Source organism: Amycolatopsis sp. (genome assembly GCF_035546795.1).
GTDB lineage: Bacteria > Actinomycetota > Actinomycetes > Mycobacteriales > Pseudonocardiaceae > Amycolatopsis_E.
Genome location: NZ_DASZWC010000003.1, coordinates 225682 through 339606 on the forward strand (window position 1 = coordinate 225682; position 113925 = coordinate 339606).

Annotated in this window: 107 protein-coding genes, 1 tRNA gene and 2 pseudogenes (2 of these 110 cut by a window edge); 66 read left to right on the top strand and 44 right to left on the bottom strand. The window is 69.0% G+C overall.

Annotated features, from left to right (window positions below; genetic code table 11):
- The 3 genes from VHD82_RS04585 to VHD82_RS04595 all read left to right on the top strand — a co-directional run.
- Nucleotides 1–1262: the end of a DNA gyrase subunit A gene (locus tag VHD82_RS04585; protein WP_414637440.1), read on the top strand. It extends 2419 nt beyond the left edge of the window; 1262 of the gene's 3681 nt are visible here — the last part of the coding sequence; the start codon falls outside the window, past its left edge; the stop codon is at nt 1260–1262.
- A 209-nt stretch (nt 1263–1471) separates the two neighbouring features.
- On the top strand, nt 1472–3067 hold the full coding sequence (locus VHD82_RS04590) for an ATP-binding SpoIIE family protein phosphatase (protein ID WP_325697294.1): 1596 nt from the start codon (nt 1472–1474) through the stop codon (nt 3065–3067).
- Nucleotides 3064–3390, top strand: a complete 327-nt coding sequence (locus tag VHD82_RS04595; RefSeq protein WP_325697296.1) for an STAS domain-containing protein — start codon at nt 3064–3066, stop codon at nt 3388–3390. The genes VHD82_RS04590 and VHD82_RS04595 overlap by 4 nt, the downstream gene beginning before the upstream one ends.
- A 106-nt stretch (nt 3391–3496) precedes the next feature.
- On the opposite strand, the pseudogene VHD82_RS36735 reads toward VHD82_RS04595, so the two are convergent.
- Nucleotides 3497–3763 (bottom strand): annotated as a pseudogene (locus VHD82_RS36735) (helix-turn-helix domain-containing protein); the annotation flags it as partial.
- A 6-nt stretch (nt 3764–3769) separates the two neighbouring features.
- Here VHD82_RS36735 and VHD82_RS04605 point away from each other — a divergent pair.
- Together VHD82_RS04605 and VHD82_RS04610 are read left to right on the top strand one after the other, a co-directional pair.
- The gene (locus VHD82_RS04605) at nt 3770–4063 is read left to right on the top strand and encodes an FAD-dependent monooxygenase (protein WP_325697514.1); all 294 of its coding nucleotides are present in this window, start codon (nt 3770–3772) and stop codon (nt 4061–4063) included.
- Nucleotides 4060–4242 carry a hypothetical protein gene (locus VHD82_RS04610; RefSeq protein ID WP_325697298.1) on the top strand — a complete coding sequence of 61 codons (183 nt, stop codon included), beginning with the start codon at nt 4060–4062 and terminating at the stop codon, nt 4240–4242. Before VHD82_RS04605 ends, VHD82_RS04610 begins: the two co-directional genes overlap by 4 nt.
- Here VHD82_RS04610 and VHD82_RS04615 read toward each other — a convergent pair.
- Nucleotides 4236–5906 (bottom strand): IlvD/Edd family dehydratase, encoded by a 1671-nt coding sequence (locus VHD82_RS04615; protein ID WP_325697516.1) that lies wholly within the window; start codon nt 5904–5906, stop codon nt 4236–4238. The genes VHD82_RS04610 and VHD82_RS04615 overlap by 7 nt on opposite strands.
- Before the next feature lie 179 nt (nt 5907–6085).
- On the opposite strand from VHD82_RS04615, the gene VHD82_RS04620 reads away from it, so the two are divergent.
- The 3 genes from VHD82_RS04620 to VHD82_RS04630 are packed head-to-tail and all read left to right on the top strand — an operon-like array spanning nt 6086 to nt 8748.
- The gene (locus VHD82_RS04620; protein WP_325697300.1) at nt 6086–7516 is read left to right on the top strand and encodes an MFS transporter; all 1431 of its coding nucleotides are present in this window, start codon (nt 6086–6088) and stop codon (nt 7514–7516) included.
- Nucleotides 7513–7920 carry a MarR family winged helix-turn-helix transcriptional regulator gene (locus VHD82_RS04625; protein WP_325697302.1) on the top strand — a complete coding sequence of 136 codons (408 nt, stop codon included), beginning with the start codon at nt 7513–7515 and terminating at the stop codon, nt 7918–7920. The genes VHD82_RS04620 and VHD82_RS04625 overlap by 4 nt, the downstream gene beginning before the upstream one ends.
- A gap of 42 nt (nt 7921–7962) precedes the next feature.
- The gene (locus VHD82_RS04630; protein WP_325697304.1) at nt 7963–8748 is read left to right on the top strand and encodes a putative hydro-lyase; all 786 of its coding nucleotides are present in this window, start codon (nt 7963–7965) and stop codon (nt 8746–8748) included.
- Nucleotides 8749–9030: 282 nt separating this feature from the next.
- On the opposite strand, the gene VHD82_RS04635 is transcribed toward VHD82_RS04630, so the two are convergent.
- Entirely contained in the window at nt 9031–9984 is a 954-nt protein-coding gene (locus tag VHD82_RS04635) for a helix-turn-helix domain-containing protein (protein ID WP_325697306.1), read from the bottom strand.
- 71 nt (nt 9985–10055) lie between these two features.
- Between VHD82_RS04635 and VHD82_RS04640 the strand changes: the two genes are divergently transcribed.
- The gene (locus VHD82_RS04640; RefSeq protein WP_325697308.1) at nt 10056–10229 is read left to right on the top strand and encodes a hypothetical protein; all 174 of its coding nucleotides are present in this window, start codon (nt 10056–10058) and stop codon (nt 10227–10229) included.
- On the opposite strand, the gene VHD82_RS04645 is transcribed toward VHD82_RS04640, so the two are convergent.
- The 6 genes from VHD82_RS04645 to VHD82_RS04670 form a co-directional block, all read right to left on the bottom strand.
- Nucleotides 10226–10933 (bottom strand): hypothetical protein, encoded by a 708-nt coding sequence (locus tag VHD82_RS04645; protein WP_325697310.1) that lies wholly within the window; start codon nt 10931–10933, stop codon nt 10226–10228. The two genes, VHD82_RS04640 and VHD82_RS04645, sit on opposite strands and share 4 nt — an antisense overlap.
- An 84-nt stretch (nt 10934–11017) precedes the next feature.
- Entirely contained in the window at nt 11018–11800 is a 783-nt protein-coding gene (locus tag VHD82_RS04650) for an IclR family transcriptional regulator domain-containing protein (protein WP_325697312.1), read from the bottom strand.
- Nucleotides 11797–12930 carry a muconate cycloisomerase family protein gene (locus VHD82_RS04655; protein WP_325697314.1) on the bottom strand — a complete coding sequence of 378 codons (1134 nt, stop codon included), beginning with the start codon at nt 12928–12930 and terminating at the stop codon, nt 11797–11799. The genes VHD82_RS04650 and VHD82_RS04655 overlap by 4 nt, the downstream gene beginning before the upstream one ends.
- A 15-nt stretch (nt 12931–12945) precedes the next feature.
- Nucleotides 12946–13791, bottom strand: coding sequence for a catechol 1,2-dioxygenase (gene catA, locus VHD82_RS04660; RefSeq protein WP_325697316.1), 846 nt, complete (start codon nt 13789–13791; stop codon nt 12946–12948).
- Entirely contained in the window at nt 13788–15323 is a 1536-nt protein-coding gene (locus VHD82_RS04665) for a 4-hydroxyphenylacetate 3-hydroxylase family protein (protein ID WP_325697318.1), read from the bottom strand. The genes catA and VHD82_RS04665 overlap by 4 nt, the downstream gene beginning before the upstream one ends.
- Before the next feature lie 34 nt (nt 15324–15357).
- Nucleotides 15358–15930 (bottom strand): flavin reductase family protein, encoded by a 573-nt coding sequence (locus VHD82_RS04670; RefSeq protein WP_325697320.1) that lies wholly within the window; start codon nt 15928–15930, stop codon nt 15358–15360.
- A 239-nt stretch (nt 15931–16169) separates the two neighbouring features.
- Between VHD82_RS04670 and VHD82_RS04675 the strand changes: the two genes are divergently transcribed.
- The 8 genes from VHD82_RS04675 to VHD82_RS04710 are packed head-to-tail and all read left to right on the top strand — an operon-like array spanning nt 16170 to nt 24059.
- The gene (locus tag VHD82_RS04675) at nt 16170–17483 is read left to right on the top strand and encodes an MSMEG_0569 family flavin-dependent oxidoreductase (RefSeq protein WP_325697322.1); all 1314 of its coding nucleotides are present in this window, start codon (nt 16170–16172) and stop codon (nt 17481–17483) included.
- 18 nt (nt 17484–17501) lie between these two features.
- The gene (locus VHD82_RS04680; RefSeq protein ID WP_325697324.1) at nt 17502–18317 is read left to right on the top strand and encodes an amidohydrolase family protein; all 816 of its coding nucleotides are present in this window, start codon (nt 17502–17504) and stop codon (nt 18315–18317) included.
- Between the two features lie 19 nt (nt 18318–18336).
- Entirely contained in the window at nt 18337–18849 is a 513-nt protein-coding gene (locus tag VHD82_RS04685) for an MSMEG_0572/Sll0783 family nitrogen starvation response protein (RefSeq protein ID WP_325697326.1), read from the top strand.
- 9 nt (nt 18850–18858) lie between these two features.
- A complete protein-coding gene (locus VHD82_RS04690) occupies nt 18859–19929 on the top strand; it encodes an MSMEG_0568 family radical SAM protein (protein WP_325697328.1) in 1071 nt (356 codons plus the stop codon).
- A 1-nt stretch (nt 19930) separates the two neighbouring features.
- A complete protein-coding gene (locus VHD82_RS04695) occupies nt 19931–21295 on the top strand; it encodes an MSMEG_0567/sll0787 family protein (RefSeq protein ID WP_325697330.1) in 1365 nt (454 codons plus the stop codon).
- A complete protein-coding gene (locus tag VHD82_RS04700) occupies nt 21292–22152 on the top strand; it encodes a carbon-nitrogen hydrolase family protein (RefSeq protein WP_325697332.1) in 861 nt (286 codons plus the stop codon). Before VHD82_RS04695 ends, VHD82_RS04700 begins: the two co-directional genes overlap by 4 nt.
- Before the next feature lie 4 nt (nt 22153–22156).
- Nucleotides 22157–22987, top strand: a complete 831-nt coding sequence (locus VHD82_RS04705) for a carbon-nitrogen hydrolase family protein (protein ID WP_325697334.1) — start codon at nt 22157–22159, stop codon at nt 22985–22987.
- Nucleotides 22988–22991: 4 nt separating this feature from the next.
- A complete protein-coding gene (locus VHD82_RS04710) occupies nt 22992–24059 on the top strand; it encodes an MSMEG_0565 family glycosyltransferase (protein ID WP_325697336.1) in 1068 nt (355 codons plus the stop codon).
- 913 nt (nt 24060–24972) lie between these two features.
- Here VHD82_RS04710 and VHD82_RS04715 read toward each other — a convergent pair.
- Together VHD82_RS04715 and VHD82_RS04720 are read right to left on the bottom strand one after the other, a co-directional pair.
- Nucleotides 24973–26025, bottom strand: a complete 1053-nt coding sequence (locus VHD82_RS04715) for an ArnT family glycosyltransferase (protein WP_325697338.1) — start codon at nt 26023–26025, stop codon at nt 24973–24975.
- Nucleotides 26026–26088: 63 nt separating this feature from the next.
- Nucleotides 26089–27753: a DUF6461 domain-containing protein gene (locus VHD82_RS04720; protein WP_325697340.1), complete on the bottom strand. Its 1665-nt coding sequence runs from the start codon at nt 27751–27753 to the stop codon at nt 26089–26091.
- A 134-nt stretch (nt 27754–27887) separates the two neighbouring features.
- Between VHD82_RS04720 and VHD82_RS04725 the strand changes: the two genes are divergently transcribed.
- Complete coding sequence (locus tag VHD82_RS04725; protein WP_325697342.1) at nt 27888–29213, top strand: protein kinase domain-containing protein; 1326 nt, start codon at nt 27888–27890, stop codon at nt 29211–29213.
- Between the two features lie 6 nt (nt 29214–29219).
- Here VHD82_RS04725 and VHD82_RS04730 read toward each other — a convergent pair whose 3' ends face one another.
- The 11 genes from VHD82_RS04730 to malQ form a co-directional block, all read right to left on the bottom strand.
- Nucleotides 29220–29990 carry an SDR family oxidoreductase gene (locus VHD82_RS04730; protein ID WP_325697344.1) on the bottom strand — a complete coding sequence of 257 codons (771 nt, stop codon included), beginning with the start codon at nt 29988–29990 and terminating at the stop codon, nt 29220–29222.
- 73 nt (nt 29991–30063) lie between these two features.
- Complete coding sequence (gene glgB, locus VHD82_RS04735; RefSeq protein ID WP_325697346.1) at nt 30064–32241, bottom strand: 1,4-alpha-glucan branching protein GlgB; 2178 nt, start codon at nt 32239–32241, stop codon at nt 30064–30066.
- Nucleotides 32242–32244: 3 nt separating this feature from the next.
- Nucleotides 32245–33627 (bottom strand): maltokinase N-terminal cap-like domain-containing protein, encoded by a 1383-nt coding sequence (locus VHD82_RS04740; protein ID WP_325697348.1) that lies wholly within the window; start codon nt 33625–33627, stop codon nt 32245–32247.
- 3 nt (nt 33628–33630) lie between these two features.
- The gene (treS, locus tag VHD82_RS04745) at nt 33631–35442 is read right to left on the bottom strand and encodes a maltose alpha-D-glucosyltransferase (RefSeq protein ID WP_325697350.1); all 1812 of its coding nucleotides are present in this window, start codon (nt 35440–35442) and stop codon (nt 33631–33633) included.
- A gap of 83 nt (nt 35443–35525) precedes the next feature.
- Nucleotides 35526–37505, bottom strand: coding sequence for a maltotransferase domain-containing protein (locus VHD82_RS04750; RefSeq protein ID WP_325697352.1), 1980 nt, complete (start codon nt 37503–37505; stop codon nt 35526–35528).
- Nucleotides 37506–37671: 166 nt separating this feature from the next.
- Nucleotides 37672–39792 (bottom strand): glycogen debranching protein GlgX, encoded by a 2121-nt coding sequence (gene glgX / locus VHD82_RS04755; protein ID WP_325697354.1) that lies wholly within the window; start codon nt 39790–39792, stop codon nt 37672–37674.
- 84 nt (nt 39793–39876) lie between these two features.
- On the bottom strand, nt 39877–40935 hold the full coding sequence (locus VHD82_RS04760) for a Fic family protein (protein WP_325697356.1): 1059 nt from the start codon (nt 40933–40935) through the stop codon (nt 39877–39879).
- 187 nt (nt 40936–41122) lie between these two features.
- Complete coding sequence (gene treZ, locus VHD82_RS04765; RefSeq protein ID WP_325697358.1) at nt 41123–42853, bottom strand: malto-oligosyltrehalose trehalohydrolase; 1731 nt, start codon at nt 42851–42853, stop codon at nt 41123–41125.
- Nucleotides 42850–45051 carry a malto-oligosyltrehalose synthase gene (treY, locus tag VHD82_RS04770; RefSeq protein ID WP_325697360.1) on the bottom strand — a complete coding sequence of 734 codons (2202 nt, stop codon included), beginning with the start codon at nt 45049–45051 and terminating at the stop codon, nt 42850–42852. The genes treZ and treY overlap by 4 nt, the downstream gene beginning before the upstream one ends.
- Nucleotides 45048–47171, bottom strand: a complete 2124-nt coding sequence (glgX, locus tag VHD82_RS04775; protein ID WP_325697362.1) for a glycogen debranching protein GlgX — start codon at nt 47169–47171, stop codon at nt 45048–45050. Before glgX (VHD82_RS04775) ends, treY begins: the two co-directional genes overlap by 4 nt.
- A 10-nt stretch (nt 47172–47181) precedes the next feature.
- A complete protein-coding gene (malQ, locus tag VHD82_RS04780) occupies nt 47182–49140 on the bottom strand; it encodes a 4-alpha-glucanotransferase (protein ID WP_414637442.1) in 1959 nt (652 codons plus the stop codon).
- A 44-nt stretch (nt 49141–49184) separates the two neighbouring features.
- Here malQ and VHD82_RS04785 point away from each other — a divergent pair, with 44 nt between their 5' ends.
- The gene (locus tag VHD82_RS04785) at nt 49185–50450 is read left to right on the top strand and encodes an alpha-amylase family glycosyl hydrolase (protein WP_325697366.1); all 1266 of its coding nucleotides are present in this window, start codon (nt 49185–49187) and stop codon (nt 50448–50450) included.
- Here the strand turns inward: VHD82_RS04785 and VHD82_RS04790 are convergent.
- Both VHD82_RS04790 and VHD82_RS04795 read right to left on the bottom strand, forming a co-directional pair.
- Nucleotides 50437–51030, bottom strand: a complete 594-nt coding sequence (locus VHD82_RS04790; RefSeq protein ID WP_325697368.1) for an HdeD family acid-resistance protein — start codon at nt 51028–51030, stop codon at nt 50437–50439. The genes VHD82_RS04785 and VHD82_RS04790 overlap by 14 nt on opposite strands.
- Nucleotides 51031–51089: 59 nt before the next feature.
- Nucleotides 51090–51995, bottom strand: coding sequence for an NAD(+)/NADH kinase (locus tag VHD82_RS04795; RefSeq protein WP_325697370.1), 906 nt, complete (start codon nt 51993–51995; stop codon nt 51090–51092).
- Nucleotides 51996–52049: 54 nt separating this feature from the next.
- On the opposite strand from VHD82_RS04795, the gene VHD82_RS04800 reads away from it, so the two are divergent.
- Nucleotides 52050–52637, top strand: coding sequence for a cysteine hydrolase (locus tag VHD82_RS04800; RefSeq protein WP_325697372.1), 588 nt, complete (start codon nt 52050–52052; stop codon nt 52635–52637).
- A gap of 13 nt (nt 52638–52650) precedes the next feature.
- On the opposite strand, the gene VHD82_RS04805 is transcribed toward VHD82_RS04800, so the two are convergent.
- From VHD82_RS04805 to VHD82_RS04835, 7 genes are all read right to left on the bottom strand, one after another.
- Nucleotides 52651–53790: a dihydrolipoamide acetyltransferase family protein gene (locus VHD82_RS04805; RefSeq protein WP_325697374.1), complete on the bottom strand. Its 1140-nt coding sequence runs from the start codon at nt 53788–53790 to the stop codon at nt 52651–52653.
- Nucleotides 53791–53806: 16 nt separating this feature from the next.
- Nucleotides 53807–54796, bottom strand: coding sequence for an alpha-ketoacid dehydrogenase subunit beta (locus tag VHD82_RS04810; RefSeq protein WP_325697376.1), 990 nt, complete (start codon nt 54794–54796; stop codon nt 53807–53809).
- 15 nt (nt 54797–54811) lie between these two features.
- Nucleotides 54812–55849, bottom strand: coding sequence for a pyruvate dehydrogenase (acetyl-transferring) E1 component subunit alpha (gene pdhA / locus VHD82_RS04815; protein ID WP_325697378.1), 1038 nt, complete (start codon nt 55847–55849; stop codon nt 54812–54814).
- Nucleotides 55846–57285, bottom strand: a complete 1440-nt coding sequence (gene lpdA / locus VHD82_RS04820) for a dihydrolipoyl dehydrogenase (protein WP_325697380.1) — start codon at nt 57283–57285, stop codon at nt 55846–55848. The genes pdhA and lpdA overlap by 4 nt, the downstream gene beginning before the upstream one ends.
- Before the next feature lie 145 nt (nt 57286–57430).
- The gene (locus VHD82_RS04825; RefSeq protein ID WP_325697382.1) at nt 57431–58621 is read right to left on the bottom strand and encodes a helix-turn-helix domain-containing protein; all 1191 of its coding nucleotides are present in this window, start codon (nt 58619–58621) and stop codon (nt 57431–57433) included.
- 6 nt (nt 58622–58627) lie between these two features.
- Nucleotides 58628–59047, bottom strand: a complete 420-nt coding sequence (locus VHD82_RS04830) for a hypothetical protein (protein WP_325697383.1) — start codon at nt 59045–59047, stop codon at nt 58628–58630.
- A gap of 4 nt (nt 59048–59051) precedes the next feature.
- A complete protein-coding gene (locus tag VHD82_RS04835; RefSeq protein ID WP_325697384.1) occupies nt 59052–59528 on the bottom strand; it encodes a MarR family winged helix-turn-helix transcriptional regulator in 477 nt (158 codons plus the stop codon).
- Nucleotides 59529–59577: 49 nt separating this feature from the next.
- Here VHD82_RS04835 and VHD82_RS04840 point away from each other — a divergent pair, with 49 nt between their 5' ends.
- Nucleotides 59578–60570 (top strand): 4,5-dihydroxyphthalate decarboxylase, encoded by a 993-nt coding sequence (locus VHD82_RS04840; protein WP_325697385.1) that lies wholly within the window; start codon nt 59578–59580, stop codon nt 60568–60570.
- A 56-nt stretch (nt 60571–60626) separates the two neighbouring features.
- Here VHD82_RS04840 and VHD82_RS04845 read toward each other — a convergent pair whose 3' ends face one another.
- On the bottom strand, nt 60627–61019 hold the full coding sequence (locus VHD82_RS04845) for a hypothetical protein (protein ID WP_325697386.1): 393 nt from the start codon (nt 61017–61019) through the stop codon (nt 60627–60629).
- Between the two features lie 148 nt (nt 61020–61167).
- On the opposite strand from VHD82_RS04845, the pseudogene VHD82_RS36740 reads away from it, so the two are divergent.
- Nucleotides 61168–61650: pseudogene (locus VHD82_RS36740) on the top strand (class I SAM-dependent methyltransferase); the annotation flags it as partial.
- Nucleotides 61651–61740: 90 nt separating this feature from the next.
- Here the strand turns inward: VHD82_RS36740 and VHD82_RS04850 are convergent.
- Genes VHD82_RS04850 through VHD82_RS04860 form a run of 3 tightly spaced genes read right to left on the bottom strand, consistent with a single transcriptional unit; the run spans nt 61741 to nt 63048 of the window.
- A complete protein-coding gene (locus VHD82_RS04850) occupies nt 61741–62571 on the bottom strand; it encodes a class I SAM-dependent methyltransferase (protein ID WP_325697387.1) in 831 nt (276 codons plus the stop codon).
- On the bottom strand, nt 62564–62893 hold the full coding sequence (locus tag VHD82_RS04855; protein WP_325697388.1) for a VOC family protein: 330 nt from the start codon (nt 62891–62893) through the stop codon (nt 62564–62566). The genes VHD82_RS04850 and VHD82_RS04855 overlap by 8 nt, the downstream gene beginning before the upstream one ends.
- Nucleotides 62890–63048, bottom strand: a complete 159-nt coding sequence (locus VHD82_RS04860; protein WP_325697390.1) for a CopG family transcriptional regulator — start codon at nt 63046–63048, stop codon at nt 62890–62892. The genes VHD82_RS04855 and VHD82_RS04860 overlap by 4 nt, the downstream gene beginning before the upstream one ends.
- A 577-nt stretch (nt 63049–63625) precedes the next feature.
- Here VHD82_RS04860 and VHD82_RS04865 point away from each other — a divergent pair.
- From VHD82_RS04865 to VHD82_RS04875, 3 genes are all read left to right on the top strand, one after another.
- Nucleotides 63626–64051 carry a hypothetical protein gene (locus VHD82_RS04865; protein WP_325697392.1) on the top strand — a complete coding sequence of 142 codons (426 nt, stop codon included), beginning with the start codon at nt 63626–63628 and terminating at the stop codon, nt 64049–64051.
- A gap of 138 nt (nt 64052–64189) precedes the next feature.
- Entirely contained in the window at nt 64190–64927 is a 738-nt protein-coding gene (locus tag VHD82_RS04870; RefSeq protein ID WP_325697394.1) for a GAF and ANTAR domain-containing protein, read from the top strand.
- Nucleotides 64924–65679, top strand: coding sequence for a GAF and ANTAR domain-containing protein (locus VHD82_RS04875; protein WP_325697396.1), 756 nt, complete (start codon nt 64924–64926; stop codon nt 65677–65679). Before VHD82_RS04870 ends, VHD82_RS04875 begins: the two co-directional genes overlap by 4 nt.
- 30 nt (nt 65680–65709) lie before the next feature.
- Here VHD82_RS04875 and VHD82_RS04880 read toward each other — a convergent pair whose 3' ends face one another.
- Nucleotides 65710–66498 carry an oxidoreductase gene (locus VHD82_RS04880; protein WP_325697398.1) on the bottom strand — a complete coding sequence of 263 codons (789 nt, stop codon included), beginning with the start codon at nt 66496–66498 and terminating at the stop codon, nt 65710–65712.
- Nucleotides 66499–66576: 78 nt separating this feature from the next.
- The gene (locus tag VHD82_RS04885) at nt 66577–67458 is read right to left on the bottom strand and encodes an alpha/beta hydrolase (RefSeq protein ID WP_325697401.1); all 882 of its coding nucleotides are present in this window, start codon (nt 67456–67458) and stop codon (nt 66577–66579) included.
- Between the two features lie 340 nt (nt 67459–67798).
- Here VHD82_RS04885 and VHD82_RS04890 point away from each other — a divergent pair, with 340 nt between their 5' ends.
- The 3 genes from VHD82_RS04890 to VHD82_RS04900 all read left to right on the top strand — a co-directional run bounded on the left by VHD82_RS04890 (nt 67799) and on the right by VHD82_RS04900 (nt 70328).
- Nucleotides 67799–68827, top strand: coding sequence for an acyl-CoA desaturase (locus tag VHD82_RS04890; protein WP_325697403.1), 1029 nt, complete (start codon nt 67799–67801; stop codon nt 68825–68827).
- A 409-nt stretch (nt 68828–69236) separates the two neighbouring features.
- Nucleotides 69237–69668: a DUF5994 family protein gene (locus VHD82_RS04895; RefSeq protein ID WP_325697405.1), complete on the top strand. Its 432-nt coding sequence runs from the start codon at nt 69237–69239 to the stop codon at nt 69666–69668.
- Between the two features lie 66 nt (nt 69669–69734).
- A complete protein-coding gene (locus tag VHD82_RS04900) occupies nt 69735–70328 on the top strand; it encodes a GNAT family N-acetyltransferase (RefSeq protein WP_325697407.1) in 594 nt (197 codons plus the stop codon).
- Between the two features lie 78 nt (nt 70329–70406).
- On the opposite strand, the gene VHD82_RS04905 is transcribed toward VHD82_RS04900, so the two are convergent.
- Nucleotides 70407–70479 (bottom strand) — tRNA-Arg (locus VHD82_RS04905).
- A gap of 188 nt (nt 70480–70667) precedes the next feature.
- Here VHD82_RS04905 and VHD82_RS04910 point away from each other — a divergent pair.
- Nucleotides 70668–71576 carry a cation diffusion facilitator family transporter gene (locus tag VHD82_RS04910; RefSeq protein ID WP_325697409.1) on the top strand — a complete coding sequence of 303 codons (909 nt, stop codon included), beginning with the start codon at nt 70668–70670 and terminating at the stop codon, nt 71574–71576.
- A gap of 1 nt (nt 71577) precedes the next feature.
- Here the strand turns inward: VHD82_RS04910 and VHD82_RS04915 are convergent, their stop codons facing one another.
- Nucleotides 71578–72273: a DUF305 domain-containing protein gene (locus VHD82_RS04915; protein ID WP_325697411.1), complete on the bottom strand. Its 696-nt coding sequence runs from the start codon at nt 72271–72273 to the stop codon at nt 71578–71580.
- A gap of 10 nt (nt 72274–72283) precedes the next feature.
- Nucleotides 72284–73108: a DUF3105 domain-containing protein gene (locus VHD82_RS04920; protein WP_325697412.1), complete on the bottom strand. Its 825-nt coding sequence runs from the start codon at nt 73106–73108 to the stop codon at nt 72284–72286.
- Nucleotides 73109–73211: 103 nt separating this feature from the next.
- Between VHD82_RS04920 and argS the strand changes: the two genes are divergently transcribed.
- From argS to VHD82_RS05025, 21 genes are all read left to right on the top strand, one after another.
- Nucleotides 73212–74867: an arginine--tRNA ligase gene (gene argS / locus VHD82_RS04925; protein ID WP_325697414.1), complete on the top strand. Its 1656-nt coding sequence runs from the start codon at nt 73212–73214 to the stop codon at nt 74865–74867.
- A gap of 6 nt (nt 74868–74873) precedes the next feature.
- The gene (gene lysA, locus VHD82_RS04930; protein WP_325697416.1) at nt 74874–76307 is read left to right on the top strand and encodes a diaminopimelate decarboxylase; all 1434 of its coding nucleotides are present in this window, start codon (nt 74874–74876) and stop codon (nt 76305–76307) included.
- A gap of 5 nt (nt 76308–76312) precedes the next feature.
- Nucleotides 76313–77617 carry a homoserine dehydrogenase gene (locus VHD82_RS04935; RefSeq protein ID WP_325697518.1) on the top strand — a complete coding sequence of 435 codons (1305 nt, stop codon included), beginning with the start codon at nt 76313–76315 and terminating at the stop codon, nt 77615–77617.
- Between the two features lie 4 nt (nt 77618–77621).
- Nucleotides 77622–78683 (top strand): threonine synthase, encoded by a 1062-nt coding sequence (thrC, locus tag VHD82_RS04940; RefSeq protein ID WP_325697418.1) that lies wholly within the window; start codon nt 77622–77624, stop codon nt 78681–78683.
- The gene (gene thrB, locus VHD82_RS04945; protein WP_325697420.1) at nt 78680–79561 is read left to right on the top strand and encodes a homoserine kinase; all 882 of its coding nucleotides are present in this window, start codon (nt 78680–78682) and stop codon (nt 79559–79561) included. Before thrC ends, thrB begins: the two co-directional genes overlap by 4 nt.
- 391 nt (nt 79562–79952) lie before the next feature.
- Nucleotides 79953–81938, top strand: a complete 1986-nt coding sequence (rho, locus tag VHD82_RS04950; RefSeq protein ID WP_414637445.1) for a transcription termination factor Rho — start codon at nt 79953–79955, stop codon at nt 81936–81938.
- 145 nt (nt 81939–82083) lie between these two features.
- Nucleotides 82084–82314: a 50S ribosomal protein L31 gene (gene rpmE / locus VHD82_RS04955; protein WP_325697422.1), complete on the top strand. Its 231-nt coding sequence runs from the start codon at nt 82084–82086 to the stop codon at nt 82312–82314.
- An 84-nt stretch (nt 82315–82398) separates the two neighbouring features.
- On the top strand, nt 82399–83472 hold the full coding sequence (prfA, locus tag VHD82_RS04960; protein WP_325697424.1) for a peptide chain release factor 1: 1074 nt from the start codon (nt 82399–82401) through the stop codon (nt 83470–83472).
- 255 nt (nt 83473–83727) lie between these two features.
- Nucleotides 83728–84591 (top strand): peptide chain release factor N(5)-glutamine methyltransferase, encoded by an 864-nt coding sequence (gene prmC, locus VHD82_RS04965; protein WP_325697426.1) that lies wholly within the window; start codon nt 83728–83730, stop codon nt 84589–84591.
- Nucleotides 84592–84672: 81 nt separating this feature from the next.
- Nucleotides 84673–85320, top strand: a complete 648-nt coding sequence (locus tag VHD82_RS04970) for an L-threonylcarbamoyladenylate synthase (protein ID WP_325697428.1) — start codon at nt 84673–84675, stop codon at nt 85318–85320.
- Nucleotides 85320–86483 (top strand): MraY family glycosyltransferase, encoded by a 1164-nt coding sequence (locus VHD82_RS04975; protein WP_325697430.1) that lies wholly within the window; start codon nt 85320–85322, stop codon nt 86481–86483. The genes VHD82_RS04970 and VHD82_RS04975 overlap by 1 nt, the downstream gene beginning before the upstream one ends.
- A gap of 88 nt (nt 86484–86571) precedes the next feature.
- Entirely contained in the window at nt 86572–87018 is a 447-nt protein-coding gene (locus tag VHD82_RS04980; RefSeq protein ID WP_325697432.1) for a hypothetical protein, read from the top strand.
- A 327-nt stretch (nt 87019–87345) separates the two neighbouring features.
- Nucleotides 87346–88128 carry a F0F1 ATP synthase subunit A gene (gene atpB / locus VHD82_RS04985; protein ID WP_325697434.1) on the top strand — a complete coding sequence of 261 codons (783 nt, stop codon included), beginning with the start codon at nt 87346–87348 and terminating at the stop codon, nt 88126–88128.
- Between the two features lie 69 nt (nt 88129–88197).
- Nucleotides 88198–88455 carry an ATP F0F1 synthase subunit C gene (locus VHD82_RS04990; protein ID WP_144747278.1) on the top strand — a complete coding sequence of 86 codons (258 nt, stop codon included), beginning with the start codon at nt 88198–88200 and terminating at the stop codon, nt 88453–88455.
- Nucleotides 88456–88484: 29 nt separating this feature from the next.
- Nucleotides 88485–89030, top strand: a complete 546-nt coding sequence (locus tag VHD82_RS04995) for a F0F1 ATP synthase subunit B (RefSeq protein WP_325697438.1) — start codon at nt 88485–88487, stop codon at nt 89028–89030.
- Between the two features lie 8 nt (nt 89031–89038).
- Complete coding sequence (locus VHD82_RS05000; protein WP_325697440.1) at nt 89039–89869, top strand: F0F1 ATP synthase subunit delta; 831 nt, start codon at nt 89039–89041, stop codon at nt 89867–89869.
- A 49-nt stretch (nt 89870–89918) separates the two neighbouring features.
- A complete protein-coding gene (gene atpA, locus VHD82_RS05005) occupies nt 89919–91562 on the top strand; it encodes a F0F1 ATP synthase subunit alpha (RefSeq protein WP_325697442.1) in 1644 nt (547 codons plus the stop codon).
- Nucleotides 91563–91573: 11 nt separating this feature from the next.
- Complete coding sequence (locus VHD82_RS05010) at nt 91574–92521, top strand: F0F1 ATP synthase subunit gamma (protein WP_325697444.1); 948 nt, start codon at nt 91574–91576, stop codon at nt 92519–92521.
- The gene (gene atpD, locus VHD82_RS05015) at nt 92522–93946 is read left to right on the top strand and encodes a F0F1 ATP synthase subunit beta (protein WP_325697446.1); all 1425 of its coding nucleotides are present in this window, start codon (nt 92522–92524) and stop codon (nt 93944–93946) included.
- A 114-nt stretch (nt 93947–94060) separates the two neighbouring features.
- Nucleotides 94061–94426: a F0F1 ATP synthase subunit epsilon gene (locus VHD82_RS05020; protein ID WP_325697448.1), complete on the top strand. Its 366-nt coding sequence runs from the start codon at nt 94061–94063 to the stop codon at nt 94424–94426.
- A gap of 25 nt (nt 94427–94451) precedes the next feature.
- Nucleotides 94452–94886, top strand: a complete 435-nt coding sequence (locus VHD82_RS05025; protein ID WP_325697450.1) for a DUF2550 domain-containing protein — start codon at nt 94452–94454, stop codon at nt 94884–94886.
- 39 nt (nt 94887–94925) lie between these two features.
- Here the strand turns inward: VHD82_RS05025 and VHD82_RS05030 are convergent, their stop codons facing one another.
- Nucleotides 94926–95501 carry a cob(I)yrinic acid a,c-diamide adenosyltransferase gene (locus VHD82_RS05030; protein ID WP_325697452.1) on the bottom strand — a complete coding sequence of 192 codons (576 nt, stop codon included), beginning with the start codon at nt 95499–95501 and terminating at the stop codon, nt 94926–94928.
- 10 nt (nt 95502–95511) lie between these two features.
- Nucleotides 95512–97026 (bottom strand): insulinase family protein, encoded by a 1515-nt coding sequence (locus VHD82_RS05035; protein ID WP_325697454.1) that lies wholly within the window; start codon nt 97024–97026, stop codon nt 95512–95514.
- A 142-nt stretch (nt 97027–97168) separates the two neighbouring features.
- On the opposite strand from VHD82_RS05035, the gene murA reads away from it, so the two are divergent.
- Nucleotides 97169–98443: a UDP-N-acetylglucosamine 1-carboxyvinyltransferase gene (gene murA / locus VHD82_RS05040; protein ID WP_325697456.1), complete on the top strand. Its 1275-nt coding sequence runs from the start codon at nt 97169–97171 to the stop codon at nt 98441–98443.
- Between the two features lie 2 nt (nt 98444–98445).
- Entirely contained in the window at nt 98446–98988 is a 543-nt protein-coding gene (locus VHD82_RS05045; protein WP_325697458.1) for a Uma2 family endonuclease, read from the top strand.
- Between the two features lies 1 nt (nt 98989).
- Here VHD82_RS05045 and VHD82_RS05050 read toward each other — a convergent pair whose 3' ends face one another.
- Nucleotides 98990–99613, bottom strand: coding sequence for a LysE family translocator (locus VHD82_RS05050; RefSeq protein ID WP_325697460.1), 624 nt, complete (start codon nt 99611–99613; stop codon nt 98990–98992).
- Between the two features lie 113 nt (nt 99614–99726).
- On the opposite strand from VHD82_RS05050, the gene VHD82_RS05055 reads away from it, so the two are divergent.
- The 5 genes from VHD82_RS05055 (at nt 99727) to ehuA (ending at nt 104889) form a co-directional block, all read left to right on the top strand.
- Complete coding sequence (locus tag VHD82_RS05055; RefSeq protein WP_325697462.1) at nt 99727–101748, top strand: protein meaA; 2022 nt, start codon at nt 99727–99729, stop codon at nt 101746–101748.
- 119 nt (nt 101749–101867) lie between these two features.
- Nucleotides 101868–102761 carry an ectoine/hydroxyectoine ABC transporter substrate-binding protein EhuB gene (ehuB, locus tag VHD82_RS05060; RefSeq protein ID WP_325697464.1) on the top strand — a complete coding sequence of 298 codons (894 nt, stop codon included), beginning with the start codon at nt 101868–101870 and terminating at the stop codon, nt 102759–102761.
- Nucleotides 102762–102771: 10 nt separating this feature from the next.
- On the top strand, nt 102772–103479 hold the full coding sequence (gene ehuC / locus VHD82_RS05065; RefSeq protein ID WP_325697467.1) for an ectoine/hydroxyectoine ABC transporter permease subunit EhuC: 708 nt from the start codon (nt 102772–102774) through the stop codon (nt 103477–103479).
- Nucleotides 103479–104135, top strand: a complete 657-nt coding sequence (gene ehuD, locus VHD82_RS05070) for an ectoine/hydroxyectoine ABC transporter permease subunit EhuD (protein WP_325697469.1) — start codon at nt 103479–103481, stop codon at nt 104133–104135. Before ehuC ends, ehuD begins: the two co-directional genes overlap by 1 nt.
- 1 nt (nt 104136) lies before the next feature.
- Complete coding sequence (gene ehuA, locus VHD82_RS05075; RefSeq protein WP_325697522.1) at nt 104137–104889, top strand: ectoine/hydroxyectoine ABC transporter ATP-binding protein EhuA; 753 nt, start codon at nt 104137–104139, stop codon at nt 104887–104889.
- Here ehuA and VHD82_RS05080 read toward each other — a convergent pair.
- Nucleotides 104886–105689, bottom strand: a complete 804-nt coding sequence (locus tag VHD82_RS05080) for a pyridoxamine 5'-phosphate oxidase family protein (protein ID WP_325697471.1) — start codon at nt 105687–105689, stop codon at nt 104886–104888. The genes ehuA and VHD82_RS05080 overlap by 4 nt on opposite strands.
- 74 nt (nt 105690–105763) lie before the next feature.
- Between VHD82_RS05080 and VHD82_RS05085 the strand changes: the two genes are divergently transcribed.
- The 9 genes from VHD82_RS05085 to VHD82_RS05125 form a co-directional block, all read left to right on the top strand.
- Nucleotides 105764–106330 (top strand): CGNR zinc finger domain-containing protein, encoded by a 567-nt coding sequence (locus VHD82_RS05085; protein WP_325697473.1) that lies wholly within the window; start codon nt 105764–105766, stop codon nt 106328–106330.
- Nucleotides 106331–106426: 96 nt separating this feature from the next.
- Nucleotides 106427–106885, top strand: a complete 459-nt coding sequence (locus VHD82_RS05090; protein ID WP_325697475.1) for a hypothetical protein — start codon at nt 106427–106429, stop codon at nt 106883–106885.
- Entirely contained in the window at nt 106885–109068 is a 2184-nt protein-coding gene (locus VHD82_RS05095; RefSeq protein ID WP_325697477.1) for a bifunctional polysaccharide deacetylase/glycosyltransferase family 2 protein, read from the top strand. The genes VHD82_RS05090 and VHD82_RS05095 overlap by 1 nt, the downstream gene beginning before the upstream one ends.
- 105 nt (nt 109069–109173) lie before the next feature.
- Nucleotides 109174–110265, top strand: coding sequence for an LLM class flavin-dependent oxidoreductase (locus VHD82_RS05100; RefSeq protein ID WP_325697479.1), 1092 nt, complete (start codon nt 109174–109176; stop codon nt 110263–110265).
- Nucleotides 110262–110867, top strand: coding sequence for an FMN reductase (locus tag VHD82_RS05105; RefSeq protein ID WP_325697482.1), 606 nt, complete (start codon nt 110262–110264; stop codon nt 110865–110867). Before VHD82_RS05100 ends, VHD82_RS05105 begins: the two co-directional genes overlap by 4 nt.
- A gap of 106 nt (nt 110868–110973) precedes the next feature.
- Nucleotides 110974–112284 carry a C4-dicarboxylate transporter DctA gene (gene dctA / locus VHD82_RS05110; RefSeq protein WP_325697484.1) on the top strand — a complete coding sequence of 437 codons (1311 nt, stop codon included), beginning with the start codon at nt 110974–110976 and terminating at the stop codon, nt 112282–112284.
- A gap of 15 nt (nt 112285–112299) precedes the next feature.
- On the top strand, nt 112300–112806 hold the full coding sequence (locus VHD82_RS05115) for a carboxymuconolactone decarboxylase family protein (protein WP_325697486.1): 507 nt from the start codon (nt 112300–112302) through the stop codon (nt 112804–112806).
- The gene (locus tag VHD82_RS05120) at nt 112803–113597 is read left to right on the top strand and encodes an SDR family NAD(P)-dependent oxidoreductase (protein ID WP_325697488.1); all 795 of its coding nucleotides are present in this window, start codon (nt 112803–112805) and stop codon (nt 113595–113597) included. Before VHD82_RS05115 ends, VHD82_RS05120 begins: the two co-directional genes overlap by 4 nt.
- Nucleotides 113597–113925, top strand: the beginning of a protein-coding gene (locus tag VHD82_RS05125) for an amidohydrolase family protein (protein ID WP_325697490.1). It continues 541 nt past the right edge of the window; 329 of the gene's 870 nt are visible here — the first part of the coding sequence; the start codon lies at nt 113597–113599; the stop codon falls past the right edge of the window. The genes VHD82_RS05120 and VHD82_RS05125 overlap by 1 nt, the downstream gene beginning before the upstream one ends.

Below are 113925 nucleotides of genomic sequence, written 5' to 3' on the forward strand. Positions count from 1 at the left end.
TCCGGCTGATCCGCAACAGCGACAACGCCGCGGAGGCCAAGGACGGCCTGATGAAGCGGTTCAAGCTGTCGGAGACCCAGGCAGTGTACATTTTGGACACTCCGCTGCGCAGGCTGACCAAGTACGACAAGCTCGAACTGGAGCAGGAGCAGGAGCAGCTGCGCGCGGAGATCGCGGAGCTGACCAGGATCCTCGAGGACGACCGCGAGCTGAAGAAGGTCGTGTCCAACGAGCTGGCCAAGATCGCCAAGGACTTCCGCACCGAGCGGCGCACCTCGCTGATCGACGGTGACCTCAAGGAAGTGCTGGCCGCGTCGGTGCCTGCCGGGCCGCGCGAGGTCGCCGACGACCCCTGTCAGGTCATCCTGTCCGCCACCGGGCTGGTGGCGCGCACGGCGGCGGAGTCCGAGGAGACACAGGAAGGCCGACGGCGCAGCGGCCGCGTGAAACACGACGCGGTGGCGGCGGTGGTGCATTCCACCGCGCGTGGCCAGGTGCTGCTGGTGAGCAACCGCGGGCGCGCGTTCAAGACGGACGTGCTGCCGTTGCCGGTCTTGCCCGAGCAGTCCGGCACGGTGTCGCTGCGCGGCGGGATGGCGGCGAAAGAACTGGTACCGCTGGAAAAGGGCGAGCGGATCGTCGGCCTCGCCCCGCTCGGCGAACCGCCGGAGGACACCGAGCCACCGGGTATCGCGCTGGGCACCAAGCACGGCGTGGTGAAGGTGTGCGCGCCGGAATGGCCGGTGCGGGCGGACGAGTTCGAAGTGATCTCGCTGAAGGACGGCGACGAGGTGGTCGGCGCCACCTGGCTGACCGACGGCAGGGAAACGCTGGGATTCGTCGCATCCGACGCTTCGCTGCTGCGGATCTCGGTTTCGCTGGTGCGGCCGCAGGGGCTCAAGAGCGCGGGGATGGCGGGGATCAAACTCGCGCCGGGCACCGAGGTGATCTTCTTCGGCGCGGTGCGCACGGACGACCCGGAGCACGGCGAGCCGATGGTGGTGACCGCCACCGGGCAGTCGGTGAAGATGACGCCGTTCAAGGTGTATCCGGCGAAGGGCCGGGCGACCGGCGGCGTGCGGGCGCACCGGTTCCTCAAGGGTGAGGAAGCGCTGTCCGTGGCCTGGATCGGCCCGCGGCCGGCGGGTTCGGCCCGCAACGGCGACCCGGTGGAGCTGCCGGAGCCGACGGACCGCCGGGACGGTTCGGGAGCTTCGCACCCCGGGCCGGACGTGGTCGGGCACCTCATCGAACGCGGCTGACACATCGGAAACCCCGGAGGAAGAACGTAAGGTGTCCGCTCGCGCACAGGCTGTCATCACCTGGCGGGAGCGGGCGCGCCGGGCTACCTTGTCGGGGGTAAGTGATCGCCGAAGGGCGTCCCCCCGAGGCGGCCCGGCACCGTCCCGAACACCGGAAATGTTTGCCGACGCCGGGTTTCCGAATCCTCAAGGCTGGATAACCTCGGATTATGGCAATGACGGCGGGTGCTGAGGAAAAGCTGCGCCGGATCGGCTTCTTCACTGACAGCGCGCTCGCCGACTTCCACGGTGACGAACGGCTGACCGAACTGCTCGGCCGGGTCCGTCAGGTCATGCACGCCGACACCGCCGTCATCCTGCTGACCGAGCCCGGCGGCCGGGAGCTGTTCGCCGCGGCCGCGCTGGGCGTGGAGAACGAGGTCTTCCAGGGCGTACGCATCCCGTTCGGTGCCGGTTTCGCGGGCCGGATCGCGGTGGAGCGTGAGCCGGTGCTGTTGGAGCGCGTCGACGAGTCCACTGTGGTCAACCAGCTACTGTGGGAAAAGGGCCTGCAAACCCTGCTCGGTGTTCCGTTGCTGTCCGGCGGCGAGCTGCTGGGGGTGCTGCACGTCGGCACCATCGCGCATCACGGCTTCACGGCCGACGACGTCGAAGTGCTCCAGATGGCGGCCGAACGGGTCGCGGTGTCGGTACAGACGCAGCGTTCGCAAGCCTCCAGGGCGGCCGCGACGGAGTTGCAGCGCAGCCTGCTGCCTGCCGGCTTGCCCCGGATCCCCGCGCTGGACATGGCGGCCCGGTACGTGCCTGGTGGCCAGGCAGGGGTGGCGGGGGACTGGTACGACGTGTTCGTGCTGCCCTCGGGCTGGATCGGTGTCGTGATCGGCGATGTCGTCGGCCACGACCTGCCCGCCGCGGTGGTGATGGGGCGGTTGCGCAGCGCGCTTCGCGCGTACGCCCTCGAATCGGTCGACCCCGCGGATGTGCTGACGAGGCTCGACCGCAAGATCCAGCACTTCGAGCCGGGCATGATGGCCACTGTGCTCTACGCCACACTCGGCCCGTCTTTCGACCGGATGAACGTGTCCTCCGCCGGTCATCTGGCGCCGGTGGTGGCGCGGCCCGGTGCCGCCGCCGCTTTCGCCGAGCTGCCGATCGACCCGCCGATCGGGGTCGTGCGTGACGCCCGCCGGCAGAGCGCGGTCCTGGACCTGCCGCCCGGCGCGCTGGCGTGCTTCTACACCGACGGCCTGGTCGAGCGGCGCTACCGGCCGCTCGAGGTGGGCCTGAACCTGTTGCGGGACACGGTATCCCCGCGGCCGGCCGGCGCGGTGTGCGCGCAGGTGATGGCGCAGCTGGTCGGTGACGAAGAGCCCGAGGACGACGTGGCGGTCCTCGCCCTGCACCGGCAGGACCGGGGCGATCTGGCCCCACTGGAGCTGACGCTGCCCGCGATTCCGGAGTCCCTCAAAGAGATCCGGACGTCGATGCGCCGCTGGCTGTCGGTGACCGGCGCCGACGAAGAGGCGACCGACGACCTGCTGCTGGCGGTCGGTGAGGCCTGCACGAACTCGGTCGAGCACGCCTACGGGCCGGCGGGTGGAGTGGTCAGCCTGCGCCTGGAGTTGCGGGGCAGCGACGTGTTCGCCACAGTGCGGGATCAGGGGCGCTGGCGGGCACCGCGGGGAACCAACCGGGGGCGAGGGATCATGCTGATGCGCAAATGCTGCGACGAGGTCGAAGTCGAAGAAGGCTCCGGCGGTACGACGGTGACCATCCGCCACAGCGTCGGCGACGAGCGGGCATGACCGAGGCGAGGATCGAGTCCGGTCTGCACGGCGACGCGGTGCGGATAGCCGTGTCGGGGGAGATCGACCTGGCCAACGCCACCGAGGTGCAGGGCGAGATCAACGCCGCGATCGGCAACGAGGCGACCACCGTCATGCTGGATCTGTCCAAATTGGACTATCTGGACAGCGCAGGGTTACGGGTGGTGTTCACCCTCGCGTCGCGGCTGCGGGTGCTGCAGATGACCCTGGAGCTGTACGTGCCACCGGATGCGCGGGTGCGGCGGGTGGTCGAGCTGTCCGGTCTGGAGCCGGTCGTCCGGCTCCGTTCTTCCCTCGACTGACCTCAGCTCTGTCCGAATAGGACACCGAGGCCGTCCAGGATACGTTCGAGGCCCGCCGTGAACAGCTGCTCCGCCGGGCTTTCGGCGTGCGGGATCCGCGCCTCGGTCATGATCCTCGCCCGCACCGGGTACGTACCGCCGCTGATGATCGAATCGCCGTAGGAAGTCTATGCGGCCGGCCACCGGTCGCGGGTGCCCGCCGTTCGGCGAGTTCGGTTCGGGCCCAGTGAGGGCCGGGTGGCCGCTCACTCAGCATCGCGTCGGCCATCAGGTCGAGAAGTTCGTCCTTTTTGGATACATACCGGTACAGCGAGGTGGTGCCGGTGCCCAGTTCGGCGGCGATCCGCCGCATCGACAATGCGTCCAGCCCCTCGGCGTGATGCTCGCGGTGCCGGCCGCGGCCGGCCGGCCGGCGCTTTCCGCCGAGGGGCGCGCCGCGGTGTCGAGGCGACCGGTTCGCCGACGGGTGCTCAGCACGGGTTCGGGCGAGTTCCGGGCGGACTGGCTGGTCGGCTGCGACGGCGGGCGCAGCACAGTGCGGAAGTTCGCGGGCAGTACGGGAACTGTTTCGTCGGCGGCCGGCAAGAGGGTGGCTCGCCGCGGGCGCATACCGTCGAGTACGGCTCGGAAGAGCTGCAGGCCGGCCTGCGCCGGGTCAGTGGAACAGACGTGACCGTAACGAAAATCCACGTCGCCACGCGCTACACCGGCGCGGTCGGCGCGTGGGTGCAGCTGTGGAGTGACGCAGACCGCGCCCGGGCGCGGGCTTTGCGCTCGGTGGTGACGGACCTGGTCAACACCCGGCCCGGCGCCACCTATGTGCTCAAACGCATCAGCGGGCTGGGTCAGTGAGAGTCGCGCGGGACCGCGTGCCCTCGTGAGCCGCGCAGGAAGTCGAAGTCCGCGCCCTCGTCGGCCTGCAGCACGTGGTGGGTGTAGAGCCAGGTGTAACCACTGGTGTAAGGCGATTCCGATGGGGTCCACGCGGCGCGGCGGCGCTCCAGTTCGGCGTCGTCCACGTGCAGGGTCAGCGAACGGCCGGGCACGTCGAGGGTGATCTCGTCGCCGGTGTGCACCAGTGCGAGCGGGCCGCCGACCGCCGACTCCGGGGTGACGTGCAGCACCACCGTGCCGTACCCGGTGCCGCTCATCCGGCCGTCGCAGATACGCACCATGTCGGTGATCCCGGCCTTGAGCATTTTCGTCGGCAGCGGGACGTTCGACACCTCGGGCATTCCGGGGTAGCCCTTCGGCCCGGCGCCGCGGATCACCAGGATCGTCGACGCGTCCACTGGCAGCTCCGGGTCGTCGCACACCGCGTGGTAGTCCTCCGCCGAGTCGAAGACCAGCGCCTTTCCCTTGTGGGTCAACAGTTCCGGTGATGCCGCGGACTGTTTGAGCACCGCGCCGCCCGGGCAGAGATTGCCGCGCAGCACCGCCGTGCCGGTGCCCGCGGGCTGGAAGGGCTCGGCGGTCGGGGTGATCACTTCGGTGTTCCAGCATTCTGCGCCGGTGACGTTGTCGGCCACGTTCTTGCCGGTGACCGTGACCGGCTCGGGGTGCAGCAGCCCGGCCTCGACGAGCTGCCGCATCACCACCGGAAGCCCACCGGCGTAACAGAAATCCTCCATCAGGAAGCGTCCGCTGGGCATCAGGTCGAGCAGCGTCGGCACCTGGCGGGCGAGCGCGTCGAAGTCGTCCAGTTCCAGTTTGACGCCCACCCGGCCGGCGATCGCGAGCAGGTGGATGATCGCGTTGGTGGACCCGCCGATCGCGGCGTTGACCCGGATCGCGTTCTCGAATGCCTCCCGGGTGAGGATTTTCGACGGCCGCAGCGCTTCCTCGACCATCGTCACCACGCGTTGCCCGGCCGCCTGGGCGGTCTCGAACCGGCGCGCGTCCACCGCGGGCCAGGTCGCCGAGCCGGGCAGCTGCATGCCCAGCGCCTCGGCCATGCAGGCCATCGTGGAGGCGGTGCCCATCGTCATGCAGTGCCCGTTGGAGCGGGCCATGCACCCCTCGGCGAAGAAGCACTCCTCCTGGGTCATCCGGCCTGCCTTGAGTTCTTCCTCGAACTTCCAGACGTGCGTGCCGGAGCCGACGTCCGTGCCGCGGTACTTGCCGTTGAGCATCGGCCCGCCGGTGACCATCACGGCGGGCACGTCCACGCTCGCGGCGGCCATCAGCATCGCCGGGGTGGTCTTGTCGCAGCCGGAAAGCAGTACCACGCCGTCGAGCGGGTTGGCGCGGATGAGCTCCTCGACCTCCATCGCCATCAGGTTGCGGTAGAGCATCGCGGTGGGGCGCATGAGCGTTTCGCCTGTGGCCATCGTCGGGAACTCCAGCGGGAACCCGCCTGCCTGCCAGACGCCGCGCTTGACCGCCTCGGCCACGCGATGCAGGTGCGCGTTGCACGGGGCCAGCTCCGAAGCGCTGGTCGCGATGCCGATCACCGGCCTGCCGTCGAACACTTCGGCACCGAATCCCTGGTTGCGCATCCAGGAGCGGTAGATCATGCCCGCCCGCCCGGTCGCGGAGAACCATGCGGCGCTGCGCCTCTCGGTCGTCACGCCGCTTACATTAAATCATTGGATGAATGCAGTCCAGGAGTCGCGATGGGGCGGGCGCCTGACTCGGCGGGGAAAAAGTTGTACAGTGCTAACTGTTATAGAGTTACAACTATCTGGGAGCCTTCTTGGCGGAGCCGAACTACCGGCGCAGGATGCTGATCCTGGCGATCTGCTGTCTCAGCCTGTTCCTCGTCTCGATGGACAACACGATCGTCAACCTGGCGTTGCCCGCGCTCCAGCGCGACTTCAACACGCGGGTGTCCAGCCTGCAGTGGACCATCGACGCGTACTCCCTGGTGGTGGCCAGCCTGCTGATGCTGTCGGGTTCCACGGCGGACCGGGTCGGGCGGCGGCGCACGTTCCAGACCGGGCTGGCGGTCTTCACCCTCGGTTCCCTCTTGTGCAGCGTCGCCCCGAACGTCACGTTGCTCATCGTCTTCCGGATGGTGCAGGCGGTGGGCGGCAGCATGCTGAACCCCGTCGCCATGTCCATCGTCACCAACACCTTCACCGACGCGCGCGAACGTGCCCGCGCGATCGGGATCTGGGCCGGGGTGTTCGGCGTGAGCATGGCGCTCGGCCCGGTGGTCGGCGGGGCGCTGGTGGGCGCGGTCGGCTGGCGCTCGATCTTCTGGATCAACGTGCCGTTCGGCGTCGCCGCGCTCGTGCTTGCGGCGGTTTTCGTGCCCGAGTCGAAGGCCTCTCGGGCGCGCCGGGTGGATCCGGTCGGGCAGACGCTGATCTTCCTGATCCTCGGGGTGCTGACCTACGGGATCATCGAAGCGCCGCAGGCAGGCTGGCTGTCCGCGCAGACACTGGGCTGCTTCGCGTTCGCCGTCGTCGCCGTGGCAGTCCTTGTCCCGTATGAGAAACGCCGCGACGAGCCGCTCATCGATCCACGTTTCTTCAGCAGCGCGCCGTTTTCCGGGGCCACGCTGATCGCATTGTGCAGCTTCGCCTGTATGGGCGGTTTCCTGTTCCTGAACGCGATCTACCTGCAGAACGTACGCGGGCTCTCGCCGCTGCACGCGGGACTGCTGACGCTGCCGACGGCGGCGATGATCTTCGTGCTCTCGCCGCTGGCCGGCCGGATCGTCGCCCGCTGGGGTGCACGGTTGCCGCTGATGGCCGGCGGTGCCGGGATCCTCGCGTCCGGTCTGCTGCTGACGCGGATCGAAGCCGACTCGCCGCTGGCGTTGCTGATCGTCACGTACTTCGTGTTCGGCATCGGGTTCGGCATGGTCAACCCACCGATCACGAACACCGCCGTGTCCGGGATGCCGCGCGAACAGGCCGGGGTCGCGGCCGCGGTGGCCTCGACGAGCCGCATGGTCGGCGGGGCGCTGGGCGTCGCGGTGCTGGGCGCGGTGGTGACTTCGCGGGTGCACGGCTCGGTCGCGGCCGGGTTCGCTCAGGCGAGTCACGTCGCGTGGTGGATCATGGTCGGATGCGGCTGCGCGGTGGTGCTGCTCGGCTTCGCCACGACGGGTCCCTGGGCCCGGCGCACCGCGGCCCGGTTCGTCCAGGAGGAGCAGGTGGCGGTGAGTACGCGGTGACCGAGGCGGCGGAGCGTGTCTGGGAGCGGATGCGCGTGCTGGTGATGGAGAAGCACGACCGGCGCAAGGCCGTCGTCGATGCGCTCGGGATGAGCTTCGTGAAGACGAAAGTGTTGCGGCGCCTGGCAAAACGCCCGATGACGATGCGTGAGCTCGCCGACGAGCTGCTCACCGACCGGCCCTACGTCACGGTGTTGGTGGACGGTCTGGAGGAGCGCGGCCTCGTGCGCCGCACCGTGCATCCGGAGGACCGGCGGGCCCGGATCGTGCAGGTCACCGACGAGGGCCGGGCACACGCCGAGCGGGCCGCGAAGATCCTCGCCACGCCACCGGACACCCTGCTCGCCCTCCCGGCCGAGGACGTGGCGAAGCTCGACGAGATCCTGGCGCGCGTCGCCGACTGACGCCGCATGGAATCCGCCAGGCGGATCTGGTGAAGTGGGTTCATGACGACCGTAGACGAGCCGGCGGCCCTGTCCCCGGCACAGGCGCGGGCCCTCTTCCGCGACGGCACCGTCACTCCCACGTCGGGGTGGGCGAGCGGGTACACGCAGGCCAACCTCATCGCCGTGCCGCGAGACTGGGCGTACGACATTCTGCTGTTCTGCCAACGGAATCCGACCCCGTGCCCGGTGCTCGACGTGACCGATCCCGGCAGTACCGCCACCGTGCTCGCCCCGGGCGCGGACCTGAGCACCGACTTCCCGCGCTACCGGATTTGGCGCGAAGGTGAGCTGGCCGAGGAGCCCGACCGGGTCGAGTGGGGCGCGGACCTCGTCGGGTTCCTGATCGGCTGCAGTTTCACCTTCGAGACCGCCCTCGCCGAGGCCGGGATCCCGTTGCGGCACATCGAACAGGGCCGCAACGTCCCGATGTTCGTAACCGGCAGGCAGTGCCGCCCGGCCGGGCGGCTGCACGGTCCGATGGTGGTTTCGATGCGCCCGGTCCCTGCCGATCAGGTGGAGCGGGCGATCGAGATCAGCGGCCGGATGCCGGCGGTGCACGGTGCCCCTGTGCACGTCGGCGACCCGGCCGGCCTGGGCATCGAAGACCTGGCGCGGCCCGATTTCGGGGAAGCTGTCGAGTTCCGGCCCGGGGATGTGCCGGTTTTCTGGGGCTGTGGGGTGACTCCACAGGCCGCGCTGATGGCGTCCCGGCCGCCGTTCGCGATCACCCACGCGCCGGGGCACATGCTGGTGACCGATGTGCGGGATTCGGCGTACCGGGTCTAGGGGTGTTCGGGACGCCGTAGCTGAAGGTGTCACGATCCGGCCTTGCACTCAACCGACGCAACCACCTGGATGTGGTGACTGTGACTCTTTCCCTTGCGCCGTAACGGTTGCGCTGCGACAGCAACGGACGCGCGCGGAGCGCGCTATGGCACCCACCCCCGCCTCGGCCGCTGAGGATCGGTTCGGTGGCGGGGTGTGGGCGGGGTGAGGCTCGCTTCGCGTTGCCGGGCGGCGGTTAGTGGCGGGGTGGTAGTCGTGTCAGTTTCGTTGCCCGGGTGTGCCCTAGCTGGTTGCGAAGGTGCGGCGGTAGTCGTGTGGGGAGACGCCTACAACGCGGTTGAAGTGGTGACGTAACAGGGCCGCGCTGCCGAAGCCGCATTCCCGCGCGACCTCCTCGACGCCCAGCGACGTGTCCTCCAGCAGGGCCCGTGCGCGCAGAACCCGTTGCCCGGAAAGCCATTTGTGCGGAGTGGTCCCGGTTTCGGCGACGAAACGGCGGGCGAAGGTGCGTTCGGACATCTGGGCGCGTTTGGACAGTGCGGCCACGGTGTGTTCGACGGCGAGGTTGTCCAGCATCCACGTCAGGACCGGCTGCAGGCTATCCGCGGTGCACTCGGGAATGGGCTGGTCGACGAACTGCCGCTGCCCGCCGTCCCGTTGCGGCGGGACGACCATGCGGCGGGCGATGGCGGTGGCGACGGCGGAGCCCAGTTCCCGGCGTACCAGGTGCAGGCAGGCGTCGATCCCGGCGGCGGTGCCGGCGCTGGTGATCAGGTCGCCCTCGTCGACGAAGAGTACATCCGGATCGACCTTGGCCTCGGGGAAGCGGGCGGAGAACTCCTCGAAATGGTGCCAGTGCGTGGTGCAGTGCCGCCCATTCAGCAAGCCTGCCGCCGCCAGCACGAAAGCACCGCTGCACACCGACAACAGGGTGGCGCCTCGGGCGGACGCGGCTCGCAACGCCTCGAGTACGGCGGGCGGGTACTCGTCGCGGATGTCGACCGCGGGAACACAAACGAGGTCCGCGCGCTCCAGTGCGTCCAGCCCGTGCGCGGGGGTCATCAGCACGCCGGGGACGGTGGAACTGAGCGGTTCACCAGGTCGTTCGCCACAGACGAGGAACTCGAACGCGGGCACGCCGTCGTCGGTGCGGTCGATCCCGAACACCTCGCAGGTCACCCCGAACTCGAACGGGGCGAGCTTGTCGATCAGCAGAACGGCCACCGTCTTCAGCATGGCAGTATTTTAGCGTAGTTGGTCGGATCTGCCACTGGTGGCAGGAAGTTCCCGGGCAAACAATTAGTGCCATGATGAATCTGCTGATCCTGCTGGCCGTACTCGGACTCGTCGTCTACGGCCTGGAGCGCAACCACCGGCGTACCCGCCCGGGCCGCATCACGGGCAGTACGAACTTCGAAAACCGGGACGCCGCAAGGGCCGAAGCCGATCTCCAGGCGCACGGCATCGCCGGGCGGCGCTAACCGGTCCGGGCGGGTTTGGTGATGGTGACGGGCTTGCCGTAATCGGAGAAGGCCATGGTCACCGTCACCGGACCGCTCGCCATGACCACCCGCGCGTTGTAGGGCGCGGGCACCTTCGCCTGCAGGTACGTCGGCATGCCCTTGTCGTCGAGCCACAGGTCGAGGTCCATCTGGCTCGTGTCGGGGAAACTCACGCTCAGCGAGCCGAGGTCGCTGATCGAGCAGCCCTGGCCGGGCACCGAAAACATGCACGTCGTCTTGTAGTGCGTGCCAGGGTGACTGGGATCGTCCTGCTGCAGGGTGTTCCAGCCCTGGATCCCCAGTTTCAGGAACCGCATCGGATCGAGCAGGTCGAGGTTGCCCGCAGGCTGCCTCTGCGTCGGCGTCAGCGGACTGGCCGCGACCGAGGCGGCGGTCCAGGTGTCGGAACCGGACCGGCGCAGCCACGTGTTCTGGTCCACCACGATGGCGTCGTCGACCAGCACCGGCCGGGAGACGTCGAAATGCGCGGACAGGTCCGTGCCGCCGGCGTAGGTTTCCTGTGCCTGCCCGGCCAGCCGCAGCTCGCCGGATTCGAGGTTGAAGTCCACCTTCGCGCTACTGGCCGAGCCGAGCTCGTCCCGTGCCGTGCTGAACGCCTGGTCCGGCTTGATCTCCTTGGCGCCGCAGCCGGTGAGCACCAGCCCGCACAAGACGGCGCTCAAGACCGCGAATCCCCATCGGCGCACCGACGTCCTCCTTCGTTCGACGGACGCAGTGTGCCGGGGCGCGATTACCGCTCGCTTACCTCAAGACCGGTGGAAGCTCGCGCCGAGCCGCTTGCTGATCTCCTGCGCGTTGTCCCTGATCACCGGGAGCAGCCTGGCCTTGATGTCGTCGATCGAGTACTGCCGCGCGGGCACCGACATGGACAGGGTGGCGATCACGCGGCCACCGGCATCCCGCACCGGTGCGGAAAGCGAGCGCACACCCTCCTCGAACTCCTGGTCCACCAGCGCCCAGCCCTGCCGCCGCACCTCCGCGAGCCGCTCGCGCAGCGTCGCCAGGTCGGGGACGGTGTGCGCGGTCAGCGGGGAGACCGTGATCCCGGCGAGCACCTCGTCGAGCTGGTGGTCCGGCAGGCCCGCGAGCAGCACCCGGCCCATCGACGTGGCGAACGCGGGCAGCCGGGTGCCGGTGGTGAGCGTGACGCTCATGACCTGTTTCGCCGGGACCCTGGCCACGAACACCGCGTCATGACCGTCCAAAGCGGACAGTGAGCAGGTCTGCCCGGTGATCTTGGTGACCTCTTCCATGTACGGCTGGGCCACCTGGGTCAGGTTCAGCGACGACAGGTACGCGTACCCCAGCGCGAGCACGTGCGGGGTGAGCGAGAAATGCCGCCCCTCCGAGCGCACATAGCCGAGCTGCTCCAGGGTGAGCAGCAGGCGGCGCACGGTCGGGCGCGACAGCCCGGTCAGCTCCGCCACCTCGGTGAGCGTGAGCTGCGGGTGGTGGTCGGAAAACGCCAGGATCACCGACAGGCCCCGCTCCAGGGACTGCACGTAGTCCTTCTGGTCCTCCGTCTTCACCGCCGCGAACCTCCTCTGGCATATCTCCCGACCTGGTCGAGGTCGAGTTCGACGCCGAGCCCCGGACCGTCCGGGACCCGCAGCCCGCCGAGTCCGTAACGTACCGGTTCGGTCGCCAGGTCCTGCGCGAGCAGCATCGGACCGAACAGCTCGCAGCCGAACGTGACGTTCGAGATCGCGGCGTAGGCGTGCGCGGCGGCGGCCGTGCCGATGGAGCTTTCGATGCTCGATCCGCCGTGGCAGGGCAGCCCGGCCGCCTCGGCAACCGCGGCGGTCTTCTTCGTCGCGGCCAGGCCACCCAGCTTGTGGACCTTCAGCGAGAAGATGTCGGCCGCTTCGGTCCGGCACAAGGTCAACGCGTCCTGCACCGACAGCAGGCTCTCGTCGGCCATGATCGGGATGTCCAGCCGCGCGGCGAGCCTGCGCATGGCTTCGACGTTCCAGCCCGGCACCGGCTGTTCGATCAGGTCGACGCCCGCCTCCGCGAGCACCGGCAGCCAGCGCGTGGACGTGTGCTCATCCCAGGCCGCGTTGAGGTCCACCCGGACGCTGGCCCTGTCCCCGATGGCCTTCGCGACCGCGACGACTCGTTCGGCGTCCGCTCGCGGCTCGCTCGCGCCCATTTTCAGTTTGAAGCTCGTGTGCAACCCCGAAGCGAGCTTTTCCTCCGCCTCGGCGATCACGATGTCGGCGTCCTCGGCACCCAGCGCCCAGGTGACCGGGATGCGCTCCCGGTACAGGCCGCCGAGCAGCCGGTACACCGGCACGCCCAGCGCCCGTCCGCAGACGTCGTACAACGCGATCTCCATCGCCGCCTTGGCGAAGGAGTTGCCCGCCGCCACCCGGTCGAGCCGGTGCATCAACCGCTCGATCCGGGTGGCGTCCCCGCCGATCAGCTCGGCGCCGAAGTACTCGTCGATGACGGCGCGCATCGTCTCGACGCTTTCCCCGCCCCACCAAGGGCCGCCGGGCACCACGGACTCGCCGATGCCGGTGATGCCGTCCCCGGTGCGCACCCACACCAGCAGGTAGCTCTGGTGCGTCGCGGTCATCGACTTGAACCGGTGCGGTCGCCGCAACGGCAGGTCGACGATCGCGGTGTCGACGCCGGTGATGGTCAGGCCGGACATGAGGCAGGCTCCTTCTCAGGCGGGTTCGAGCACGAAGTCGTACCGGGCGCGCAACTTCCCGTCATCGCCCGGCCGCGGATCCAGTACCAGCTCGGGTTTCGTGGCCTGCGCGACGTCGTCGTCCACCCACCGCCCGCCTTGGAAGTACAGCTGCGTGGTGATGTTGCGGTGGCCGGGCGCGCGCACGATGAGGTGCAGATGCGCCGGCCGCCACGGGTGCCAGCCCGCGGCCTCGATGAGTCCGCCGGTGGGCCCGTCGGTCGGGATCCGGTATGGCGCCGGCTGGATCGTGGTGACCTCGAACCGGCCATGGCCGTCGCTGACCACGACGCCGCGCAGGTTGCCTTCGGGCAGGTGCGGGGCGAACCCGGAGTAGTAGCCCTCGTCGTCGGCCTGCCACAGGTCCAGCTCCGCGCCGGCGACCGGGTTGCCGTCGGTGTCGCGGACCTGGCCGGTGAACACCAGTGGCTTGCCCTTTTCGTCGCTGCGCATGGGAAGCGTGCTCACCGACGGCAGCTTCGGCTGGTCCGGCAGGTAGTACGGGCCGAGGATGCTGCCCTTGGTGCCGTGCTGGGTCTCGGCCGCGACCTCCTCCACCACGTGCTCGACGAACACATCGAGGAACAGCGGCCATTCGCCGCCTTCGCCCAGATCGATGAGCCACTGCTTGGCCGCCTGGAACTCCGGATACGTCACCTTCTTGGCGCGGATTGCCTCGTGCACACCGGAAAGCACGGCCTGCACCACGTCGCTGACGCGCTCGGGCGAGGTGACCTCGCCGCCGGAACTCTGCCGGGCGGCCCGGAACGCCTGGGTGGCGTTGGCGCCGGAGCCGGCGGCCGTGGGGGAGGTGGTGGTCATCGGGGGCTCCTGGGGTTGAACAGGTCCGGGACGGTCCAGCCGTCCAGGTCGTACTCGGCCATGCACTGCTCGGCGAAGCCCTTCATCTCCTCCGCCTGGCCGGACTGCTGCGCGGCGAACAGCAGTTCCGCGCGCACGCCCTCGTGGTTGCCCGAGTAGTTGCGTTCGTAGAGCTCGTGGCGGCCGCCGAACTCGCTGCCGACCGAGTCCCAGATCAGCTTCATCAGCTTGACCCGCTCGACGGCGTCCATCCCGTTGGAGCCGCGCACGTACTGGTCGAGGTACGGGCGGATCTCCGGGGACTTGAAGTCGTCCGCGTGCGAGGGCAGGTAGATGAGCCCGGAACCGAGGTCCTGCATGATGATCTCGCGCACCCGCGGGTAGCCGACGGTCATGAACCAGCGGTACGCCAGCCCGTAGTCCAGATGCGGCAGCACCGCGCCGTCGATCCAGTCGTCGGGCTTGGCGGCCATCGCGTCGGACAGCGCCCAGAACATGTTGCGCCAGCCGATCACCTCGCCGACCCGGGTCTGGATGCCGCGGAAGTCCTTGGTGCCGGTGGCTTCCACGCCCTTCATCAGCAGCCCGGCGATGAAGTCGAGCTTCACCGCGAGCCGGGTGACGCCGTGGAAGGTGAACCGGTGCAGGAAGCCGGAACCGGGGAAGAAGGTGCTCGCCTTTTCCGCGTCCCCGTAGATGAACACGTTCTCCCACGGGATCTTCACCTTGTCCAGGATGAAGATCGTGTCGTTCTCGTCGAAGCGGGACGAGAGCGGATAGTCGAACGGGCTGGACGCGTTCTGCGCGTAGGAGTGCCGGCAGATCAGCTTCATCCCGGGCGTGCCCATCGGCACCGTGCACACCAGCGCGAACTCACGTTTCTTGATCGGCAGGCCGTAGTGCGCGATGAAGTTGTAGTGCGTGATCGCCGAACCGGTGGCCACCACCTTGGCGCCGGACACGATCAGCCCGTCGTCGCGCTCCTCGTCGACGTGGATGAAGATGTCCTTCACCTCGTCGGGCGCGCGGTCGCGGTCCACCGGCGGGTTGATGATCGCGTGGTTCCAGTACAGCACCTTTTCCTGCGACTCGGTGTACCAGCGGCGCGCGTTTTCCGCGTACGGGCTGTAGAAGTCCGCGTTGGCGCCGAGCGTGCCGAGGAAGGCGGCCTTGTAGTCGGGGCTGCGGCCCATCCAGCCGTAGGTCATCTTCGCCCATTCGGAGATCGCGGCACGGTCGGCGAACAGGTCCGCGCTGCTGTGCGGGGTGCGGAAGAACGGGTGGGTGAACCCGTTGCTGCCGGTATCCGTCGGCGTGGTGAGCACGTCCCGTTTGTCGGGGTCGTGCAGCGCGTCGTAGAGGCGGGCGGTCATCCGCACCGAGTTGCGGAAGGCCGGGTGGGTGGTGACGTCGTCCACCTTGTCCCCGTAGATGAAGATCTCCCGGCCGTCCCGGATGCTTTCGATGTATTCGTCGCCGGTGAACGGCCGCGTCACCCGGGTGCTCGCGGTCTGTTCCTGCTGGATGGTCACGTCTGCTCCTCGTCGTTGAGTGCAAAGTCGATGCTTACGAAGCCGGCCGGAGCCAGCTGAAGTCCAAAGTGGATGGACAGTCGGCGGATTCCAGCCAGGGCACGCTCTCGAACGCCTGCCCGAGGTGGCGGAACTCGCCGAGGTAGAAGACCAGCGGGTCACCTCCGGTGAACTCGAACTCCTCGACCTTGCCGAGGAACAGCACGTGATCGCCGCCGTCGTAGCTGCGCCACGGGGTGCAGGCCACGTAGGCGAGTGAGCCGGGCAGCCGCGGGCCCAGTTCGCCGCGCTCCCATTCGATCGGCTCGGTGCGCGGTTTGCCCGCGAAATGCAGCGCGACGTCGTCCTGCGGTTCGCGCAGCAGGTTGACCGTGAACGGCCTGTCCTCGAGATACCCGCAGGTCTTGGTCCTGCGGTCCAGCGAGACCAGCACGAGCGCCGGGTCCAGCGACACCGCCGTGAAGCTGTTGACCGTGGCGCCGTGTGGGTGGCCGTCCACCTCGGTGGTGATGACGGTGACGCCGGTGGCGAAATGCCCGAGGCAGTTCCTGAGCTGGCGTGGATCGACCTTCATGATGTCCGTCCGCAATGCGTACAGTTTGTTCACTATCCGGCAATGGAATCACTGTGACCCCGGACACGGTGAACTGTCAAGAGGGGACTGCCCCGATCGAGGGCGACGCGGCGGCGCCAAGGACGCCTCTGTCCAAAAAGGACGATATCCGTGCGCCCCGGTTAACAAGGCGTGGTCCGCGTAACGCGTAGTTGTTCCGGATGAAACCGTCCGGAAATGGCCGCCGTCTGTACTTGTCCTCATCAGCGACGGTACTCGGGAGGAGGACTTTCGTGCCGGATTCACATCATTCCGTGGTGGTGATCGGCGCCGGTCAGGCCGGCCTGTCGATGAGCCACTGCCTCGGCGCACGCGGGATCGACCATGTGGTGCTGGAGCGGGACCGGATCGGACACGAATGGGCCGACCGGCGCTGGGACACCTTCTGCCTGGTCACCCCGAACTGGCAGTGCAGGCTGCCCGGCTTTCCTTACCGCGGACCGGATCCGGACGGGTTCATGGGCAAGGCGGACATCGTCGGGTATGTCCGCGACTATGCGAAGTCCTTCGACCTCCCGGTGCGGGAGGGAGTGGCTGTCACGCGGCTGCGGCTGAGCGCGGACGGGTTCGCGGTGCGGACCGGCGAGGGCGAGCTGACCGCGGACCAGGTCGTGGTGGCGACGGGGCCGTACCAGGTGCCGCTCATCCCGCGACTTGCCGAGAGACTCCCGGAATCCCTGGTACAACTGCATTCCTCGGACTACCGGAATCCTGGGCAGCTGCCGCCGGGCGAGGTGCTCGTGGTCGGCACCGGGCAGTCCGGCTGCCAGATCGCCGAGGATCTGCACCTGGCAGGCCGGAAGGTGCACCTGTCCGTCGGCAGCGCGCCCCGCGTCGCCCGGCGGTACCGCGGCCGCGACGTGGTCGGCTGGCTCGACGAAATGGGTTACTACCAAAGAGGAATCGACCAGTTCGCGGACGCCGACGCGGTCCGGTTCCGGGCGAACCACTACGTGACCGGCCGCGACGGCGGGCACGACATCGATCTGCGCGCTTTCGCCAGGGACGGAATGCGGCTCTACGGCAGGCTTTCCGGATTCGCCGGCGGTGTGCTGCGGTTCGCGCCCGACCTGCGCGCCAATCTCGATGCCGCCGACGGGGTTTCCGAGGGCATCAAGGATTCGATCGACTCCTACATCGAGGGCAACGGAATCGACGCGCCCGAAGAAGCGCGTTACGTTCCGGTGTGGGAGCCGCCAGGGGAACCGGAATCGGCCGAGCTGGGTGGTATCACGTCCGTCGTGTGGTGCACGGGTTTCGGCCGGGACCACCGCTGGATCGAGCTCCCGATCTTCGACGGCCGTGGCTACCCGACCCACCAACGCGGCGTGACCAGTTGCGAAGGTCTCTACTTCCTCGGCCTGCCCTGGCAGTACACCTGGGGTTCCGGCCGGTTCTGCGGGGTCGCGGCCGACGCGGAGTACCTCGCCGACCGGATCGACGTGCTGCATCGTGGCGGCAAGAGCCACGAAGTGCGCTGGCTGGCCGGCGCCCCGCGCGGCGGGTACGAAAGCGACGACTGGGTCGCCCCGCGCACTGTCGCCTGACACAAAGGAACTTCTGCCATGGTTTCCGATGCTCATCGGCATCTCGGCGTGCTGCCCGCGTATCCGTTCTACGGCGGCCCGCCGGTGCATCCCGACACCAGTGCCCGCGCCACCATCGCCGAGCTGATCGCCGACCTCGACGCCGAGGGCACCGAACGGGCACTGGTGATGCCCAACTACGGCGTGCCGGGCACCGATGTTTCCTTCTCCTTCAACGAACTCTGCGTCGAAGCGGCACAGGCCGACGACCGGATCCGCGCCGCGCTGTGGGTTTCGCCGCGAGCGGAGGACCGGGAACGCACCGAAGCCGCGCTCGCGCTCGCCGGGGAGGACGGGGTGAAGGCGCTGAAGATCAGCTTCCTGCTCGGCGGCCGCGCGACCGACCCCGCCTGCCGTCCGCAGCTGGACCGGATTTTCGCCGTGGCAAGGGAACACGACCTCGTGGTGCACGTGCACACCTCGCCAGGCGCGGCTTCGGACATCGACGAGGTCGGGAATCTCGTCGAGGACTACGGCGATCACGTCGCCGTGCACCTGGTCCATTTCGGTGGCGGCATGAGCGGCCACATCAAACTCGCCGGTTCCCGGTTCTTCGACTGGATCGAAGCGGGCAAGCGGGTCTACACCGACTTGTCGTGGGCCATCGGGTTCGCCCCCCGGTGGCTGGCCGAGGAGATCTCGCGGCGTGGCCTCGGCCACGACCGGGTGCTCTTCGCCAGCGACGAGCCCTGGGGCGACTGGGAAGGGGAGTATGCCCGGATGCGGGCGGCCACCGCCGGTGGCGAACTCTCCGGCCTGGTGTTCCGGGAGAACTTCGCGAAACTGTACGGCTGAAACAGGAAAAGGAGTCGGTATGCCCGAGTTGACCGAGCTGGAGCAGAAAAGCCTCGACGAGGTACCGCACCCGTCGCTGCCCGAAGGCTCCACTTTGTACGGTGGGACGAAGGTCTTCCCGGACTACAAGGCGGAAAACGGCGAAACGTACTTCACCCTCGTGCACGGTATCGCGCACGAGTCCTCGGTGAGTTTCGTCGCGATCCTGCAGGCCACCCGCGCGCTGCGCAAGGGTTTCGAGGCCGCGATCTACTTCTACGGCCCCGGTTCGCTCAACTGCCTTGCCACCCGCGGATTCCCGACGACCGGCAACGCGGCTTTCCCCGGTGAGCTGAACATCAACGACCAGCTGCGGACGTTCATCGCGGAGGGCGGCAAGGTGTTCTGCTGCCGGTTCGGGCTGTCCCTGCACGGTGCCCGCGAGGAGGACCTGATCGAGGGCGTCATCCCGACGCATCCCTTGGATGTGCAGGACGCGCTCATCCACTACGCGCGTAAGGGCGCGATCATCAACTCGACCTACATGTTCTAGGGGGCCACAGTGCGCGTTGGCATCGAAGAGAACCTCCAAGCCAGGGTCGACCTCGCCGTGCACGGTGTCCGGATGGACGCGCCGGTGCGGCGGCACAAGGGAGCCGGGCCGAGCGACGACGGGCATCTGGTCGTCGACGGTGCCAACGCGGCGCTGCCGCTCAACCCGGACAGCCCGTACACGGTGCGCGACGGCCGGGTGTACGAAGGCCGCATCGATCTCGGGCTGTCCGTGGAACCCGTTGCACGGCCCCGTTTCTATGACCTCGCGACGGCGGACGGGGTGCCGTACCGCAAGATCGCGCTACTGCACGGCCGGGACGTGCTGGCCACCACCGTCGTGCAGACCTGCATCCGTTACGTCGAGGACCAGCGTTGCCGGTTCTGCACCATCGAAGAATCCCTGCGTGCCGACGCCACCGTCGCGGCGAAAACCCCGGCACAGCTGGCCGAGGTCGCCGAAGCGGCGGTGCGCCTCGACGGGGTCCGGCAGATGGTGATGACCACCGGCACCACCGCCGGGCCCGATCGCGGCGCGCGCCATCTCGTGCGCTGTGTGCGGGCGGTCCTGGAAGCCGTGCCGGGCCTGCCGATCCAGGTGCAGATCGAGCCGCCGGGCGATCTGGCGGTGATCACCGAGCTTCGGGAAGCGGGCGCCACGTCCATCGGCATCCACGTCGAATCGCTGGACGACGAAGTGCGCAGGCGGTGGATGCCGGGGAAGTCGACGGTGCCGCTGCGCGAGTACGAGGCGGCGTGGGACGAGGCTGTCCGGGTGTTCGGGCGCAACCGCGTTTCCACCTACCTGCTCATCGGGCTGGGCGAGAACCCGGACGAACTCGTTGCGGGGGCGGGGAAACTGATCGAGCGCGGGGTGTATCCCTTCGTGGTGCCGATGCGCCCGATGCTCGGCACCCTCGCCCGTCGTGACGGTGCGAAAGCTCCTTCGACGGTGCTGGTCCGCGACGTCACCGAGCGTGTGGCGGCGCTGCTGCGGCAGGCGGAGATGAAGGGCGCGGACCAGGAAGCGGGCTGCGCCGCCTGTGGTGCGTGCGGCGCGCTCAGCGCGGCAGGTGCCTGACATGTACGACGTACTGGCGATCCTGGGCGACTCGGCGAGTGTCGAACGTCAGCCCGCCTTCCGGATAGAGCAGGCCGGCACCGCGGCGGTCAGCGCGTACCGGGCCTTGCGTACCAGGGTTTTCGTCGAGGAACAGGCGTTGTTCGAAGGTCACGACCTGGACGAGCACGACGACGATCCGCGCACGGTGGTGCTCGTGGCACGCGGCCGCGACGGTGCGGTGATCGGTGGGGTCCGGCTCGGCCCGGTGACGCCCGAGGACCTCGGCTGGTGGTACGGCGGGCGCCTCGTCGTCGCGCCGGAAAGCCGTGGCCGCGTCGGCCCGGCCCTGGTACGGGCGGCCTGCGCGTACGCCGAGAATGCCGGTGTCCTGCGCTTCGAAGCGACCGTGCAGGCGCGCAACGAAGCGATGTTCACCAGGCTCGGCTGGCAGTCCGTGCGTGAGGTGGCCGTCGCCGGAAGCGCGCACGTGCTGATGCGCTGGCCGATCGGCCGGATCAACGCTCTCGCACAGAGCACGAAGGGCGATCTCGGCGCACTGCTGACCGGGCTCACCGGCGTGCCCGGGTTCGTCGGCGACGACGGGGTTCCGGTGCCGGGCAGCGACCTGGTGGCGGCGTGCGACGCGATCGTGCCCTCGATGGTCGAGCGCGATCCGCGCTGGGCGGGCTGGTGCGCGGTGCTGGTCAACCTCAACGACCTGGCCGCCATGGGTGCCGAACCGGTGGGGCTGCTGGACGCGCTCGGCGCCCGTGACCGCTCGTTCGCGGCCAGGGTGCTCGCCGGCCTGCGGGAGGCGAGCCAGGCCTACGACGTGCCGGTGCTCGGCGGCCACACGCAGCTGGGAGTGCCCGCGGCGCTGTCGGTTACCGCGCTCGGGCGCACCGCTGCGCCGGTGCCCGGTGGCGGCGGTGCGCCGGGGCAGCGGGTATGGCTCACCGCCGATCTCGCGGGCCGCTGGCGGCCGGGTTATGCCGGGCGGCAATGGGATTCCACGACCTCCCGGCGCACCCCGGAACTGCGGCTCATGCTGGACGCCGTGCGGCGGGCGCGGCCCGCGGCCGCGAAGGACGTGTCGATGGCGGGTGTGGCGGGGACGCTCGGGATGCTCGCCGAAGCCAGTGGCTGCGGCGCCGAGCTGGATCTCGCCCGCGTGCCGAAGCCCGCAGCGGCGAGCATGGGGGACTGGCTGAGCTGTTTCCCCGGGTTCGCGATGCTCACGGCCGGGGAACCGCTGACCGCGGGCCCGGCGGTGTCCGTCGAATGTGGACGGTTGGTGCCCGGACGCGGTGTCGCGTTGTGCTGGCCCGACGGTGAGCGGACGGAAGTGCTCGCCGGGGGCGTGACCGGATTGGGAAGAGCATGAACGAGTTGCGGATGGCCGCGGTGGCGGCGCCGTTCGACCGGGATCTGGACGGCGATTTCGCCCGGATCGCGGCGATCGTCGAACGGGCGCGCGCGGCCGGGGTCGGGCTGCTGGCCCTGCCCGAAGCGTGCCTCGGCGGATACCTCGCCGACCTGCAGGGCGACGCGGAGGGCCCGCCCCCGCTCGCGCTGGACGGTCCCGAGATCCAGCGGCTGAGCGCGCTGGCCGGGGAGATGGTGGTGGTCGCGGGCTACTGCGAGGACGCGGGCGACCGGCTGTACAACAGCGCGGTCTGCGTGCACGGCGACGGTGTGCTGGGCAATCACCGGAAGGTGCACCAGCCGTTGTCGGAGGACGCGAGCTACGGCGCGGGCCAGTCGTTCGCGGCGTTCGACACGCCGGTCGGGCGGCTGGGCATGATGATCTGCTACGACAAGGCCTTCCCGGAGTCCGCGCGTTCGCTTGCCCTCGACGGGGCGGAGATCGGCGTGTGCGTGTCCGCCTGGCCGGGCAGCCGCACCAACCCGTCGGCGGATCTGGCGCAGGACCGGTGGAAACGCCGGTTCGACCTGTTCGACCGGGCGCGGGCGCTGGAGAACCAGATCGTCTGGCTGTCGGCGAACCAGTCCGGCACGTTCGGCGCGCTGCGGTTCGTGGCGAGCGCGAAGGTGGTCGACCCCGGGGGCGACGTGTTGTCCGACACCGGCGTCGGCGAGGGGATGGCGGTCGCGTCGCTCGACGTCCGGCAGGCGCTGGAGGCGGCACGCCGGTCGATGGGTCACCTGCGGGACCGGCGGCCGGAGGCGTATCCGGCGCTGGGTAGTGGCGAGGAGGAACTCGCGGTGACGAGATACTGAGCAGATGGCCCTCATCCGGATCGGCGCGGTGGCCGCGCATTTCGGCCGCGACCTGGACTTCGACCTGCAGCGGATCGCGACGTTGATCGAGCATGCGCGCACCTCCGGGGTCTCGCTGCTGGTCCTGCCGGACGCGGCACTGGGTGGCTACCTCGCCGACCTGCGTCACCCCGATCCCGAGGCATTGCCGCCCGCGCTGGACGTCGCGGGCCCGGAGATCGGCAAGGTCGCCGCGCTGGCCGCGGAAATGGTGGTGTGCCTGGGTTTCTGCGAGACCGACGGGGAGAACCGCTACAACACGGCGGTTTGTGTGAACGGGGACGGGGTGCTCGGCATGCACCGGAAGGTGCACCAGCCGGTGGGCGAACAGGCTGCGTACGCGCCGGGCGAGCGATTCGCGGCGTTCGACACGCCGGTCGGGCGGCTGGGCATGCTGATCGACTACGACAAGACGTTTCCCGAGTCGGCGCGCACCCTGGCCGTCGACGGGGCCGAGGTGCTCGCCTGCCTGTCCGCCTGGCCCACCAGCATCACCAACCGGGCGCCACGGATGGCGCAGGACAGGCAGTCGCGGCTGTTCGACCTGTACGACCAGGCACGGGCGGCGGAGAACCAGGTGGTGCTCGCGTCCTCGAACCAGACCGGCTCGATGGGCGGGATGCGGTTTCTCGGCCAGGCCAAGGTGGTCGGGCCCGGTGGCGACATCCTGGCCCGGACCTGGGCCAAGGCCGGGATAGCGGTGGCGGAGCTGGACGTGCACAGCGAAATCGCCACGGCCCGGCGGGTGCTCAAGCACCTGGACGAACGAAAACCGGCCGCCTACGCGGGGAACTGAGCCCATGAAGATCGCGCTGCTGAGCTACTCCACGAAACCGCGCGGTGGCGTGGTGCACACCCTGGCGCTGGCGGAGGCGCTCGCGGCCGAAGGGCACCACGTCGCGGTGTGGACGCTGGGACGCGGTGGCGACAGCGGGTTCTTCCGCGCCGTGGATCCGGCCGTGGAACAGCGGATCGTGCCGTTTCCCGACGTCGAGGGGGAAGGGGTGGGGCCGCGCATTCTGCGCTCGATCGCGGTGCTGGGCGAGGCATTCGAGCCCGGCGGCTACGACATCGTGCACGCGCAGGACTGCATCAGCGCCAACGCGGTGCCACGGTGCGTGCGCACGGTGCACCACATCGACCACTTCACCACGCCCGAGCTGGCGGCCTGTCACGAGCGGGCGATCGTGCGGCCCTACGCCCACATCTGCGTTTCCGCGGCCGTGGCCGGTGAACTCGGCGCGGGCTGGGGCATCCGGGCGAAGGTCATCCCGAACGGGGTGGACGCCGAGAGGTTCGCCGCGGCGGCCGGCCACGAACGCTGGCGGGCGCGGTTCGGCCGCTACGTGCTTTCCGTCGGCGGGATCGAACCGCGCAAGGGATCGCTGGAACTGCTGGAGGCGTACGCCCTGCTGCGGCGGTGGGAACCGGACGTCCGCCTGGTCATCGGCGGCGGCGAGACCTTGTTCGACTACCGCGACTACCGGGCGGCCTGGGAGCGGCGTGCCGTGGAGCTGGGGGTCGAGCCGGTCGTGCTCGGCCCGGTCGAGCACGACGAACTGCCCGCGCTGATGGCCGCCGCCTCGGTGTTCGCTTTTCCTTCCACCAAGGAGGGATTCGGCCTTGCGGCGATGGAGGCGGTGGCCGCCGGTGTGCCGCTGGTGGCCAGCGACCTGCCCGTGCTGCGTGAGGTTTTCGGCGGTGTGGCCGGGTTCGGTGCGGATCCGGCTGGGCTTGCGGCCGAACTGCGCCGCGCGTTGACCGAGCCCGACCCCGCGCGCCGCGCCGCCGGTCAGGAGCTGGCGGCGCGGTACACCTGGCGCGCCGCGGCCAGGGCGCACGTCGAGTTCTACGAAGGCCTGGTCTGAGCGTCAGCCACAGCGGTACAGGCTCTGGGTGCCGTCGCCCCCATACGCGGCGGGCGGCACGGGGCGGCAGTGCTGATCCACCCATGCAGCGCGTTGCTGTTCAACGGATCCTCGGCCACGGGAACTACCGGTGCCGAGGACGAACCGGAGTTGCCCGGCCGAAACCCACTGCTGTAGCTGGGAAGTCGTGGGCACGTCGTCGGTGCCGGAGAAGCCGCCCATCCCGATCACCACGTCGTCGGAGGCGAGGATGAACGACGAGGTCGCCATCGACCCGCCCTCGACCGCGAGCGTGATCGCCGCGCCACCGTCGTTGTGCTCGGCGTAGGTCAGGACGTTTCGCTGTGCGGCGGTGAGCTGCGCCGAACCGCGTCCGCCGACGAATTCCCGTTGCAGCCCAACGGGAAGCTGCCGGGCGCGGCCGCCGAACGCGGAGTTCGCGGGGCCCGCCGTCGGCATCGCACCGCCGCTCTCGCTCTGCGCGGCCGTGGCAACGGCCCAGACCGTGGGCGCCAGCAGCATCGAGACCAGGCCGAGCACCAGCGCCGGGCGGGCGAAGGCGCGGCGCTGCCCGGGCGCGAGCCGCCCGAAGACCAGCCCGGCGATCGCCACGACCGCGCATCCGGCGACGGCCACGCGCGTCCAGCCCTGCCACGCGGGGTCCCGGGAGACCAGCACGAACGCCCAGACGCCGGTGACGGCGATCGCGAGCGGGAGCAGCAGCCAGGACGAGCCGGTCGCCGTGCGGTAATGCCGCCACAGCGCGGCGATTCCCGCCGCGCAGATCGCCGCGATCGGCGGGGCGATCATGGTCGTGTAGTAGGGGTGCCAGATTCCCTGGGCGTAGCTGAACACGAGCACGGTCACGACCAGCCAGCCGCCCCAGAGCAGCCAGCTCGCGCGGCGCGCGGGATCAGCCGGCGCCGTTGTCCTCGGGCGGCAGGTTCCGGCGATCGCGACGAGTACCAGCACCAGCAGCGCCACCGGCAGCAGCCAGGAGATCTGGGTGCCCACCTGCTCGCCGAACATCCTGGTGAGGCCGGTGCCGCCGCCCATCAGCCCGCCCGCGCCGCGCCCGCCGCCGAGCCTGCCGCGGGACACATCGGGGAACCCGCCCCCCGCCGTGGCCCTCGCCGAAGACCCGGCCGAACCCGTTGTAGCCGAAGATCAGGTTCCACGCCGTGCCGTCGGTGCTCCCGCCCATGTACGGCTTCGCGCCCGGCCACCAGTCGTGCAGGGCCGTCCACCAGAACGACGAAACGAACAGCACCACGCCCGCGCCGAGCAGGTCGAGGATCCGCCGCCGCACCGGCCCCGCCGTGCCCGCCAGGTAGGCGAGCGCCACGCCGGGCACGACGATCCACGCCTGCATCATCTTCGTGACGAACCCGCAGCCGACGAAGAAAGCGCACCACAGCAACCATTTCGTCCGCCCGCGCGGGCTTTCGTGGCCGGCGGCGCGGGTGAACGCGTACGCGCCGAGCACCAGCCACAGCACCAGCAGGGTGTCCGGGTTGTTGTCCCGGTTGATGGCCACGGTGATCGGGGTGAGCGCGAGGAACAACGCGGCGAGCAGGGCCACGTGCTCGCCGGCCCACCGGCGGACCGTGCGGTGCAGCACGAACACGGCGGCGACGCCCTCCAGCACCTGCGGCAGCAGCAGGGACCAGCCGTGGAAACCGAACAGGCGGACCGAAAGCACCTGCGGCCACAACGCCATCGGCGGTTTGTCGACGGTCACCACGCCATAGGGATCGTAAGCGCCGAACAAAAAGTTCGTGAAGTCGTGCGACATCGATTTCACGGCGGCGGAATAGAAAGTGTTGCCGTAACTCCCGGAAGCGATATTCCAGACATAGAGCACCCCGGCCAGCACGCAGATCGCGGCCAACGCCACGGGCTGCCAGCGAATCGTGGTGCGGAATGGCTTTGCCGGCTGGAGATCATTCTGCGTCGAAGCGCTCACGAGCGACGATGGTAGCGCCTTCGCGGAACTCGCCCGGAGTGGTGTTCGTCCGAAGTGGACTATTCAGACGCCGGGGATTTCATAGGCCACATCGAACTCTTCGAGCTGCCTGAGGTCTTCCCGGGTGAACCCCCGCCCGGTGAACCGCTCGACGACGACCAGGCCCTTCGCGACCCGATCGTGGTAATCGGCCAGCTCCAGGTCGATCGCCAGCTCCCCGATATCCGGCGTTTCCTGCATTCCGGGCTCGAACGCCGCGACGATCTCGCCCTCTGCGGCCAGTGACAACCGGGTCAATGCGTTGACATTCCAGAACATGCTCGCGGCGCGGCCATTCTCGGACAATGCGCGCAGAACTCGCGCGTTGGCGCCCTGGAAACCGTTGAACTCCACGGCGATCACCGCGCTTTCCACGGGGAGCACCGCCACCCAGGCGACGCCTTCCGCCGCGAGATCGGTCGCCGGGACGGGCTCCGCCGGGTCGGCGCCGAAAGCGGTCACCACGTCGTCGGGCGTCGCACCGGTGACCACGGTGACGGTGCCGGCCTGGCCCAGTGAACTCGTGCGGACCCACCGGTGGTGCTGCCAGGGCTTCGGCACGGAGATCGGCGCGGGTTCGCCGCGCAATCGGTGCCCGAGCCGGTCGATGCGCTTGTGCACGATTTCCGGCGCCGCGGGCGCGCCCCACACGAGCAGTTCGTAGGACTCGTCGTCGGCTTCGTCGCGGCCCCTCGCGTGCACGCGCACGCGGTAATCGCCGGGCCAGGGCGGGGTCTGCTCGCGCAGCCCGTCCGGCGTGGGGCGAATCGGGCTGAGCACCGAGGCGAAGCCGGTCTTCGCCGTCCAGCTCACTTCGACGACCTCGTCCCAGTCGGCCAGGTCGACTTCGTCCGGCGCGGCGGCCAGGACATGCAACCGCACCGCGACCGTGCCCTCGTCGAGCCCGGTGCGGATCGCGACGCCGCCATCGACGACGTCGACCAGCCCGTTGGCCGAAAAGCCGGTGTGCGTGGGAAAACCGTGCTCTGTCAAGGCGATCCGGTGGTCGCCGGCCCATACCGAACCCGCGCTGCTGCGCGGCAGCAGGTACTTCGCGCGTCGGGCCTCGAACAGGGCTTCGGCGTAGCCGTCCGGCAGCGGTACCCGCGCCAGCACGTCCACCGCCGCCTCCACCGCCGCGCCGACGATCACCGGCGGCTTCGCACCCACGATCGGTGGGTCGAGTTCGCGCAGCACTGCAGTGGCGACGAGGGTGGTGACCGCCAGATATGCGGCGCCGTGCCTGGCCGCGAGACCTTCTTCGCCTTCCGCGTCCGCCCGCAGCAAGGGAGCGACCGACGGGTGCGCCGCAATTTCCTTGCTCAGCAAGGAAATCAGCTCCCTCGTGCCCGGCCACAGCTGCTTCAGCGTGTGCACCGCGCGCGAGGCTTCACCCTCGTGCGGGCCTACCGCGTAGGCGAATTTGCCGGAGCGGAGACCTTCCGGCAGTGTGCTGGTCAACCCCGGGGGAGCGGCCGGCTCCAGCCGGTCGACGCTGATTTCCAGCGCGCCCAGCAGCCGTTCGGACAAGAGCTGGTCCACGGCCGCGCGCCTGCCGAGCTCGGCGGCCGGGGCCGCCGGGATCAGGTCGATCACCGTGGGCAGCGCGTCAGCCACCACGGCGGCCAGTGGCTCGAGGACGCCGTCCGGCAGGGCGACCGCCGGCGGACGTCTGCGAGCACGGTTCACGATTACCTCGGGTGTTTGGACTGCTGGGCGCGGTAAGGCTAGTGGATCCGGTGGCCGGATGTGGCTGTTTCACCGGCCCGTGCACAACTCGAACCTAGAATGGTCGCCTCACTACCGGACCGGAGGAATTCGTCGTGACCGACGAGGTCGAACCGATCGCGGGGCGCTACCGGCTGGTGGCCCCGATCGGCCGTGGTTCGATGGGTGTGGTGTGGCAGGCCCACGACGAGCGGCTGGACCGGGTGGTGGCCGTCAAACAGCTGGTGCTTGCCGAGGGAATCGCGCCCGAAGTCGCCGAACAGGCCGTGCGGCGCGCGATCCGGGAGGGGAAGGTGGCCGCCCGGCTGCGGCATCCGCACGCCATCACGGTGCACGACGTCGTCGAGCACGACGGGAAACCTTGCCTGGTCATGGAATTCCTGCCGTCGCAAAGCCTGTCCGCGCTGATCGCCGAGCAGGGCACCCTCCAGCCCGAGTATGTGGCGGATGTGGGCGGCCAGGTCGCTTCGGCGCTGGCGGCCGCGCACGCCGAGGGCATCGTGCACCGCGATGTCACTCCGGGAAACGTGCTCATCGGTCAGGACGGCACGGTCAAGATCGCCGATTTCGGGATAGCGCGCGCGTTCGGTGATCCCACGGTCACCGACGGCGGCGTGATCGCGGGCACGCCTGCGTTTCTCGCGCCCGAAGTGGCCGGTGGCGAGGAGGCCAGCTTCGCGTCGGACGTGTTTTCCCTCGGCGCCACGTTGTACAACGCGCTGGAGGGTGCGCCACCGTACGGCACGTCAGAAAACCCTTACGCACTCCTGCACCGGGCCGCGCGCGGGGAGATCAACCCGTTCCGGCAACCGGGCCCGCTCGCCGCGGTGCTCGCCCGCATGTTGCGGCGCGGCCCCGTCGAACGGCCCACCATGGACGAGGCACAGGAGCTGCTTTCGGCGGTGGCAACGGGAAAACCGGTGCCACCGCCGCGAAACCCCACACTGCTACTGCCTGTCGCAGCGCGTCCTCGTCTCCCGCGGCGGGCTGTGGTTGCCGGGGCGGGCGCCGTCGCGCTGGTCGCTGCCGGGGTGTTGATCGGGAGTCTGCTCAACAACGGGCAGGACAGCGGGATGGCGGCGCCCGGCATGCCCTCGCCGACCACCACGACCACGGCGCGGCCGGCGTGCGAGGCGAGTTACGAGGTGACGAACTCGTGGCCGGGGGCCTATCAGGTGCAGGTGACCGTGCGCAGCGAGGACCGGCAGCTCACCGGGTGGACCGTCAGCTGGGAGGTGCCGGCCGGGCACACCGTGAACAACCTGTGGAACGGCACGCTCACCCAGCGCGGCACCGCCGTGACAGTGTCGAACGCGAGCTACAACGCGGTGCTTTCGGCCGGTTCGACCACCAGCTTCGGGCTGATCGCGGCCGGCCCCGACGGGCCGGTCCGCCCCGAGGTGACCTGCCAGAGCCCGTGAGCCGGTTCAGGCCGCGGAAATCCCGCCGTCCACGGTGAAGATCACGCCGGTGGTGTAGGCCGAGCGGTCCGAGGCGAGGAAGGCGATCAGGTCCGCGATCTCCCGCGTGGCCGCGGGCCTGCCGAGAGGGAACGACCCGAGGAGTTCCCGGTAGCGGTCCTCGTCCCCGAACCGGGCTTTGGCCTGGGACTTCATCAGCTGCACGATCCGGTCCGTCTCGACCGGGCCTGGATTGACGCCCACCACGCGAATGCCGTCACCCAGGCTGCGGCTGCCGAGTGCGCGGGTGAACGCCATCAGCGAAGCGTTGCCGCTGCTGCCCGCGATGTAGTTGAAGTCGAAGCGCTCGCCGGAGGCGCCGATGTTGTTGACGATCACGCCGTGGCCGCGCTCCTTCATGCGCGCGTACATCGCCCGCGTGAGGTTGATGTAGCCGAAGACCTTCAACTCCCAGGCGTGCCGCCACTTTTCTTCGTCGACCACATCGACGGAGCCGCCGGGGATGTCACCCGCGTTGTTGACCAGGATGTCCGCTTCGCCCGCCGCCTCGACCAGAGTCGCGATCGCGTCGGGTTCGCGGAGGTCGGCGGGGTGGATTTGGACGTCGACGCCGTGCTTTCGGTGCAAGCCCTGCGCGAGTTCGTCCAAAGTGGACTTGCTGCGGGCGGTCAGGTGCAGGTCGCAGCCTTCTTCGGCGAGGACTTCGGCGATGGCGGCGCCGATCCCGTAGGAGGCGCCGGTGACGAGGGCGCGACGGTTCTTCAGGTGGAGATCCATGGGGCCAATCTACTGCGGGGTGCTGGGCGCGTTGTGGCAGCAAAGGCCGGTGGGGGCATCGTCGCAGGGGGTGCTAGTCCGCCGGGGTCAGCCAGAGGACGCCGTTCGGCGGGAGTTGGAGCATCGCCGAGGCCGGCTGTCCGTGCCAGGGTTCGCGCACGGCCTCGACCGCACCGAAATTCCCGACCCCCGAACCGCCATAGGACGAGGCGTCGGTGTTCAGGACCTCGCGCCAGCGGCCGGGGCGGGGGAGCCCCACCCGGTAGTCGTGGTGTGGTGACCCGCTGAAGTTCGCGACACAGGCCAGTTTCGAACCGTCCTCGCCGTGACGGAGGAAGCTGATCACGTTGCCGTTCGCGTCGTTGGCGTCGATCCACTGGAAGCCCTCCGGCCGGGTGTCCGCACTGAACAACGCGGGCGCGGACCGGTAGACCCCGTTCAGATCCCGCACCAGCTTTCGCAAGCCATCGTGCAACGGCTGTTCGAGCAGGTGCCAGTCGAGCGAACGCTCCTCCGACCATTCCTGCTCCTGACCGAACTCCCCGCCCATGAACAGTAACTGCTTGCCGGGGTGCGCCCACATGAACGCGAGCAGCGAGCGCACCCCGGCGGCCTTGTTCCAGTCGTCTCCCGGCATCCGGCCCCAGAGGGAACCCTTGCCGTGCACCACTTCGTCGTGCGAGAGCGGCAGCACGAAGTTCTCGCTCCAGGCGTACACCAGCGAGAAGGTCAGCTCGTTGTGGTGGTACGAACGGTGCACCGGATCGTGCTGCAGATAGTGCAGCGTGTCGTGCATCCAGCCCATGTTCCATTTGAACCCGAACCCGAGCCCGCCGAGGTGCGTCGGCCGCGAGACTCCCGGCCAGGCGGTGGATTCCTCGGCGATCATCACGGCACCGGGGTGTCGCTTGTAGACGGTCGCGTTCAGCTCCTGCAGGAATCGGACGGCATCCAGGTTCTCCCGGCCGCCGTACTGGTTGGGCAGCCATTGCCCCTCGGGCCGCGAGTAGTCCAGGTAGAGCATCGAGGCGACGGCGTCCACCCGCAGCCCGTCGAGGTGGAATTCCTCCAGCCAGTACAAAGCGTTGGCCACCAGGAAGTTCCGCACCTCGTTGCGGCCGAAGTCGAACACGTACGTGCCCCAGTCCGGCTGCTCGCCGCGACGCGGGTCGGCGTGCTCGTACAGCGGTGTCCCGTCGAAGCGGGCCAGCGCCCAGGCGTCCTTCGGGAAGTGCGCGGGCACCCAGTCCACCAGCACGCCGATCCCGCGCTCGTGCAGGCGGTCCACGAAGTACCGGAAATCGTCCGGCGAACCGAACCTCGACGTGGGCGCGTAGTAGGACGTGACCTGATAGCCCCACGAACCGCCGAAGGGGTGCTCGGCGATCGGCAGCAGCTCGACGTGGGTGAAGCCGGTCTCCTCGACGTAGTCGGCCAGCTCGTCGGCCAGTTCGCGGTAGCCCAGCCCAGGTCGCCACGAGCCGAGGTGCACCTCGTACACACTCATCGGCGCGTTCGCCCAGTTCGTCGCTTCGCGCCGGGAAAGCCAGACGTCGTCGGCCCACTCGTATGTCGACTCGGCGACCACGGACGCGGTCTTCGGGGGCTTTTCGGTGGCGAACGCGAGCGGGTCGGCCTTCTCGCGCCACTTGCCGTCCGCGCCGAGAATCCGGAATTTGTAGCAGATTCCGGCCTCCAGGCCGGGGATGAACAGCTCCCACACCCCGGACGAACCGAGCGAGCGCATCGCGTGCCCGCGTCCGTCCCAGCCGTTGAAATCGCCGATCACGCGCACGCCCCGCGCGGTCGGCGCCCACACCGCGAACGAGACGCCGGTGACCTCACCATGCGCCGTCTCGTACCGGCGGACATGCGCGCCGAGTGCGTCCCACAGGCGTTCGTGCCTGCCTTCGCCGATCAGGTGCAGATCCAGCTCACCCACCGTGGGCAGCCAGCGGTACGGGTCGTCGATCTCGATCGCGCGGCCGTCGTAGTCCGCCGCGAGCCGGTAGTCGCCGGGGTTTTCCGGCAGCACCGCGGCGAACAGGCTGTCCGCCACGCGGTTCAGCTCGAACTTGTGGTCGGCGCCCAGCACGGTCACCGACCTCGCACCCGGCAGCAGCGCGCGGACCACCACCTGCCCGCCAGCCGTGTGCACGCCGAGCACCGAATGCGGATCGTGATGCGAGCCCGCCAGCAGGTGATCGATGTCCGCCGCCGGGGGCGCGCCTTCGGGCAGGGTGCGGTTCACGGGTTATTCGCCTCCTGAGCAGAGCCGGGCGATCGAAGCCAGCGGGATGCGCAGCCAATCGGGCCGGTTCGCGTGTTCGTAGGCGACCTCGTAGATCGCCTTGTCCAGTTCGAGCGCCCGCAACAACAGTGGATGTGAGCGCGGATCGCCGATCGACTCGGCGGCGGCCTGTGCGTACCCGTCGCAGAACGCGGACCTGTTGCGGCGCGCCCATTCCAGCGCCCGCTCGCTGGTCTTCTCCTCGTCCTGCTCGGCCACCAGCATCTGGTGCGCCGCGTAGTCGAAGGAACGCAGCATTCCCGCCACGTCCCGCAACGGCGAGCGCAGCGCGGCGCGTTCGGTCAGCGGTGCCGCCGGCTCGCCCTCGAAATCGATCAGCAGCCAGCCGCTCACCGTGCGCAGCACCTGCCCGAGGTGCAGATCGCCGTGGATGTACTGCAACGGCACCGGTTCGTCCACTTTGTACAGTCGATCGAACGCGGCACGCAGCGCCGGCGCGTGTTCGGCCAGCTCCGGCACCCGCTCCACCACGACGTCCAGGCGGGTCTGCATCGCCTTGACACTGCGGTCCAGCTCCTCGGCGTCAGCGAGCTGCTCGCCCAGCGCGCGCCGCAGGTCGTTGTGCACCGCGGCCACCGCGCTGCCGAGCCGCTGGGACTCGCCGGCGAAATCGCCGCCGACCTGGTCCGGCGGCTGGTCCGGCTCGGCCATCAGGTCACGCACGCTGGTGGTGGCCATCGCCCAGCCGTCCACCGCGTCGGGCACGAAGCGTTGCAGCATCCCGATCGTCACCGGCTCGCCGGCCAGCTCGCCGGTGATGCTGCCGAGCAGCGGCGCGATATGCTCGCTGCCCGCGTCCTGCAAAGCGCGGTGCAGCAGCAGATCCGGGTTCTCGCCCGGGGTGAGCTTGCGGAACAGCTTGAGGATGAACTGGCTGCCGTAGACCAGGGACGTGTTGCTCTGCTCGGTGCCGACCGGCCGGGCGCGCAGCCCACCGGTCACCTCGGCGCCCGGTTCGTGCCGGAACCGCAACGGGCCGGCGTCGGCGTCCTGCGCGATCTTGTCGAGCAGCACGCCGGTCACGTCCGCGTCACTGGTGGCCTCGTAGCAGGGCATCCCCTGCTCGGTGCCGAGCCAGCTCGACCCCAGGTACTCCGGCAGCTTTTCGCGGCTGGCGATCAGCAGCTGGTACGGCTCACGCCGGTCGCCCTGCACCACCTCGACGATCAGGTGCAGCAGGAGCGGGTCGCCCTCGGTCAGCACCGTGCTGCTCACCGGGCGGACCGCCGTGATCGGGCGGTCCTTCCCGGCGAACCAGCGTTGACCGGGCAGCCACCCTGGCAGCTCCGCCACCAGTGCGGTGACCAGGTCACGGGGATCGGTCAAGATCTACTCACCTCGCTTTGCCTTGGCCTCCGGGTCGAGGAGCTGGAACCAGTAGAACCCGTGGCCGGGCAGGGTCAGCAGATACGGCAGCTCCCCGATGTCGGGGAAGGTCACCCCGCCGGTCAGCTCCAGCGGCGTACTGCCGTGGTGCTCGGACAGGTCCAGCTCCACCGGCTGCGGGAAGCGGGACAGATTGTTCACGCACAGGACCACGTCCAACTGCCCGTCGGGCCGGATCCAGCGGCGTTTGTAGGCCAGCACGCTCGGGTTTGACCCGCCGAGCTCGATGAACTCGCCTTCGGCGAAGGCGTGGTGCTGCTTGCGCACCTCGATCATCCGCCGGGTCCAGTTGAGCAGTGAGGAGGCGCTGTCACGTTGTGCCTCCACGTTGATGGCCTGGAACCCGTAGATCGGATCCATGATGACGGGCAGGTAGATCCGGCCGGGATCACATGAGGAGAATCCCGCGTTGCGGTCCGGGGTCCACTGCATGGGCGTCCGCACCGCGTCACGGTCTCCCAGCCAGATGTTGTCGCCCATGCCGATCTCGTCACCGTAGTACAGAACGGGTGAACCGGGGAGGGACAACAGCATCGCGGTGAACAGCTCGAGCTGGTTGCGGTCGTTCTCCAGCAGCGGCGCGAGCCGTCGGCGGATGCCGATGTTGGCCTTCATCCGCGGATCCTTGGCGTACTCCGCGTACATGTAGTCGCGCTCTTCGTCGCTGACCATCTCGAGCGTCAGCTCGTCGTGGTTGCGCAGGAAGATGCCCCACTGCGCGTTGTCCGGGATCTTCGGCGTCTGCGCCAGTATCTCCGAGATCGGGAACCGCGACTCGCGCCGCACGGCCATGAAGATGCGCGGCATCAACGGAAAGTGGAACGCCATATGGCATTCGTCGCCGCCGGTGGCCGGGTCGCCGAAGTACTCGACCACGTCGGATGGCCACTGGTTCGCCTCGGCCAGCAGCACCCGGTCCGGGTATTCGTCGTCCACGACCTTGCGGCAGCGCTTGAGGAACTCGTGCGTGCGCGGCAGGTTCTCGCAGTTGGTGCCCTCCTGCTCGAACAGGTAGGGCACGGCGTCCAGACGGAACCCGTCGATGCCCAGATCCAGCCAGAACCGCAGGACGTCGAGCATCGCCTCCTGCACGTCCGGGTTCTCGTAGTTGAGGTCGGGCTGGTGGGTGAAGAAGCGGTGCCAGTAGAACTGCCCGCGCACCGGGTCGTAGGTCCAGTTCGACGTTTCGGTGTCGACGAAGATGATCCGCGCGTCCGCGTAGCGGGAGTCGTCGTCGCTCCACACGTAGTAGTCGCTGTAGGGACCGTCCGGGTCCGAGCGGGACTGCTGGAACCACGGGTGCAGATCGGAGGTGTGGTTGAGCACCAGGTCGGTGATCACCCGGATGCCCCGGCGATGCGCTTCGTCGAGCAGGTAGACGAAGTCGTCGACCGTACCGAATTCCGGTAGTACCGCCCGGAAGTCACTGATGTCGTAACCGCCGTCGCGCAACGGCGAGGCGTAGAAGGGCGGCAGCCAGAGGCAGTCGACGCCGAGCCATTCCAGGTAGTCGAGCCTGCTCGCGAGCCCTCGTAGATCCCCGGTGCCGTCTCCGTTGGAGTCGGTGAAGGCCCGCACGAGCACCTCGTAGAACACCGCGCCCTTGTACCACGTCGGGTCACTGGGCACTTCCTGCGCGTGCTGGAAGTCGCCGGCCTGCGGCTCGATGAGCATGCCGTCGGCGGTGAGTGCCTCACCGGTGTGGGGCACGTCGTCCAGCCCGAGTGCCGCGTCGGGCCGGGAATCTTGGTCCATATTTCCACCTTCGTCCGGGTGTGGAAGGTCGCCCCCGGCGCACCTTGCCGGCGCGGGGGTGGTCGGTGACGTCTCTACTTTCCTTAGCCTGCCAAGCGTCTTTGCAGGCTGACCACGTGCGCCACGGACCGCCACGGCTCGAGGCGTACGTAGTCGGCTTGTCCCCAGTCCCAGGTTTCGCCGGTGACCTCGTCGTGCGCGATCAGCCGGTCGCCCCAGTCGAAGCCGAGCGCGGGCAGGTCCAGCCAGAGCGTGCCCTCTTCGGCGCCGAACGGATTCAGCGACACCACCACGACCACGGTGTCACCGGTCGCCGGATCCTGCTTGGAATAGGCCAGCAGCGCGTTGTTGTCGATGTGGTGGAAATGCAGGGTGCGCATCTGCTGCAACGCCGGATGCGCGCGCCGCACGGCGTTGAGCTTCGTCAGCCACGGCTCCAGCGAACGGCCTTCGGCGCGCGCCGCGGCGAAATCGCGCGGGCGCAGTTCGTACTTCTCCGAGTGCAAATACTCCTCGCTGCCCTCGCGGACCGCTTCGTGCTCGTACAACTCGAAGCCGGAGTACACACCCCAGGTCGGCGACAGTGTGGCGGCCAGCGCGGCGCGCAGCGCGAACATGCCCGGCCCGCCGTGCTGCAGCGACGCGTGCAGGATGTCCGGGGTGTTGACGAACAGGTTCGGCCTGCCCTCGTCCCAGTGCGCCACGAGGTCGGTGCCGAACTCGATCAGCTCTTCTTTGCTCGTGCGCCAGGTGAAGTAGGTGTAGGACTGGGTGAACCCGAGCTTCGCCAGCCCCCACAGCCGGGCCGGCCGGGTGAACGCCTCGGACAGGAACAGCACGTCCGGATGCGAGTCCTTCACCGTGGCGATCAGCCAGGCCCAGAAGTCCGGCGGCTTGGTGTGCGGGTTGTCCACCCGGAAGATCCGCACCCCGTGCTCGACCCAGTGCAGGACGACGCGCAGCACCTCGTTGTAGATGCCCTGCGGGTCGTTGTCGAAGTTGAGCGGGTAGATGTCCTGGTACTTCTTCGGCGGGTTCTCCGCGTAGGCGATCGTGCCGTCGGGCCGCATGGTGAAGAACTCCGGGTACTTGATCACCCACGGGTGATCGGGCGCGACCTGCAGCGCGAGATCGAGGGCGACCTCCATGCCCAGCTCGTCCGCGCGCGCCACGAAGGCGTCGAAGTCCTCGATCGTGCCCAGCTCCGGATGCACCGCGTCGTGCCCGCCGTCGTCCGAGCCGATGGCCCACGGCGAACCGACGTCGTCCGGCTCCGCGACCACGGAGTTGTTGCGCCCCTTGCGGTTCACTCGCCCGATCGGGTGGATCGGCGGCAGGTAGACCACGTCGAAGCCCATCCGCGAGATCCGGTCCAGCTCACGGGTGGCGGTGGTGAACGTGCCGTGCACCGGCTTGCCCGCCTCGTCGAGGCCACCGGTGGAGCGCGGGAAGAACTCGTACCAGGAACCGTAGGCGGCGCGTTCGCGGTCCACCCACAGCTTCGCCGGCTTGCCCTTGGTGACCAGCTCACGCACCGGGTGCTCGTGCATGATGTGCTCGACGTCGGCCGAAAGCGCGGGCCCGATCCGCTCGGCGAGCATCCGTTCGTGATCGCGCAGCGCCGCCGAAGCGCTGGCCAGCAGGTGGCGTTCCCGGCGGCGGTCGGGCCGCCGGGAGACCCGGTCGAGCAGCTGCGCGCCGGCCTCGAGATCGTTGCCCAGCTCGGAAACCTCTTGTCCGGCGGCCACTTTCACCTTGATGTGGTGGCGCCAGGTGGCCCACGGGTCACTCCAGGCATCCACCCGGAAGGTCCACATGCCTTCGGAGTCCGGCACGATCACCGTGCCGAACCTGTCCAGCCCCGAGCCCTGTTCGCTCATCCGGGTGCGGCGGGCGACCCGGTCACCGGGCCCGCGCCAGGTGACGGTGGCGGCGATGGCGTCGTGCCCCTCGCGCCAGACCGTCGCGGAAACCGGAACATGTTCACCGACCACGGCCTTGGCCGGATAGCGGCCGCAGCTCACTACCGGGGTCACCTCGTCGATGCCGAGCCGGCCGGTCATCGGCAGCGCCCCTCTCCCTTGTACGTGTACGCGAAAGTCGCGGCGAATCGGCCCCTTGGTTCTGGTACCCGATCCGCGACGTGCGCAAACCTATCGGGTGTCACTTTGTGCTGCTGGACGAGGACTGTCCAGAGCCGGCGACCAGTGGTAACCCAGGTGTCACCAATCAGCGGGGTGCGCGCAACAGAAGCAGCGAACGGCCGGGCAGCGAGACCACTCCGCCGGCCTTCACCGGGCGGTGCTTTTCCGGGCTGCCGTCGGCGGAACCGGTGTCCAGCATGGGTTTGAACGTCTCGCCGTACTCCGGGCCCGGCATCGTGAACTCGACCGGCTCGGCGCCGGCGTGCAGGATCAGCAGCCACGAATGGTCCGGCAGAAGCTCACCGTCGCGGCTGCGGGACTGGCTGTTGGAACCGTCGACCCACATGCCGAGCGTGCGGCGATCGCCGTCGAACCAGTCCTTCTCCGTCATCTCCTCGGCGTCCGGGCGCAGCCAGACCAGGTCCGGTTTCCCGGTGGGCGTCTTGCGGCCGTCGAAGAAATGCGGCTGCCGCAGCGCCGGGCTGCCCGCCCTGAGCTGGATCAGCCGCCGCGCGAACGCCAGCATCGTCTCGGCCTCGTCGCCGCCGAACCAGTCCACCCACGAGATCTCGTTGTCCTGGCAGTAGGCGTTGTTGTTGCCGTGCTGGGTGCGCCACAGCTCGTCGCCGGCCACGAGCATCGGGGTGCCGGTGGACAACAGGAGAGTGGCCAGCAGGTTGCGAGCCTGCCGCGCGCGCAGCGCGATGATCTCCTGGTCACCGGTCGGGCCCTCCGCGCCGTGGTTCCACGAGCGGTTGTCGTTCGTGCCGTCGCGGTTGTCCTCGCCGTTGGCCTCGTTGTGCTTGTGGTCGTAGGAAACCAGGTCTCGCAGGGTGAAACCGTCGTGCGCGGTGACGAAGTTGACCGACTGCCACGGGCGGCGCAGATTGTGGTCGTAGAGGTCGGATGAGCCCGAAAGCCGGAAGGCCAGGTCGTCCACCGCGGTGGCGCCACGCCAGAAATCGCGGATCGTGTCGCGGTAGCGCCCGTTCCATTCCGCCCACTGCGCGCCGAAATCGCCGACGCGGTAGCCCTGCCCGGTCACGTCCCACGGCTCGGCGATCAGCTTGCAGCGCGAGAGCACCGGGTCCGTCGTGATCGCGGTGAGCATCGCCGAATCGCGGTCGAACGCGCCGCCGCCAGGGCGCCCGAGCGTGCTGGCCAGGTCGAAGCGGAAGCCGTCCACGCCCATCTCGGTCGCCCAGTAGCGCAGCGAATCGGTGACCAGGCGGATCACCGTGGGGGAGCCCGCTTCCAGCGTGTTGCCGCAGCCGGTGAGGTCGAGCCCGTTGCCGCGCGGGCCGTGCAGGTAGTACGCGGGGGCGTCGAGGCCGCGGAAGCTCAGCGTCGGCCCGTCGAAGCCGCCCTCGCAGGTGTGGTTGAAGACGACGTCGAGAATCACCTCGATGTTGGCCGCGTGCAGCGCGGCGACCATCGACCGGAACTCCTCCACCTCCCGGCCGGGCTCGCTCGCGTAGGCGGCGTGCGGGGCGAAGTAGCCCAAGGGGGAGTAGCCCCAGTAGTTGCGGCGGCGCTGGCGGACGAGGTGCGGTTCCTCGGTGAACCAGTGCACCGGCAACAGTTCGACGGCCGTGACGCCCAGGCGCACCAGATGCTCGATGACCACCGGGTGCGCGAGGCCGAGATACGTCCCGCGCAGGTGCTCCGGGAGGAAGGGATGCTGCTGGGTGAAGCCCTTCACATGCAGTTCGTAGATCACCGATTCCTCGAACGGCACATCCGGCTTGGCCCCGGTGTCCGGCCCGCCGTGCGAGCCGACGACGGAGAGCGGCACACTGCCGAGAGAGTCCACTTTGGAGCGTTGCCCGTGCATCGGGTCGCCCACATGGCCGAGCGCCGCGTCCAGGTCGGTGAGCGCTCCGGTGATCCGGGTCGCGTAGGGGTCGACGAGCAGCTTGGCCGGGTTGCAACGCTGCCCGCGCGAGGGCACGTACGGCCCGTGGACGCGGTAGCCGTAGCGCTGGCCGGACGTGACGCCGGTGACCAGGCCGTGCCAGACGCCGAAGGTGCGCTCGGTCAGTTCCACCCGCCGCTCGGAGCCGTCCTCGCCGATCAGGCAGACCTCGACGGCTTCGGCGATGGTCGACGACACCGCGAAGCGGACTCCGCCTCCTTCGGGATGCGCCCCGAGCGGGAACGGCCGGCCGGCGAGAACGGGCGTGTCGGCGACGGGTGGTAGAGCCATCGCTCGATCTTGTCAGGCCGGGCCGCCTGTGCCCACCTCCGTGCAGGATGGCGCAGGTCAGGGGGGTTTGACGGGATGGACTGCTCAGTGTTCGTCGAGAAGCACGTTGTAGATCTGCGGCGCATGGAACCTGCGTGCACTACTGCCGGGCTCGGTTGGCAGCGGGGCGATCACACCTAGCCCTACGAGTTGGCTCACGAGGGTATTGGCGCGGCCGTAGGATACTTTCAGCTCTTTCTCTACCGCTCGAACGGTAAACGAGGTGTTCGAGACAGCGAAGTCGACAAGGGCGTGAGCCGTGTCGGCTCTGAGGGCCGATTCCCGAACACGTTCTTTCATTTCGGCCTGTACTCCGACCAGAGTGATCATGCGATCGTGGGTCCGCCGCGCCGAAGCCTCCAGACCTCGCGCAAAGAACTGCACGTACGGATCCCAGGCCGCCGTCGTGCTGACCGCGAAGAGGTAGTCGTAATACTCGTCGCGCCGAGCCTCGAACCACGGTGAAACGGTGAGCGTCGGTTCGAGCAGTACGCCTCGCTCGAACAAATTGATGACGATAAGCATCCGGCCGATTCTGCCGTTGCCGTCATGAAACGGGTGCAGGGTCTCGAACTGGTAATGGGCAAGCGCGGCGGAGACGACCGGGTCGACCTCCCGGCCCACATCCTTGTTCGCCATCCAGTCGAGAAGATCGCGGAGGTTCGCTTGGAGGGCCAGGCCGGGCGGTGCCGGTACAAAGCGCGCCGCATGTACTGGCTGGTCGCCTGGTCGCGCACTTTTGCGCTTTCCGACAACAACCTGGTGGTCACGCACGTGGCCCGACGACGGGCCTTGCGCTCGTGTTCCGTGCACGAGGGTTCTTTGAAGTTCTTCGAGTACGTTCACGGTCAGCGGGTGGCCCATTTCGACCCAGTTGAACGCGCTTTCTGCCATTACGACATAATTGAGAACTTCCCGCAGGTCAGTGTTCTGCGGCCGCTCTTCGTCGGCCGTGAGGACCTCCGCCAGAGGCGCGTAGGTGCCCTCCAGTGCCGAAGTGCTTTGAGCTTCGGCACGGAGTGCCGGCCTCCGGAAGAGGCGAGGATTGGGCAATCGTCGTGCCGTGCTGTCGAGTGTGGCCAGGGCGGCACGCGCGTCCGCCACCGCACGGTAAGTCGCCCCGCTCAGTACAGGAGACTCGGTGGGCAACGGATCTGGCGCAAACGCCTGGTGGGACCACTCGCCTTGTTGTCTAGTTCGAGATGTCTGACATCGCACAGCTGTCAGTCAAAATAGCTTTGACTGACATGTGGTGCTGGGTGATGTCTGTTAACTGCAATGTCGGGGCTGGTCATGTCACACAACGGCCCGATCGCTGACATGCGCGGTGCTCGACCAGCGCGAACGACGCCGGCGGCAATGTCACCGCGTCGCCTGAAATCTCCGGAGAGCCCCAGCTCAGGACCTCCACCGCCTCACCCAGCGACACCGTCACCCGATCGGAGCCGAGGTTCACCGCCAACCGAAGCGGGCCCCGGTGCAGTACGAGCCAGGAGCCTTCGGCTTCGACGTGGAAGTGGTCGCGCACGGGGTCGGCCAGCGCGGGGTGCGTTCGGCGCAAGGCGATCAGCGAGCGGTACAGGCCCAGCATCTCCCGGTGCCCCGGCTGCTCCACCTCCGCCCAGTCCAGCCGCGAGCGTTCGACCGTCGCCGGGTCGATCGGGTCGGGCACGTCGGCCTCACCCCAACCGTGCCGGGCGAACTCGCGGCGGCGGCCGACGCGGACGGCGTCCGCCAGTTCGGGATCGGGGAAGGAGGCAAAGAACTGCCAGGGAGTGCTTGCCGCCCATTCCTCGCCCATGAAGATCATCGGCGTGTAGGGGGAGCAGAAGACGATCGCCGCCCCGCACGCCAGCAGCCCGGGGGAGACGCTCGCGGACAGCCTGTCGCCCGTCGCCCTGTTCCCGATCTGGTCGTGGTTCTGCAGGTACGCCAGAAAACGGTGCGCCGGAAGCTTCTCCGGCACCGGGCGCCCGTGCGCGCGGCCCCGGAAAGACGACCACGTCCCGGCGTGGAAGAACACGTCGCGCAGCGTCCGGGCGAGCGCGCCGGGAGCGGCGAAGTCGGCGTAGTAGCCGCTCGTTTCGCCGGTCAGGGCCACGTGCAACGCGTGGTGCAGGTCGTCGGACCACTGCGCGTCCAGTCCGTACCCGCCGGCCTCGCGTGCGGTGACCAGGCGGGGATCGTTCAAATCCGACTCGGCGATCAGCGTCAACGGCCGCCGCACCGCGGCCGACAGCGCCGACACCTCGACGGCCAGCTCCTCCAGCAGGTGGGTGGCCCGCCTGTCGACCAGTGCGTGCACGGCATCGAGGCGTAGCGCGTCGACGTGGAAGTCGCGCAGCCAGCTCAGCGCGTTGTCGATGACGTAACGGCGCACCTCGTCGGAGCCCTCGCCGTCCAGGTTCAGGCCCGGACCCCAGTCGTTGCTGCCCGCGAAGTACGGCCCGAAGCGGTCGAGGTACGCGCCGGACGGGCCGAGGTGGTTGTAGACGACGTCCAGCACCACGGCCAGCCCGCGCCGGTGGCACGCGTCGACAAAGCGCTTGAAGCCGTCCGGCCCGCCGTACGGTTCGTGCACGGCGCCCCACAGCACGCCGTCGTAGCCCCAGCCCGCGGTGCCGTCGAACGAGTTCACCGGCAGCACCTCGACGAACGTGACGCCGAGACCGGCCAGGTAGTCGAGCTTCCCGATCGCCGCGTCGAACGTGCCGCCCGCGGTGAACGTGCCGATGTGCAGCTCGTACAGCACGCCGCCGGGCAGCGGGCGCCCCCTCCACGCCTGGTCGGTCCACTCGAACGCGGAGTGGTCGTACACCCGCGAAGGCTCGTGCACCCCGTTCGGCTGCCATCGCGACCGCGGGTCCGGCAGGAGATCTTCCTTGTCTCCCACCAGGAAAGCGTAATCGGAGCCGGTGGCATCGGAGCGCCACCACTCACCGTCACGGGTCATCTCGTGGTCGGCGCCGTCGACCCGCACCCGGACGCGTTCGGCGTGCGGCGCCCATACCCGGAAGCTCATCGATCTCCTCGGACCAGCAACGCGACGGGGTAGCGACTGAGCATTGTGGACAGTGTGCCGTCGGTGCGGTCACCGGTGAGCACGTCGTTCCACTCGCCGGCCGGCAGTGGCAGCACTGTCTCGCGCCAGCCGCCCGCCGCCGCGAGACCGACCGGCAGCCGGGTGGCAACGGTGATCAAACCGTTGCGTGCGAAGGAAACCGCGTGCTCAGCCGCAGGGCCCTCAGCGTGCAGGGCACGGTAACCGCCGAACAGGTCCGGCCGCTCCCGGCGCAACGCCAGCGCCTTGTGCACGACGAGCAGCTTCGCCGCGCCACTGTCGTCGACGTCGGGCAGCTCGCCCTCGGCGATCCGGTCCAGGAGCGCACGCCGCACGCCGTAGTCCACCGGGCGCCGGTTGTCCGGGTCCACCAGGGACAGATCCCACAGCTCGGTGCCCTGATACACGTCCGGCACGCCGGGCGCGGTGAGCTGGATCAGCTTCTGCGACAACGAGTTCGACCAGCCCGGCCCCTTGACGCGCTCCACGAACGCGGCCACGTCGGGATCATCGACCACTTTGTCCGGCCAGGCGGCGACCTCGGCCTCGAACGCCTCGTCGTGGTCGGTCCAGGTGGTGTGGATCTTCGCTTCCTTGGCCGCCTTGTCCAGGTACTGGCGCAGCCGGTCCGCGCTGATCGGCCACGCGCCGACGAGGGTCTGCCACGCCAGCAGGTTCAGCGACGGCTCGCTGATCCCATTGCGGGCGCTCCAGCGCGACACGGCCTCGGCGAACTCGCCGGGCACCTCCGACAGCACAGCCATCCGCGCCCGCACATCCTCCGAGCGCTTCGTGTCGTGCGTGGTCAGCGTCGTCATCGCCGCCGGGTACCCGGCTTCGCGTTTCGCTGCCAGCTCGTGGAATTCCGCCACGCTGCTGCCGAAGCGCTGCGGGGAACCGCCGACCTCGTTCAACGCCGCGAAGCGGGTGTAGCGGTAGAAAGTGGTGTCCTCGGTGCCTTTCGCGACGACCATGCCCGAGGTCTGCTGGATCCGCGTGGCCAGTTCGCCGTGCGGATCCGCGCGCACCCGACGATCGAGCGCGTCCGCGCCGGAGCGGGCCACCGCCGTCGCCCAATGCGTCTCGCCCTCGGGCAGATACGAGCGGTAGACCGGAAAATCGATCATCAGCCCGGCGACTTCCGCTGGGTCGGAATCCTCGGCCAGCGCGGCGATCCGGTGCATCTCCGCGACCAGGATGCTGTCGGTGACCAGCCGTCGCGCCTCGCGCTCGACGGCGTGGTAGTCGGGATTTCCCGCCAGCTCGGTGAACACGGCCTCGGCGGCGGGATCGACGAAAATCCCGCTGATCTCGCGCAGCGCGTCGTACCCCGTGGTGCCGTCGACCGGCCAGCTCTGCGGCAGATCCTCACCCGGGTGCAGGATTTTCTCCACGACCAGCCACGCATCCGGCGCCGCGGCACGCAGCGCGCGCATGTAACCGCCGGGGTCGGCAAGCCCGTCGGGATGGTCCACGCGCAGCCCGGTGACGCTGCCTTCGGCCACCCAGCGCAGCACTTCTCCGTGTGTGGCCCGGAAAACCTCGGGCAGCTCCACCCGCACGGCGGCGAGCGTCGTGATGTCGAAGAACCGGCGGTAGTTCAGCTCGGCGTTGCCGCGCCGCCAATGCACCAGCTCGTAGTGCTGCCGCGCGTGCACCTCGTCGGGGCTGCCTTCGCCGGTGCCGGGGGCGATGGGGAAGCGGTGGTCGTAGTAGACGAGTTCGTCACCCTCGACCTTCAGCTCTCCGTCGTCGCCGAGCACCGGAACCAGGATCCGGCCGCGGCTCCAGTCGATGTCGAAGTACTTGGCGTACAAGGAGTCCTGGCCGAACCGCAGGACATCCCACCACCAGGGGTTCGCCTTCGGGATCTCCACCGACATGTGGTTCGGCACGATGTCCACCACGAAACCCAGCCCGGCATCGGCCAGCGCCGAGGCCAGCAGCCGCCGCGCGGGCTCGCCGCCGAGCTCCGGTCGCGCGATCGTCGGGTCCACCACGTCGTAGCCGTGCGTGGAGCCCGGCGTGGCGTCCAGCACCGGCGACGTGTAGAGCGCCCCGATACCCAGCCGCCGCAGGTAGTCCACCTGCTCCGCGGCGTCGTCGAAGGTGAACTCCGGGCGCAGCTGGACCCGGTACGTCGAGCCCGGCGGGGTCACTTCGGGTCCACCCGCTGCAACACCACCAGCGACCGCGCGGGCAGCGTGAACTTCCCGCCGGCGTCGATGGTCTCGTCGCCGGGCTCCTCGGAGATCTCCCCGGTGGCGGTGTCGATCATGATCGTCCACTTCGGACCGTAGTCCGGGCCGGGCAGGCTGGCCTCGATGTCCTCGTAGTGCGCGTTGAAGGCCATCAGGAACGAGTCGTCGACCACCCGCATCCCGCGCGGGTCCAGGTCCGGGATGCCTTCGCCGTTGAGGAACACCACGATCGACTTGCCGAACCCGTCGTCCCAGTTCTGCTCCTTCATCTCCTCGCCGGAGGGGGTGAACCAGGCGATGTCGCTGACCTCGTCGCTCTTGCGGATCGGCTTGCCCTGGAAGAACCGGCGCCGCCGGAACACCGGGTGCCTGCGGCGGAACTCGGCGAGCCTGCCGACGAAGTTCGCCAGCTCGGAGTTCTCGTCGGCCAGCGACCAGTCCACCCACGAGATCTCGTTGTCCTGGCAGTAGGCGTTGTTGTTGCCCTGCTGGGTGCGGCCCAGCTCGTCGCCGTGCAGCAGCATCGGCACGCCCTGGGACAACAGCATGGTGGCGAGCAGGTTCCGGCGCTGTCGCGCCCGCAACGCGAGCACCTCGGCGTCGTCGGTCGGGCCTTCGACGCCGCAGTTCCACGAGCGGTTGTCGTCCGCGCCGTCCCGGCCGTCCTCACCGTTGGCCTCGTTGTGCTTGTCGTTGTAGGACACCAGGTCGTTGAGGGTGAACCCGTCGTGCGCGGTGACGAAGTTGATCGACGCGAACGGGCGGCGGCCGTCGTCCTGGTAGAGGTCCGAAGAGCCGGTGATCCGTGAGGCGAACTCGCCGAGCGTGGCGGATTCACCGCGCCAGAAGTCGCGCACGGTGTCCCGGAACTTGCCGTTCCACTCCGTCCACAATGGAGGGAAGTTGCCCACCTGGTAACCGCCGGGCCCGACGTCCCACGGCTCGGCGATCAGCTTCACCTTGCTCACCGTCGGATCCTGCTGCACCAGGTCGAAGAACGTGGACAGCCTGTCCACGTCGTAGAACTCGCGGGCCAGCGTCGCGGCGAGATCGAAGCGGAACCCGTCGACGTGCATCTCGGTGACCCAGTACCGCAACGAGTCCATGATCAGCTGCAGGGTGTGCGGGTTGCGCACGTTGAGCGAGTTCCCGGTGCCTGTGTAGTCCATGTAGTACTGCGGTTTGTCCTCCACCAGCCGGTAGTAGGCCTGGTTGTCGATCCCGCGCATGGACAGCGTCGGGCCGAGGTGGTTGCCCTCGGCGGTGTGGTTGTACACCACGTCGAGGATCACCTCGATGTCCGCCTCGTGCAGGGCGCGGACCATGCCCTTGAACTCCTGCACCTGGCCGGCCTGCTCGGGCAGCGCGGCGTAACCCTCGTGCGGGGCGAAGAAACCGACGGTGTTGTAGCCCCAGTAGTTGCGCAGGCCCTTCTCGACGAGGCCGTGGTCGGTGATGAACTGGTGCACCGGCATCAGCTCGATCGCCGTCACGCCGAGCTGCTTGAGGTGCTCGACGACGGCGGGGTGCGCCAGCCCGGCGTAGGTGCCGCGCAGCCGCGGCGGCACCGCGGGATGGTTCATCGTGAGGCCGCGGACGTGCGCCTCGTAGATCACCGACTCGTTGTACGGGGTGCGGGGCGGCCGGTCGTCCGCCCAGTCGAAGAACGGGCTGACCACCAGGCCGTGCGGCACGTGCCCGGCGGAGTCGGCGTCGTTGCGCTCGTCCGGGGCGCCGAAAGGATAGCCGAACAGCGACTCGTCCCAGTCCACGTTCCCGGCGATCGCCTTGGCGTACGGGTCGATCAGCAGCTTGTTCGGATTGCAGCGCAGTCCTTTGCCCGGCTGGTACTCCCCGTGCACGCGGTAGCCATAGCGCTGGCCGGGGCCGACGCCGAGCAGGTAGCCGTGGTGCACGAAACCGTCGACCTCGGGCAGCCGGTAGCGCTCCTCCTTGCCTTCGCCGTCGATCAGGCACAGTTCGACGTACTCCGCGACCTCGGAGAAGAGCGCGAAATTGGTTCCGACGCCGTCATAGCTGGCCCCCAGCGGGTACGGGGTTCCGGGCCAGGTGGGCACGTGGGTCTCCTCAGCGGTTCAGCGGGCGAGCAGCCCGCAGGGTGGTGACCAGGCGGCGGACGCCAGGTTCGGCGAAGAACTCGTCCACGGTGACGGGCAAGGGTATCCGCCAGTTCGGATACTGCTCGACGGTGCCCGGCAGGTTCGGCTGCCGGCGCTGGCCGACGACGTCGGCGGGCGCGGTGAGCAGCAGCCGTGACGCGGCCGAGGCCAGCAGCGCGTGCAGCGCGGCCACCATGTCGTCGTGCGGAATTCCTTGCCGGGTGAGGAAATCGATCAATGCCTCCCGCTCCTGTGCTGCCGCTTCGTATTCCTGCTCCGCCGGGCCGGAGAGCAACCCCAGCTCGTCCCGGATCCGCACGTGCTCGTCGCTCAGCCAGCCCGCGACGGTGGGCAGATCGTGCGTGGTGATGCTGGCCATCGCCTCGGCGTCCCACTCCCGGGGTGGCACGAACGGGTGACCCGGAGTGTCGTAGTCGCGCTGGAACCAGAGCACGGCCGAGGACAGCACACCGCGTTCGTGCAGCGTTTTGGTCACTTCGGGCTCGACCGTGCCGAGATCCTCGCCGACCACGATCGCGCCTGCGCGATGCGCTTCGAGTGCGAGTACGCCCATCATCGCGTCGGCGTCGTAATGCACGTACGTGCCGCGCGAAGGCGGCTCACCCGGCGGAATCCACCACAGCCGCCACAGGCCCGCGACGTGGTCGATGCGGACGCCGTCGGCGAAGCGGAGTACGCCGCGAAGGACGTCCCGGAACGGCGCGTAACCGAGCTCGGCGAGCTTGTCCGGGCGCCAGGGCGGCAGGTTCCAGTCCTGACCCTGCTGGCTGAACGCGTCGGGCGGCGCGCCGACTGTGACACGCGAAGCGAAAGCGTCGCCCAGCGCCCACGTGTCGGCTCCGCCGGGATGCACCCCGACCGGAAGGTCGTGCACGATCCCGACCGACATGCCAGCGTCGCGCGCTTCGCGGCGGGCGTTGTCGAGCTGCTCGCGACAGAGTTGCTGCAGCCACGCGTGGAAGTCGATCCGGTCGGCGAGTTCTTCGCGCGCTTTCGCCACTGCGGGCCCTTGCGGATCGCGCAACTCCTCCGGCCACTCGCGCCAGTCCGGTCCGTGAATTTCCGTGAGCGCACAAAACGTGGCGAAATCGCGCAAATCCTTGTCCACCGGGGCGAGCTCGCGCGGCCACAGCAACTCCAGGGCCGCCAGTTTCGCCGACCACACCGCGTCGTAGTCGATCAGCTCCCTCTGCGAGTCGGGGCGCAGTGACAGAACCCGCTCGCGTGTCTCGGAATCCGCTTTGGCAAACGCTTTCGTGTCCGTGACACGCAGGTAGAGCGGGTTCGCGAACCGGCGGCTCGACGGCGAGTACGGCGACCGTTCCACCGGGATCGTCGGGCTGATCGCCTGCACCGGGTTCACCAGCAGCACACCCGCGCCGAGTTCTTCGGCCGAACGCCGCGCCACCGTCGCCAGGTCGCCGTAGTCCCCGGCACCCCACGAATCCGCGCCGCGCAGCGCGTAAAGCTGCAGCATCCAGCCCCACGCCGGTGGCACTTCGGGCAGCCTGTCCGGCACCACCGCCAGCACGACTTCCTGCCGCTCGGTGACGATCTTGTGCCAGCCCAGGGGCAGATCGCCGGGGACCGTGCGGGCGATCTCGCGTCGGGTGCCGTCTTCCAGGTGGACCACGGCGGGGCCACCCGCGTCGTGCTCGGTACCCTCGCGCAGCACTAGTGTCGGTGGCAGCCTGGTTCGCGCGCGGTTTTCGCGTATCGCGGCGAGTTCGCGGCGCACCGGCTCCGCGGCCGACGCGTCCACGCCGAACTGGGCGAGGATCGCGATCACGACATCGGTGTCGACGACGACTTCGCGCTGCTCGGCGTTTTCGTACCGGGTGGCGACACCGTAGGCGTCCGCGAGGGCACTGAGGTCCGGATCCACCCGTTCAGCATCGCCGCCCATGCCGGGCGGCGCTACCCAGGCCGATGAGATGAGGAGCACCCCCGATGACTCCGTGGGCCGAACACGCTATCTGGTGGCAGATCTACCCGCTCGGGTTCACCGGAGCGCCGGCCGCCGCGACGGGCGAGCCGCCCCGGCACCGCTTGCGGCAGCTGGAGAACTGGCTCGACTACGCCGTGGAACTCGGCTGTTCCGGGCTGCTGCTCGGGCCGGTGTTCGACTCGGAGACGCACGGATACGACACGATCGACCACTTCCGCGTCGACCCCAGGCTCGGCGACGACGCGGACTTCGACCGGCTGGTCGCTTCGGCGGGCGAGCGTGGCCTGCGGATCGTCCTGGACGGCGTGTTCAACCACGTGGGACGCGGGTTCAAACCGTTCGCCGAAGGCCGGAAGTGGTTCCGCCGCAAAGGCTCCGAGGTCGAGGTCTTCGAAGGGCACGCGCATCTGGTGAAGCTCGACCACGAGCTGCCCGAAGTAGCCGGCTACGTCACCGGAGTGCTCAACCACTGGCTCGACCGCGGCATCTCGGGCTGGCGGCTCGACGCGGCGTACGCGATCCCGCCGGAATTCTGGCGCCGCGTATTGCCGCCGGTAAGGGAAAAACACCCTGACGCGTGGTTTGTGGGCGAAGTGCTCCACGGCGACTACGTGGCGTACGTCGAGCGAAGCGGTTTGGACACCGTCACCCAGTACGAGCTGTGGAAAGCGGTGTGGAGTTCGCTCAACGACGCCAACTTCTTCGAACTTTCGTGGGCGCTGAAGCGGCACGACGCGATGCTGGAAACGTTTCCCCCGCAGACGTTCATCGGCAACCACGACGTCACGCGGCTGGCGTCCCAGCTCAACGACGAGCGGCACACCGGGCACGCGCTCGCGCTGCTGCTCACCGTCGGCGGCGTGCCGAGCATCTACTACGGCGACGAGCAGGCGTTCCGCGGCGTGAAGGAGGAGCGGGCGGGCGGGGACGACGCCATCCGGCCTGTCTTCCCCGCCACCCCGGCCGAGCTGGCGCCGTTCGGCTGGCCGATGTACCGGCTGCACCAGCGCCTGATCGGGATGCGGCGGCGGCACGCATGGCTGGTCCGCGCGCGCAGCGAGATCCTGCACCTGACGAACCGGGCGGTCGCGGTGCGTTCGCATTCGCCAGAGGGCGAGGTGCTGACCCTGCTCAACGTGGGCGACGAGCCGTACCGGTTCCCGATCGCCACCGGCGGGCTCACCGTGATCGGCTCCCCGGTGCCCGGCGACGGTGGCGATCCGGCGGTGGTGGCGGGGCACAGCTGGGCGGTGCTCAGCCGGGAGTGACGGTGCCGGCGGTGTGCGCCCGGCGCAGCATCAGGCCGAACCAGATCGTGCCGATTCCGCGGAACAGCAGCGTGACGCCGAGCCAGATGGCCAGCGTCAGGATCGTGAGCCCGGGCCACACCAGCGCCAGCACGCCGACGATCACGGTCAGGATGCCCACCGTCAGGTACAGCCCCCACATCGGCAGCCCACGGCGCCAGGTCACCGCGGCCGCGATCTGCATGAACCCGCCGACGATCAGGCCGATACCGACCAGCGTGGCCAGCGCGAGCAGGGTGATGCCCGGCCAGGCCAGCGCGATGATGCCGAAGACGATCCACACCGTGCCGATCACGTACGCGGCCCAGCGCGGGTTCTGGCGGTCCGCGGTCAGCAGTTCGTTGAACCCGTCTGCGAGCAGCGCGATCGCGACCAGCACCGCCAGCACCCCGGCCGCGGTGGCCAGGTCCACCAGCAGGAGCAGTCCGAGCACGGCCGTGACCACCCCGAGGATGGCGACGAGCCACCACCGTCCGGTCACCCGCCGGAGTTCCTCGGCGACCGGCATCGTGAACGCCGGGTAGGACTCGTTAGCAGTCATGACCTGCCCCTTTCCCTCGCGAGAAGGTTAGGAGCAGTGCGGGCAGCCCGCCATGCGGTTCACTCGCCTGGACCCCCGGCGATCCGGGGGCGGAGGTGGCCGGGGATGAGTTCGAGCAGCTGATCCGGGCGCACCGGCAGGTCGAGCAGGCTCAGTTTCACGCGGCTGCGGCTGGCGTGCTTGCCCGCCGACAGCCGCACCACCTTCGCGGCGTCCTGGCGCAGGCGGGCGGTCAACACGCCGTCGTGCGCCAATGTCTCCGACTCGACCCCGTCCACTTCCACGCCCACGGCCGCGCTGTCCCCGGCCACGTGCAGGCGCACCTCGTCATTCGGGCCGAAGACGACGGAGCGGCTCACCCCGGCCATCGGCGCCACGGGCGTCACCACCATCGCCGCCGCCGACGGCGAGACCACCGGCCCGCCCGCCGCGTAGTTGTAGGCGGTGGAGCCGGTCGGCGTCGCCACCACCAGCGCGTCGCATTTGTAGTAGCCGTACTGCAGGCCGTTGACGGTGAGGTCGACCGACACCGCGCCGCGGCCGAGACGGGTGAGCACGAGGTCGTTGAACCCGGCGACGCTTGGTGATCCGGTGACGAGGCAGCTGTGCGGCTCGATCGTGAAGTCGTTGTGCACCAGTGCTTCCAGCGCTTCCTCGAGCTGGGCGGGGAAGACTTCGACGAGGAAGCCGAGGTTGCCGTGGTTCACCCCGAGCACCGGCACCGGGCGTGCCATGACCAGCCGCAACGCGCCCAGCATGGTGCCGTCGCCGCCGAGGCTGATGATCCAGTCCACGGCGCCGGCGAACTCGGCGTCGGGCAGCGCGTCGAAGCCTGGCACCCGCGGCGCGTCGGCCGCCCGGACCACGATCCGGACGTCGTGCGCGCCCGCGTAGGCGGCGATCTTGCGGACTGAGGAGTCGACCGGTTTGGTCGGATGGACCACCAGCCCGAGGGTTTCGGTCACGATCACGAGCCTACGGTTGGCCGGAAGGATTCGCGTGACGGAAAGGCGGGGCGCATGTTCGCGGTGCTGGCGTTGCACTGGCAGGTCAACGTGATCAAGCCGGCGGGCTTCTTCGGCGGGATGCTCGCCGGGCCGGTGCGGGAAAGCGGCGTCGTCGCCCGCGCGGCGGCCTTCCACACGGACGCCGAGCGAGCCGGCGCGCCGGTGTTCTACACGCGGTTCACCGTCCCCGATGGCGAGGGGCAACTGGTCCGGAACACCGCGTTCATGACCGCCGTCGCGCAGGCGCAGGAGTCGTTCCGCCCGGACGCGCCCGGGGCACAGCTCATCGGCGAGATGCCCGGTGAGCGGGTGTTCGACAACCAGAAGCTCTCCGGCCTGGCCGGGAACGACCTGTTCGAGACCTTGACGAAGCACGGGGTCGACACCGTGTTCGTCACCGGCGTGGCCACGAACCTGACCGTCGAGCAGACCGCCCGGCACGGCACCGACCTCGGCCTGCGCGTGCACCCCGTGAGCGACTGCGTGACCGCCGCGACGCCCGAGATCCACCAGGCGTCACTGGCAAACCTCGAGCTGGCGACGGCCGGGTGCGTCACGGCGGAGGAGGCGCTGGCGTTGATCGGCGGACGGGAACGGTGACTGCGTCGAGCGTTCAGGCGACGATGCGCAGCGGGTTCTCCAGCAGCCCGGTCAGCTGCTGCAGGAAAACCGCCCCGGTGGCGCCGTCGATGGCGCGGTGGTCGGCCGACAGGGTGAGCCGGAGGATTTTGCGTTCGATCACCTCGCCGTCGATGAGCCGCAGCTCCGGTGTGGCCGCGCCGACGGCGAGGATCGCCGCCTCCGGCGGGTTGATCACGGCGGCGAACTGCTCGATCCCGAACATGCCGAGGTTCGACACGGTGAAGGTGCCGCCGGACATCTCGTCGGCGCGCAGCTTGCCGTCGCGGGCGCGTTCGGCCTTCTCCCGGGACTCCACGGCGATCTCCGACACGGCCTTGCGGTCGGTGTCGCGGATGACGGGGACGACCAGGCCGGCCGGCACCGCCACCGCGACACCGACGTGGACTCCGTTGTGCCGCAACAGTTTGTCCCCGGCGAAGGAGACGTTCACGGCCGGGTTGGCGCGCAGGGTGATCGCGACGGCCCGCAGCAGCAGGTCGTTCACGCTCACCTTCGCCCCACCCGCGGACTGCACGGCGTCGTTCACCGTGCCGCGGAACGCCAGCAGCTCGGTCACGTCCACGGCGGCCGTCAGGTAGAAGTGCGGCGCGTCCCGTTTGCTCTCGGTCAGCCGCTTCGCCGCCACGCGCTGGATGGACGTGAGCGGGACTTCCTCGTAGTCACCCGCGGCGACCTGGACGGGCGCGGGAGCGGGAGCCGATTCGACGTCGCGCCGGATGATCCGCCCGCCTGGACCGCTGCCGGTCACCTGGGCGAGATCCACGCCCTGCTCCCGCGCGATCTTGCGCGCCAGCGGCGAAGCCTTGGGCCGGTCCGGCGCGGCAGCGGGAGCAGCGGCCGCGATGGGAGCAGGAGTGGGTTCCGAAGCCTTGCCACTGCCGTCCCCCACGACGGCGATCGGCGTGCCGATGGCGACCTTCTCGCCCTCCTTCGCCAGGACGCGCTCCAGCACGCCCTCGTCGTAGGCCTCCAGTTCCATGATGGCCTTGTCGGTCTCGATTTCGGCGAGCACTTCGCCTGGGGAAACCTTGTCGCCGGCCTGTTTGCGCCAGGCGACGATGACGCCCTCCTCCATGGTGTCGGAGAGCCGGGGCATGGTGATCTCGGGCATTCGGTGTCCTGGGTTCTCAGCGCTTGCCGACGGCGGCCAGTGTTTCGGCCACCGCGGCGTGGAGCGAATCGGCGGAGGGGAGTGCTGCCTGTTCCAGCGGTTTGGCATACGGCAGCGGCACTTCGGCGGCGGCGACCCGGCGCACCGGCGCGTCGAGGTGGTCGAACGCACCGTCCGAAATGGACGCCGCGATCTCGGCGCCGATCCCGTAGGTGAGCCAGTCGTCCTCGGCGACCACTGCGCAGCCGGTCTTGCGCACGGACGTGATCAGCGTTTCCCGGTCCAGCGGCCGCAGGCTGCGCAAATCGATCACCTCGGCGGAGACGCCTTCGCCGGCCAGCCGCTCGGCGACCTGCGTGGCCACCGCCGCCATCCGGGAGTACCCGATGATCGTGATGTCGCTGCCCTCGCGGGTGACCGCGGCCTTGCCGATCTCGGCGGGCGCCAGGTCCTCGGGCACTTCGCCCTTGGTGTTGTAGAGCGCGAGGTTTTCCAGGAACAGCACGGGATCGTCGTCCCGGATCGCGGCCAGCAGCAGCGCCCGCGCATCGGCCGGCGTGCTCGGCGCGACCACCTTGAGCCCGGGCACGAACGCGTAGTACAGCTCGATGTTCTGCGAATGCGTGGCACCCAGCTGCTGCCCGCCGCCGCCCGGGGTCCGGATCACCATCGGCACGCTGGTCTGCCCGCCGAACATGCCGTAGATCTTCGCCGCGTGGTTGACGATCTGGTCCAGCGCCAGCAGTGAGAAGTTGATGGTCATGAGCTCCACGACCGGGCGCAGGCCGAGCATCGCCGCGCCGACCGCGGCGCCGACGAACCCCTCCTCGGCGATCGGGGTGTCGCGCACGCGCTTCTCCCCGAACTCGGCCAGCAGCCCCGCGGTGATCTTGTAAGACCCCTCGAAGACGCCGATTTCCTCCCCGATCAGGAAGATTTCGTCGTCCCGCTGCATTTCCTCGCGCAGGGTGCTGCGCAGTGCTTCGCGATAGGTGATGACGGGCACGATTGTCCTTTGTGGTCAGAACACCGGGTCGGCCGGCAGGCGGCGGGATTCGCCGGGGACCGGCGTGGCGTAGGTGTAGTCGAACAGGGTCGACGGGTCCGGATGCGGGCTGGCGTCGGCGAAGGCCACCGCGGCGTCGGCCTCTTCCTTCGCGGACCGTTCCAGCTCGGCCGCGCCGTCCTCGTCCAGCACCCCGCCTTCGAGCAGGGTGTTCTTGAAGCGCGCCAACGGATCCGCGGCCTGCGCGGCCGCCACCTCGTCGGCGGTGCGGTACTTCGCGGGGTCGACGACGGAATGCCCCTTGAGCCGGGGGCTCGTCGTCTCCAGCAGCGCGGGTTTGCCCTCCCGGCGGGCACCTTCGATGAGCCTCGACGCCACCTCGCGCACCGCGAGCACGTCTGTGCCGTCCACCCGTTCACCGACCATTCGGTAGGCCGACGCGCGTTTGTACAGCTCGGGTTCCGCCGAGGAGCGCTCGACCGTCGTGCCCATCCCGAGGTTGTTGTTGATCACCACGAACAGCACCGGCAACCGCCACAGCGCCGCGAGGTTGAGCGACTCGTGGAAGGCGCCGATGTTCGTGGTGCCGTCGCCCAGCTGGCAGACCACGACCTCGTCCCCGCCGCGGTAGTCGATGGCGAGCGCGGCGCCGACCGCCAGCGGCAGCTGCCCGCCGACGATCCCGTAGCCGCCGAGCAGCCGGGACTTCGTGTCGAACATGTGCATCGAACCGCCCCAGCCCTTGGAGGTGCCGGTGGTGCGGCCGTACAGCTCGGCCATCACACGGCCCGGCTCGATGCCCTTCGCGATCGCGTAACCGTGCTCGCGGTAGTTGGTGAACAGGTAGTCGGCCGGGCGCATCGCGGCGAGCAGACCGACGGCGGTGGCCTCCTCGCCGAGGTTCAGATGGCAGTAGCCGCCGATCTTCGCCTGGGTGTAGCCCTGTGCGGCACGCTCCTCGAACCGGCGGATCAGCACCATCTGGCGGTAGTAGCCGCGCAGGGTCTCGACATCTTCGACCGCCTTCGCAGTCCGTTCGGCTGTTGCGGTCACTTTGCGGATCCTTTCGGCGGGACGTGCACGGGCAGGCCCAGCGCGGTCAGCGCGGCCTCCATGCCGGACTCGCCCAGGGTCGGATGGGCGTGGATGGTGTCCGCCAGCTCGTCGAGCGTGGCCTCCAGCGTGATCGCCAGCGCGCCTTCGGTGATCAGGTCGCTGGCGGACGGGCCGAAGATGTGCACGCCCAGCACTTCGCCGTGGCGTTCACCCGCGACGATCTTCACGAAGCCTTCGGTGTCACCGAAAGTCCGCGCGCGGCCGAGTGCGGAAAAGGGGAACTTCGCCGTGACGACGTCGTGCCCGGCGGTGCGGGCCGCGGCTTCGGACAGCCCGACGCTCGCGATTTCGGGATGCGTGAACGTGGCCGCCGGAACCACCGTGTAGTCGATCCGCGCGTCGTGCCCGGCGATCACGTCGGCCGCGGTGATTCCCTGGTGTGAAGCGACATGCGCGAGCAGCGCCTTGCCGGTCACGTCGCCGATCGCGTGCACTCCTGCGACGTTGGTGCGCAGCCGGTCGTCCACGACGACGAAACCGCGCTCGTCGGTGGCCACGCCGGCGGCGTCAAGGCCGAGCGCTGCCGTGTTGGGCCTGCGGCCCACGCCGACCAGAACGACGTCGGCGTCCAGTTCGCGGCCGCCCACCTGCACGCGGAGGCCCTCGCTGATGCCGGTGACCGTGGCACCGGTGAGCACCGTGATCCCGCGCTGAGTGAAGGAACGGCCCAGTGCGGCGCCGATTTCGGCGTCCTCGGCGGGCACCAGCCGGTCCTGCATCTCGACGACGGTCACCTCGCTGCCGAAGGCGTTGAACAGGCTCGCCCATTCGGCGCCGACCGCACTGCCGCCGATGATCACGATCCGCCTCGGGACCTTCGTCAGCCCGAAGGCGCCGTCGGAGGTGAGCACGCCGGGAAGGTCACCGCCGGGGACCGGCAGCCGCGCCGGGGTGGATCCGGTGGCGATGACGAAACTCTTCGCTCTCGCCGAATCCACGCGTGCCGCGGGTTCCGCCGCATAGCGCGGGCCGTCCGGCGCGATGGGTGACGGCCCGGCCTCGTGAATGTCCACTGTGGCCGGTCCGGTGAACCTGGCGTGGCCCTCGATGACGGTCACGCCGTTGGCCTTGAGCAGTCCGGCGACCCCGTCGGTCAGCGTTTTGACGATGCCGTCCTTGCGCTGGCGGATCGCCGGGTAGTCGAAGCCGACGTTGTCGGCCAGCACCCCGTATTCGGCGGCCGCCCGGACGGTCTGGAACACCTCGGCCGAGCGCAGCATTGCCTTCGTGGGTATGCACCCCCAGTTCAGGCACACCCCGCCGGGGCGCTCCTTCTCCACCAGCCCCACGGAGAGCCCGCGTTGGGCAGCGCGGATGGCCGCCACATAGCCGCCGGGACCACCGCCGAGCACCAGAAGATCGAATTCGCGCACGACGCCGTGCTCCTCACCTCAGGAGAACCTGTTGGGCGCACAGGGTTTTCCCGCACACCGACAGCACGAGTCTGGTACCCGGCGCCGGTTCGGACCATGCTCGGCGGCCCAACGTTGAGCGGTCTCGATTGGGCGGAGCGCCCAATCAGGGCAGTTCGAGGGCCGCGAGGGAGAGGGAGAGCTCGACGTGGTCGCGATGCCCGTCGAGTGAGCGGCCGAGCAGCGAGGTGATGCGCTGCAACCGGTTCAGCACGGTGTTGCGGTGACAGTGCAGCCGGGCCGCGGCGTGTGCGGCCGAGCGGTTTTCGTCCAGCCACACGGCGAGCGTCTGCAGCAGCGTGTCCCGTTCGCGCTCGGGCAAGGCGAGGATGGCGCCGAGTGTCCGGTCGACGAGGCGGCGGGAGAGCTCGGGGGAGCGGGCGAGCAGCGCCTCGGGATAGCGCTCGTCCAGGGAGACCAGCTGTTTCGTGTCCTCGGGCACCGTCGCGAGCGCGATCAGCGCGAACGCGTGCCCCTTGCCGGCCTCGGCGAGCCCGGACATCGCGGGGGAGGCGGCGGCCGCGCCGCGCACCAACGTGCGCAGCCGGTCCAGTGCCTCGGCGGGTTCGCGGTGTTCCAGCGCGACGAGGCCCACGACGTTGTCGATCCGGGTGTGCCACAGCGAGCGGATGCCGAAGGCGTCGAGCGCCGTCTGCGGCCCGGCGAGCGCCGAAACCCCCTCGGCCGTCACCCGCGCGACGACCACCAGGTACGGCCCGGCCGCCGGCAGGTTCAGCTCACGTGCCGCCCGGTCGGCGAAGCGCACGTCGCCCGCCCGGCTGCCGAGCAGGTCCTCCACCAGCGCCAGCCGCCGTTGTTCGTCCCGGCGCACCCGCTCCAGCTCGCTGTTGCGGTAGGAGGTGGACAGCGCGGAGGACAGCCCGTCGATCACCGTCCAGGTGGCTGTGCCCGCATCGAGTACCGCGTCCGGCGGCACGCCTTTGCCGTGCGCCTGTTCGAGCAACGCCTCCCACACGATCCGGCCGCCGAGCCGGAACGTGCGCAGCATCACCTCCAGTGGCACCCCCTGCACCGCCCGGTGCCGCGCGATCGCCGCGACCACCTCGTCCTCGGGCTCCGGTCCGGCCACCTTGCCGGACAGCACCTCCAGCACGCGGGTCAGGTACGCGCGGCAGCCCTCGTGCAGATCGTCGCGCGGCACGCTCGCGTAGTCCGTCCACTCGGGATTGTCCGTGAAAATGGCCGCGAGCAGGCGTTCGGTCAGGATCTCGACATCGGTGAGCCAGGCCTGGGCGAGCCGCCGGGTGCCCGGCGAGGACGACGCGGGTACGTGCACAGCGATTCAGGCTACCTTCGCGAAATGCCTACTCGTGGTCGTAGTGGCAGACGGCCTCCAGCATGAAGCCGTGCGGGTCGAGGCAAGAACGGGCGAAGTACGGCGGCGGGTACTCGGGGAACTCCCGCGGCGGACGGACGATCGCCGACCGAGATCGCGTGCCCTGTCATGCACCGCGTGCACGGCCGACCGTGTGTTCACCATGAGCGCGAGGTGCTGCAGCCCGGGCTGGTGCCGAGAGTGCGCGGCGGCTTCCCGCGCCTGGTAGCAGAACAGGTAGGTGCCGGGCTTGCCGTCGGCGGGCCGATACGCGAACTGGTCCTCGGCGGCCAGGAACCGCTCGAAGCCGACCAGTGGCATCAGTTCGTCGTAGCACGCCTTGGCGGTCGTCAGGTCGGCCAAGCTGAGCCCCAGGTGACCGAGCATGCGCTTACCTCCAGGTTTCGGCCGACTCCTCGACGGCCAGCAGCCTCGTCAGCAGTTCGTCCCCGGTGCCGAACAGTCGCTGTTGGACCTCGATCGCCACCGGCAGCGCGTCGCGCAGCACGGCGACACCCGTCGCGGTCACGCGCACGTGCTTGGTCCGGACGTCGGTCGTGCTGCGCGGCCTCGTGACCATGCCCTTGCCTTCGAGCGCCTTGAGCATGTGCGAGACCTGCATGGGGTGGATGTCGCCGAAGCGCGCCAGCGCGGCCTGGGTCACCGGCTCCCCGGCCCGGCCCAGCCAGGCCGCCATCGTCAGGGTGGTGAACTGCAGGTGGGTGAGGTCGAGCGGGGCGAGCGCGTGGTCGATCTCACGCACGTACCGGTGGAGCACCCGCCACAGCACGAAACCGACGGCCTTCTCCGGCGCGCCCAGCGACGCGGTGGCGAACAGCCTGCTCAGCTCGCGGGCATCGGCATCCATGGAACCGGAGTCTAGCGAACAAACCATAAACGCGTTTACGATAGTCGGCATGAAACTGAAAATCGGTTGTCACCCCTACGACGTCGCGCGCCCGCTGTTCGACGGCACCGTCCGGATCGCGGGGGCGGACGCGGAGTTCTCCGGCGCCGCCCTGGTTTCGGACATCTTCGAGCAGATGATGCGAGCGCGGGCGTTCGACGTCGCCGAGCTGGGGATGTCTTTCTACCTGCGCACACTCGACCTCGACGACCCGCCGTTCATCGCCATTCCGGTGTTCCCCAACCGCCAGTTCCGGCACTCGTCGATCTTCGTCAACACCGGCAGCGGGATCACCGGACCCGCCGACCTCGCCGGCAAGGTGGTCGGCGAGTTCGCGATGTACGGGCACGACGCCGGTGTTGTCGCGAAAGGAATCCTGTCCGACGAATACGGTGTACGGCCCGAGGAGAGCAGCTGGGTCATCGGCGGATTCGACTGGCCGATGGCGCCATTCGAGTTCGTCCCGCAGATCCATCCCGACGGCGTCGCCGTCACGCGCGCGCCGGAAGGCAAGGCGCTCGGCCCGATGCTCGAAGCGGGCGAGATCGACGCGATGATCTCCGCCGACGTGCCGCGCTGCGTGCTGGACGGTTCGCCGCGGGTGGCGCGGCTGTTTCCGGACTATGGCCCGATCGAGCGCAAGCACTACCGCCGCACCGGCATCTTCCCGATGATGCACACCGTGGTGGTCCGCCGCGAACTCGCCGCGCGGGAGCCGGCGCTGGTCGAGGCGGTGTACCGGGCTTTCGGCGCGGCGCGCGATGCCGCGATGGACCAGTACCGGCAGCGGCGGGCCTTCAACCACATGGAGACGAACGTGCCGTGGTTCGGCGAACTGTTCGAGCGCGATCTCGAACTGTTCCCGGACGGCCTGTGGCCCTACGGGATCGCGGCCAACCGGCCGTCCATCGACGCCTTCCTGCGCTGGCATTTCGAGCAGGGCCTGTCGAAACGCCGGCTCGCCCCGGAGGACGTCTTCCTGCCGGAACTGCTGAACACCTGAGCGGGCACGCCGGAAAACGTTCTGGCAAGCCGGATCCGGACGTCGTCGGCACCAGGTCAGAACTCGTCGGCGTTCGCCAGTTCCCGTTCGAACGCGTCCGCCTTCGCGGCCACCGAAAGCATCGGGTGCTCGAACTCGGTCCGGATGTCCACCGACGTCAGCGGCACGGTGTGCTTGAGCAGCGCGACCCCCTCCACCACGGCCGCGCCCCCGACGCTGTCGGAACCGGCGAGGTCGAGCAGCCGCCGCAGGTCGATCTTGTCGGCCCAGCCGACCGGCGAGGAGATCTCCGCCCACTCCGCGCCGTCCCGCTCGGGCAGGTGGTGCACCGTGACCTGCTGGCTTCGCTCGCCCTCGGTGCCGAGCCGGAAGCGCACCCAGTGCTCGCGCTCCTCCAGCACCTCGTACCGCACGCGCACGTAGTTGATCACGTCGGACCAGATGGTCACGTCTGCCCTGCCTTCCGTCCAATGGGGCGCCCGGCCGCCAGCCTACTGTGCCGTTCGTGACCAATCGGGCATCCTGGTGGCGAGACGCGCGGGAGGAAACATACCCGGTACTTCGGCCAATCCACGGTTCGCCAGGGCGTATGTGCGGATGAGCGAGGTCGCCGACGAACGCGGCGTCGCCGAGCACCGTGACCGGTTGCTGCGCGGGCTCACCGGCCGCGTCCTGGAGGTGGGCGCCGGCAACGGGCGCAACTTCGCGTACTATCCGCCGGCGGTCGGGGAAGTGGTCGCCGTCGAGCCCGACGCGATCCTGCGCGAGCACGCCGAGCGCGCGGCCACCGCGGCCGTCCGGGTGGTGGACGGTGACGCCGGCCGGCTCCCGGGAGGGGCCGGTGAGTTCGACGCCGTCGTGTACTCGCTCGTGTTGTGCTCGGTGCCGGACGTGCCCGCGGCATTGGCGGAGGCGTGGCGGGTGCTGCGCCCTGGCGGGGAGGTGCGGTTCTACGAGCACGTGCGCTCGGCCTGCGTCGGCGGCTTGGTCCAAGACCTGATCACGCCGTTGTGGGCCCAGCTGGGCGGCGGCTGCCATCCCAACCGGGACACCGAGCGGGCCTTGCGCGAGGCCGGGTTCGACGTGCGCAGCGAGCGGTTCGTGTTCCGGCCGCAGCCGCTGATCCCGAAGACGGCGCACATCCTCGGCGTCGCGCGGAAACGGCCTGACTCAGGTGGTGGCGAGCAGGAAGTCCTCGCCGCTGGAGGGACGGAGCCCGTCGGCCCGGTCGCCGAAATACCGTTCGCCCAAGGCTGTTCCGGCTACGTGCCGGGCCTGGGCGAACCCGGCCTCGTCGGCCAGCGCCAGCATTTCCGCCGGCGGGTAGAAACTGACGAACGGCGTGCCGGACGCCCGCGCGCCGGTCTGGCTCGTCCGCAACCCTGGGCGGTCGGCGTGGTCGAGAAGTTCCGGCGGCAGCAGGAAAGTCATGGCGACGGTGGAGCCCGGGGCCAGGCCGGCGAGCTGCCTCAGCGTGGCGGCGGTGGTCTCCTTCGACAGATACATGCTGACCCCGGTGGACGCCACGAACGCGGGCCGGCCGGCGTCGAACCCGGCCGCGATCAGCCTTTCCCACCAGGACTCGCCGGTTTCGAAATCGACCGGCACCAGCGTCGGCACCGGAAGGCCGAGTTCGAGCAAGCGCCGGTGTTTCCAGGCCTGCGTGCCGGGCTGGTCGATCTCGAACACCCGCAACCGCGCGGCGATTTCCGGCCTGCGCTGGGCGAAAGTGTCCAGTCCCGCACCGAGGATGACGTACTGACCGACGCCGTTCTGTTCCGTGACCAGGTCCTCGACGAACCGCGCCCGCGCCACGATCGCCGCGCGAAACCCCTTGGTGGCTTCCGGATCCATGTCCGGGCGCTGCCGCCAACCGTCTTCGGGCGCGGCGATGCGCAACCCGACCTCGTCCTCGAACACGTGCGGCGCCGCGTCGACGTCGAGGTGCATCGCGCGCCAGAGTGCGGTGCGGATCGCCGTGTTGTCGGGCGCCTCAGTCATGCTTGGCCGCCTGCAGGGTCCACAGCCGTCCGTCGGGATCGCGGACTGTCATTTCCCTGGTGCCGTAATGGGTTTCCTCGAACGGTGTGACGACCTCGAGCGAGGAATCGGGCTCGAAAGTCGCCGGAACCTGCAGCACGACCCGGCTCTGTGGCGCACGGTCCTCGGGAATCTCGGCGATGAACACGTACGCTCCATCGCCGCTCGAGAGCTGCCCGGAGTTGTGATCGGTCTCGAACTCCAGCTCGAAACCCAGATCTTGGAAGAACCTCGCGGCCGTGCCCCAGTTGTGGGTCTCCAGGAATACCGCTTCGACGCTCATTTCGGGTCCCCTTCCTGCTGATCGAGGTAGGCGCGCAGCGCTTCGGCGACCAGCGCCGAGAGGGACGAGCCCGTCTCGATGGCGTGGTGCTTGACCTGCTTGATCAACCCGATCGGCAGGTACACGTTGAACTGCTTGACGTCGTCATCGCCCACGCAAGGATGCTAGCAATCTAGCTCACTAGCGCGCAAGCGACAGGTGCACCCGACACTGGTGTGAGGTTGGAAAATCCCGTGGTGGACACGGAAACGGATCTCCGGGTGGGCATCGCTCTCGACGCGGCGGGCTGGCATCCCGCGGCTTGGCGGCTGTCAGCAGTGGCTCGCGCCGGGCAGAGTCGTGTGGCGTCCGCAGGTGTCCGGCCGGCCGCCGCGGTGACCCCCGGTGACCGGTCACCGGCGCGGACGTCGGGGCGCTGCGGCAGATCGAGGCGCTCACCCCGGACGCCGCGCCGACGGAGGTGTACGCCCGACATCGCGGTGATCCCCCAAGATCTGGACCGCATCATCGACGATTTCCTGCCGTTGCCGCCTACGTCGCCCGCTGCGGAATCGAGCCCTGGTGAGGAGCGGCCGCGCGGGTTACGGTGAGTGTGCTGGTGATACGCCGGGCCGGCGGGAATGCCGGCCGGTGTGGCAGTGGATGCCATGGCGCTCTGGACCCTGGTGTTTGGACATCCGCGATCTGACGACGGAGATTGCGATGCCGGGAACCGACGTCGGGGGAAACGGCGTGACCAATGGTGTTGGACGGCGAGTCTGTGCCCTTTGCGGGCAGCGGGTCGACTCCGGGACGGGCTTGACGCTGCTGGTGCCGGACTCCTCGGCACTGGCCGCGGGTCTTGACGGCCTGGACGGTGAACGCCTGGTCACCGCCTGCGGGAACGACCACGCCGCGGAGTTGGTGGCGCAGGCGCGTGTCGCGTGGGTGAAAGAACAGCGGTGGTTCGGGCGGCTCTGCCGCGCCAGTGTCGAACCGGGTATGCGTGACTCCTCCTTGCCCGGGTTGCGCGATCGCGCGCGGTTGTCGGCACAGCAGCTGCAGGCGGCGCTGCGCTGGAATGCCGGCCGCACGGACCCGCGGACGGTCCTGCCCGGCGGCCAGCCGCTGCCGTCCGGTGATTTCCGGCCGGACGGGAACGGGACTCGCCCGCGATGACGCGGGGAAATGTCCGACGTGGACTGTGCGGGCTGGGGTGAGCGGCGCGGGGGGAGCGCCTGCCAGACTGTCGTGGATGCCCGCCGGTGAACGGAGTTTCGCAATGGCTCTGCCGGTGGTCCGGTCCGGTGGCCGGACGTGACGGAACTCGACGGGCTCGGCACCCGACTGCGGTCGATCGTCGCGGACGGCGGCGCGGACGGTCCGAGCCGGGTCGTCGCGGCCTGTGTCGAGTTCCTGCCGATCAGCGGTGCCGCCATCACGCTGATGACCGGCCGCGGCGTCCAGGAGCCGCTGTTCGCCAGCGATGCCGTGGTCAGCAGGCTGGACGCGCTGCAGTTCAGCCTGGGTGAGGGCCCGTGTGTGGAGGCGTACGCGGAGCGCCGCCCGGTGCTGGTCGGCGATCTGGCCGTGGCAGGCGGCGCGCGGTGGCCGATGTTCGCCCACGCCGCGCGCGAGATGAAAGTGCGCGGGCTGTTCGTCTTTCCACTGCAACTCGGTGCGATCGCGGTCGGCGTGCTGGAGCTCTACCACCTGGACGCGGGTGTGCTGGCCGGTGCGGGGCTGATAGGTGCGTTGCGAGCGGCGGATGCGGCGCTCTGGTCCTTGCTGGGGTTGCGTTCGGGCGAGAAGCTGGAGACGGTCACCGACGGGGCGTTGCGGGCAGACTTGCCCGACTGGCTCTCCGGCACGCCGTTGCACCGGACCGAGGTCTACCAGGCCACCGGGATGGTTGTCGGGCAGCTGGGTATTCCTCCCGCGACCGCGCTGGCGAAGCTGCGCGGCTACGCGTTCGCACAAAACCGGCCGATCGACGAGGTGGCCAGGGACGTGGTCGCGCGACGACTGCGATTCGACAACGAGGAGCTGGGATGAAAACCGTTGACGACCATGAGCCTGCGCTGGCCGAGGCACTGGTCGACCTCGCCGACACGCTGGTCGACGACTATGACGTACTCGATCTGCTGGACCGGTTGACCGGGAACTGCGTGCGCCTGCTGCCTGTGGACGCGGCCGGGATCGTGCTGTCGGATCAGCGCGGTCACCTGCGGGTTGTGTCCTCTTCCACCGAGCAGGCGAGGGTGACCGAACTGTTCCAGCTGGAGGCCGACGAAGGCCCCTGCCTGGACGCCTTCCGCACCGGGCAGCCGGTCACGGCCCCGGATCTGGCCGAGCCCGCCGGCAGGTGGCCGCGGTTCGCCGAGCGCGCCAGGCACGAGGGCTTCCGCTCGGTCCACGCCCTGCCGATGCGCCTGCGCAGTGAAACCGTCGGCGCGCTCAACCTGTTCCGCACCGAAATCGGCACGCTCGCGCGAGCCGATCTGCGGATCGGGCAGGCGCTGGCCGACATGGCCACCATCGGCATCCTGCACGAGCAGACCGTCCGCCGAGCCGACGTGCTCGCCGAGCAGCTGCAGGGCGCGCTCAACAGCCGGGTGATCATCGAGCAGGCCAAAGGGGTGCTGTCCGGCCGCAGTGAGCTGGACATGGGCCAGGCCTTCGTCCTGCTGCGCGGCTACGCCCGCAGCACCAACCAGCGGCTGTCGGAGCTCGCCCTCGCCGTGGTCAACGACAACGCGGTCGCCGACGAGCTGCTCCGGGGTGCCGACAAGACCCCAAAGGGCTGACTACGCAGTTTTGTTGGTACTGCGGGAAGATCACAGTGTGGGCGTCATCCCGCCGTCGATGAGGATGTCGGTCCCGGTGATGTTGGCGGCGCGGTCGCCCGCCAGCAGGAGAACCAGGTCGGCCACTTCCTGAGGCTCGGTGAACCGGCCCGTCGCCGCCGCGCCCGCGGCCTGCTTCGCGACGGTGGCCGGATCGACGCTCGTGGCCTGCCCGACTGCCGCCGCGACCCCGTGCTCGCCCAGCCAGAGACCGGTGCTGACCGGCCCAGGACTGATCGTATTGACGCGAATTCCGTGCGGCCCCAGCTCTTTCGACAGCGATTTGCTGAAGTTCAGCAGGGCCGCCTTGGCCGCGCTGTAGTCGACGACCAGCGGGTCGGGCAGGGAAGCGTTGACCGACGCGATGGTGACGATGCTGCCGGCGCCCCGTTCGATCAGATGCGGGACCGCGGCCCGCGTGGCCCGGACGGCGGCGAGGAAGTTGAGGGTGATCGTCCTCGTCCAGTCCTCGTCGGCGACGGAGAGGAAACCACCGGTGCGCGGCGTGACCGCGCCGACGTTGTTGACCAGGATGTCCAGCCCGCCGAACCCGGCGATCGCGGCGTCGATCAGCCTCGCCGGGCCTTCCGGGGTCGCGAGGTCCGCGGGAACCGGCCGGACCGGTGCGCGCTCGGCGAGCTCGGCGAGTTCAGGAGTCACGCTGTGGGCACCGGCCACGACGCGAGCCCCTTCGCCGGCCAGTGCCCGCGTGACGGCCAGCCCGATGCCTTTGCCGGCACCGGTGACGACGGCGATCCGGCCGGACAGGTGCAGGTCCATGACGCCCGCTTTCGGTTCGCTGTCAGGAGTTCTGGCGCCGGCGCCACGACAGCCGCGATGAGCCGGAGTCGCGGACGGTCACCCGTTCTGCTCGGTAACGGCGGAAGTGGTGAAGCGCCGGACGAACGCGAGAGCGGTGTCCGCGACCTCCTGCCAGCCGCTGTCGATGGTCAGCGAATGCCCGCGGTTGGCCAGTTCGACGAACTCGGTCACCGCCGGATTGCGTTGCTGTTTGCTGAAAATCGCGTCGCTGATACTGCGCGGAACGGTGTTGTCCTTCTCGCCCGACATGATCAGCATCGGCCCGCGGTCGGTGGCCGTACTGTCCACTTTGGCCTCGGTCCACGGGTTGAAGTTGGCCGTCGCCGCTTGGAACAGCGGGGCACCGGGGGCGGGCACGGCGTAGGCGTCGAACAGCTCCTTGGCCTCGGTGGCACTGACGACGTTGGCGAAGGAATAGCGGAACCGCTCGAAGGTCAGCGGGACGGCCCGGTGCCGGTTGGCCAGGTTGCCAAGGACGGGGCTCGCTGAGCGCAGCGCGGAGATCGGCAACGGGAGAACGCCCCGGAACGGCGCCGAGTCGATCACGACCGTCGCCGAGGACAGCCCGCGGCCCGCGACGATCTGCGCGATCAGACCGCCGAACGAGTGCCCGACGAGCACCGGTTTGCGCGTCAGTTCGGCGATCACCCCGGCGTAGTGGTCGGCCACCTGGCCGATCGTCTTGTCCGCGAGCACCTGTGGATCGGCGAACGCCTCGGCGACCGTGGCCGGGTCGTCCGGCCAGCCCGGGGTGAGCGGCGCGTACCCGGCGTCCTCGAAGACCTTGGCCCACCTGTCCCAGCTGCTCGACAGCAGCCACAGCCCGTGGATGAACACCACCGGTGTCCTGCCGGTGGCGTTGATCCGGTCGATCTCCGCCAGTTCAGCGGACACGAAACGTTGCGGATCTACCGCCATGGAGCCCATCTCCTCGGGCATCGGGTGACACGTGGCAACGCTGCAGAGCATTGACGGTTCGGGCCACCGGGTCCGGGGCGGCAGCGTCACTCTACGCGCGATCGGTGAATTCCGGGACGCATTCACCCTTTTGCCCACCTTGTGTCCAATGTGGACATATAGGTACCGCCTGGGGCGAACCGCGCTCGGTAATGACGACACTACGCGCATCGGCCGCGGGTGACGTTGCCGCTCGGGCGATCTCGTGAAACCCTGGAGGTGGTTCGCGGGCTACCGCGACGAGGTGTTGCTCGAGACCCCGGTTGCGCCCACCCAGTGACGCAGAAATCGGTGGTTCCGCATGACCTTGCCGGCAAGTTCACCCCCCGGCGTCCGAAGCCGGGATTACGCAGTGCTTTCGCAGACGATCAGACAGGCGGGCCTGCTGCGGCGGCGCTACTGGTACTACGGCGTGAAGATCGTCGCCAACGTCCTCGTCTTCGCCGCGGGCTGGGTGCTTTTCGTCCGCCTCGGCGACTCGTGGTGGCAGCTTTTCCTGGCCGCGTTCTTTGCCGTGATGTTCGCCCAGCTGGCCTTCATGGGGCACGACGCGGGGCACAAGCAGATCCTGCGCACGCACCGCGCCAACGACGTGATCGGCTACATCCACGGCGGGATGGTCGGGCTCAGCTACGGCTGGTGGATGGATCAGCACACCCGCCACCACGCCAACCCGAACCAGGAGCAGGACGACCCCGACATCCACATCCCGGCGCTCGCCTTCACCGAGGAGCAGAGCGCGGGCAAGCGGGGCTTCCTCCGGTGGGTGGCCCGGTACCAGGCGTTCCTGTTCTTCCCGCTGCTGCTCCTGGAAGGGCTCAGCTTGCACGTGTCCAGCGTGCAGACCCTCTGGCGCCCCAGGTTGCGGGCCAGGAAAACCGAAGCCATCCTGCTGGCCGCGCATTTCGCCGCCTATTTGACCGTCGTGTTCCTCGTGCTGTCTCCGCTGACCGCGGTGGTGTTCATCCTTGTGCACCAATGTCTTTGGGGTGTCTACATGGGATGCTCGTTCGCGCCGGGGCACAAGGGGATGCCGATCCTGCCCCGCGGGCACAGCCTCGATTTCCTGCGCCGGCAGGTGCTCACGTCGCGCAACGTCCGTGGCGGCGTCTGGGTCGATTTCGTCTTGGGCGGGTTGAACTACCAGATCGAACACCACCTGTTCCCGACCATGCCGCGGCCCAGCCTGCGCCGGGCCCAGCCTGTCGTACGTGCCTTCTGCGCCCAGCGGGATATCGAGTACGCGCAGTGCAGCTGGCCGCGGACCTACGGCTACGTGCTGCAGCATTTGCACGCCGTGGGAGCGCCGCTACGCGCGGCGAAGAGGTGACTGTCCACAAGAGACTTTCGAGCTGAACCGAACTGTCGGCACCGCAAGGTGAAACCGGCAGTCCGGCATTCAGCTCCCGGGAGGCAGGCAGCCCGCTCGCCGTCGGCTTTCCCCGCGGTGGGCGCCTTGGGCTCCAGGTGCGGAACGCAGCTCGGGAGCTGAGACTGCTCGATGGCCGTTACGGCCTGCGGGGTGGCGATCGGTGTGTGCGGGCTCGAAGTCCCGGCAGCTCCGATGGTACGCCGTATCCGGCCGATCCGGAACTGTCCACACTGGACGATCTTCGCCGGGGGGCGAGGGGCGTAGGATGGGTGTTGTCGGGAGCATCTCGTACGCAGGTGGTCAAGCCCGCGTCGTCCCCGACGAAAGCCCAGGTCGGCCGAATCCCGGCCGGAGACGGAGCATCGGCATGACGCCGAGCCCAGCAACATCGATCGCCACCCCTACGCGCTCACGGCTGAAGGCGCAGGCACCCACCACCGGTTTCGTCGACGGTGCGTGGTGGCCGGCGTCCCGGGACCTGGCCGCCGAACTGCCGGAACTGCTTGCGGCGCTGGCAGACCGGCCCGGCCGGATCGAGCGGGTGACCTACAACCTCACCGAATGGGAGGCGGCAGGAAGCCGCCTCAAGATCGACGGTCAGGTCGTCCGGTTGGAAGGATTCCGTTCGCAGCACCCGGACACCGTCACGGTGACCGGACAGGGCTGGCAGCGGCTGACCTTGTTCGTCGTCCCACCCGAAACCGGCCCCGCGGCCGCGAATGATGCGATGACGACGGCCTCACAGCGAGGAAACGGGGACACCGTCGAGGAGCTCGTCGCACTCAGCCGCGCCAGATAGCCGAGGGCGGCCAGCCTCCGGCAGGTCCATACTGGGCGGGTCGGCACTACCGGAGACGAGTTCGCCATGACTGCTAGTGATCCAGCCCTGGTCACCCCGCGGCTGATTCTGCGCGGGTGGCGGGTGGAGGACGCGCCCGCCGCGCTGGCCATCTACGGGCACGCCTCGGTGGCCCGGTGGCTCAGCCCGGCGATGGACCGCGTACCCGATCTCGGGGCGATGCGGCTGTTGCTGCAACAGTGGATCGCCGAAACCGAACGCATGGCACTGCCGGCAGGCCGCTGGGCGATCGAGCGCCGCGACGACGGCCACCTCATCGGCGGGGCGATCCTGCTGCCGCTGCCGCCGGGGAACGAGGACCTCGAGATCGGCTGGCAGCTCGCCCCCGACGCGTGGGGTCACGGCTATGCCAGCGAAACCACTTCCGCCGTGGCGCGCTGGGCTTTCCAGCACGATGTCGACGAGATTTTCGCCGTCGTCCGACCCGGAAACACCCGCGCCGCCGCCACCGTCCGCCGCAACGGCATGCACTGGGTCGGCGAAACCGGCAAGTACTTCGGACTGACCCTGCAGGTGTTCCGCCTCCGCCCCGCCGACCTCGACGAAACCGCCCCCGAGGCCCAACTTCCGCCGGCCTACGGCGCGAACGGCGGCGTTTGACGGAGTGCGAAGCAGGACATGAATCGACCCCTACCGCGTATCCACTGGTAGGGGCCGGTTTCTGCATTTCACGAAGAGTGCCCTCGGCAGGATTCGAACCTGCGACACCTGCCTCCGGAGGGCAGTGCTCTATCCCCTGAGCTACGAGGGCCCATTGCTGGGCAACGCAGTGAAGCTTAGCGCATGCCCGGGCACGCCAATCGGGTGGCCACCTTTCCCGGTGGGCGGGCACGCATTGGGTAATCGACCACCAAGAGGTAGGTTCTGCACAAGTAAGCCTTACCTGTATTGCATACATGCGCATGTGGCTATATCTTGGTATCGGCGAGGAGGCAGGCGATGGGACATGGCCACGGGCACGGCACGGCGAGCGCCTCGGGGCGACACCTGCCGCGGCTGGTCGCGGCCTTGGGCATCGGCGCCGTGTTCCTCGTGCTCGAAGTCGTCGTCGGCGTCCTCACCGGCTCGCTGGCGCTGATCTCCGACGCCGCCCACATGCTCACCGACGTCTTCGGGCTCGGGATGGCGCTCGCGGCGATCGTGCTGGCGCGCCGGAGCGGGCCGACGTTCCGCCGCACCTACGGCCTTTATCGCGCGGAAGTCCTTGCGGCGCTGGGAAATGCGGTGCTGCTCTTCGGTGTCGCGGCGTATGTGGTCTTCGAGGCGGTCGGGCGCATCACGCACCCGCCCGCGGTGCCCGGGCTGCCGGTGCTCCTCACCGCCGTCGCGGGCCTGCTCGCGAACCTCGTCTCGTTCAGCCTGCTGCGCTCGGGTGCGAAGGAAAGCCTCAACGTCCGCGGCGCGTATCTCGAGGTGCTGGCCGACCTGATCGGCTCCGTCGGCGTCCTCGTCAGCGGCGCGATCACGCTCACGACGGGCTGGCGTTACGCCGACCCGATCATCGGTGTGGCGATCGGCCTCTTCGTCCTCCCGCGCACCTTCACCCTCGCCCGCCGCGCGCTGCGGATCCTCTTCCAGCATCCGCCGAAGGAGGTCGACGTCGAGCGCATCGCGGCCGAACTGACCGGCCTCGCGGGCGTGCGCGACGTGCACGACCTGCACGTCTGGACGCTCACCTCCGGGATGGAGGTGGCCTCCGCGCACCTGGCCGTGGAACAGCACACCGAAGCGGCGCAGGTGCTCGTCGCGGCGCAGACGTTGCTCGCCGACAACTACGACATCCAGCACGCCACGCTGCAGGTCGAGCCGTGCGAATCGGCCAAACGCTGCGAGGAACTGAGCTGGTAGCTCAGAGCGGCTGCGCGCCCCTGGCCGTCAGCATCTGCTTCATCAACGTCATCTCGGCGCCCTGCGACTCCAGGATGCTCTCGGTGAGCGTCTTCACCGCGGCGACCGACGTGTGATCGTGCGCGTACTGCGCCATGCCGGTACCGCCCTCGTGATGCCGCAACATCAACTGCAGGAAGTACACGTCCAGCTCATGGCCGGACAGGGAGCGCAGCTTCGCCAGCTCCGCGTTGGTGGCCATGCCCGGCATCGGCGCGTCGCTGGAGGAACTCGTCGCCGACATGCCTGCCATTTCGTGCCCGCCCGCGGACATCCACGTCATGTACGCGCCGGTGGTCTGCTCCGGCTGACCCCACAGCATGAGCCAGCCCTTCATCCGGCCGACCTGCTCCAGCTGCGTGCTCTGGATGTCGAAGGCCAGCTGCCGGACCTGCGGGTCGGTGCTGTGGTCCCGCGCCCAGTTGGCCATGGTCACGGCCTGCAGGTGGTGCACCGACATGTCCTGCGCGAACCCGACCTCCACCGAGCCGGCACCGGGGGTGGCCTGCTCGTCGGAGTTCATCGCCCGCTGGGTCAGGAACATGCCGATCACGGCGCCCACCAGCAGCACCGCGATGACACTGGCGGCGATGACCACCGGACGCGACCGCGGGGGCCGCGCCGGGGCGGTTTCTTCGGCTTCTGTCACTTCGTCCATAAGGAAAAGATCACCGACTGGCGGAGGTGGGCGCGGCCGCGGAGGTGGGCATGCCCGAAGCGCTGTTGTCGGCCTGCGCGCCGCTGGAACCGGTGTAGTTCATCGGCTTGGCGTCCGGCCCCGGCGGGCTCGGGTCGAACGGCGGCGGGTTGTCCGGGTCGAACATCCCGGCACCCAGCGCGTCACAGGAGGCGCCGACCTCGGGGTAGGTGTTCTGGTTCGTGCGCAGCGCGGTGATGAACTCGTCGATCCGCTCGTCGTCGGCGCTGTCCAGCTTCAGCTGGTGGCCCCACGACTGCAGCGAGATCGGCTTGTCGAGCCCGGGGTAGGGCGACATCATCGTGTAGGGCTTGCCCTCGACCTTGGCCTTGAGCTTGTTCAGCGCGTCGCCCTTGATCTGGTCCGGGTTGTAGGCGATCCAGACCGCGCCGTGCTCCAGCGAGTGCACCATGTTCTCGGTGCGCACGGCCACCGGGTAGACGATGCCGGTGCACGCCGCCCAGTACCCGTCGTGCGGGCCACCGAACGGCGGCGAGTGGTCGTAGGCCACCCGCTCGGTAGGCAGGACGTGCACGCTGCCCTGGTACTTCACCGTCACGATGCCCGAGAGCTTCAGCGAAGGATCGGGATTGCTCGCGCTCGGCGCCCACTCCGCCAGCGCCCGCTTCGGCGCCGACTGGACCAGGTAGTACGTGATCACGACGGCGGCGAGGGCCACCACGGCGACCACCGAGATGACGGTGCCCCACGGGAAGCCCCGCCGGGAGACGACCGAGCTACGGGCCGCCTTCACGGCGTTCTTCGAACTGCCCTTTTTCTTCGTGCCGCTGGCCATGGCTCCCGCATTCGAGGTGAGATGGATTTGCCCAGCATGCAGTCTAGGGACCGCGCGTCTGGTCGCTGTCAACGGCCGAGCTCTGTCCACTTACACTCGCGTAGTGACTCCCGCTGTGCTTGCCGACCTCGTCCGCTCGTCTGCCGTCCAGGTGCTTTCCGCGCGTGGCCTCGATCACGCCGTGCTGCCCGAGACCGTGACGATCGAGCGACCGCGCAACCCTGAGCACGGAGACTACGCCACCAACCTCGCGCTGCAGGTCGCCAAGAAGGCGGGCATGGCACCGCGCGAGTTCGCGCAGGCACTGGCCGACGAGGTCGCGAAGGACGACGGCGTGGAAAGCGCCGAGGTCGCGGGCCCCGGCTTCCTGAACTTCCGCCTCGCCGCCGAGGCACAGGGCGAGCAGGTGCGCCAGGTGCTCGCCGCGGGCGAGTCGTACGGCACCGGCGACGCGCTGGCCGGGCAGAAGATCAACCTGGAGTTCGTGTCGGCCAACCCGACCGGCCCGATCCACCTCGGCGGCACCCGCTGGGCCGCGGTCGGTGACGCACTGGGCCGGATCCTCGGTGCGCAGGGCGCCGAGGTCACGCGCGAGTACTACTTCAACGACGCGGGCGCGCAGATCGACCGCTTCGTCCGGTCGCTGATCGCCGCCGCGAAGGGCGAGTCCGCGCCCGAGGACGGTTACGCCGGCGGATACATCAGTGACATCGCCGCCGAAGTGCTGCGCCAGCAGCCCAGCGCGCTCTCGCTGCCCGAACAGGAGCGGCACGAGACCTTCCGCAAGATCGGCATCGAGCTGATGTTCAGCGAGATCAAGAAGTCCCTGCACGACTTCGGCACCGATTTCGACGTCTACTTCCAAGAGGACTCGCTGCACAAGAGCGGCGCCGTGCGCAAGGCCGTCGAGACGCTCAAGGAGTCCGGCCGCCTGTATGCCGCCGACGGCGCGTGGTGGCTGCGCTCGACGGAGTTCGGCGACGACAAGGACCGCGTCGTGATCAAGAGCGACGGCGCCCCGGCGTACATCGCGGGCGACATCGCGTACCTGCAGGACAAGATCGCCCGCGGTTTCGATCTCTGCTTCTACATGCTCGGCGCCGACCACCACGGCTACATCGCCCGCCTCAAGGCCGCCGCGGCCGCGCTCGGGCACGACCCGGCGGTGGTCGAGGTGCTCATCGGCCAGATGGTGAACCTCGTCAGCGACGGCAAGCCGGTGCGGATGAGCAAGCGCGCGGGCACCGTGATCACGATGGAGGACCTCGTCGAGGCGGTCGGCGTGGACGCGGCCCGCTACGAGCTGACCCGGTACTCGGTCGACTCCACCCTGGACATCGATCTGGACCTGCTTCGGAAGCACAGCAACGACAATCCGGTCTACTACGTGCAGTACGCGCACGCGCGGCTGGCTTCGTTGCAGCGCAACGCGGCCGAGCTCGGGCTGAAGCTCGAGGGCGACGCGGACCTGAGCCTGCTGACGCATCCCCGCGAGGGCGATCTGATCCGCACGATCGGCGAGTTCGGCAAGACCCTGAGCAAGGCAGCCGAACTGCGCGAGCCGCACCGGGTCGCGCGGTACCTGGAGAGCCTGGCCAGCGCGTACCACAAGTTCTACGACGTGGCGCGCGTGCTGCCGCAGGGCGACGAGGAAGCGACTCCGCTCACCTTCGCCCGGCTCGCGCTGTGCGCGGCGGCCCGCCAGGTGCTCGCCAACGGTCTGTCCCTGCTCGGTGTCTCCGCCCCGGAACGGATGTAACTCGCGATGACCCATCCAGCTGGTCCTCGGCATGCCGAAGTTCACCCGCACGCCGACACTTCCGGTTTCCCGCCGTCCACCGCCGACGAGCTGGACCGCCTCTACCCGAAGGTGTGGCCCCGCAACGCTTTCCGCTCCTCCGACGGCGTGGTCCGCATCGCCGGGGTCGACGTCCGGGAGCTGGCCGCCACCTACGGCACGCCGCTGTTCGTGGTGGACGAAGCCGATTTCAAGTCGCGCTGCGCGGAGTACGCCGAGGCGTTCGACGACCCGGCGCTCGTGCACTACGCCGCGAAGGCGTTCCTCAGCACGGAAATCGCCCGCTGGGTCGCCGGGCAGGGCCTGAGCCTGGACGTGGCCAGCGGGGGAGAGCTGGCCGTCGCGCTGCACGGTGGTTTCCCCGCCGAGCGGATCACGTTCCACGGCAACAACAAATCGGTCGCCGAGCTGGAAGCGGCGCTGGACGCCGGGGTGGGCACCGTGGTGCTCGACTCGTTCTACGAGATCGCCCGGCTCGCCGACGCCGCCGCCCGCCGTGATGTCGTCCAGAACGTGCTGGTGCGGGTCACCGTCGGCGTCGAGGCGCACACCCACGAGTTCATCGCGACCGCGCACGAGGACCAGAAGTTCGGTTTCTCGCTCGCGGCCGGGGACGCCGCGGAGGCGGTGCGCCGGGTGCTCAACGCGTCCTCGCTGAAGCTGGTCGGCCTGCACAGCCACATCGGCTCGCAGATCTTCGACGCCGACGGGTTCGAGGTCGCCGCCCGCCGGGTGGTCGGCCTGCTCGGCGAACTGGCCAAGGAGCACGGTGACCAGCTGCTCGAGCAGCTGTCCATTGTGGACCTCGGCGGCGGGTTCGGCATCGCCTACACCGACAAGGACAACCCGCCCCCGCCGGCGCAACTGATCACGCAGATCCGCGAGATCGTGCGCAAGGAGTGCGAGTTCGCCGGGCTGCCGGTGCCGCGGATCGCGGGCGAACCGGGCCGGGCGATCGCCGGGCCGGGCACGGTGACCCTGTACGAGGTGGGCACGCTCAAGGATGTTTCCTTGGGGGACAACGAATCCCGCCGCTACGTCAGCATCGACGGCGGGATGAGCGACAACATCCGCACCGCGCTCTACGACGCGAGCTACGACTGCCGCCTGGTGTCCCGCTCCGCCGACGACGGCAGCGGCTCGGCCGGCGCCGCGCTGTCCCGCGTGGTCGGCAAGCACTGCGAGTCCGGCGACATCGTCGTCCGTGACTGCTGGCTGCCCGACACGCTCGCCCCCGGCGACCTGCTCGCGCTCGCCGCCACCGGCGCCTACTGCTATTCGATGGCCAGCAACTACAACCGGCAGCCGCGCCCCGCGGTCGTCGCGGTCCGCAACGGCAGCGCACGGCTGCTGCTGCGCCGCGAGACCGTCGAGGACATGCTGCATCTGGAGGTGTCGTGAGCTCACTGTCTACATCGGACGGAAGGTCGGTGCGCGTCGCGCTGCTGGGCTGCGGCACGGTGGGTGCCGAGGTGGCCCGGCTGCTCACCGAGCAGGCCGACGAGCTGGCCGCCAGGGCCGGCGCGCCGCTGGAGCTGGCCGGGATCGCGGTACGCCGCCCGGACAAGCACCCCGAGCTGCCGCAGCACCTGCTGACCGCCGACGCCGCCGCGCTGGTGGAGTCCGATGTGGACGTCGTCGTGGAGCTGATCGGCGGCCTCGAGCCGGTCCGCACCTGGCTGCTCACCGCGCTGCGCAAGGGAAAGTCGGTCGTCACGGCGAACAAGGCGCTGCTGGCCGAGTACTCCGCCGAACTTTCCGAGGCCGCCGACTCCTCCGGCGCGGACCTCTACTTCGAGGCTTCGGTGGCCGGCGCGATCCCGTTGCTGCGGCCGCTGCGCGAGTCGCTCGCCGGTGACCGGATCACCAAGGTGATGGGCATCGTCAACGGCACCACCAACTTCATTCTGTCCGCAATGGACTCGACGGGCGCCGGTTACGCCGAGACCCTGGACGAGGCGAGCCGGCTCGGGTACGCCGAGGCCGACCCGACGGCCGACGTCGACGGCTACGACGCCGCGTCCAAGGCGGCCATCCTCGCGTCGCTCGCCTTCCACAGCCGGGTGACGGCGGCGGACGTGCACCGCGAAGGCATGTCCGGGGTCAGCGCGTCGGACATCGCGGCGGCGAAGGCCTTGGGGCGCACGGTGAAACTACTCGCGATCTGCGAGCGGGTGACCGCCGACGACGGCACCGAATCGGTGTCCGCGCGGGTGCACCCGGTGATGATCCCGCGCAGTCACCCGCTGGCCGGGGTCGGCGGCGCCTTCAACGCGGTGTTCGTCGAGGCCGACGCCGCGGGCGAGCTGATGTTCTACGGCCAGGGCGCCGGTGGCGCGCCGACCGCGAGCGCGGTGCTCGGCGATCTCATCGCGGTGGCGCGCAACCTGGTGGTGGGCGGCCGTGGCCCGCGGGAGTCCGCGCACGCCGCGCTGCCGGTGCGGCCGATGGGCCAGACCCCGACGCGCTACCACGTCAGCCTCGACGTGGCCGACAAACCCGGTGTGCTGGCTCAGGTCGCGCAGGAGTTCGCGGCGAATGGCGTGAGCATCGCGGCCGTGCGCCAGCGGGACAGGCTGGCCACCGCGAGCCTCGTCATCGTGACGCATCTCGCACCGGACGCGGCCTTGGACGCCACGGTGACAGCGATCGGGAAAATGGACGTCGTGCACGAGGTCGTCAGCGTGATGCGCGTGGAAGGCGAGGACTGACAAGATGGCTACGCCTGGTTGGCCGGGGATCATCGAGGCCTACGCCGACCGGGTGCCCACCCCGGCCGGGGCGAAGGTGATCACCCTCGGCGAGGGCAACACCCCGTTGATGCCGGCACCGCACCTGTCCGAGCTGACCGGCTGCACGGTCTACCTGAAGGTCGAGGGTGCGAACCCGACGGGTTCTTTCAAGGACCGCGGGATGACGGTGGCGATCACGCACGCGCTCGCGAGCGGGCTGCAGGCGGTGATCTGCGCCTCCACGGGCAACACATCGGCTTCGGCCGCCGCGTACGCCGCGCGCGCCGGGCTCACCTGCGCCGTGCTCGTCCCGCAGGGCAAGATCGCGATGGGCAAACTGGCCCAGGCGGTTCTGCACGGGGCGCGGATCCTGCAGGTCGAGGGCAACTTCGACGACTGCCTGGAGCTGGCCCGCAAAACGGCCGTCGACCACCCGGTGACCCTGGTGAACTCGGTCAACCCGGTCCGGATCGCCGGACAGAAGACGGCCGCGTTCGAGATCTGCGACGTGCTCGGCAAGGCGCCGGACATCCACTGCCTGCCGGTCGGCAACGCGGGCAACATCACCGCCTATTGGGCGGGCTACAGCGAATACGCGGCCGATCGTGTGGTCGAAACCACACCGCGGATGTTCGGTTTCCAGGCCGCCGGCGCCGCGCCGCTGGTACTGGGCGAGCCGGTGAAGGACCCGGACACGATCGCCACCGCCATCCGCATCGGCAGCCCGGCTTCGTGGCAGGCCGCGGTCAAGGCGCGGGACGCCTCGGGCGGGCTGTTCGAGAAGGCCACCGACGAGCAGATCCTCGGCGCGTACCGGCTGCTCGCCCGCAAGGAGGGCGTGTTCGTCGAGCCGGCGTCGGCCACCAGCGTCGCCGGCCTGCTGATCACCGCCGCGGACGGGCGGATCCCGAAGGGTGCCACCGTGGTCTGCACGGTGACCGGGCACGGGCTCAAGGACCCCGCGACGGCCCTGGAGGGCAACGTCGAGGTGGAGCCGCTCGCGGTGGACCCGCGGGCCGTGGCGGCGGCGCTGGAGCTGTCGTGACCTCGTTCAAGGTGACCGTGCCGGCGTCCTCGGCGAACCTGGGCCCCGGTTTCGACGCGCTCGGCCTCGCCCTTGGGCTCTACGACGTGGTCGAAGTGCAGGTCATCGAGTCGGGACTGAAGGTCGAGGTGCTCGACGCGGGCGCCGGCGGGGTCGCCGACGTGCCCACCGACGAATCGCATCTGGTGGTCCGCGCGATCCGGCGCACCTGCGAACGGCTCGGCGCGCACCTGCCGGGGCTGCATTTGCGGTGCAGCAACGCGATTCCGCACGCGCGGGGGCTCGGCTCCTCGGCCGCCGCGGTGGTGTCCGGGGTCGCCGCGGGCTACGCCATCGCCGGGAAGCCGCTGGACGACGGCGCGGTGCAACTCGCCGCGGAATTCGAGGGACACGCCGACAACGCGGCCGCCTCGCTGTTCGGCGGCCTGGTCATCGCGTGGTGCGAAGACGGGAAATTCCGCGCCGAAAGGCTCACCCCGCACAAGAATTTGCGTCCGGTGCTCGCCGTGCCCGAGTTGCGCTCGGCCACGGCCACCACGCGTGGGCTGCTGCCCACCGAGGTCCCGCATCGCGACGCGGCCTTCACCGCCGGCCGCGCGGCGCTGGCCGTACATGCGCTGACCTGCGATCCAGGTCTGCTGCTCGCGGCCACCGAGGACAAGCTGCACCAGCACTACCGGGCGCCCGCCTACCCGGCGACGACCAGGCTGGTGGCGCAACTGCGGGCGGCGGGGGTCGCCGCCACCGTGTCCGGCGCGGGCCCGACGGTCCTGGCGTTGACGACAGACGGAATAATTCCGGCAACCGCCGACGTTACCGCCTTCGAAGTCACCGAACTGCCGGTGGACCTGGCCGGAGTCCAGGTCACGGCCGGATAGCGGCGAGGCGGCTGATTCGCGCCACTCCGGGGGTGGTTGTTGCACCGGAATCCCGGTCGGTCTACCCTCGGGGGCGTTCGATCACCGTGCGTTCTCCGCACCCGGTGTCGGTCCCGGGGGATTTTCCCGGATCGCATCTTTCGTTGAGCCGATAATTCCGCAGAGCTGGTGCTAGGGATTGACCTCAGGCGGGTTTCCGGTAGCCGCGGTGGCGAATTCTGTGTGTCCCGTTTGGGGTGCGCAACCCCCCGTGTGGCGGTTCCACCGCTGTGACCTGCGGTCTCAAGCCGGAGAAGCCGCACCGGGGCAGAGAGAACACCGCTGCGCGATCAGACGCGGGCGGTAGTCCGCTGATCCACCTGGAGGCGTGGATCGGTCAGGAAGGACATGTGTGAGCAACACCGATCTTTTGAGCGGTGACCTGGACACCCAGGCCGCTCCGGTCGCGGAGTCGGCGGCCCCATCGAACGGCACCACTGCCAAGCGTCGCAGCGGCGGCCTGTCCGGCATGGTGATCGCTGATCTGCGGGAACTCGCGGCGGAACTGGGTGTCGGGGACACCAAGGGCATGCGTAAGGGCGACTTGATCGCCGCGATCCGTGAGCGGCAGGGCAAGGCCCCGCGCAAGCGCACCGCGGCCGCGTCCGACGACACGCTTCCCTTCGACGGCATCGCGCAGCCGGACAAGAAGGCGGCTGCGCCTGCCGAGAAGCAGGAGAAGGCCGTGACAAAGCCTGCCGAGCAGCCGGCCGCGCGCCCGGCCGAGAAGGCGCCGCAGGCCGAACCGGCCACCGAGCGTCCGGCCGAGGACAGCCAGCAGAACGAGGAGGGCGGTCGCCGCGAGGGCGGCAGCCGTCGCCGCCGCAGCTCCAGCCGGTCCGCGGGCAGCCCCGACGCCGGTCAGCAGCGTGAGGGCGGCCAGCGCGAGGGGGCACCGCAGCGCGAAGGTGGCCAGCGTGACGGCGGCCAGCAGCGGGAGAGTGGCCAGCGAGATGGCGGTCAGCAGCGCGACGGTGGTCAGCGCGATGGCGGTCAGCAGGGCGAGCGCGAGCAGCGTCGCCAGCAGGGTGGCAACCGGCCGCAGAACCAGCAGCGCAACAACAACGGCAACAACGCCGCCAACGACGATGACGACGAGGGCGGTCGCCGGGGTCGCCGGTTCCGTGACCGTCGCCGTCGCGGTGGCCGCGGTGAGGGTGGCGGCGGCAGTGCCGACACCGAGATCCGCGAGGACGACGTCCTGCTGCCGGTCGCGGGTATCCTCGACGTGCTGGACAACTACGCGTTCGTGCGCACCTCGGGTTACCTCGCGGGGCCGAACGACGTGTATGTCTCGCTGTCACTGGTCCGCAAGTACAACCTGCGCCGTGGCGACGCCATCACCGGTGTCGTCAAGCAGCCGCGCGAGGGTGAGCAGCAGCGGCAGAAGTTCAACCCGCTGGTGCGGGTGGACACGATCAACGGCCTCGAGCCGGATGCGGCCAAGAAGCGGCCCGAGTTCACCAAGCTGACCCCGCTCTACCCGAACGAGCGGCTGCGCCTGGAGACCGAGTCGCACAAGCTGACCACCCGCGTGATCGACCTGGTGATGCCGGTCGGCAAGGGGCAGCGCGCGCTGATCGTGTCGCCGCCCAAGGCGGGTAAGACCACGATCATGCAGGACATCGCGAACGCGATCACCACGAACAACCCCGAGTGCCACCTGATGGTCGTGCTCGTGGACGAGCGGCCGGAAGAGGTCACCGACATGCAGCGGTCGGTGAAGGGCGAGGTCATCGCCTCCACCTTCGACCGCCCGCCGTCAGACCACACCTCGGTCGCGGAGCTGTCCATCGAGCGGGCCAAGCGCCTCGTCGAGATGGGCATGGACGTGGTGGTCCTGCTCGACTCGATCACCCGCCTCGGCCGTGCCTACAACCTGGCGGCCCCGGCGTCCGGCCGGATCCTCTCCGGTGGTGTCGACTCGACGGCGCTGTTCCCGCCGAAGCGTTTCCTCGGCGCGGCGCGCAACATCGAGAACGGCGGCTCGCTGACCATCTTCGCCACGGCGATGGTGGAGACCGGGTCCACCGGTGACACGGTGATCTTCGAGGAGTTCAAGGGCACCGGTAACGCGGAGCTCAAGCTCGACCGCAAGATCGCCGAGCGCCGCGTGTTCCCGGCGGTGGACGTCAACCCGTCCGGTACCCGTAAGGAAGAGCTACTGCTCTCGCCGGACGAGCTGGCCGTGCACCACAAGCTGATCCGGGTGCTCAACGCGCTGGACTCGCAGCAGGCCATCGATCTGCTGCTGTCCCGGCTGCGCAAGACGAAGACCAACATCGAATTCCTGATGCAGGTCTCGAAGACGGCGCTCGGCAGCAACGACGACGACTAGGCACCGCGTGCGCACCCTGCCCCCGGAATAGCCCGGGGGCAGGGTGCGTTACCGCAGGGGTCAGTCGATCTGGCAGAATCGATCCGCTGAAGTCCGGCTCCGGTTCACCTCACGCGAGGACCCGGCGGCCAAGAGAGAGGACCCCATGAAGAGCGGTATTCACCCCGAGTACAAGGCCACCACCGTGACGTGTGGCTGTGGCAACACCTTCACCACGCGCAGCACCAAGGCAGAGGGTGCGATCCACGTGGAGATCTGCTCCAACTGCCACCCGTTCTACACCGGCAAGCAGAAGATTCTGGACACCGGTGGCCGGGTCGCGCGCTTCGAGGCGCGCTACGGCAAGCGGGCGAAGAAGGCTGACGACGCCAAGTAGCTTGCTCCACGGCGCCCGCACCCGGCACCCGGGTGCGGGCGCCGCTTTTTTGCGACCCGGTCAGCCTGAAATGGGAGTCACAGAGTGGATTCGTCGTCGCTGCGCGGACTGCTCGACGAGTACGCCGAGCTGGAGAAGCAGCTCGCGGACCCGGCGGTGCACGCCGACCAGTCCCGCGCGCGCAAACTCGGGCGGCGCTACGCCGAGCTGTCCCCGGTGGTCAAAGCGATCCATGAGCTGGACTCCGCTCGTGAAGACCTCACCGCGGCACAGGAACTGGCGCACGAAGACCCGGCTTTCGCGGCCGAGGCCCAGGAAATCGCCGCCCGCGTGCCCACTCTCGAAGCCAGACTGACCGAGCTGCTGCTCCCGCGTGACCCGTACGACGGTTCGGACGTCGTGATGGAGATCAAGTCGGGTGAAGGCGGCGAGGAGTCCGCGTTGTTCGCGGGCGATTTGCTGCGGATGTACCTGCGCTACGCCGAGCGGCATGGCTGGAAGGCCGAAGTGCTCGACTCGGTGGATTCGGACCTTGGTGGCTATAAGGACGTCACGGTTTCGGTGAAGAGCAAGGGAAACGACGCCGCCGGAGTGTGGGCACGCCTGAAGTTCGAGGGCGGTGTGCACCGCGTACAGCGCGTACCGGCTACTGAGTCGCAGGGCCGCATCCACACCTCCGCCGCCGGCGTGCTCATCTACCCCGAGCCGGAGGATGTCGAGGTCGAGATCGACCCGAACGACCTGCGCATCGACGTGTTCCGCTCGTCCGGCCCCGGTGGGCAGAGCGTGAACACCACCGACTCGGCGGTGCGGATCACCCACCTGCCGACCGGGATCGTGGTCTCGTGCCAGAACGAGAAGTCGCAGATCCAGAACCGTGCCCGCGCCATCCAGGTGCTGCAGGCGCGGTTGCAGGCGATGGCCGAGGAAGAGGCCGCGAGCAAGGCCGCCGACGCCCGCCGCTCGCAGGTCCGCACGGTCGATCGCTCGGAGCGGGTGCGCACCTACAACTTCCCGGAGAACCGGATTTCGGACCATCGGGTCAACTACAAGGCGTACAACCTCGATCAGGTCCTCGACGGTGACCTGGATGCCGTGCTGGACGCACTGGCGAACGCCGACCGCGAGGAGCGATTGGCGCTGGCCGGGGGCGGCTGAGGTCGAGGACTTCGTTTTCCCTTGCGCCGCAACAGCAACGGACGCGCGCGGAGTGCAAACTGCGTCTGGGATCGGTGCGGGGAGGGCCCGGCCGGGGCGGTGGTGCCGTGGCGTTGCCCGGCGGTGGTTGGCGGTCGAGATTCCGTGTCCGGCCTCGATTTCCACACGAGCGGATCGGCGAGCCGGCGAAGACTCGCGGTGCGCTTGCGGCATACGTCCCCACGATGTAATGACGCCTGTGCCAAAGTTAGAAGCGTGAAGCGGCAACCCTTGCGCCTGGCCATCCTCGAGGCGACCAGGATCCTGGAGGAAGCCGGCGTCGCGTCACCCCGGACCGACGCCGAGCTCCTTGCCGCGCACGTACTGGGCGTGGAGCGGGGCCGGTTGCCGTTGATCCCGCTGGTCGACCCGCCGGTGATCGACGCGATCGGGCAGCTGGTGTCGCAGCGCGCGAAGCGGGTCCCGCTGCAGCATCTGACCGGCTGGGCCGCGCTCGGGGATATCACGGTCAACGTCGGGCAGGGTGTGTTCATCCCGCGCCCGGAGACCGAACTGCTCCTCGAATGGGGCGTCAACCTGCTCAAGGGCCGCGAGTATCCGGTTGTCGTCGACCTGTGCACGGGCTCGGGCGCGCTCGCGCTGGCCATCGCCCACGCGGTGCCGGACGCGGTGGTCTACGCCGTGGACATCGACTCCAACGCGCTGGCCTGGGCCCGGCACAACGCCGACGCCCGCGCGGCGCTGGGTGACACGCCGATCCGGCTGTACTCGGGCGACGTAGGGGACAGCACGATCTTCGCCGAGCTGGACGGCTTGGTGGATCTCGTCGTGTGCAACCCGCCGTATGTTCCGCCGGGCGGGGAGCTGCCGCCCGAGGTGATCGACTACGACCCGGCGCAAGCGGTCTTCGCGGCCGAAGCGGGGCTGGCCGTCATCCGTCAGGCGGTGGCGACGGCCGCGAGGCTGCTGAAGCCCGGCGGCGGAATGGCGGTCGAGCACGACGATTCCCACGGTGCCGCGGCGCCGGCCATCGTCGCGTCGCGCAAGGTGCTCACCGAGGTCCAGGACCACAAGGACCTGACGGGGCGCCCCCGGTTCGTCACCGCGCGCCGCGTCTGACCGACGTCGCTTCGCGCGGTATCCGGGAGAGCAGCCAGGGCGCCGGAACCCAGGATGGCGACGGGGATAAGCTCCCGGGCTATGAGTGCGGTGTACGACTGCAGCCGCCCGGACTCCCGGGCCGACGGGCTGGCGGCGGCCGCCGGAGCGGTGCGTTCCAGCCGCCTGGTCGTGTTGCCGACCGATACGGTGTATGGCATCGGCGCGGATGCGTTCGACGCGGGTGCGGTACGCGCGTTGTTGCGCGCCAAGAACCGCGGCCCGGACATGCCGGTCGGTGTCCTGGTCGGTTCATGGTCCACTGTGGACGGTCTGGTGCTCGGAATGCCGCCGCAGGCCAGGGCTTTGATCGAAGCCTTCTGGCCCGGGGATCTGTCCATTGTGCTGCCGCACGCGCCGAGTCTGCAGTGGGACCTCGGCACCACGCGCGGCACGGTGATGCTCCGGATGCCGCTGCACCCGGTGGCGCTGGAGCTGCTGCGCGAGGTCGGCCCGATGGCCGTCTCCAGCGCGAACGTCTCCGGCCGGCCGCCCGCCGCCAACGCCCAGGACGCGCAGGAGCAGCTGGGCGAGTCGGTGGCGGTGTACCTCGACGGCGGGCCGATCGAGAACGCGCGGCCCTCCAGCATCGTCGACCTTACCGGCGACCCGGTCCTGCTGCGTGAAGGTGCCGTCAGCGCCGAGGAGATCTCCGAGGTGCTGGGCGTACCGGTGGCCGCCCCGTCCTGATGACTCCGATCACGACAGCCGGTCTCCCGATCCGGGAGTACATCCTCGTCGGGCTCATCTCGGCGACCCTGACCTATCTGCTCACCGGGCTCGTCCGGCGCTTCGCCATCCGCGCCGGCGCGATCGCCAACCCCCGTGCCCGCGACGTGCACGTCATCCCGATTCCGCGGATGGGCGGCATCGCGATGTACCTCGGTGTCGCGGGCGGAATGGCGCTGGCACACCAGTTGCCCGTGCTGCGGCGTGCCTTCGAGTACTCGTTCGACCCGGTGGGCGTGCTGCTCGGCGGGCTGGTGATCGTGCTGATCGGCGCGGTCGACGACCGGTTCGAGATCGACGCCTGGACCAAACTCGCCGGACAGGTGCTGTGCGCGGGCCTGCTGGTGATCTTCGGCGTGCAGTGGAACGTGTTCTGGGTGCCGTGGAGCGGCAACGGGGACGCGCTGGGTTCGGTGGTCATCCTGGACAGCAACCAGGGCAGCCTGCTGGTGGTGCTGCTGGTGGTGCTGCTGGTCAACGGGATGAACTTCGTCGACGGACTCGACGGGCTCGCCGCCGGCCTGGGCTTCATCGCCGCGGCCGCCACCTGCGCGTTCTCGCTCGGCCTGCTCAGCTCGTCCGGCGGCGACGTCGGCAGCTACCCGCCGGCGCTGATCGCCGCCACGCTCGCCGGGGCCTGTCTGGGCTTCCTGCCACACAACTTCCAGCCCGCGAAGATCTTCATGGGCGACTCCGGATCGATGCTGATCGGCCTGATGCTGGCCGGGGCCACCACCTCGGCCTCGGGCAAGATCAGCTATGTCCGGTTCGGCGGTTCGGACGCGCTGGCGCTGCTCTCGCCGCTGCTGGTCGTCGTCGCGGTGCTGTTCCTGCCGATGCTGGACCTGGTGATGGCGGTCATCCGGCGGACCCGGCGCGGGGAGAGCCCGTTCGCCGCGGACAAGATGCATCTGCACCACCGGCTGCTGGAGATCGGCCATTCGCAGCGGCGGGCCGTGCTGCTCATTTATCTGTGGGCCGGGCTACTCGGTTTCGGTGCCGTTTCACTCACGCTGTTCGATACGGCCGCGGTGTTGTGGGTGGTCGGGCTCGGACTGGTGCTCGCGGCTCTCGTTTCGGTCATCCCTAGACTGAGGTCGAGGAACCAGCAGGGAGCGGCATGAGGACTGCTTGCAGGTCCGAATCATCGAGCACCATGCTGGCCGACGCAGAAACACTGCCGCGGCTTGCCGCGTCCGCCAAGGAGGCCGCATGACCGAGAAGACCGAGAAGACCGAAAACCCGCACGCCCAGTCCGTACTGCGGCTGGCCGACGCGATGTTCCGGTACGCGCTGTGGCCGGGAGTGGCGACAGTCGTGATCGGCGCGATCGTGTCTGTGATCTGGGTCGGGGTGCCCGGGCTGCTCGGCGCGATCGTCGGCGGCATAGTGGCGTTCGCCTCGTCGCTGGCCACGCTCTGGATGATGCGCAAGACCTCCGCGATGGAGCCGATGGCCGTGATGGCGGTGGCGCTCGGTGGCTACATCTTCAAGGTGCTGGTGCTGCTGGGCGTGATGATGCTGCTGCGTGGAGTACACGCACTGCATCCGAAAGCGCTTGCGCTCACCATGTTGGCCGTCATTCTGGTGTGGGCCGCGGCGGAGTTCACCGCCTTCAAGAAGACGAAGATTCCCACCATCATTCCGTCGGCCGACTAGTACCCGAACCGGTTAAGGAGTACGGCCGTACGGTGTCGGAAAACCGACTGGTATCGTCCGTTTCGTGGAGGCGGATATCGGCCGCGCTCCCGATGGCGGTACCCCGACCAGCACTGTGGCGATCGAGAGGGAACCACGGAGTGCTGGGTCGGCCGGTCCGTTCTCGAGGGACGTTACGCCGAGTTTCCCGGTGGCTGACTGTTCACCCCTTGTTCACCCTGGGGAGCCGCTTCCAACTACCCGAAACGTATCGGGTACGTTAAGTCCAGATCGTGACGATTCCCCCGGCGGAGTGAACGCCGGCCGGGAGAACCGGAAGGAGCCCAGTTGGGCGCGCTGCTAGTGGCCGAGGGTGACACATTCACGCCCCCTGGTGCCGGTGACTTCGACCTGCCGGCGATCTTCGGCCCCGTAACCAAGCCGATGATCCTGGTCGTCCTGTCGGTCATCATCGTCGCCGCGTTCTTCCTGATCAGCTCACGCAAGCTCAAGATCGTACCGGGCAGGTGGCAGTTCGCCGCCGAGTCGGTCTACGACTTCGGACGCAACAGCATCGCCCGTGAGCAGATCGGTTCGAAGGACTTCAGGCCCTTCATCCCGCTGATCCTGTCGCTGTTCACCTTCATACTGGTGAACAACCTCTTCGGGATCATCCCGATCCTGCAGTTCCCGACGATGGCGCACATCGGTTTCCCCGTCGCCTTGTCGGTACTGGTGGTCTACCCCGTCTACCACTTCGTGGGCATGAAGCGGCACGGCGTCGGCGGCTACCTCAAGAACCAGCTCTTCCCGCCGGGCGCGCCCAAGCTGGTGTACCTGCTGCTGACGCCGATCGAGTTCATCCAGAAATTCATCATGAACCCGATCACGCTCGCGATCCGGGTTTTCGCCGCCATGTTCGCCGGGCACCTGATCCTGATGGTGTTCACGGTGGCGGGCGAATTCCTGCTGCTGCACGCGAGCGCGGCGTTCAAGCCGGTTTCGATCGTGTCGTTCCTCTTCGCGCTCTTGATGACAGGTGTCGAGGCGCTGATCCAGGTCATCCAGGCCTACGTGTTCGCCATCCTCTCGGCGAACTACATCGGCGCGGCGCTGGCCTCCGAGCACTAAAGAAGACCATCACAACCGCAAGCCCCCGATCCGCGGAGTACGCGGACCGACTGGAAAGGGATATACCAAGTGAGCAACATCGTTCTTGCGCAGGCGGCCGAATCCGCGGTGAACCTCAACCCGGGCCTCGCCGCCATCGGTTACGGCCTCGGCGCGATCGGCCCCGGTATCGGTGTGGGTCTGATCTGGGCCGCGGTCATCAACGGCACCGCCCGGCAGCCGGAGGCGCAGGGCAAGCTGATGGGTATCGCGTGGACCACGTTCGTGCTTACCGAGGTGCTGGCGCTGCTGGGTCTGGTCATCTACTTCATCGCCTCCGCTGCCTGAGTTAACCGCTCAACGCTGAAGGAGTCGTTGTGAAGACGCAGATCCTGCTCGCCGCCGAGGACGCCCCGAACCCGGTGCTCCCCGATCTCGGCGAGATCATCCTGGGCCTGGTCGCCTTCCTGATCTTGCTGTGGCTGCTGTGGAAGTTCGCGGTGCCACGCTTCGAGAAGCTCTACGAAGAGCGGACCGCCAAGATCGAGGGCGGCATCGAGAAGGCGGAGAAGGCACAGGCCGAGGCCGAAGAGGCGCTGGCCAAGTACAAGGCGCAGCTCGCCGAGGCCTACACCGAGGCGGCGAAGATCCGCGATGACGCGCGGCTCGAAGCCGAGCGGATCAAGGAAGAGCTGCGGGCCGAGGCGCAGGACGAGGCCGCACGCATCATCGCGCAGGGCCACGCCGCGCTGCAGGCGCAGAAGGCGCAGATCGTCGCCGAGCTGCGCGCGGAACTGGGCCGCAACTCGGTCGAGCTGGCCAGCCGGATCGTCGGGGAGTCCCTGGAGGACGAGACCCGCCGCCGCGGCACGGTCGACCGTTTCCTCGCCGAACTCGGGACCGGTAACGGAGCAGGGAAGTAGAAGGCCGGATGACAACCGCGACGACACTGCACGCCGCCAGCCGCGAGGCGCTTTCCGCCGCCGAGTCGACCCTCGACGAGGTGCTCGGTGCGGCAGGTGCCGACCCGGCCGCCATCGGCTCCGATCTGCTGGCCGTGGTCACCCTGCTGACCGGGCAGATCGGGCTGCGCCGGGCGCTGGGCGACGGGTCCAGCGACCCGGCGGCCCGTGAGCGCCTGGCCACCTCGCTGTTCGACGGCAAGGTGTCGGCATCCGCGCTGCGGGTGCTCACGCGCGCTGTCGCCCAGCGCTGGTCCAACCCCCGTGAGCTGCTGGACGGGCTGGAGTCGCTGGGCCGTTCGGCGCTGTTGACCAGCGCCGAAAAGGCCGGGAACCTGGACACGGTAGAGGACGAACTGTTCCGGATTGCCCGTATCGTGGTGGGAGAGCCGGAGCTGGAGCAGGCGCTGTCGGATCAGGCGGCGCCCGCGGAGGCCAAGCGCGAGCTGGCGCGGGAGCTGTTCGCAGGCAAGGTCGGCGATGTGACGCTGGCACTGGTCGAGCAGGTCGTCACGCGCCAGGTGGGGCGTGGCGTCGGGTTCGGACTCGACCGGCTGGTGAAGCTGGCCGCACAGCGGCGCGAGCGTTCGGTGGCCTACGTCGTCAGCGCGGACGCCCTGTCGCAGGCGCAGCAGGAGCAGCTGGCCGAGAAGCTGCACGGGATCTACGGCAGGCAGATCGCGCTGCACGTGGAGATCGACCCGCGCCTCGGCGGCGGGCTGGTCGTCCGCGTCGGTGACGAGGTCATCGACGGCAGTGCCGCCGGCCGGATCGCGGCGCTGCGCAGGCAGCTGGCGTGAACCACAAGACTTTGAACACTGGCAAGAACGAAGCGAGAGCGGGAACGACATGGCGGAGCTGACGATCTCCTCGGACGAGATCCGTAGCGCGATCGAGAACTACGTCTCGAGTTACTCACCCGACGTGAGCCGGGAAGAGGTCGGCGTCGTCGTGGACACCGGTGACGGCGTCGCCCACGTGGAGGGGCTGCCCTCGACGATGGCCAACGAGCTGCTGGAGTTCCCCGGCGGCATCCTCGGCGTCGCGCAGAACCTGGAGCCGCGCCGGATCGGCGTCGTGATCCTGGGTAACTACGAGAAGATCGAAGAGGGCCAGGAGGTCAAGCGGACCGGGCAGATTCTGTCCATCCCGGTCGGCGAGAAGTTCCTCGGCCGGGTCATCGACCCGCTCGGCGTCGCGATCGACGGCCTCGGTGACATCGAGTCCGACGAGCGCCGCGCGCTGGAGCTGCAGGCGGCCTCGGTCGTCGAGCGGCAGCCGGTGTCCGAGCCGCTGCAGACCGGGATCACCGCCATCGACGCGATGACCCCGATCGGCCGCGGCCAGCGCCAGCTGATCATCGGTGACCGCAAGACCGGCAAGACCGCGGTCTGCGTCGACACGATCATCAACCAGAAGGCCAACTGGGAGACCGGCGACCCGAGCAAGCAGGTCCGCTGCATCTACGTCGCGATCGGCCAGAAGGGCTCCACGATCGCCGGTGTGCGCAAGTCGCTGGAGGACGCGGGCGCGCTGGAGTACACCACCATCGTCGCGGCCCCGGCCTCGGACTCCGCCGGCTTCAAGTGGCTGGCCCCCTACACCGGTTCGGCGCTGGGCCAGCACTGGATGTACCAGGGCAAGCACGTCCTGATCGTGTTCGACGACCTGTCCAAGCAGGCCGACGCCTACCGTGCGATCTCGCTGCTGCTGCGCCGCCCGCCGGGCCGCGAGGCCTTCCCCGGCGATGTCTTCTACTTGCACTCCCGGCTGCTCGAGCGGTGCGCGAAGCTCTCGGACTCCCTCGGTGGCGGTTCGCTGACCGGGCTGCCGGTCATCGAGACCAAGGCCAACGACATCTCGGCCTACATCCCCACCAACGTCATCTCCATCACCGACGGGCAGTGCTTCTTCCAGTCGGACCTGTTCAACTCGGGTCAGCGCCCGGCGGTCGACGTGACCACCTCGGTGTCCCGGGTCGGTGGTGACGCCCAGATCAAGGCGATGAAGTCGGTTTCCGGTTCGCTGCGGATCGACCTCTCGCAGTACCAGGAGCTGCAGGCGTTCGCCGCCTTCGCCTCCGACCTGGACCCGACCTCGCGCGCCCAGCTGGACCGCGGTGTGCGGCTGTACGAGGTGCTCAAGCAGCCGCAGTACTCGCCGATCCCGGTCGAGCAGCAGGTCGTCACCGTGTATCTCGGCACCAACGGGCACTTCGACGACGTGCCGGTGGAGGACGTGGCCCGGTTCAACCACGAGCTGCTGGAGAACCTGCGCCACAAGCACGACGACATCCTCGCCGAGATCCGGGACAAGGGTAAGTGGGGCGACGAGCTCGCCGAGCGGGTCGTTTCGGCCACCGGCGAGTTCAAGAAGGGCTTCACCACCTCCGCCGGTCAGACGCTGACCAACGAGGCCGAGGCCGAGGCGATGGACGCCGACAAGGTCGGGCAGGAGACCGTGAAGGTCAACAAGCCCGCCCCGAAGAACTGACCGGATAACACATGGCGCAGCTTCGCGAGCTCCGGGCCAAGATCCGGGCGACGAAATCGATCGGAAAGATCACCAAGGCGATGGAACTCATCGCCACCTCGCGCATCGGCCGTGCGCAGGCGCGGGTCGAGGCGTCCCGCCCGTACTCGACGGAGATCACCAAGGTGCTCTCCGCGCTGGCGGGCGCGGCGGCCAGCCTGGACGACCCGTTCCTCGTGGAGCGGCCGAATCCGAAGCGCGCGGCGGTGCTGGTGGTCACCAGTGACAAGGGCCTGTGCGGTGGTTACAACACCAACGTGCTGAGGGCCACCGAGGAGTTGCTTGCCCTGCTGCGTGAGCAGGGCAAGCAGCCCCTGGTCTACGTCATCGGCGGCAAGGGCGTGAACTACTACCGGTTCCGGGGCCGCGAGATCTCGGACAGCTGGACCGGGTTCTCCGACCAGCCGCACTACGAAAACGCCGCGACCGCGGGGGAGACCCTGACCAAGGCGTTCCTCGCCGGTGCGGACGACGAGGGCGACGGGCCGGGTGCCGACGGCATCCCGGGCGTGGACGAGGTGCACATCGTGTACACCGAGTTCAAGTCGATGCTCACGCAGACCCCGGCCGCCCGGCGCATCGCGCCGCTGGAGGTCGAGTACAGCGAGGAGGGCGCGGAGGCACCCCAGCAGGGGGAGATCACGCCCGCCTACGAGTTCGAGCCCAGCGCGGACCGGCTGCTCTCGGCCCTGCTGCCGAAGTACATCAACACGCGGATCTTCTCGGCGCTGCTGGAGTCGGCCGCGTCCGAGCTGGCCGCCCGGCGGACGGCCATGAAGGCGGCCTCGGACAACGCCAACGATCTGGTCAACACCTACACCCGCCTGGCCAACCAGGCGCGGCAGGCCCAGATCACGCAGGAGATCAGCGAAATCGTCGGTGGGGCCGATGCGCTCGCCGCTGTAGGAAGTGATGAGTAGATGACCACCACTGAAACACAGACCAAGGGGCGGATCGTCTCCGTTGCCGGTCCCGTCGTCGACGTCGAGTTCCCGCGTGGCGCGGTGCCCGACCTCTACAACGCGCTCAAGGTCGAGATCGAGTTCGCCGAGCTGCGCAAGACCGTGACCCTGGAAGTCGCCCAGCACTTGGGTGACAACCTGGTGCGCACGATTTCCCTTGCCCCGCAGGACGGTCTCGTCCGCGGTGCCGAGGTGCGCGACACCGGCGGCCCCATCTCGGTGCCGGTCGGGGACAAGGTCAAGGGGCACGTGTACAACGCGCTCGGCGACTGCCTCGACGAGCCGGGCTACGGCAAGGACCTCGAGCACTGGGGCATCCACCGCAAGCCCCCGGCCTTCGACCAGCTCGAGGGCAAGACCGAGGTGCTGGAGACCGGCCTCAAGGTCATCGACCTGCTGACCCCGTACGTGCAGGGTGGCAAGATCGGCCTGTTCGGCGGTGCCGGCGTCGGCAAGACGGTGCTCATCAAGGAGATGATCACCCGTGTCGCCAAGAACTTCGGTGGCACCTCGGTGTTCGCCGGTGTCGGCGAGCGCACCCGTGAGGGCACGGACCTCTTCCTGGAGATGAGCGAGGACGGCGTCATCAACGACACCGCCCTCGTATTCGGCCAGATGGACGAGCCGCCGGGCACCCGTATGCGCGTTGCGCTGTCCGCGCTGACGATGGCGGAGTACTTCCGCGACGTGCAGCACCAGGACGTGCTGCTGTTCATCGACAACATCTTCCGGTTCACCCAGGCCGGTTCCGAGGTTTCGACCCTGCTGGGCCGGATGCCTTCGGCCGTGGGTTACCAGCCGACGCTGGCCGACGAGATGGGTGAGCTGCAGGAGCGGATCACCTCGACCAAGGGCCGTTCGATCACCTCGCTGCAGGCGATCTACGTGCCGGCGGACGACTACACCGACCCGGCGCCCGCGACCACGTTCGCGCACCTGGACGCCACCACCGAGCTTTCCCGGTCGGTGTTCCAGAAGGGCATCTTCCCGGCGGTGGACCCGCTGGCCTCCACCTCCACGATCCTCGACCCGGCGATCGTCGGCGAGGACCACTACCGGGTGGCGTCCGAGGTCATCCGGATCCTGCAGAAGTACAAGGAGCTGCAGGACATCATCGCGATCCTCGGCATGGACGAGCTGTCCGAAGAGGACAAGCTGACCGTGCAGCGGGCGCGGCGGATCGAGCGCTTCCTGTCGCAGAACATGCTGGTCGCGGAGACCTTCACCGGCCAGCCCGGTTCGACGGTGCCGGTCGCCGAGACCGTCGAGGCCTTCGACAAGATCGCCAAGGGCGAGTTCGACCACTACCCGGAGCAGGCGTTCCTGGGTATCGGTGGTCTGGATGACCTCGAGAAGAAGTACAACGAGATCACCAAGAAGTGACTCTTTCGAAGGCGGCGGGGCGGGTGTCCACTGTGGACGTCCCCCCGCCGTTTTCGATAGCCGGAGCGTGGGGCAGTAGACTCGGGTCAGCGCCCGAGGTGATTGGAGAGCTACGTGGCTGAGATTTCCGTCGAGCTGGTCGCCGTGGAGCGCCGCCTCTGGTCCGGTCAGGCCACGTTCGTGGTCGCCCAGACCACCGAGGGCGAGATCGGCATCATGCCCGGTCACGAGCCCGTTCTCGGGCAGCTCGTCGAGGGTGGCATCGTCAAGGTGATCACCACCGACGGGGACGCGTTCTGTGCGGCCGTGCACGGGGGTTTCCTCTCCGTGACCAACGAGCGGGTGAGCGTACTCGCCGAGTCCGCCGAGCTCGCGGACGAGATCGACATCGATGAGGCCAGGGCCGCGTTGAGCGGCGACGACGAGGCGGAACGGGCCAGAGCGACCGCCCGTCTGCGGGCGGCCGGTCAGTCGGCCTGACCGGACGACGAGCAGGGAGCCGGCCGTGGAGATCGCCGTGGTTGTTCTGGTTCTCCTGCTCGGGCTGGCGATCCTCGCGGCCTGGTACGGCCTGCGCTGGGTGCGCATGCGCCGGGGCGGCGGGGTGAGTGTCGCGCTGCGCTGGAACCCGGACAACACGCGGGCCGGCTGGCATCTGGGCATCGGGCGGTACGAGGGCGAGTTGTTCGCCTGGTACCGGGTGTGGAGCCTCGGCATCGGCCCGGACCGGGTTTTCCAGCGCGAGACGTTGACGATCGCCGACCGGCGTGACCCCGCGGGCACGGAGGCTTATGCCGTTCCCGCGGACGCGACGGTGCTGCGCTGCGAGTCCGAAGGCCGGCAGCCGATCGAGATCGCGATGGGGCCCGGCGCGCTGACCGGCTTCCTGTCCTGGCTCGAATCGGCGCCGCCGGGACGAAGGCTGCCGCGGGCGAGTTGAACTTGAAGGGGACCTCGATCGAGGTCCCCTTCGTCGTTTTCAGGCGTCCGGGCCGCCGGGCCGCCAGAGGATGTCACCGTCGGGGTTGGCCAGCCGGGCGAGGATGAACAGCAGGTCCGAAAGCCGGTTCAGGTACTTCACCGCGAGCGCGTTGGTGCGCTCGGCATCCGCTGCCACGAGCGCCCAGCCGCTGCGCTCGGCGCGACGGGCGACGGTGCGGGCCTGGTGCAGGAAGGCCGCGCCCGGGGTGCCGCCGGGCAGGATGAAGCTCGTCAGCTTGGGCAGGCGCTCGTTGAACTCGTCGCACCAGCCTTCGAGGCGCTCGACGTAGGCCTCGGTGATGCGCAGCGGGGGATAGGGCGGATCGGGGACGACGGGTGCGCACAGGTCAGCTCCGACGTCGAACAGGTCGTTCTGTACGCGCCGCAGCACTGAGCCGACCTCCTCGGTCAGCCCGCCGACCGCCAGCGCCAGGCCGATGACCGAGTTCGCCTCGTCGACATCTGCGTACGCGCCCAGCCTCGGGTCCGTCTTCGGCACGCGGGAGCCGTCGCCGAGCGCGGTGGTGCCGGTGTCGCCGACCTTGGTGTAGACGCGATTGATTCTTACCGCCATACCCAGCACCCTATGACTGTTCGAACTGCCGCATAGCGTCCGGAGCGTCGAAACACACCGCGGGATCGAAGCGGGCGCGCAGTTCGCGGACGAGGTTGCGGCCGCCGCGCCAGTCGCCGGGGCGCACGGTGATGAGGCCGCCATGCCTGCCGAACAGATGCAGGATCGGCAGTTGCCCGTCGGTGTGCTCGATGCCGACGCCCGCCGCGTCGTCGTAGCGGACGACGGCAACGGGCACGGTGCTGTTGCCGTAGAAGGCGGACACGCCTTCGTCGCCGACCACGATCCGGAAACCGCGTGGCACCGTGGATCCGATGAAGGCCCGCTTGAGTTCACGCCCGGACGTCGGCGGCAGCGGACTGCCCGGCAGCTCGGGAAGATCCGCCGGCACATGACCGAGCGGCGCGCACAGAACGAGCTTCGTGGCCAGTTCCCGTGCGGCGGCGGCGACAGCGTCGGCGTCGACCCCGGACAGCACCTGGTTCTGGTGCTTCGCCGCCGAAGTCCAGCCGGTGAGCGCTGACAACGCTTCGTCGAAGGCGCAGTACTGGGCGAACTCGGGCTCCGAGAGCTGTTGTGCCAGCCCGGCCTGGTCGGCCGCCAGCTCCTGCGGCGTGGGACCGCTTTCGCCGAGTCCGCGCAATTCCGCGCGCATCGCCTCGACCACGCGCCCGGCGTGTTTGTCGGAGACGTCGGTGCCGAAGCCGAGCACGGTCCGCTGTTCGTCGATGCGCTGCTGGTCGAACCCGATCTCGCAGTCGAGCCCGTCGAGCTGGCGCAGCCGCTCGGTCAGCCGGGAGATCAGCACACCCACCGCGCAGGCCATCTCGGCGGTCCACCGCACCAGCGCGCACGCGACCACGCCGTTCGGGATCACGGTCTGCGCCGGGGTCGGCAGGTCGAACGGGCCGAACGTCGGCGGCTGCCGCGGCGGGCCTTCGGGCAGCGGCAGCCGGAGATCCGCCGGTGGCGGCCCGGATAGGACGAGCGCGGCGTTGCCGCGGTGGAACCAGCGGGCGGCCCAGGCGCGGATCTGCTCGGCGCTCGCGCGGACCGGGGCCACCTGGACGTTGCCCGCGAGGCCGAAGGACTGGTTGCCGAACCAGATCGACGACGGCAGCCAGGTGGTGACGCCGGGGCCGTCGCTCGCGCGCTCCTCGGCGACGAGCACGCCGCGTTCGGTCGCCAGCGGGCCGGTGTCGAGCTGGGTGAGGGAAGCGCAGATGCGGCGGAGGTGGTCGATGACGGTGTCCGCGCCGCTGGTCACCTCGAAGCTGGTGTGCAACATCTCGGTGGCCGAGCCGTTGTCGTACCGGCCGGTGCGCAGCGGGCGCATCGCGAGGTGCTCGACCAGGTGTGTGATCCCGGTTTCCAGGAACGTCTCGTGCGCGGTGCCGACACCGAAGATCAGGCTCGCGGTCAGCCTGCCCGGCTGGGTGTTCCAGAACGCCGGGACACCATCGATCTCCGTGCGGTGCACCGTGGGTAACGCAGGTGCGGACGGACGGGCCACGATCTCGCTCAATGCTCCCCCATGAGGGTTATACGGCAGGCGTGTATCGCTCCGAGAGCGCGTAGTGTTTCACACTTTCGCCGGATTGGGTTCGCCGTCTGTTATCGCCTGCCCCACCGATCGGGTGGGCACCCCGGAAGGCATGATGGCGGCCATGAGCGAGCACTTCGACGTGCATGGTGGTGCCCGGCTGACCGGTGAGGTCGACGTCGTCGGGGCGAAGAACAGCGTCCTGAAACTGATGGCGGCCGCACTGCTCGCCGAGGGCACGACGACGGTGACCAACTGCCCGCAGATCCTTGACGTGCCACTGATGGCCGATGTGCTCCGCAGCGTCGGCTGCGAGGTGACGCTGGCGGACGACACCGTTCACATCACCACCCCGTCCGAGCTGTCCCACCGGGCCGATTCGCCGGCGATGGGCAAGCTGCGCGCGTCGGTGTGCGTGCTCGGCCCACTGGTCGGCAGGCTCAAGCGCGCCGTGGTGGCGCTGCCGGGCGGGGACGCGATCGGTTCCCGGCCGCTGGACATGCACCAGAACGGCCTGCGATCGCTCGGCGCGACGAGCACCATCGAGCACGGGTGCGTGGTGGCCAAGGCCGACGAACTGGTCGGGGCCCAGATCTGGCTGGACTTCCCGAGCGTCGGCGCGACGGAGAACATCCTGATGGCCGCCGTGCTCGCCGAAGGCACCACGGTGATCGACAACGCGGCGCGCGAGCCCGAGATCGCCGACATCTGCACGATGCTCGTCGAGATGGGCGCGAAAATCGAGGGCGCGGGCACGTCGACGCTCACCGTGCATGGCGTGGATTCCTTGCACCCCACCGAACATCGCGTGATCGGGGACCGGATCGTCGGTGCCACCTGGGCCTTCGCGGCGGCGATGACCCGCGGCGACATCACGGTCAACGGGGTCAACCCGCATCACCTTGATCTGGTGCTGGACAAGCTGCGCCTCGCCGGCGCCGAGGTGACTCCCTTCGACGACAAGGGTTTCCGCGTCATGCAGGCGGACCGGCCGAAGGCGGTGGACTTCGTGACGCTGCCGTATCCCGGTTTCGCCACGGACCTGCAGCCGTTCGCCGTGGCGTTGTCGTCGGTGTCCGAGGGCACGTCGATGATCACCGAGAACGTGTACGAGGCGCGGTTCCGGTTCATCGAGGAGATGGTCCGGCTGGGGGCCGACGCGCGGACCGACGGGCATCACGCGGTGGTGCGCGGGGTGCCGGCGCTGTCGAGCGCGCCGGTGTGGGCGTCGGACATCCGCGCGGGCGCGGGTCTGGTGCTGGCGGGCCTGTGCGCCGATGGGGTCACCGAGATCTGGGACGTTTTCCACATCGACCGGGGTTATCCACATTTTGTGGAAAACCTGAACCGGCTGGGCGCGCGCATCGAGCGTGTGGCTGGGGAGCCGGAGCGCGCGTAGCGATGGAACGCGTGACGGCGGCTGGTTACGAGGCATTGCCCGAGGAGTTGTGCCGGACGATCGAGGTTGTCGACGGGGCCGTGGTCGCGAATCCGGCGCCGCGGCGCTCGCATCAGACTGCGATCAGGCGCTTGGCCAACGTCCTTGAATCCGCCGCTGGGCATGAGTTCGCGGTGGCGCACAACGTCGATCTCCGGCTGCGCGATGTCCCGCTGCTGAACCGCCGCCCGGATCTCGTCGTCTACCGCGCGGCGCTGGACGATGACGCGATCCTCCGCCCGGAACACTGTCTGCTGGTCGTGGAGGTCATGTCGCCGGGCTCGGTCACCGCCGACCAGGTCGACAAACCGGCCGAGTACTCGCGCGCCGGGATCCAGCACTTCTGGCGGCTGGAGAACGCCGACGACACCACGGCGGGGCTGACGATGTTCCGCTACCGGCTCGACCCGACCACGGGCACATACTCTTCGGCGGGTGTGCACACCGGCGAGATGACCGTGACCGATCCGCTCGCGGTTTCCGTGGCCTTCGAAGGGCTGCTCTGACTCAGGCCTCCGCCGCCAGCGCGATCCCGAAGCCGATCAGCGCGCCGCCGGTGACCCCGTCGAGCGTGCGCCGCACCTTCCGGCGCTGCAGCCACGTCCGCACGCGGTGCGCCAGGAACAGCAACACCAGCAGCCACACCGCGCCCAGCACGCCCACCGTGTACGCGAGCAGCAGCGCGTCCCACGTGTCGGTCTGCCCCGGCACCAGGAACAGCGGCAGCACGGACAGGAACAGCGCGATCACCTTCGGATTCGTCACGTTCGACAGGAAACCCTCGCGCCAGCGCCGAAAACTGCTCGCCTTCGCGCCGTGCGAGTCGAGCGCGTCGTAGTTGCCGCGCACGGCGCTGCGCAGCGCCTGCACGCCGAGGTAGCACAGGTACACCACGCCCGCCCAGCGCAGCGTCAGGAAGACCGGCTGGGACCGCACGATGAGCGCGCCCAGCCCGAGCGCGACGGCCGTGCCCTGCACGATGTTTCCCACGAAGATCCCGGACAGGGCCATCAGCCCGCCGCGGAACCCGCCGGAGAGGGTGTTCTTCAACGTGACCGCGGTGTCCGGCCCCGGCGCCAGTACCACCAGCACCACGAAGACCAGGTAGGTGCCGTAAGAACTCCAGCTCACGCCCGCCAACAGTACCGGCGGACTTCGGCCTGGAGAAGTGATTCTCTTCTCTGCTGCGGGACAAGTTACCGACAAGTACGATGAGCTGCGCCGAGTCCATTTGGAGGTGCACCGTGCCCTACCCCACGGATCGTCAACGGGACCGCCCCTGGGTCATGCGCACCTACGCCGGGCATTCCTCCGCCGCGGCGTCCAACGAGCTGTACCGCCGCAACCTGGCCAAGGGGCAGACCGGGCTGTCGGTCGCCTTCGACCTGCCGACGCAGACCGGCTACGACGCCGACCACCCGCTGGCCAAGGGCGAGGTCGGCAAGGTTGGCGTGCCGGTCGCGCACATCGGCGACATGCGCCGGCTCTTCGACGGCATTCCGCTGGCCGAGGCGAACACCTCGATGACCATCAACGCGCCGGCCATGTGGCTGCTGGCGCTGTATGTCACGGTGGCCGAGGAGCAGGCGCGCGAGCAGGGCCGCGACGTGGACGAGGTGCTGGCGAAGCTCACCGGCACCACGCAGAACGACATCATCAAGGAGTACCTCTCCCGCGGCACGTACATCTTCCCGCCGGCGCCGAGCCTCCGGCTGATCACCGACGTGATCGCATGGACGGTGCACCACGTGCCGAAGTGGAACCCGATCAACATCTGCAGCTACCACCTCCAGGAGGCGGGCGCGACGCCGACGCAGGAGGTCGCGTACGCGCTGTCCACGGCCATCGCGGTGCTGGACGCGATCCGCGACTCTGGCCAGATCGAGCAGGCCGACATGGCCAAGGTGGTCGGCCGGATCTCGTTCTTCGTCAACGCCGGGGTGCGGTTTGTCGAAGAGATGTGCAAGATGCGCGCGTTCACCAGGCTGTGGGACGAGATCACGCACGAGCGCTACGGAGTGGAGGACGCGAAGGCGCGACGGCTGCGCTACGGCGTTCAGGTCAACTCCTTGGGCCTGACGGAAGCGCAGCCCGAGAACAACGTGCAGCGGATCGTGCTGGAGATGCTCGCCGTCTCGCTCTCGCGGGACGCGCGCGCCCGCGCGATCCAGCTCCCGGCGTGGAACGAGGCGCTCGGCCTGCCACGCCCGTGGGACCAGCAGTGGGCGTTGCGGATGCAGCAGGTGCTGGCCTTCGAGACGGATCTGCTGGAGTACGAGGACATTTTCGCCGGTTCGCACGTGATCGAGTCCAAAGTGGACGAGATCGTCGCGGGCGCGCGCGAGGAGATCGGCCGGGTGCAGGAGCTCGGCGGCGCGGTGGCCGCGGTGGAAAGTGGTTACATGAAGTCACAGCTGGTTTCCTCGTTCGCGGACTGGCGGCGGGCGGTGGAGTCCGGTGAGCGGATCATGGTGGGGGTCAACAAGTTCGACACCACCGAGCCGAGCCCGTTGCAGGCCGAAGGCGCCAAGGCGATCGAGACCGTCGACCCGGCCGTGGAAAAGGAAGCCGTTGCCGCGCTGGAGGAATGGCGTCAGCAGCGGGACAACGCGGCGGTGGAGGAAGCGCTTACCGAGCTGCGCGAAGTCGCCAAAACCACGCAGAACCTCTTCGAGGCAACGCTGAAATGTGCCCGTGTCGGCGTCACGACGGGGGAGTGGTCGCAGGCATTGCGGGACACGTTCGGCGAATACCGGGCGCCTACCGGTGTTTCCGCCGCGTCGATGGGCGGCGAGGCCGGGGAGCTTTCGCGGGTCCGGGACAGGGTGCGCGCGGCGAGCGAGGATCTTGGCGAGCGGTTGCGGATCCTGGTCGGAAAACCGGGGCTGGACGGGCATTCCAATGGGGCCGAGCAGGTGGCCGTGCGCGCCCGCGACGTCGGCTTCGAGGTGATCTACCAGGGCATCCGGCTGACCCCGGAGCAGATCGCGGCGGCCGCAGTGCAGGAAGGCGTGCACGTGGTGGGGCTTTCCGTGCTGTCCGGTTCGCACCTGGAAGTGGTGCCGGAGGTGGTGGACCGCCTGCGTGCCGCGGGTGCCGGGGACATCCCGGTGATCGTCGGCGGGATCATCCCGCCCGACGATGCCAAGGTGCTGACCGGCCGTGGCGTCGCGCGGGTGTTCACGCCGAAAGACTACGAACTCACCGAGATCATGGCTGAAATCGTTTCGTTGATCCGCGAAACACACGGGCTGTCGCAGGCATAACTACTTTTAGTGTGAATGTGGTTCACGCCCTGTTGATCTCGTTACGATAACTCCTTTTGACCCGTACCGGCGGCGGCGCCTACGTTCGGTAAGCAAACCGAACGGAACGGGGTGCGGCGATGGCGCAGGGGCAGTGGACGCGACGGGATTTCTTCATGCGTTCGGCGGCGATGGGGGCGATCGCGATCGGCGGCCCCACCTTGCTGGCCGCCTGTCAGAGCACGGGCAGTGGGGACACCTTGACCTCGGCCAAGGACGCCAAGACGATCAAGATCGGGATCGCGAACGAGGCGCCGTACGGGTTCGCGGATTCCTCGGGAAACACCACCGGTGAAGCGCCGGAAGTGGCACGGGCGGTGTTCAAGGGGATCGGCATCGACACCGTGCAGGCCAGCGTGGTGCCCTTCGACCAGCTGATCCCGGCGCTCAACGCCAAGCAGTTCGACGTGGTCGCGGCGGGCATGAACATCACCGCCGCCCGGTGCAAGGCCGCGCTGTTCTCCGACCCGGACTACTCCGCGCTGACGGCTTTGCTGGTACCGAAGGGAAATCCGCAGGGGATCAAGAACCTGGCCGACGTGGCTTCGAAGGGGGTCAAGCTCGCGGTGCTCTCCGCCGCGGTGGAAAAGGGTTACGCGACCGGCGCCGGGGTTTCCGAGGGCAACATCGAAACCCTCGACACCCAGGACAACATGCTGCGCGCGGTGACCACGGGCCGGGTCTACTGTGCCGCGCTGACCGACATCTCGCTGAAATGGCTGGCGCAGCAGAACCCGGACGCCGGCGTGGAGGTGACCCCCGGCTTCACCCCGACCGACAACGGGCAGCCGGTGGTCTCGGCGGGCGGTTTCGTGTTCCGCCAGGCCGACACCTCGCTGCGCGACGCGTTCAACCAGCAGCTGAAAACCTTGCACGGCAACGGACAGTGGCTCCAGATCGTACAGAAGTTCGGGTTCGGGCAGAGCAACCTGCCCGCGGCCGGTCTGACCACCGACAAGTTGTGTGCCGCCTGATCGGGGCGACATGTCCGACGCGCATGCCACCATTCTGTCGTCCATCCTCAGTGGACTGGGCGCGACGATCTCGGCGACGCTCGGCGGGATCCTGCTGACGATCGTGCTGGCCTTCGTCGCCGGGCTGGCGATGCTCTCGCCCTCGCGGGCCGTGCGGTTCATCAGCCGGGTCTACGTCGAGGGCTTCCGGGGCACGTCCGAAGTGGTGCAGCTGTTCTGGCTGTACTTCGTGCTTCCCGCACTGGTCGGATTCAAGCTGGTGCCGCTGTTCGCCGGGATTCTGGTGCTGGGGCTCAACCACGGGGCCTACGGCGCGGAGGTCGTCCGCGGCGCGGTGCAGTCCGTGCCGCGCGCGCAACGGGAAGGCGCGCTCGCCCTCTCGCTCCCACCGGCGCAGCGGATGTTCCGGGTGCTGTTGCCGCAGGCGGTGGTCGAGATGTACCCGCCGTTCAACAACCTGTTCATCCAGCTGCTGAAGAGCACCGCGTTGCTGTACTTCATCTCCGCCGGGGAGATCACGGAGAAGGGTGAGTTGCTGCGGCCGGTGTTCGGCAGCGATCTGGTGTTCATCTACGGGGTGGAGCTGGTCTGTTATCTGGTCCTCGCGGTGATCATCACGCTGGTGATGCGCACTCTTGAGCGGATCGGCGCCCGGCGGCTGGGGCGCAGACCACAGCCGCGCAGCCGGGTGTTCGCCCGCAGTGCCGGGGTGTCGTGATGGACTGGGACTGGCAGAACGCCGCCGACTCGATTCCCTTGCTGCTCAAGGGTTTGCTGGTCACGGTCGAGCTGACCGTGCTGGGCTCGGTGGTGGCCTACGTGCTCGGGCTGGTGCTCGCGCTGCTGCGCCGGGCCAGGATTCCCGTGCTCAGCCAGGTGGTCTACCTGTTCATCGAACTGGTGCGCAGCACCCCGCTGCTGATCCAGGTCTTCGTGGTCTTCTACCTGCTCTGGCCGGCGATGGGCATCCAGCCCTCGGCGTTCCTCACCGGCGTGATCGCGCTCGGGATCCATTACGCCACCTATACTTCCGAGGTCTACCGGGCCGGTATCGACGCAGTCCCGAAAGGACAGTGGGAGGCCGCGACGGCGCTGAGCCTGCCGCGCGGCCGGGTGTGGACCGGGATCATCCTGCCGCAGGCGGTGCCGAGGGTGCTGCCCGCGCTGGGCAACTACATGATCTCCATGTTCAAGGAAACCCCGCTGCTGCTGGCGATCGGGGTGCTGGACGTGCTCAACCAGGCCAAGCAGCAGGGCGCGGAGACCTTCCGGGTCATCGAGCCGTACACGCTGGCCGGCGTATTGTTCCTCCTGATCAGCTACCCCGCGTCGATTCTCGTGAGAAGGTTGGAACGCCGTGTCGGAAAGCTCTGAGATGATCGTCTTCGACGGTGTCGTGAAGAAGTACGGCGAGCACGTGGTGTTGCGCGATCTGGATTTCTCGGTGGCACCGGGGGAGTTCGTCACGCTGATCGGGCCGAGCGGCTCGGGCAAGACGACGATCCTGCGGCTGCTGATGACGCTGGAGCGGGTGAACAGCGGGCGGATCTACGTCGACGGGGAATGCCTGTCGCACACCGAAAAGGGCCCGGCGGACGAGAAGCACCTGCGCAAGATGCGCAAGCGGATCGGCATGGTCTTCCAGCAGTTCAACCTGTTCCCGAACATGAACGTGCTGCAGAACGTGACGGAGGCGCCGGTCCACGCGCTCGGACTGTCCAAAGGGGAGGCCGAGGCGCGCGCGGTGGATCTGCTGGAAATGGTGGGGTTGAGCGAAAAGGCGAGGGAGCACCCCAGCAGGCTGTCCGGCGGGCAGCAGCAGCGGGTGGCGATCGCGCGGGCGCTGGCGATGCGGCCGGAGGTGCTGCTGCTGGACGAGGTCACGTCGGCGCTCGACCCGGAGCTGGTGGCCGGGGTGCTCAAGGTGCTCAAGGAGATCGCGACCACCACGGACATCACGTTCCTGTGCGTCACGCACGAGATGCAGTTCGCCCGCGACGTGTCGGACCGGGTGCTGATGTTCGACCAGGGGCAGATCGTCGAACAGGCGCCGCCGGAGAAGCTGTTCACGGATCCGGGCAACGAGCGCACCCGGTCGTTCCTGCGGGCGGTGCTGGACCGGGCCTAGCGCGCCACGGCCTCCACGGTGAACCGGATCAGGCGGCCGTGTTCGGTCCATTCGAGGGTGGCCCTGCCGGACAGGTGCAGCGCCTCGCCGGAGTCGAAATCCGGGAACAGGAGCGCGGCGGTGGGGTCGACGGCGATGTTGCCGAGGCTGTTGAACAGGTTGTTGCCCGGATAGTCCGCCCACCACAGCGTGTGCTCGTCCTCGACGTACACGAATCCGGGCTCGCCGCCGCGATGTGACGCGTCGTTGCCGCGCTCGGGGTGGGTGGTGCCGAGGATGAAGGTGTCCGCCTGCTGGATCAGCGCGATGTCGTCGGCGCTGAGGGCGTCGCGGCGCGTGGTCGCGCGTGCGTGCTTGGCCGCGTCGACGACGTGCGGGTGGATGTAGCGCGGGCAGTTGCCGTAGGCCTGCTCGGCTTCGATGGTGAGGACTTCGCCCGTCGCCGCAAGGGTTCCGTTCACCCGCACCCGGCGGCGCTTCATGAACTCGATGGCGAGCAGGCCGACCGGCTGCCCGGCGGGGAGATCGTCCAGCGGGGCTTCGGGCGCGGTGTGCACGAGGAGCGTGCCGGCGCCGGCCGGTTCGAGGAATCCAGGAGCGCCGGTCAAGGGGACTGTCCACAGCCGTCCGTCGCGGTCGCGGGCGGTGAGCGCGGCGAAGGTGCGCCCGGCCAGGAAACCGCCGATACCGCCGCTGAGATCAGCCGGCGCGAGCATGCCGGCCAGCCGGCCGGCTTCGGTATCGACCCCCGCGCGACGTTGCACGGCCAGTTCGCCTTCGTGGAACCCGGTCTTGCCCATGACTCGACTGTGCCTCGCGCGCGTCCCGGAGTCAAATGGTTAATCGCCTCGCAACCATTAGGTAGAGTGGCCGGATGGACGAGCCACTGCCGGTCGAGCTGATGAACACGGTGTGGGCGGACCGCGTCGAGGTGCACGATTCGCTCGCCGACCCCGAAGGTGCGCTCGCGTGGCTGCGCGGGATCGAGCTGGAAGGTGTGCGTGACTGGCCGCGTGGCGTGCGGCTGGGCGAAGCCCTCGATGACCTGCGCGAACTGCGTGACGCCGTGCGTGTGCTGGCTGCCGACGTGACTGGGAACCCGCGCGTGAGGGTGACGCCCGACGATCGGCAGGCGGCGATCGACACGGTGAACCGGTCGTGTGCGCTGGCGCCGCAGTGGTCTTCGCTGCGCTGGCCGGATAGCCGGGAGCTGCACTCGGCCGGAGCGCCGGGGCAGGCGCTCGTGTCGGTGCTGGCCGAGCAGGTCGTCGAGCTGTTCAGCGGGGAGCAGCGGTCGTCGTTGCGTGCTTGCCTGGCGCCCGGGTGCGTCCGCTATTTCGTCAAACAACACCCGCGCCGGGAATGGTGTTCGGCCGGTTGTGGCAACCGGGCCAGAGTCGCGAGGTATTACCAGCGGCATCACGGCGAAGGTGGAAATTGACGGGACTGCGAATCGGTCGACAATTTTCAACCGCGGAACGCCGCTTTTTTGATCCACTTCCGGTCGCTTAGGCTGTCGTCCCGGATTGGGAGGATGATGAGCCACACCGATCTCGACAATGTGGACACCGTCGAACTCGTTTCGGTGAGCCCCGTTTTCGCCGACCCTTCGGGGCGGCGCCGGAAACTGTTCCGCCGATTCGTCATCGGCGTTTGCGCAGTGGTCGGTCTGTATGTCGCCGCACTCGCGGCGGCACTGCTCGGCGCGCCCATCCCGTCGTCGGCGTTGCTGCCGCTGCCCGTGGTGGACGGTCCTGTCACGCCACCACCGTCGGCGCCGCGCGCCGCGTCCCCGCCGTCGGCCACCACGGCCGAAAGTCGCACTGCGACGCCGAAGACGACTTCACCGGACGCGGTGGTCCCCGGCGGCGAAACCTCGGTCGAGGTCACCACCACGGCGCCCGCGGCCACCTCCACCGCACAGCCATCGGAAACCCGCAATTCCCACGCGCCCGCCGTGCCACCCGGCAAGAATTCGACAGGGCGCCGCCCCTGATGAGACACCGCGTTGTCGCGCCTCCCAAGGCGCATTGGCTGCTGCTGTGCTCGATCCTGGCCTTCGCGGCGCTCCTCCTCGGGCTGAACACTATGGTGCTGGGCGGATTCAGCGGGGACGAAACGGCGGCGGCCGGCCCTTCGGCGGACGTGCCGCCGGCGGTCGTTTCGGGCGGTGCGCTGATCGACGCGCATGGCGCCACCCCGGTCGCGCGGCGGCCGAAGGACAAAACGATCGCGCTCACCTTCGACGACGGTCCCGATCCGGAATGGACGCCGGCCGTGCTGGCGGTGCTGGCTCGCTACCAGGTGCACGCCACGTTCTTCGAGACCGGAGCGCATGTCGCGCAATATCCCGATCTGGTGCGGCAGGTGCTCGCGGCCGGGCACGAGATCGGTAACCACACGACGAGTCATGCCGACCTGCGTGACGCGAGCACCCTGCGGCAGGACCTCGAACTGCAGGCCACCGATCTGGCGTTCGCCGACACCGTCGGCGCGGTCCCCTCCCTTGTCCGTCCGCCGTATGTGGCGACACCGGCGAGTGTCGACAACGGGGAATGGCGGGCCATTCAGCGGATCGGTGCCGAAGGCAAGATCGTTGTGCTCTCCGACCTCGATTCCGGGGACTGGCAACGGCCGGGAGCCGACCGGATCGTGGCGAACGCGACGCCGCGGGACAACCGTGGCGCGGTGGTGCTGTTCCACGACGCCGGGGGAGACCGCGCGCAGACGGTTACCGCGCTGGAGCGGCTGATCCCGGAACTGCGTGCGCGGGGCTGGACGTTCGACACGGTGAGCCGGTCCGCGGGAATGACCGCCGCGAGCACGCCCGCCGACCTGCGCGCCAAGGTCGCGGGCCGGCTCTTCGTGTTCGCGCTGCACCTGAGCGGGTTCGTCGCCAAGCTGCTGACCACGCTGATGATCGCGGCCGGCGTGCTCGCGTTCGCGCGCACGTTCCTCGTACTGACAGCGACGTTGTCGCACGTCCGGCGAGGGCCGCGGGAGCGCGGGCCCGGCCGTGATCCGGTGACGGTGATCGTGCCGGCGTACAACGAGGAAGCCGGGATCGAGGCCACCATCCGGTCCATCCTGGCCTCGACGCATCCGGTCGAGGTGATCGTCGTCGACGACGGTTCCACCGACGGCACGGCCGAGGTCGTCGCCAAGCTGGTTTCGTCGCAGGTGCGGCTTATCCGGCAGCGCAACGCGGGCAAGGCGGCGGCGCTCAATACCGGGCTGGCCGCCGCGCGCACCGAACTCGTCGTCCTGGTCGACGGCGACACGGTGCTCGACGAGCGCGCGGTGCGCACCCTTGTGCGGCCGTTCATCGACGAGAACGTGGGCGCCGTCTCCGGCAACGCGAAGGTGGCGAACCGCCGCGGTCTGCTGGGCCGGTGGCAGCACATCGAGTACGTGCTCGGCTTCAACCTGGACCGGCGGATGTACGACGTGTTCGAGTGCATGCCGACGGTGCCCGGCGCGCTCGGGGCGTTCCGCCGGTCCGCGGTGCTGCGCTGCGGCGGGGTCCCGGTGGACACGCTGGCCGAGGACACCGATCTGACGATGCTGCTGCAACGTGACGGGTGGCGGGTGCTGTACCAGCCGCTCGCCGTCGCGTGGACCGAGGCGCCGGCCACGCTCGGGCAGTTGTGGAAGCAGCGATACCGCTGGTGCTACGGCACGCTGCAGGCTGTTTGGAAGCACCGCCGGTCCATCCTGGAGCGTGGCCAGGGCGGGCGGCTGGGCCGTCGTGGCCTGCCGTACTTGCTGTTGTTCCAGGTGCTCCTGCCGGTACTCGCGCCGTTCGTGGATCTGGCGACGGTGTTCGGGTTGTTCACCGAGCAGCGGCCGGTGCTGCTCGGATACTGGCTGGTTTTCCAGTTGCTGCAGCTGATTCCGGGGTTCGTCGCCTTCCGGCTGGACCGTGAGTCGTTGCGGCCGTTGCTGGCGCTGCCCGCGCAGCAGTTCGTTTACCGGCAGCTGATGTACCTCGTCGTGCTGCAATCGGTGGTCACCGCGCTGGCCGGGGTCCGGCTGCCGTGGCAGAAGCTGCACCGACGCGGAATCGGCGAGCTACGGTCGCCGTCGGGTGCCGAGGCTGTCACCGAGCCGATCGCGAGGCATCCGGTCGACAATCCGCCGGTCGTGCGGGGCTCCCGGGGTGGGCGCGCGGCGCGCTGACGTGCCGCCAGTCACGTGCGACCGGCCAGGGTTGTCTCGCGGGAAATATTCTTCCGCGCGAGACGTTTAGCCGGGTAGGTAAGTCGAACCCGACCAGGAGGGGCCATGCAGTTCGGAGTCTTCACCGTCAGTGACGTCACCCCCGACCCGACCACCGGGCGGACCCCGGACGACACCGAGCGCGTGCGCTCGATGCTGAAGATCGCCCAGCACGCCGACCAGGCCGGGCTGGACGTCTTCGCCACCGGCGAGCACCACAACCCGCCGTTCGTGGCCTCGTCCCCGACGACGCTGCTCGGCTACCTGGCGGGCGTCACGAAGGACATCGTGCTGTCCACCTCCACCACCCTGATCACCACGAACGACCCGGTGAAGATCGCCGAGGACTACGCGATGCTCCAGGTGATCTCGAACGGGCGGATGGACCTGATGATGGGCCGCGGCAACACCGGCCCCGTCTATCCCTGGTTCGGCAAGGACATCCGCCAGGGCATCCCGCTCGCGATCGAGAACTACGCGCTGCTGCGCCGGCTGTGGGAAGAGGACGTGGTCGACTGGGAGGGCAAGTTCCGCACCCCACTGCAAGGCTTCACGTCCACACCGCGCCCGCTCGACGGGGTGCCGCCGTTCGTGTGGCACGGCTCGATCCGCAGCCCGGAGATCGCCGAACAGGCCGCGTACTACGGCGACGGCTTCTTCCACAACAACATCTTCTGGCCGATGTCGCACACGAAGCAGATGGTGCAGTTCTACCGCCGGCGCTTCGAGCACTATGGACACGGCAAGGCCGACCAGGCCATCGTCGGGCTCGGCGGACAGGCGTTCATGCGCAAGAACTCGCAGGACGCGTGGGACGAGTTCCGGCCGTACTTCGACAACGCGCCGGTGTACGGGCACGGCCCGTCGATGGAGGACTTCACGGCCAGTACGCCGCTGACGGTCGGCAGCCCGCAGCAGGTGATCGAGCGGTACGCGGCGATGCGCGAGGACGTGGGCGACTACCAGCGTCAGCTGTTCCTCATCGACCACGCCGGCCTGCCGCTCAAGACCGTGCTGGAGCAGATCGACCTGCTTGCCGAAGAGGTCGTTCCGGTGCTGCGCAAGGAAATGGAGTCCCAGCGTCCGGAGCACGTGCCCGCCAACCCGCCGTCGCACGCCGAGCGCGTGGCGGCCAAGCAGAGCGAAGTGGTCGCATGAGTGAGTTCACCATCGTCGCCGTGTCGGGCGGGCTGAACCAGCCCTCGTCGACACGCCTGCTCGCCGACCGGCTCTCCAGCGCGACCGTCACCGCGCTGGAGGCCGAAGGGGCGACGGCGAAGGTCGAAACCATCGAACTGCGCGACATCGCGCACGACATCGTGAACACCATGCTGACCGGCTTTCCCGCCGGGAAGATGCCGGCGGTTTTCGACGCCGTGGCCGGGGCGAGCGGGCTGATCGCGGTGACCCCGGTGTTCACCACCTCGTACTCCGGCCTGTTCAAGTCCTTTGTGGACGTTCTGGACAACGAGTCCCTGACCGGGATGCCGGTGCTGCTCGGTGCGACCGGCGGTACCGCACGGCATTCACTGGCACTGGACTACAACCTGCGCCCGGTGTTCACGTATCTGCACGCCGATGTCGTCACCACCGGCGTCTTCGCGGCGACCGGCGACTGGGCGGATTCGGTGAACCCGCTGCCGAAGCGGATCGAGCGGGCCGGCGGGGAGCTGGCGGCGAAGATCCTCTCGTCCCGGCGGGCCGGGGCGGTGGATGAGTACGCGGGGGTGCCGTCGTTCGAGCAGCTGCTCGGCCGGTGACTCAGGCCGCGCTGAAGCGGCTGAGCTCTTGACCTCCGGGGACTGAAACGGCACAGTGTGTTCGTCAGTCGTGCGAATGTGCGTCAGTCGAACACGGGAGACGATGATGTCGGCCGGATCAGTCCTGCGGAGCGCGTTCACCTCGAAGCTCTATGTCACCGTGCTGGTGGCGATCGTGCTGGGAGCGGTGCTCGGGTTCGTCGCGCCCGGCGTCGGCGTCGCGTTGCAGCCCGTCGGCACCGGGTTCATCTCGTTGATCCAGATGCTCATCGCGCCGGTCGTGTTCTGCACGATCGTCGCGGGCATCGCATCGGCGGGAGAGCTCACCAGCGTCGGGCGTGTCGGCGTGAAAGCGTTGGTGTACTTCGAAATCCTCACCACGATCGCGCTCATCATCGGGCTGGTCGTGATGGACCTGTTCCGCCCCGGCGGGGATATCCACGCCGATCCGGGCGCTCTGAAACTCTCCGGCACGGCGCAGCAGTACGTGCAGACCGGCGAATCCCAGCACTGGTACGACTTCATCGTCAATATCATCCCGAAGACCATGGTCAGCGCCTTCACCGAAGGCAACGTGCTGCAGGTACTGCTGGTCGCGGTGCTGTTCGCCATCGCGGTCAAGGCGCTGGGCGAGCGCGGCGCGCCCGTGGTGCGGGCCGTCGAGCGCGTCGGCGACGTGCTCTTCGGCATCGTCAAGCTCATCATGTACCTGGCGCCGATCGGTGCCTTCGGCGCGATGGCCTACACCACCGGCAAGTTCGGTGCGTCCACTTTGGCCAGTCTCGGCGGCATCGTGGCCCTGTTCTGGGCCACCGGGATCGTGTTCTGTGTCGTCGTTTTCGGTGTGGTCGCGCGGTTGTGCGGGATCCGGGTGCTGAGGCTGTACCGGTACTTCAAGGACGAACTGCTGATCACGCTGGGCACGGCGAACTACGAAGCCGTGATGCCGCAGCTGATGCGCAAGCTCGAGCACCTCGGCTGTCCCAAGCGGATCGTCGGCCTCGTGGTGCCATCCGGGTATGCCTTCAACGGCGACGGTGTCTGCCTCTACCTCGGCTTCGCGTCGCTCTACATCGCGCAGGCCTTCGACGTGAATCTCTCGCTGTGGCAACAGATCGGGCTGCTCGCGGTCTTCATGATCACGTCGAAGGGGTCCGCGGGCGTGGCCGGCGCCGGGTTCGTGATCCTCGCCGCGACGCTGTCCACCACCGGGGTGGTCCCGGTCGCCGGGATCATGCTGGTGCTCGGCGTCGACCGGTTCCTCTCCACCATGCGCGGCCTCGTCAGCCTCTGCGGGCAGATGCTCGGCAGCATCGTCGTCTCCCGCTGGGAGGGCGTGCTGGACCTCGACCGGGCCAAGCAGGTGCTGGCCGGTGAAGAACCCGCCGGGGCAACGGAAAGCGTCCCGGTGGCCTGAAAAAAGGGGAGTTCTATGGCAAGGCTCGGCTACGTGGTCGAGGACAGTGCGGTCGCCGAAAAGATCCGGGCGCGCCGCGGCGGCCGGCTGACCGCATTGGACGGCATGTTGCTGCACAGCCCGCCGTTCGCCGACGGCTGGAACAGCCTGCTCGGTGCCATCCGGGGGAGTTCGACGCTGCCGGGCGACATCCGTGAGCTGGCGATCCTGCGGGTCGCCGAGCTGAACGGCGCCGAGTACGAATGGTCCGCGCACGAGCCGGTCGCGAAGGAAGCCGGCATGACCACGGAGCAGATCGCCGCGCTGCGCGTCGGCGGCGACGCCGGGGTGCTCGACCCGCGCCAGCGTGCGACGCTGGCGTACACCGACGCGATGACCAGGGAAATCGCGGTCGGCGAGGAGTTGTTCCGGGAGCTGGGCACGCATTTCGGCGAGCAGCAGGTGGTCGAGCTGACCGTCACCATCGGGGCCTACAACATGGTGTCCCGGTTCCTGGTCGCATTGGAGGTCGGCAGGGAGTGAGGCTCGAAGGCAAGGTCGCCGTGATCACCGGCGCCGGCAGCGTCGGCCCTGGCTGGGGCAACGGCCGCGCGGCCGCGGCGCTGTTCGCGCGGGAAGGCGCGAAGGTGTTCGCGGTGGACCTCAAGGCGGAGGCCCTCGTCGAGACCGTACGGACGATCGAGGACGAGGGCGGCACGGTCCGCACCCACATCTGCGATGTCACCGACGGCGCGGCGGTCGCGGCCATGGTCGAGGCCTGCCGCGCGGAGTTCGGCCGGGTGGACGTCCTGGTCAACAACGTCGGCGGCTCGCGCCCGGGCGGCGCGGTGGAGCTGAGCGAGCAGGAGTGGCACGCGCAGCTCGGCTACAACCTGACCAGCGTGTACCTGACCTGCAAACACGTCATCCCGGTGATGCGGGAACAGGGTTCGGGCGCGATCGTGAACACGGCATCCACGTCGGGCACGCGGTTCACCGGCTCGCCGCAGGTCGGCTACGCGTCGGCGAAGGCGGGCGTGATCCAGCTGTCGAAGGTGATCGCGGTGCAGCACGCGCCGGACGGGATCCGGGTGAACACGGTGGTGCCCGGCCAGCTGCACACCCCGATGGTCGAGGCGCGCCTCGCCGGGCAGCGTGCGGACGGCGACGTGGACGCGTTGCTGGCGCAGCGGCAGGCAAGGATTCCGTTGGGATTCATGGGAGACGGCCGGGACACCGCGTACGCCGCGTTGTTCCTCGCCTCCGACGAGGCCCGGTTCGTCACCGGGACCGAGATCGTGGTGGACGGCGGCATGACAGCGAGGTGCGACTGATGACCGACCCCCGAAACCCGGGACCGGACCCGGACCCGAAGAAGCCGTCGCTGACGCCGCCGCCCGGAAGTTGTGACGCGCACTGCCATATCTTCGGGCCCACGGCGAAATTCCCTTATGCGGCGGACAGGACGTTCACCCCGCCCGAGGCGCCGTTGGAGGATCTCCAGCGGCTGCACAAATTTCTCGGGCTCGACCGAGCGGTGATCGTGCAGTCCGCCGCCCACACCACGCGGCACGCGGTTCTGCTCGACGCGCTCGAACGCGGTGCGGGCCGGTATCGCGGCGTCGCGCTGATCCGGCCGGACACCCCGGATGCCGAGGTCGC

What these genes read in the sequence shown, in the direction of transcription:
- VHD82_RS04590 (WP_325697294.1), top strand. Translation starts at nt 1,472, where the DNA reads ATGGCAATGACGGCGGGTGCTGAGGAAAAGCTGCGCCGGATCGGCTTC.
- VHD82_RS04595 (WP_325697296.1), top strand. Translation starts at nt 3,064, where the DNA reads ATGACCGAGGCGAGGATCGAGTCCGGTCTGCACGGCGACGCGGTGCGG.
- VHD82_RS04605 (WP_325697514.1), top strand. Translation starts at nt 3,770, where the DNA reads ATGCTCGCGGTGCCGGCCGCGGCCGGCCGGCCGGCGCTTTCCGCCGAG.
- VHD82_RS04615 (WP_325697516.1), bottom strand. Translation starts at nt 5,906, where the DNA reads ATGATCTACCGCTCCTGGATGCGCAACCAGGGATTCGGTGCCGAAGTG.
- VHD82_RS04630 (WP_325697304.1), top strand. Translation starts at nt 7,963, where the DNA reads ATGACGACCGTAGACGAGCCGGCGGCCCTGTCCCCGGCACAGGCGCGG.
- VHD82_RS04635 (WP_325697306.1), bottom strand. Translation starts at nt 9,984, where the DNA reads ATGCTGAAGACGGTGGCCGTTCTGCTGATCGACAAGCTCGCCCCGTTC.
- VHD82_RS04640 (WP_325697308.1), top strand. Translation starts at nt 10,056, where the DNA reads ATGATGAATCTGCTGATCCTGCTGGCCGTACTCGGACTCGTCGTCTAC.
- VHD82_RS04655 (WP_325697314.1), bottom strand. Translation starts at nt 12,930, where the DNA reads ATGTCCGGCCTGACCATCACCGGCGTCGACACCGCGATCGTCGACCTG.
- catA (WP_325697316.1), bottom strand. Translation starts at nt 13,791, where the DNA reads ATGACCACCACCTCCCCCACGGCCGCCGGCTCCGGCGCCAACGCCACC.
- VHD82_RS04680 (WP_325697324.1), top strand. Translation starts at nt 17,502, where the DNA reads ATGGTTTCCGATGCTCATCGGCATCTCGGCGTGCTGCCCGCGTATCCG.
- VHD82_RS04685 (WP_325697326.1), top strand. Translation starts at nt 18,337, where the DNA reads ATGCCCGAGTTGACCGAGCTGGAGCAGAAAAGCCTCGACGAGGTACCG.
- VHD82_RS04695 (WP_325697330.1), top strand. Translation starts at nt 19,931, where the DNA reads ATGTACGACGTACTGGCGATCCTGGGCGACTCGGCGAGTGTCGAACGT.
- VHD82_RS04700 (WP_325697332.1), top strand. Translation starts at nt 21,292, where the DNA reads ATGAACGAGTTGCGGATGGCCGCGGTGGCGGCGCCGTTCGACCGGGAT.
- VHD82_RS04705 (WP_325697334.1), top strand. Translation starts at nt 22,157, where the DNA reads ATGGCCCTCATCCGGATCGGCGCGGTGGCCGCGCATTTCGGCCGCGAC.
- VHD82_RS04710 (WP_325697336.1), top strand. Translation starts at nt 22,992, where the DNA reads ATGAAGATCGCGCTGCTGAGCTACTCCACGAAACCGCGCGGTGGCGTG.
- VHD82_RS04730 (WP_325697344.1), bottom strand. Translation starts at nt 29,990, where the DNA reads ATGGATCTCCACCTGAAGAACCGTCGCGCCCTCGTCACCGGCGCCTCC.
- treS (WP_325697350.1), bottom strand. Translation starts at nt 35,442, where the DNA reads ATGGACCAAGATTCCCGGCCCGACGCGGCACTCGGGCTGGACGACGTG.
- VHD82_RS04750 (WP_325697352.1), bottom strand. Translation starts at nt 37,505, where the DNA reads ATGACCGGCCGGCTCGGCATCGACGAGGTGACCCCGGTAGTGAGCTGC.
- glgX (WP_325697354.1), bottom strand. Translation starts at nt 39,792, where the DNA reads ATGGCTCTACCACCCGTCGCCGACACGCCCGTTCTCGCCGGCCGGCCG.
- treZ (WP_325697358.1), bottom strand. Translation starts at nt 42,853, where the DNA reads ATGAGCTTCCGGGTATGGGCGCCGCACGCCGAACGCGTCCGGGTGCGG.
- malQ (WP_414637442.1), bottom strand. Translation starts at nt 49,140, where the DNA reads ATGGGCGGCGATGCTGAACGGGTGGATCCGGACCTCAGTGCCCTCGCG.
- VHD82_RS04785 (WP_325697366.1), top strand. Translation starts at nt 49,185, where the DNA reads ATGACTCCGTGGGCCGAACACGCTATCTGGTGGCAGATCTACCCGCTC.
- VHD82_RS04790 (WP_325697368.1), bottom strand. Translation starts at nt 51,030, where the DNA reads ATGACTGCTAACGAGTCCTACCCGGCGTTCACGATGCCGGTCGCCGAG.
- VHD82_RS04800 (WP_325697372.1), top strand. Translation starts at nt 52,050, where the DNA reads ATGTTCGCGGTGCTGGCGTTGCACTGGCAGGTCAACGTGATCAAGCCG.
- VHD82_RS04805 (WP_325697374.1), bottom strand. Translation starts at nt 53,790, where the DNA reads ATGCCCGAGATCACCATGCCCCGGCTCTCCGACACCATGGAGGAGGGC.
- VHD82_RS04830 (WP_325697383.1), bottom strand. Translation starts at nt 59,047, where the DNA reads ATGCTCGGTCACCTGGGGCTCAGCTTGGCCGACCTGACGACCGCCAAG.
- VHD82_RS04835 (WP_325697384.1), bottom strand. Translation starts at nt 59,528, where the DNA reads ATGGATGCCGATGCCCGCGAGCTGAGCAGGCTGTTCGCCACCGCGTCG.
- VHD82_RS04840 (WP_325697385.1), top strand. Translation starts at nt 59,578, where the DNA reads ATGAAACTGAAAATCGGTTGTCACCCCTACGACGTCGCGCGCCCGCTG.
- VHD82_RS04850 (WP_325697387.1), bottom strand. Translation starts at nt 62,571, where the DNA reads ATGACTGAGGCGCCCGACAACACGGCGATCCGCACCGCACTCTGGCGC.
- VHD82_RS04855 (WP_325697388.1), bottom strand. Translation starts at nt 62,893, where the DNA reads ATGAGCGTCGAAGCGGTATTCCTGGAGACCCACAACTGGGGCACGGCC.
- VHD82_RS04875 (WP_325697396.1), top strand. Translation starts at nt 64,924, where the DNA reads ATGAAAACCGTTGACGACCATGAGCCTGCGCTGGCCGAGGCACTGGTC.
- VHD82_RS04880 (WP_325697398.1), bottom strand. Translation starts at nt 66,498, where the DNA reads ATGGACCTGCACCTGTCCGGCCGGATCGCCGTCGTCACCGGTGCCGGC.
- VHD82_RS04885 (WP_325697401.1), bottom strand. Translation starts at nt 67,458, where the DNA reads ATGGCGGTAGATCCGCAACGTTTCGTGTCCGCTGAACTGGCGGAGATC.
- VHD82_RS04890 (WP_325697403.1), top strand. Translation starts at nt 67,799, where the DNA reads ATGACCTTGCCGGCAAGTTCACCCCCCGGCGTCCGAAGCCGGGATTAC.
- VHD82_RS04895 (WP_325697405.1), top strand. Translation starts at nt 69,237, where the DNA reads ATGACGCCGAGCCCAGCAACATCGATCGCCACCCCTACGCGCTCACGG.
- VHD82_RS04900 (WP_325697407.1), top strand. Translation starts at nt 69,735, where the DNA reads ATGACTGCTAGTGATCCAGCCCTGGTCACCCCGCGGCTGATTCTGCGC.
- VHD82_RS04910 (WP_325697409.1), top strand. Translation starts at nt 70,668, where the DNA reads ATGGGACATGGCCACGGGCACGGCACGGCGAGCGCCTCGGGGCGACAC.
- VHD82_RS04915 (WP_325697411.1), bottom strand. Translation starts at nt 72,273, where the DNA reads ATGGACGAAGTGACAGAAGCCGAAGAAACCGCCCCGGCGCGGCCCCCG.
- VHD82_RS04920 (WP_325697412.1), bottom strand. Translation starts at nt 73,108, where the DNA reads ATGGCCAGCGGCACGAAGAAAAAGGGCAGTTCGAAGAACGCCGTGAAG.
- lysA (WP_325697416.1), top strand. Translation starts at nt 74,874, where the DNA reads ATGACCCATCCAGCTGGTCCTCGGCATGCCGAAGTTCACCCGCACGCC.
- thrC (WP_325697418.1), top strand. Translation starts at nt 77,622, where the DNA reads ATGGCTACGCCTGGTTGGCCGGGGATCATCGAGGCCTACGCCGACCGG.
- rpmE (WP_325697422.1), top strand. Translation starts at nt 82,084, where the DNA reads ATGAAGAGCGGTATTCACCCCGAGTACAAGGCCACCACCGTGACGTGT.
- VHD82_RS04970 (WP_325697428.1), top strand. Translation starts at nt 84,673, where the DNA reads ATGAGTGCGGTGTACGACTGCAGCCGCCCGGACTCCCGGGCCGACGGG.
- VHD82_RS04975 (WP_325697430.1), top strand. Translation starts at nt 85,320, where the DNA reads ATGACTCCGATCACGACAGCCGGTCTCCCGATCCGGGAGTACATCCTC.
- VHD82_RS04980 (WP_325697432.1), top strand. Translation starts at nt 86,572, where the DNA reads ATGACCGAGAAGACCGAGAAGACCGAAAACCCGCACGCCCAGTCCGTA.
- VHD82_RS05000 (WP_325697440.1), top strand. Translation starts at nt 89,039, where the DNA reads ATGACAACCGCGACGACACTGCACGCCGCCAGCCGCGAGGCGCTTTCC.
- atpA (WP_325697442.1), top strand. Translation starts at nt 89,919, where the DNA reads ATGGCGGAGCTGACGATCTCCTCGGACGAGATCCGTAGCGCGATCGAG.
- VHD82_RS05010 (WP_325697444.1), top strand. Translation starts at nt 91,574, where the DNA reads ATGGCGCAGCTTCGCGAGCTCCGGGCCAAGATCCGGGCGACGAAATCG.
- atpD (WP_325697446.1), top strand. Translation starts at nt 92,522, where the DNA reads ATGACCACCACTGAAACACAGACCAAGGGGCGGATCGTCTCCGTTGCC.
- VHD82_RS05030 (WP_325697452.1), bottom strand. Translation starts at nt 95,501, where the DNA reads ATGGCGGTAAGAATCAATCGCGTCTACACCAAGGTCGGCGACACCGGC.
- murA (WP_325697456.1), top strand. Translation starts at nt 97,169, where the DNA reads ATGAGCGAGCACTTCGACGTGCATGGTGGTGCCCGGCTGACCGGTGAG.
- VHD82_RS05045 (WP_325697458.1), top strand. Translation starts at nt 98,446, where the DNA reads ATGGAACGCGTGACGGCGGCTGGTTACGAGGCATTGCCCGAGGAGTTG.
- ehuB (WP_325697464.1), top strand. Translation starts at nt 101,868, where the DNA reads ATGGCGCAGGGGCAGTGGACGCGACGGGATTTCTTCATGCGTTCGGCG.
- ehuC (WP_325697467.1), top strand. Translation starts at nt 102,772, where the DNA reads ATGTCCGACGCGCATGCCACCATTCTGTCGTCCATCCTCAGTGGACTG.
- ehuD (WP_325697469.1), top strand. Translation starts at nt 103,479, where the DNA reads ATGGACTGGGACTGGCAGAACGCCGCCGACTCGATTCCCTTGCTGCTC.
- ehuA (WP_325697522.1), top strand. Translation starts at nt 104,137, where the DNA reads ATGATCGTCTTCGACGGTGTCGTGAAGAAGTACGGCGAGCACGTGGTG.
- VHD82_RS05080 (WP_325697471.1), bottom strand. Translation starts at nt 105,689, where the DNA reads ATGGGCAAGACCGGGTTCCACGAAGGCGAACTGGCCGTGCAACGTCGC.
- VHD82_RS05085 (WP_325697473.1), top strand. Translation starts at nt 105,764, where the DNA reads ATGGACGAGCCACTGCCGGTCGAGCTGATGAACACGGTGTGGGCGGAC.
- VHD82_RS05090 (WP_325697475.1), top strand. Translation starts at nt 106,427, where the DNA reads ATGAGCCACACCGATCTCGACAATGTGGACACCGTCGAACTCGTTTCG.
- VHD82_RS05095 (WP_325697477.1), top strand. Translation starts at nt 106,885, where the DNA reads ATGAGACACCGCGTTGTCGCGCCTCCCAAGGCGCATTGGCTGCTGCTG.
- VHD82_RS05100 (WP_325697479.1), top strand. Translation starts at nt 109,174, where the DNA reads ATGCAGTTCGGAGTCTTCACCGTCAGTGACGTCACCCCCGACCCGACC.
- VHD82_RS05105 (WP_325697482.1), top strand. Translation starts at nt 110,262, where the DNA reads ATGAGTGAGTTCACCATCGTCGCCGTGTCGGGCGGGCTGAACCAGCCC.
- dctA (WP_325697484.1), top strand. Translation starts at nt 110,974, where the DNA reads ATGTCGGCCGGATCAGTCCTGCGGAGCGCGTTCACCTCGAAGCTCTAT.
- VHD82_RS05115 (WP_325697486.1), top strand. Translation starts at nt 112,300, where the DNA reads ATGGCAAGGCTCGGCTACGTGGTCGAGGACAGTGCGGTCGCCGAAAAG.